This window comes from Collinsella vaginalis, from assembly GCF_900176655.1.
GTDB lineage: Bacteria > Actinomycetota > Coriobacteriia > Coriobacteriales > Coriobacteriaceae > Collinsella > Collinsella vaginalis.
This window is the reverse complement of record NZ_LT838842.1, coordinates 110,500-221,018: the sequence shown is the minus strand read 5'-3', so window position 1 is coordinate 221,018 and position 110,519 is coordinate 110,500. Positions and strand designations below refer to the sequence as shown.

Annotated in this window: 89 protein-coding genes, 2 tRNA genes, 2 pseudogenes and 1 riboswitch (1 of these 94 running past the window's edge); of the genes and pseudogenes, 66 read left to right on the top strand and 27 right to left on the bottom strand. The window is 64.5% G+C overall.

The genetic code is table 11. The features are described 5' to 3' along the window. Nucleotides 1-532 precede the first annotated feature (532 nt). Nucleotides 533-1,177, bottom strand: coding sequence for an energy-coupling factor ABC transporter ATP-binding protein (locus CAP13_RS00910; RefSeq protein ID WP_425429816.1), 645 nt, complete (start codon nucleotides 1,175-1,177; stop codon nucleotides 533-535). Next, the gene (locus CAP13_RS00905; protein ID WP_085829801.1) at nucleotides 1,177-1,710 is read right to left on the bottom strand and encodes an ECF transporter S component; all 534 of its coding nucleotides are present in this window, start codon (nucleotides 1,708-1,710) and stop codon (nucleotides 1,177-1,179) included. The genes CAP13_RS00910 and CAP13_RS00905 overlap by 1 nt, the downstream gene beginning before the upstream one ends. 4 nt (nucleotides 1,711-1,714) lie before the next feature. Further along, nucleotides 1,715-1,855, bottom strand: a riboswitch (FMN riboswitch). A 79-nt stretch (nucleotides 1,856-1,934) separates the two neighbouring features. On the opposite strand from CAP13_RS00905, the gene murB reads away from it, so the two are divergent. Next, a complete protein-coding gene (gene murB, locus CAP13_RS00900; protein WP_085829800.1) occupies nucleotides 1,935-2,879 on the top strand; it encodes a UDP-N-acetylmuramate dehydrogenase in 945 nt (314 codons plus the stop codon). A gap of 39 nt (nucleotides 2,880-2,918) precedes the next feature. Here murB and CAP13_RS00895 read toward each other — a convergent pair whose 3' ends face one another. After that, the gene (locus tag CAP13_RS00895) at nucleotides 2,919-3,923 is read right to left on the bottom strand and encodes a DMT family transporter (protein ID WP_245798848.1); all 1,005 of its coding nucleotides are present in this window, start codon (nucleotides 3,921-3,923) and stop codon (nucleotides 2,919-2,921) included. Nucleotides 3,924-4,099: 176 nt separating this feature from the next. On the opposite strand from CAP13_RS00895, the gene CAP13_RS00890 reads away from it, so the two are divergent. Then, on the top strand, nucleotides 4,100-6,745 hold the full coding sequence (locus CAP13_RS00890) for an insulinase family protein (RefSeq protein ID WP_085829798.1): 2,646 nt from the start codon (nucleotides 4,100-4,102) through the stop codon (nucleotides 6,743-6,745). Nucleotides 6,746-6,874: 129 nt separating this feature from the next. Here the strand turns inward: CAP13_RS00890 and CAP13_RS00885 are convergent, their stop codons facing one another. Next, complete coding sequence (locus CAP13_RS00885; RefSeq protein WP_085829797.1) at nucleotides 6,875-8,401, bottom strand: carboxypeptidase M32; 1,527 nt, start codon at nucleotides 8,399-8,401, stop codon at nucleotides 6,875-6,877. A gap of 754 nt (nucleotides 8,402-9,155) precedes the next feature. Here CAP13_RS00885 and pheS point away from each other — a divergent pair. The 3 genes from pheS to CAP13_RS00870 all read left to right on the top strand — a co-directional run bounded on the left by pheS (nucleotide 9,156) and on the right by CAP13_RS00870 (nucleotide 13,717). Continuing rightward, nucleotides 9,156-10,232: a phenylalanine--tRNA ligase subunit alpha gene (gene pheS / locus CAP13_RS00880; RefSeq protein WP_085829796.1), complete on the top strand. Its 1,077-nt coding sequence runs from the start codon at nucleotides 9,156-9,158 to the stop codon at nucleotides 10,230-10,232. 33 nt (nucleotides 10,233-10,265) lie between these two features. Beyond that, nucleotides 10,266-12,719: a phenylalanine--tRNA ligase subunit beta gene (gene pheT, locus CAP13_RS00875; protein WP_085829795.1), complete on the top strand. Its 2,454-nt coding sequence runs from the start codon at nucleotides 10,266-10,268 to the stop codon at nucleotides 12,717-12,719. Between the two features lie 170 nt (nucleotides 12,720-12,889). Beyond that, nucleotides 12,890-13,717: a hypothetical protein gene (locus tag CAP13_RS00870; protein WP_085829794.1), complete on the top strand. Its 828-nt coding sequence runs from the start codon at nucleotides 12,890-12,892 to the stop codon at nucleotides 13,715-13,717. 618 nt (nucleotides 13,718-14,335) lie between these two features. On the opposite strand, the gene CAP13_RS00865 is transcribed toward CAP13_RS00870, so the two are convergent. The 3 genes from CAP13_RS00865 to CAP13_RS00855 form a co-directional block, all read right to left on the bottom strand. Beyond that, entirely contained in the window at nucleotides 14,336-14,554 is a 219-nt protein-coding gene (locus CAP13_RS00865; protein ID WP_085829793.1) for a hypothetical protein, read from the bottom strand. 269 nt (nucleotides 14,555-14,823) lie between these two features. Beyond that, the gene (locus tag CAP13_RS00860; RefSeq protein ID WP_085829792.1) at nucleotides 14,824-15,276 is read right to left on the bottom strand and encodes a hypothetical protein; all 453 of its coding nucleotides are present in this window, start codon (nucleotides 15,274-15,276) and stop codon (nucleotides 14,824-14,826) included. Further along, nucleotides 15,277-15,525 carry a hypothetical protein gene (locus tag CAP13_RS00855; protein ID WP_085829946.1) on the bottom strand — a complete coding sequence of 83 codons (249 nt, stop codon included), beginning with the start codon at nucleotides 15,523-15,525 and terminating at the stop codon, nucleotides 15,277-15,279. It abuts the gene before it with no gap. Between the two features lie 291 nt (nucleotides 15,526-15,816). Here CAP13_RS00855 and CAP13_RS00850 point away from each other — a divergent pair, with 291 nt between their 5' ends. The 10 genes from CAP13_RS00850 to CAP13_RS00805 all read left to right on the top strand — a co-directional run bounded on the left by CAP13_RS00850 (nucleotide 15,817) and on the right by CAP13_RS00805 (nucleotide 25,058). Further along, nucleotides 15,817-17,121, top strand: coding sequence for an aspartate aminotransferase type Ic (locus CAP13_RS00850; RefSeq protein ID WP_085829791.1), 1,305 nt, complete (start codon nucleotides 15,817-15,819; stop codon nucleotides 17,119-17,121). Continuing rightward, a complete protein-coding gene (locus tag CAP13_RS00845; protein ID WP_085829790.1) occupies nucleotides 17,118-17,894 on the top strand; it encodes a ubiquinone/menaquinone biosynthesis methyltransferase in 777 nt (258 codons plus the stop codon). The genes CAP13_RS00850 and CAP13_RS00845 overlap by 4 nt, the downstream gene beginning before the upstream one ends. A 252-nt stretch (nucleotides 17,895-18,146) precedes the next feature. Continuing rightward, nucleotides 18,147-18,548: a hypothetical protein gene (locus tag CAP13_RS00840; RefSeq protein WP_085829789.1), complete on the top strand. Its 402-nt coding sequence runs from the start codon at nucleotides 18,147-18,149 to the stop codon at nucleotides 18,546-18,548. Between the two features lie 8 nt (nucleotides 18,549-18,556). Continuing rightward, nucleotides 18,557-19,246, top strand: a complete 690-nt coding sequence (locus CAP13_RS00835; RefSeq protein ID WP_085829788.1) for a tetratricopeptide repeat protein — start codon at nucleotides 18,557-18,559, stop codon at nucleotides 19,244-19,246. A gap of 29 nt (nucleotides 19,247-19,275) precedes the next feature. Then, a complete protein-coding gene (locus CAP13_RS00830; protein WP_085829787.1) occupies nucleotides 19,276-19,590 on the top strand; it encodes an STAS domain-containing protein in 315 nt (104 codons plus the stop codon). A 115-nt stretch (nucleotides 19,591-19,705) separates the two neighbouring features. Next, on the top strand, nucleotides 19,706-20,353 hold the full coding sequence (locus CAP13_RS00825; RefSeq protein WP_085829786.1) for a Sec-independent protein translocase subunit TatA/TatB: 648 nt from the start codon (nucleotides 19,706-19,708) through the stop codon (nucleotides 20,351-20,353). Beyond that, nucleotides 20,353-21,150 carry a twin-arginine translocase subunit TatC gene (gene tatC, locus CAP13_RS00820; RefSeq protein ID WP_179184866.1) on the top strand — a complete coding sequence of 266 codons (798 nt, stop codon included), beginning with the start codon at nucleotides 20,353-20,355 and terminating at the stop codon, nucleotides 21,148-21,150. The genes CAP13_RS00825 and tatC overlap by 1 nt, the downstream gene beginning before the upstream one ends. A 3-nt stretch (nucleotides 21,151-21,153) precedes the next feature. Beyond that, the gene (locus CAP13_RS00815) at nucleotides 21,154-21,504 is read left to right on the top strand and encodes a hydrogenase maturation nickel metallochaperone HypA/HybF (RefSeq protein WP_085829785.1); all 351 of its coding nucleotides are present in this window, start codon (nucleotides 21,154-21,156) and stop codon (nucleotides 21,502-21,504) included. Between the two features lie 48 nt (nucleotides 21,505-21,552). Beyond that, nucleotides 21,553-22,236: a hydrogenase nickel incorporation protein HypB gene (gene hypB / locus CAP13_RS00810; protein WP_085829784.1), complete on the top strand. Its 684-nt coding sequence runs from the start codon at nucleotides 21,553-21,555 to the stop codon at nucleotides 22,234-22,236. 269 nt (nucleotides 22,237-22,505) lie between these two features. Then, on the top strand, nucleotides 22,506-25,058 hold the full coding sequence (locus tag CAP13_RS00805) for a DNA topoisomerase I (protein WP_085829783.1): 2,553 nt from the start codon (nucleotides 22,506-22,508) through the stop codon (nucleotides 25,056-25,058). 200 nt (nucleotides 25,059-25,258) lie between these two features. Here CAP13_RS00805 and CAP13_RS00800 read toward each other — a convergent pair whose 3' ends face one another. Continuing rightward, the gene (locus tag CAP13_RS00800) at nucleotides 25,259-26,173 is read right to left on the bottom strand and encodes a LysR family transcriptional regulator (protein ID WP_143764857.1); all 915 of its coding nucleotides are present in this window, start codon (nucleotides 26,171-26,173) and stop codon (nucleotides 25,259-25,261) included. A gap of 226 nt (nucleotides 26,174-26,399) precedes the next feature. On the opposite strand from CAP13_RS00800, the gene CAP13_RS00795 reads away from it, so the two are divergent. From CAP13_RS00795 to CAP13_RS00740, 13 genes and pseudogenes are all read left to right on the top strand, one after another. After that, complete coding sequence (locus CAP13_RS00795) at nucleotides 26,400-27,833, top strand: non-oxidative hydroxyarylic acid decarboxylases subunit C (protein WP_085829781.1); 1,434 nt, start codon at nucleotides 26,400-26,402, stop codon at nucleotides 27,831-27,833. Between the two features lie 17 nt (nucleotides 27,834-27,850). Beyond that, nucleotides 27,851-28,057 carry a non-oxidative hydroxyarylic acid decarboxylases subunit D gene (locus CAP13_RS00790; RefSeq protein ID WP_085829780.1) on the top strand — a complete coding sequence of 69 codons (207 nt, stop codon included), beginning with the start codon at nucleotides 27,851-27,853 and terminating at the stop codon, nucleotides 28,055-28,057. 65 nt (nucleotides 28,058-28,122) lie between these two features. After that, a complete protein-coding gene (locus tag CAP13_RS00785) occupies nucleotides 28,123-29,520 on the top strand; it encodes an SLC13 family permease (protein ID WP_085829779.1) in 1,398 nt (465 codons plus the stop codon). Between the two features lie 140 nt (nucleotides 29,521-29,660). Continuing rightward, nucleotides 29,661-30,233 (top strand): UbiX family flavin prenyltransferase, encoded by a 573-nt coding sequence (locus CAP13_RS00780; RefSeq protein WP_085829778.1) that lies wholly within the window; start codon nucleotides 29,661-29,663, stop codon nucleotides 30,231-30,233. A gap of 54 nt (nucleotides 30,234-30,287) precedes the next feature. After that, nucleotides 30,288-31,247 (top strand): prenylated flavin chaperone LpdD, encoded by a 960-nt coding sequence (locus CAP13_RS00775; protein WP_085829777.1) that lies wholly within the window; start codon nucleotides 30,288-30,290, stop codon nucleotides 31,245-31,247. A 154-nt stretch (nucleotides 31,248-31,401) separates the two neighbouring features. Then, the gene (locus tag CAP13_RS00770) at nucleotides 31,402-32,883 is read left to right on the top strand and encodes a UbiD family decarboxylase (protein WP_085829776.1); all 1,482 of its coding nucleotides are present in this window, start codon (nucleotides 31,402-31,404) and stop codon (nucleotides 32,881-32,883) included. A gap of 30 nt (nucleotides 32,884-32,913) precedes the next feature. Continuing rightward, on the top strand, nucleotides 32,914-33,708 hold the full coding sequence (locus tag CAP13_RS00765) for a DUF554 domain-containing protein (protein WP_245798847.1): 795 nt from the start codon (nucleotides 32,914-32,916) through the stop codon (nucleotides 33,706-33,708). Nucleotides 33,709-33,792: 84 nt separating this feature from the next. Then, on the top strand, nucleotides 33,793-34,656 hold the full coding sequence (locus CAP13_RS00760; RefSeq protein ID WP_179184864.1) for a MerR family transcriptional regulator: 864 nt from the start codon (nucleotides 33,793-33,795) through the stop codon (nucleotides 34,654-34,656). A 200-nt stretch (nucleotides 34,657-34,856) separates the two neighbouring features. Continuing rightward, nucleotides 34,857-34,922 (top strand): annotated as a pseudogene (locus CAP13_RS10440) (zinc-ribbon domain-containing protein); the annotation flags it as partial. A 477-nt stretch (nucleotides 34,923-35,399) separates the two neighbouring features. Next, nucleotides 35,400-37,130 carry a hypothetical protein gene (locus tag CAP13_RS00755; protein WP_245798846.1) on the top strand — a complete coding sequence of 577 codons (1,731 nt, stop codon included), beginning with the start codon at nucleotides 35,400-35,402 and terminating at the stop codon, nucleotides 37,128-37,130. A 161-nt stretch (nucleotides 37,131-37,291) separates the two neighbouring features. After that, nucleotides 37,292-37,915: a dTMP kinase gene (gene tmk / locus CAP13_RS00750; protein WP_085829773.1), complete on the top strand. Its 624-nt coding sequence runs from the start codon at nucleotides 37,292-37,294 to the stop codon at nucleotides 37,913-37,915. After that, nucleotides 37,915-39,039, top strand: coding sequence for a DNA polymerase III subunit delta' (gene holB / locus CAP13_RS00745; protein ID WP_085829772.1), 1,125 nt, complete (start codon nucleotides 37,915-37,917; stop codon nucleotides 39,037-39,039). The genes tmk and holB overlap by 1 nt, the downstream gene beginning before the upstream one ends. After that, nucleotides 39,030-39,893, top strand: a pseudogene (locus tag CAP13_RS00740) (PSP1 domain-containing protein); the annotation flags it as partial. The gene holB and the pseudogene CAP13_RS00740, both read left to right, overlap by 10 nt. A 192-nt stretch (nucleotides 39,894-40,085) precedes the next feature. Here the strand turns inward: CAP13_RS00740 and CAP13_RS00735 are convergent. Together CAP13_RS00735 and CAP13_RS00730 are read right to left on the bottom strand one after the other, a co-directional pair. After that, the gene (locus tag CAP13_RS00735) at nucleotides 40,086-40,796 is read right to left on the bottom strand and encodes a ComF family protein (RefSeq protein ID WP_085829771.1); all 711 of its coding nucleotides are present in this window, start codon (nucleotides 40,794-40,796) and stop codon (nucleotides 40,086-40,088) included. A gap of 106 nt (nucleotides 40,797-40,902) precedes the next feature. After that, the gene (locus CAP13_RS00730; protein ID WP_085829770.1) at nucleotides 40,903-42,015 is read right to left on the bottom strand and encodes a LacI family DNA-binding transcriptional regulator; all 1,113 of its coding nucleotides are present in this window, start codon (nucleotides 42,013-42,015) and stop codon (nucleotides 40,903-40,905) included. A gap of 110 nt (nucleotides 42,016-42,125) precedes the next feature. Here CAP13_RS00730 and CAP13_RS00725 point away from each other — a divergent pair, with 110 nt between their 5' ends. The 21 genes from CAP13_RS00725 to CAP13_RS00625 all read left to right on the top strand — a co-directional run bounded on the left by CAP13_RS00725 (nucleotide 42,126) and on the right by CAP13_RS00625 (nucleotide 61,047). Then, entirely contained in the window at nucleotides 42,126-42,482 is a 357-nt protein-coding gene (locus tag CAP13_RS00725) for a maltose acetyltransferase domain-containing protein (RefSeq protein ID WP_143764855.1), read from the top strand. A gap of 80 nt (nucleotides 42,483-42,562) precedes the next feature. After that, complete coding sequence (locus CAP13_RS00720; protein ID WP_085829769.1) at nucleotides 42,563-43,522, top strand: DegV family protein; 960 nt, start codon at nucleotides 42,563-42,565, stop codon at nucleotides 43,520-43,522. A gap of 162 nt (nucleotides 43,523-43,684) precedes the next feature. Beyond that, on the top strand, nucleotides 43,685-44,902 hold the full coding sequence (locus CAP13_RS00715) for an NAD(P)-dependent oxidoreductase (protein ID WP_085829768.1): 1,218 nt from the start codon (nucleotides 43,685-43,687) through the stop codon (nucleotides 44,900-44,902). A 5-nt stretch (nucleotides 44,903-44,907) separates the two neighbouring features. Next, nucleotides 44,908-45,330, top strand: a complete 423-nt coding sequence (locus CAP13_RS00710; RefSeq protein ID WP_085829767.1) for a hypothetical protein — start codon at nucleotides 44,908-44,910, stop codon at nucleotides 45,328-45,330. A gap of 5 nt (nucleotides 45,331-45,335) precedes the next feature. Next, a complete protein-coding gene (locus tag CAP13_RS00705) occupies nucleotides 45,336-46,037 on the top strand; it encodes a hypothetical protein (protein WP_085829766.1) in 702 nt (233 codons plus the stop codon). Between the two features lie 8 nt (nucleotides 46,038-46,045). Continuing rightward, entirely contained in the window at nucleotides 46,046-47,146 is a 1,101-nt protein-coding gene (locus CAP13_RS00700) for an isocitrate/isopropylmalate family dehydrogenase (RefSeq protein ID WP_085829765.1), read from the top strand. A 346-nt stretch (nucleotides 47,147-47,492) separates the two neighbouring features. Beyond that, complete coding sequence (locus CAP13_RS00695) at nucleotides 47,493-48,401, top strand: substrate-binding periplasmic protein (protein WP_085829764.1); 909 nt, start codon at nucleotides 47,493-47,495, stop codon at nucleotides 48,399-48,401. A gap of 224 nt (nucleotides 48,402-48,625) precedes the next feature. Beyond that, the gene (gene hpf, locus CAP13_RS00690; RefSeq protein WP_085829763.1) at nucleotides 48,626-49,210 is read left to right on the top strand and encodes a ribosome hibernation-promoting factor, HPF/YfiA family; all 585 of its coding nucleotides are present in this window, start codon (nucleotides 48,626-48,628) and stop codon (nucleotides 49,208-49,210) included. 38 nt (nucleotides 49,211-49,248) lie between these two features. Next, nucleotides 49,249-50,175 carry a DegV family protein gene (locus tag CAP13_RS00685; RefSeq protein ID WP_425429815.1) on the top strand — a complete coding sequence of 309 codons (927 nt, stop codon included), beginning with the start codon at nucleotides 49,249-49,251 and terminating at the stop codon, nucleotides 50,173-50,175. Further along, nucleotides 50,061-50,675 (top strand): isocitrate/isopropylmalate family dehydrogenase, encoded by a 615-nt coding sequence (locus tag CAP13_RS00680; RefSeq protein ID WP_342743189.1) that lies wholly within the window; start codon nucleotides 50,061-50,063, stop codon nucleotides 50,673-50,675. The genes CAP13_RS00685 and CAP13_RS00680 overlap by 115 nt, the downstream gene beginning before the upstream one ends. A 198-nt stretch (nucleotides 50,676-50,873) precedes the next feature. Then, nucleotides 50,874-52,070, top strand: coding sequence for a hypothetical protein (locus tag CAP13_RS00675; RefSeq protein ID WP_085829761.1), 1,197 nt, complete (start codon nucleotides 50,874-50,876; stop codon nucleotides 52,068-52,070). 391 nt (nucleotides 52,071-52,461) lie between these two features. After that, a tRNA-Thr gene (locus tag CAP13_RS00670) sits at nucleotides 52,462-52,537 on the top strand. An 816-nt stretch (nucleotides 52,538-53,353) separates the two neighbouring features. Then, nucleotides 53,354-53,794, top strand: coding sequence for a PTS sugar transporter subunit IIA (locus tag CAP13_RS00665; RefSeq protein ID WP_085829760.1), 441 nt, complete (start codon nucleotides 53,354-53,356; stop codon nucleotides 53,792-53,794). After that, the gene (yajC, locus tag CAP13_RS00660; RefSeq protein ID WP_085829759.1) at nucleotides 53,794-54,078 is read left to right on the top strand and encodes a preprotein translocase subunit YajC; all 285 of its coding nucleotides are present in this window, start codon (nucleotides 53,794-53,796) and stop codon (nucleotides 54,076-54,078) included. Before CAP13_RS00665 ends, yajC begins: the two co-directional genes overlap by 1 nt. A gap of 66 nt (nucleotides 54,079-54,144) precedes the next feature. Next, a complete protein-coding gene (gene agaV, locus CAP13_RS00655; protein ID WP_085829758.1) occupies nucleotides 54,145-54,627 on the top strand; it encodes a PTS N-acetylgalactosamine transporter subunit IIB in 483 nt (160 codons plus the stop codon). A gap of 86 nt (nucleotides 54,628-54,713) precedes the next feature. Then, on the top strand, nucleotides 54,714-55,511 hold the full coding sequence (locus tag CAP13_RS00650; RefSeq protein ID WP_085829757.1) for a PTS mannose/fructose/sorbose/N-acetylgalactosamine transporter subunit IIC: 798 nt from the start codon (nucleotides 54,714-54,716) through the stop codon (nucleotides 55,509-55,511). Continuing rightward, complete coding sequence (locus CAP13_RS00645) at nucleotides 55,501-56,580, top strand: PTS system mannose/fructose/sorbose family transporter subunit IID (RefSeq protein ID WP_085829756.1); 1,080 nt, start codon at nucleotides 55,501-55,503, stop codon at nucleotides 56,578-56,580. The genes CAP13_RS00650 and CAP13_RS00645 overlap by 11 nt, the downstream gene beginning before the upstream one ends. Nucleotides 56,581-56,717: 137 nt before the next feature. After that, nucleotides 56,718-57,449 carry a GntR family transcriptional regulator gene (locus tag CAP13_RS00640; RefSeq protein ID WP_085829755.1) on the top strand — a complete coding sequence of 244 codons (732 nt, stop codon included), beginning with the start codon at nucleotides 56,718-56,720 and terminating at the stop codon, nucleotides 57,447-57,449. A gap of 189 nt (nucleotides 57,450-57,638) precedes the next feature. Then, nucleotides 57,639-58,805: an SIS domain-containing protein gene (locus tag CAP13_RS00635; RefSeq protein ID WP_085829754.1), complete on the top strand. Its 1,167-nt coding sequence runs from the start codon at nucleotides 57,639-57,641 to the stop codon at nucleotides 58,803-58,805. Nucleotides 58,806-58,920: 115 nt separating this feature from the next. Beyond that, a complete protein-coding gene (gene nagA, locus CAP13_RS00630) occupies nucleotides 58,921-60,075 on the top strand; it encodes an N-acetylglucosamine-6-phosphate deacetylase (RefSeq protein ID WP_085829753.1) in 1,155 nt (384 codons plus the stop codon). 30 nt (nucleotides 60,076-60,105) lie between these two features. Beyond that, nucleotides 60,106-61,047, top strand: coding sequence for a hexose kinase (locus CAP13_RS00625; RefSeq protein ID WP_085829752.1), 942 nt, complete (start codon nucleotides 60,106-60,108; stop codon nucleotides 61,045-61,047). 81 nt (nucleotides 61,048-61,128) lie between these two features. On the opposite strand, the gene CAP13_RS00620 is transcribed toward CAP13_RS00625, so the two are convergent. The 3 genes from CAP13_RS00620 to CAP13_RS00610 all read right to left on the bottom strand — a co-directional run bounded on the left by CAP13_RS00620 (nucleotide 61,129) and on the right by CAP13_RS00610 (nucleotide 65,087). Further along, nucleotides 61,129-62,745 carry a UDP-glucose--hexose-1-phosphate uridylyltransferase gene (locus CAP13_RS00620; protein WP_085829751.1) on the bottom strand — a complete coding sequence of 539 codons (1,617 nt, stop codon included), beginning with the start codon at nucleotides 62,743-62,745 and terminating at the stop codon, nucleotides 61,129-61,131. Beyond that, on the bottom strand, nucleotides 62,736-63,950 hold the full coding sequence (locus CAP13_RS00615) for a galactokinase (RefSeq protein WP_085829750.1): 1,215 nt from the start codon (nucleotides 63,948-63,950) through the stop codon (nucleotides 62,736-62,738). Before CAP13_RS00615 ends, CAP13_RS00620 begins: the two co-directional genes overlap by 10 nt. A 63-nt stretch (nucleotides 63,951-64,013) precedes the next feature. Next, nucleotides 64,014-65,087, bottom strand: a complete 1,074-nt coding sequence (locus CAP13_RS00610; RefSeq protein ID WP_085829749.1) for an aldose epimerase family protein — start codon at nucleotides 65,085-65,087, stop codon at nucleotides 64,014-64,016. Between the two features lie 181 nt (nucleotides 65,088-65,268). Between CAP13_RS00610 and CAP13_RS00605 the strand changes: the two genes are divergently transcribed. From CAP13_RS00605 to CAP13_RS09600, 6 genes are all read left to right on the top strand, one after another. Continuing rightward, nucleotides 65,269-66,306 (top strand): LacI family DNA-binding transcriptional regulator, encoded by a 1,038-nt coding sequence (locus CAP13_RS00605; RefSeq protein WP_245798845.1) that lies wholly within the window; start codon nucleotides 65,269-65,271, stop codon nucleotides 66,304-66,306. 378 nt (nucleotides 66,307-66,684) lie between these two features. After that, nucleotides 66,685-67,977: a substrate-binding domain-containing protein gene (locus CAP13_RS00600; RefSeq protein WP_085829748.1), complete on the top strand. Its 1,293-nt coding sequence runs from the start codon at nucleotides 66,685-66,687 to the stop codon at nucleotides 67,975-67,977. Between the two features lie 179 nt (nucleotides 67,978-68,156). Beyond that, complete coding sequence (locus CAP13_RS00595; RefSeq protein WP_085829747.1) at nucleotides 68,157-69,665, top strand: sugar ABC transporter ATP-binding protein; 1,509 nt, start codon at nucleotides 68,157-68,159, stop codon at nucleotides 69,663-69,665. Nucleotides 69,666-69,680: 15 nt separating this feature from the next. Continuing rightward, entirely contained in the window at nucleotides 69,681-71,330 is a 1,650-nt protein-coding gene (locus CAP13_RS00590; RefSeq protein ID WP_085829746.1) for an ABC transporter permease subunit, read from the top strand. A 102-nt stretch (nucleotides 71,331-71,432) separates the two neighbouring features. After that, complete coding sequence (locus CAP13_RS00585) at nucleotides 71,433-71,732, top strand: PTS sugar transporter subunit IIB (protein ID WP_085829745.1); 300 nt, start codon at nucleotides 71,433-71,435, stop codon at nucleotides 71,730-71,732. Nucleotides 71,733-72,518: 786 nt separating this feature from the next. Then, entirely contained in the window at nucleotides 72,519-73,199 is a 681-nt protein-coding gene (locus CAP13_RS09600) for a hypothetical protein (RefSeq protein ID WP_143764854.1), read from the top strand. 352 nt (nucleotides 73,200-73,551) lie between these two features. On the opposite strand, the gene CAP13_RS00580 is transcribed toward CAP13_RS09600, so the two are convergent. Then, complete coding sequence (locus CAP13_RS00580; RefSeq protein WP_085829744.1) at nucleotides 73,552-74,364, bottom strand: DeoR/GlpR family DNA-binding transcription regulator; 813 nt, start codon at nucleotides 74,362-74,364, stop codon at nucleotides 73,552-73,554. Between the two features lie 314 nt (nucleotides 74,365-74,678). On the opposite strand from CAP13_RS00580, the gene CAP13_RS00575 reads away from it, so the two are divergent. The 3 genes from CAP13_RS00575 (at nucleotide 74,679) to CAP13_RS00565 (ending at nucleotide 79,333) form a co-directional block, all read left to right on the top strand. Next, nucleotides 74,679-75,530 carry a class II fructose-bisphosphate aldolase gene (locus tag CAP13_RS00575; protein ID WP_085829743.1) on the top strand — a complete coding sequence of 284 codons (852 nt, stop codon included), beginning with the start codon at nucleotides 74,679-74,681 and terminating at the stop codon, nucleotides 75,528-75,530. A 781-nt stretch (nucleotides 75,531-76,311) separates the two neighbouring features. Continuing rightward, nucleotides 76,312-78,342: an SHIRT domain-containing protein gene (locus tag CAP13_RS00570; protein WP_085829742.1), complete on the top strand. Its 2,031-nt coding sequence runs from the start codon at nucleotides 76,312-76,314 to the stop codon at nucleotides 78,340-78,342. A 271-nt stretch (nucleotides 78,343-78,613) separates the two neighbouring features. Next, nucleotides 78,614-79,333, top strand: coding sequence for a GntR family transcriptional regulator (locus CAP13_RS00565; protein WP_085829741.1), 720 nt, complete (start codon nucleotides 78,614-78,616; stop codon nucleotides 79,331-79,333). 18 nt (nucleotides 79,334-79,351) lie between these two features. On the opposite strand, the gene CAP13_RS00560 is transcribed toward CAP13_RS00565, so the two are convergent. Beyond that, complete coding sequence (locus CAP13_RS00560; RefSeq protein ID WP_085829740.1) at nucleotides 79,352-80,551, bottom strand: enolase C-terminal domain-like protein; 1,200 nt, start codon at nucleotides 80,549-80,551, stop codon at nucleotides 79,352-79,354. 334 nt (nucleotides 80,552-80,885) lie between these two features. Between CAP13_RS00560 and CAP13_RS00555 the strand changes: the two genes are divergently transcribed. Both CAP13_RS00555 and CAP13_RS00545 read left to right on the top strand, forming a co-directional pair. Beyond that, nucleotides 80,886-82,250: a PTS transporter subunit EIIC gene (locus CAP13_RS00555; protein WP_085829739.1), complete on the top strand. Its 1,365-nt coding sequence runs from the start codon at nucleotides 80,886-80,888 to the stop codon at nucleotides 82,248-82,250. Between the two features lie 296 nt (nucleotides 82,251-82,546). Further along, nucleotides 82,547-83,605 (top strand): DMT family transporter, encoded by a 1,059-nt coding sequence (locus CAP13_RS00545; protein WP_085829737.1) that lies wholly within the window; start codon nucleotides 82,547-82,549, stop codon nucleotides 83,603-83,605. 197 nt (nucleotides 83,606-83,802) lie between these two features. On the opposite strand, the gene CAP13_RS00540 is transcribed toward CAP13_RS00545, so the two are convergent. Continuing rightward, the gene (locus CAP13_RS00540; RefSeq protein ID WP_085829736.1) at nucleotides 83,803-84,747 is read right to left on the bottom strand and encodes a 3-hydroxyacyl-CoA dehydrogenase; all 945 of its coding nucleotides are present in this window, start codon (nucleotides 84,745-84,747) and stop codon (nucleotides 83,803-83,805) included. Nucleotides 84,748-85,093: 346 nt separating this feature from the next. Here CAP13_RS00540 and hisS point away from each other — a divergent pair, with 346 nt between their 5' ends. Beyond that, the gene (gene hisS / locus CAP13_RS00530; protein ID WP_085829734.1) at nucleotides 85,094-86,410 is read left to right on the top strand and encodes a histidine--tRNA ligase; all 1,317 of its coding nucleotides are present in this window, start codon (nucleotides 85,094-85,096) and stop codon (nucleotides 86,408-86,410) included. 870 nt (nucleotides 86,411-87,280) lie between these two features. Then, nucleotides 87,281-90,058, top strand: a complete 2,778-nt coding sequence (locus CAP13_RS00525; protein ID WP_085829733.1) for a phosphoenolpyruvate carboxylase — start codon at nucleotides 87,281-87,283, stop codon at nucleotides 90,056-90,058. Nucleotides 90,059-90,755: 697 nt separating this feature from the next. Here the strand turns inward: CAP13_RS00525 and yhbY are convergent. Beyond that, nucleotides 90,756-91,055, bottom strand: a complete 300-nt coding sequence (gene yhbY, locus CAP13_RS00520; RefSeq protein ID WP_085829732.1) for a ribosome assembly RNA-binding protein YhbY — start codon at nucleotides 91,053-91,055, stop codon at nucleotides 90,756-90,758. A gap of 369 nt (nucleotides 91,056-91,424) precedes the next feature. Between yhbY and CAP13_RS00515 the strand changes: the two genes are divergently transcribed. Both CAP13_RS00515 and CAP13_RS00510 read left to right on the top strand, forming a co-directional pair. Beyond that, nucleotides 91,425-93,911 (top strand): metallophosphoesterase, encoded by a 2,487-nt coding sequence (locus CAP13_RS00515; RefSeq protein ID WP_179184863.1) that lies wholly within the window; start codon nucleotides 91,425-91,427, stop codon nucleotides 93,909-93,911. 99 nt (nucleotides 93,912-94,010) lie between these two features. Beyond that, nucleotides 94,011-95,195: a YibE/F family protein gene (locus CAP13_RS00510; RefSeq protein ID WP_085829730.1), complete on the top strand. Its 1,185-nt coding sequence runs from the start codon at nucleotides 94,011-94,013 to the stop codon at nucleotides 95,193-95,195. A 765-nt stretch (nucleotides 95,196-95,960) separates the two neighbouring features. On the opposite strand, the gene CAP13_RS00505 is transcribed toward CAP13_RS00510, so the two are convergent. Then, nucleotides 95,961-96,827 carry a class I SAM-dependent methyltransferase gene (locus CAP13_RS00505; RefSeq protein WP_085829729.1) on the bottom strand — a complete coding sequence of 289 codons (867 nt, stop codon included), beginning with the start codon at nucleotides 96,825-96,827 and terminating at the stop codon, nucleotides 95,961-95,963. Between the two features lie 95 nt (nucleotides 96,828-96,922). Beyond that, nucleotides 96,923-98,287, bottom strand: coding sequence for a PFL family protein (locus CAP13_RS00500; RefSeq protein WP_085829728.1), 1,365 nt, complete (start codon nucleotides 98,285-98,287; stop codon nucleotides 96,923-96,925). A gap of 384 nt (nucleotides 98,288-98,671) precedes the next feature. On the opposite strand from CAP13_RS00500, the gene CAP13_RS00495 reads away from it, so the two are divergent. Further along, nucleotides 98,672-101,218 (top strand): homocysteine S-methyltransferase family protein, encoded by a 2,547-nt coding sequence (locus CAP13_RS00495; RefSeq protein WP_085829727.1) that lies wholly within the window; start codon nucleotides 98,672-98,674, stop codon nucleotides 101,216-101,218. A gap of 719 nt (nucleotides 101,219-101,937) precedes the next feature. On the opposite strand, the gene CAP13_RS00490 is transcribed toward CAP13_RS00495, so the two are convergent. Together CAP13_RS00490 and CAP13_RS00485 are read right to left on the bottom strand one after the other, a co-directional pair. Further along, nucleotides 101,938-102,690, bottom strand: coding sequence for a hypothetical protein (locus CAP13_RS00490; RefSeq protein WP_245798842.1), 753 nt, complete (start codon nucleotides 102,688-102,690; stop codon nucleotides 101,938-101,940). 10 nt (nucleotides 102,691-102,700) lie between these two features. Next, entirely contained in the window at nucleotides 102,701-103,576 is an 876-nt protein-coding gene (locus CAP13_RS00485; RefSeq protein ID WP_085829725.1) for a methylenetetrahydrofolate reductase, read from the bottom strand. A gap of 393 nt (nucleotides 103,577-103,969) precedes the next feature. Between CAP13_RS00485 and CAP13_RS00480 the strand changes: the two genes are divergently transcribed. Then, nucleotides 103,970-106,060 (top strand): glutamine synthetase III family protein, encoded by a 2,091-nt coding sequence (locus CAP13_RS00480; RefSeq protein WP_085829724.1) that lies wholly within the window; start codon nucleotides 103,970-103,972, stop codon nucleotides 106,058-106,060. A 59-nt stretch (nucleotides 106,061-106,119) separates the two neighbouring features. Here CAP13_RS00480 and CAP13_RS00475 read toward each other — a convergent pair whose 3' ends face one another. The 6 genes from CAP13_RS00475 to CAP13_RS00450 form a co-directional block, all read right to left on the bottom strand. Beyond that, nucleotides 106,120-106,962, bottom strand: coding sequence for a copper homeostasis protein CutC (locus tag CAP13_RS00475; RefSeq protein ID WP_342743184.1), 843 nt, complete (start codon nucleotides 106,960-106,962; stop codon nucleotides 106,120-106,122). Between the two features lie 108 nt (nucleotides 106,963-107,070). After that, nucleotides 107,071-107,147: transfer RNA gene (locus CAP13_RS00470), tRNA-Glu, on the bottom strand. A 109-nt stretch (nucleotides 107,148-107,256) separates the two neighbouring features. Next, entirely contained in the window at nucleotides 107,257-108,048 is a 792-nt protein-coding gene (locus CAP13_RS00465; RefSeq protein WP_143764853.1) for an indolepyruvate ferredoxin oxidoreductase subunit alpha, read from the bottom strand. Nucleotides 108,049-108,176: 128 nt separating this feature from the next. Continuing rightward, a complete protein-coding gene (locus CAP13_RS00460; protein ID WP_245798841.1) occupies nucleotides 108,177-108,668 on the bottom strand; it encodes an FKBP-type peptidyl-prolyl cis-trans isomerase in 492 nt (163 codons plus the stop codon). Nucleotides 108,669-108,721: 53 nt separating this feature from the next. Next, complete coding sequence (locus tag CAP13_RS00455) at nucleotides 108,722-109,771, bottom strand: hypothetical protein (protein WP_085829721.1); 1,050 nt, start codon at nucleotides 109,769-109,771, stop codon at nucleotides 108,722-108,724. Continuing rightward, a protein-coding gene (locus CAP13_RS00450; RefSeq protein ID WP_085829720.1) for a hypothetical protein crosses the window boundary here: on the bottom strand, nucleotides 109,771-110,519 show its 3' portion. 331 nt of this gene lie beyond the right edge of the window; 749 of the gene's 1,080 nt are visible here — the last part of the coding sequence; its start codon lies beyond the right edge, outside the window; the stop codon is at nucleotides 109,771-109,773. Before CAP13_RS00450 ends, CAP13_RS00455 begins: the two co-directional genes overlap by 1 nt.

Here is a 110,519-nt window from a genome sequence, read left to right as displayed (position 1 = left end):
CACGCGTGACGCCGCCGCCCGCCGCGTCGCCGCGCCCGACGCCGCAGAGATCGATCGCGCTCTCGCCGAGGGCCCCAATCCGCTGCACCACCAGGAGCCGGTCGCCTGCGACTACGCGCGCCGGGAGATGGCGACCTCCCCGGAGAACGCCCTCGTCGGCATGGCGTACGCCCTCGGTGGCGACGCCCTCGACCGCAAGCGCGTGATCGGCGCCGACATCCTGTTCGAAGCCCTGCTCGGCTCCAACGAGGCGCCGATCAAGAAGGCCATCCTCGCGGCCGGTCTGGGCGGCAACGTCATCAGCTACACGCAGGCGGTTTTCCTGCAGCCCTATGAGCTCATCATCCTGCAGGGCGCGCGGGAGGGCGTGGCCCAGGAGCTTCGCCGCGTGATCGAGGAGGAGTGCCGGCGTCTGGTTCGGGAGGGCATCCCCCGCGCCCGCCTCGAGGCCGTGCTCTCCAGCAACGAATTCGATCTGCGCCAGCGCGACTTCGGCACGGCCGACGGCGTGGTCCTCGCCCTCGATGCCCTGTCAACCTGGCTGTACGACGACGATGCCGCGACGCTCGCACTCTCCTACGGCCCGGTCTACGCCGAGCTCCGCCGCGAGCTCGAGGGCAGTTTCTTCGAGGACCTGCTCCGGGAGATCGTGCTCGAGAGCGACCATCACGCCCTCGTGGATCTCGTACCGGTTGANGACCCGCGGCCCCATGGCGAGGGCGCCGGCGATGGCGACGCGCTGCTTCTGGCCGCCTGAGAGGTCGGCGGGATCGCGCCGCGCCTCATCCGACATGGAGACGGCCGCAAGGGCGGCCTCCACCCGCTGGGCGATTTCAGGGGAGGGCACGCCCAGGTTCTCGGGACCGAAGGCGACGTCATCGGCGACGACGCTCGTGACCATCTGGTCCTCGGGGTGCTGGAAGACCATGGCGACCTGGCGGCGCACCGCGAGTGCTCCGTCCGCTACCGCGGGGTCGATGCCCATGACGTGGACCGTTCCCGAGTTTGCGAGCACGAGGGCATTCATAAGCTGTAGAAGGGTTGACTTGCCGGATCCGTTGCTCCCGAGGATGCAGACGCGCTCGCCGGCGCGTATGCGCAGCGTAACGCCGGCGAGCGCGGCAGTCTCCCCGTAAGCGTACTGGGCGTTCTCTATGACGATCTGAGCTTCTTCCATCATTCCTGTGACGATGTGAGGACATTCATGGCCGGCGTGAGCAGGACCTGGCCCGCCACGACGTTGATGACCATCTTGATGAGGTTGAACGGCAGGAGGATGGGGAGGATCATCGCGGCGACATCGGCCATGGTGACGGCCGTGTAGAGCGGGGTGACGATGAGGTTCGCCGCGCATGAGAGCGCGACGGCGACGACCGCCCCCGCGATCATACCCGCGACCGAGGCCGCCCGGCCGCTCTTGCCGCGCTGGTAGATGATGGCGGCCAGGATGACGAACGCGCAGGTGTTCAGCGTGCCCATGATGGCGCCAAAGGGGTCGAGGAAGACGCGGGGGAGCCAGGAGATGATGGCGACCGCAGCGCCGAATTTCGGGCCGAAGGCGAGCGCTGCGATGAGGCAGATGATGCCCGAGGGATCGTAGGCCAGCCAAGGGGCTGCCGGCATGAGGGGGATCTGAATGAAGCTCGCAATCAGCGATGCAGCCGTGAGCAGGCCGGCGAGTGCGATTTTTCTGGTGTTGATGGTGCCCATGGGGCCTCCGTTTCTTCCGTCCGGACTGTAACCGTCGGCCCCGGAATCTCACCGGGTCAACCGCCGCAGCGGGTCGCGGGCTCCTGGATGGTATGAACAGCCAGTCACCGCCGGTGGGGAATCTCACCCCGCCCTGAAACTACGGCAACACTATACACGCTCTGCTGCATTGTTCAAGCGTGGGGTATAGTTTTCGGAGACGAGACGATGAGAGCGGGTGCCCCATGCATGCATACGACAGCTTCAACGAGGACCTCCTCGGCGCGCTTGCCGCCGTTGTGGGTGAGGACGACGTGCTCATGGTCGAGCCCATGCGGGCGCATACGACGTTCAAGATCGGCGGTCCCGCTGACGTGCTCGTGCGCCCGCACACCCCTGAAGAGGCCGTCCGCGTCCTCGATCTCCTCTCGATCGGCGGTGTGCCGGCGACGGTGGTGGGCAATGGGTCTGACCTGCTCGTCGGCGATCGCGGCATCCGCGGTGCCGTGGTGCTCTTCCGGGAGAACATGGCGGGCATCCAGGTGACAGGGGAGCGTGTGGTCGCCGAGGCGGGTGCCCCGCTGCGTGATGTGGCCCTCGCCGCCGCGGATGCGGGTCTTTCCGGCATGGAGCCCCTCTGGGGGATTCCCGCCACCGTGGGTGGGGCCTGTCATATGAACGCCGGCGCCTACGGCGGCCAGACCTCCGACGTGCTCGAATCGATCAGCGTGTACGCGCCCGGTGCACCGGGCGAGAAGGGTCGGGTCGTCGAGCTTCCCGCCGCCGAGCTCGCGATGGGGTATCGCAAGAGCCGGGTCCACGACGAGGGCCTCACGGTGCTCTCGGCGACCTTCCGCCTGGCCCCTGACAGCGCCGATGCGATCCGTGCGGCCATGGACGATTTCAGGCAGCGGCGCGAGGAGAAGCAGCCCCTCGAGATGCCGAGCGCCGGGTCGACCTTCAAGCGCCCCGAGGGCTATTTCGCGGGCAAGCTGATCATGGATGCGGGCCTTCGCGGCGCGCAGGTGGGCGCCGCGAAGGTTTCGGAGAAGCATTGCGGTTTTGTGGTGAACACCGGGAGCGCCACCGCGCGGGACGTGCGGGCTCTGATCGAGCATGTGCAGGACGAGGTCCGTCGCCAGTTCGGAGTGGAACTCGAGCCCGAGGTCAAGCAGATCGGGGAGTTCTAGCGACCGGATACGCAAGCGCTCGTTGACCTGGTCCTGTGGCTATACCGTTAGAAACACCATCGCGATGATCATGGCGAAGCCGGCGAGATCGGTGGGGGCGAAGACCGTTCCGATCATGACGGCGCTCGTGATCGTGGCCGAGACGGGCTCCACGGTACCGAGCAGGCTGGCCCGCATCGAGCCCACATCCTTCACGCCTTGCATGTAGAGCAGGTAAGCGAGCAGGGAGCCCACGAGGATGAGCACGGCGTACGCGGTCCATCCGCTGCCATCGAGGGCGGGGATCGCATCCCATGGGCGCGCGATGGCGCTGACCGCGACGCCCGAGGCGAACATCGCCGAGCCCGTGACGACGGTCGATCCGTATTCGGGCAGGATGCGCGCGGGCAGGATGGCCACGAGCGCCGCCGCCACGGCGGTGAGGCCGCCCATGGCGAGGCCCAACGGCGGGATGGCGAGGCGTGCGGGATCCCCGCCCGTCGCGATCAGGAAGGTACCACCGAGGGCTAGGGCCACGCCGATCAGCTCGCGGGTTCGCGGACGGCGCCGTGAGCGGAGGCAGGAGTAGGCCATGATAAGGACCAGCTGCAGGCACTGCAGGACGGTTGCCGTGCCGGGGTTGGTGATCTGCACGGTCACGAGGTAGGCGAACTGGTTGAACAGGAGGCCGAAGCCGGCGAAGATCAGAAGCTCGCGCCGATGGGCGGGCGTGGTCCACAGCCTGATCAGACGCTCCCGGTCGAAGATCAGCGCGATGGCGATGAACAGGATCCCGGCGAGCAGCTGCCGCGAGCTCATCAGCCAGATCACGTCAACGTGGTAGCGCTCGAAGAGGAAGCTCGCGGCCGTGCCGGAGAATCCCCAGAACGCGCCGCCGACAAGGGTGGCGGCAACGCCGCGGAGGAGCGTCCGGGACGCGTCGTCGTTCAGACGCTCACGCCAGACGCGGCGCTCAGCCCGCGCAGCCTCTCCGGTACCCGCCGTCGGTGCCGACCCGAGCTCGCCTGGGGTCGCGCCTACCCCCTGTGCCGGTTCTTGTTCCACGTGCCATCCCCTCTCTGTGCCCTGCCAACCATATCGCATATCTGAAGGCGGGGGCCGGAGGATGCGCTCCTCCTCCGACTTTCAGGTCACGGTCGTCCCGGGCCGCGCGCCTTCGGGCTTACGCAGGCCGGTGACGGGTAAGCTATGGCTCAGTACCCAACGCATAAGGAGTTCCTATGTCAGACACCGAGGCAACGATTCCCGTCCGCGAGCGTGCCGCGTCCCTGCTCGAGCCCATGCTCACTTCGGGCGCCCCCATATCCGGGTTCAACGTCGAGCGCGCTGAGGAGATTCCCGAGCTGGATGTCACCGCTTACGTGCTTCGCCACAGCGGCTCGGGCGCGCGCCTGCTCTACCTTGCGAGCGAGGACGAGAACAAGGCCTTCGCCATCGGCTTCAAGACCCCGCCCACCGACAGCACGGGAGTCTTCCACATCCTCGAGCACTCGGTTCTTTGCGGTTCGGCGAAGTTCCCGGTGAAGGAGCCGTTCACGGACCTCATCAAGAGCTCGATGCAGACCTTCCTGAACGCCATGACCTATCCGGATAAGACGGTCTACCCGGTGGCGAGCACGAATGAGCAAGACCTCCTGAACCTCATGGACGTGTACATGGACGCGGTGCTGAACCCGGCCATCTACACCAAGCCGAGCATCTTCGAGCAGGAGGGCTGGCATCTCGAGCTAGATGCTCCCGAGGGGGCCGCTGTCACGGACCCCGCGTCGCGCCTACGCTACAACGGCGTGGTCTACAACGAGATGAAGGGGGCGCTCTCCGATCCGATGAGCGTGCTCGATGACGCAGTGGCTGCGGAGCTCTTCCCCGACACGGCGTACGCGTGTGAGAGCGGCGGCGACCCGCGCCATATCCCGGACCTCACCTACCAGGCCTTCCTGGACACCCACGCTCGTCACTACAACCTCGCGAACAGCTACATCACGCTCTACGGCGATCTCGACATCGCCCGGGCCCTGGCGTTTCTCGACGACCGCTACCTCGGCGAGNGCGTGATCGAGGAGGAGTGCCGGCGTCTGGTTCGGGAGGGCATCCCCCGCGCCCGCCTCGAGGCCGTGCTCTCCAGCAACGAATTCGATCTGCGCCAGCGCGACTTCGGCACGGCCGACGGCGTGGTCCTCGCCCTCGATGCCCTGTCAACCTGGCTGTACGACGACGATGCCGCGACGCTCGCACTCTCCTACGGCCCGGTCTACGCCGAGCTCCGCCGCGAGCTCGAGGGCAGTTTCTTCGAGGACCTGCTCCGGGAGATCGTGCTCGAGAGCGACCATCACGCCCTCGTGGATCTCGTACCGGTTGAGGAGGACGTCGCCGGGGCTCCTGGTGCCGACCTGGTGGCGCGGCGCGCGTCCATGAGCGACGCCGAGCTCAAGCAGGTGGCGGAGAACGTCGCGGCTCTGCGCGCCGAGCAGGAGGCGGAGGACAGCCCCGAGGCCCGCGCCACGCTCCCGCGCCTTAGGGTGGCGGACATCGGGCCCGCCCGGCCCGAGCCGGCGCTCACCGTCGACACGACCACGCCGCTCACCTGTTTGAAGCACGACATACCCACGCACGGGATCGCATACATGACGGCGTATTTCGACCTCTCGCACGTGAGCTTCACCGAGCTTGCGTACGCGTCGGTGATGGCGCGCCTCATGCAGCAGCTCGCCACGAAGCGCCACAGCGCCGACGAGCTCGACAGCTACGTCACTTCGAATTTGGGCTTCCTGTCGTTCTCGACGTCCGTCTTCTCACAGCCCGACTGGCGCCTCGCCCGCCCGGTGCTCCAGGTGTCGGCGGCCTCCCTGTCGGAGAAGCTCGAGCATCTGGTCGAGATCCCGCGCGAGGTCTGGGCTGAGACCCTGTTTGAGGACACCGGTCGCATCCGCGACGTGCTCACGCAGCTGAAGATCGGCATGGAGCGGGGCTTTCTGAACGCTGGCCATCAGGCTGCGCTCGCCCGTGCGATGAGCTACGTCTCGCCCGCCGCCGTGGCGGAGCAGCAGATGCGCGGCGTCGATTTCTACCGCTTCATCTGCGATCTGCTCGAGCACTTCGACGAGCGTAAGGATGAGCTCGTCGACCGCCTGCGCGACCTGCAGGAACGCGTCTTCACCTCGACGGGCCTCGTGACGAGCTTCATCGGCTCGGATGAGGATTACGCCCGGTTCTGGGAGCTTGGCGGCACGCTCGGCCTCACCGAGCGCACCGCGCCGGAGCGTGAGCTCATGGTCAGGTGGCCCGAGCCGAAGGCCGAGGCCTTCGTGATCCCGAGCGACGTCTGCTTCGCCGCACGCGCTACAGATCCGCGCGTGCTCGGCCTCGAGACGAACGGCGTCTGGAGCGTGGCCTCGCAGGTGCTCTCCTACGACTACCTCTGGAATGAGATCCGCGTGAAAGGCGGCGCCTACGGCTGCGGATTCCGGACGCGGGCCGATCGGCAGCTGGCCTTCTACACCTACCGCGATCCGGCGATCGACGCCTCGCAGACCCGCGTCGAGGGTGCGGGCGCATGGCTCTCCTCCTTCGATCCGGACGAGGCCACCTTCGAGGGCTTCATCGTCAGCTGCGCGGCGGGCTTCGACGCGCCGCTCAAGCCCTTTGCGCTCTCGAGACGGCAGGATAGCGAGTTCTTCGGCCGTCGCCCTGCCGGCTGGCGCGCGTCCCTGCGCGAGGACGTGCTCAAGACCACCCCGGCGGATGTGCGGGCCCTCGGTCCTGCGGTGACGCGGGCGGCCGAGGAGGCACCGCTCTGCGTCTTCGGAGGTCGCGAGATCATCGAGGCGAGCGGTCTCGACCTCAACAAGGTCGAGCTCCTGGGGTAAGGGGCGCGGGCGCTGAGGCGCTCGGAGGTCGGGCCCGGTTGATGGATGTGTCGACCGGGCAGGTTCTCGTAAAAAAGATCCCGTTCGCGCCCAAGGGGTTGAACGGGAAGGATGTCGCGGGGTCGCGGACTACAAGCCGTAGAGATCGCTGAACTTGCGCTCGAGGTAGGCTGCGTAGAGACGTGCGTCGAGTGGGCCACCGCAGGCGTCCCGGATGAGCTCGGGGGCGTCCTTCGAGCGGCCCCACCGCCAGATCCGTTCGCGAAGCCATGAGCGGATGGGCGCGAGATCGCCTGCGGCTGCGGCCTCGTCAACGGCCACGCCGTCGCGCTCCATGGCGGGGAGGAACTGGGCGTCGTAGGCGCTCCCCAGGGCATAGGTGGGGAAATAGCCGAAGCTGCCCCCGCTCCAGTGCGTGTCCTGTAGGGCTCCTCGGGCGTGGTCGGGGATGTCGAGGCCGAGGTAGTGCTTGGTGCGTTCGGCCCAGAGGGCGGGGACGTCGCGGGCGGTCGCCGCGCCGGCGAAGAGCTCGCGCTCGATCTCGTAGCGGATCATGATGTGCAGAGGATAGGTGAGCTCGTCCGCCTCCGTGCGTATGAGTGACGGCTCGGCGATGTTCACCGCACGGTAGAGCTCGTCTTCCGAGACGCTGCCATAGACCTCGGGCACATGCTGGCGCAGGATCTTGAGGAGCGGTCCCATGAAGGCCCGCGATCGGCCGATCGTGTTCTCGAAGAGACGGCTCTGACTCTCGTGAATGCCGAGCGAGGTGCCGCCCTCAAGGCGCGTGTAGGCGTAGGCGGGGTCGACGTTCTGCTCGTAGATGGCATGACCGGCCTCATGGATGACGGAGTAGACGTTGGACATGAGGTTGTCCTCGTAGATATGCGTCGCCACGCGCGCGTCCCCTGTCGCGAAGCCCTCTGAGAAGGGGTGCTCGGTGAAGGCGAGGGTGGCCGCCGGCATATCGAGGCCGACCAGGCGCATGAGGTCGAATGACATCGCCCGCTGGACCTCTTCGGGAACATGCGCGGTGAGGAAGGCGGCCGCAGGACGGGGACGCTTTCCGATCTCGGCCACGAGCGGTACCACGGTGTCGCGGACCGTCTCGCAGAAGGCGTCGAACTGGGCCGCGGTGAGGCCGCGCTCGTATTGATCGAGCAGGACGTCATAGGGATCGCGGGCTGGGTCGAGGTAGGTGGCGCGGCGTTTCAGCATGTCGACAAGGCGGTCGACGTACGGCTCGAACGAGGCCCAGTCATTCGCGAGCTTTGCCCGGTGCCAGACGGCGTCGGCCTCGACGACCAGCTTGGTGAAGGCCACAGCCTCCTCCTCAGGGATGGCCGCGGCCTCCCGCTGGTCGCGCTCGAGGACCCGCGCCTCTGCGGCGACCTGGTCATCGGTGATGTCGCCGGCTGCCATGGCGTCCAGGACGGCACGTGTGATGGCACGGGATGCATCCGAGGTGAGCAGGGCGTGGTTTTTGGCCGCAAGGTACCCGAGCGCCTCGCCGCGCGCGGCCGCCCCCTTCTCAGGCGCCACGGTCGCCCCGTCGAACTCGGAGATCTTCATCAGGTACTCCTGGCACCAGAGCTCGCGCTCGAGTGCGCGCAGGTCGGTGACGAGGGAGGTTGCGGCGGGGTCTGCGTGCGGCATGGGTTCCTCCTTGCGGCGGGCCACCGTGGGGCGGCGTATGTGCTTTGACCCAGTGTAGCGCCTTGGTGCCGTCGGGTCGCCTGCTGGCTCCGGGGTCCTACGTTCCCGCACGGCGCATGGCAAACCTCGCCGCTTTGGTACGGGTTNGGGGAGCTCGGGCGCTACATAGGCTGGTACAACTCGGGCCGCCTCAAGGCGTTCCGGGGCGGGGGCCGGACCGTCTACGACACGATAGACGGCAGGAGGGCGCGGCCGGGCCTCGCGGCCTAGCCGTGTACGGAAAAACGTCCGCACCCCCAAACCTGTACCAAGGTGGGGAGGTTTGTCCGCCCCGCCTCCTCCGGCAGGACAGCCGTCGCAATCGCCCGCGTTCGGCCTCATGTTTCCCTGCTTTGCGGCAGGCCGCCGCTGTCAAGGCCCGCATCCTGCCCATCGCGCCTCCGCGACGATGTGCTATCCTTGCCCACAACGCGATGACGGAGAGGTCACCCCTCGCACGTCACGGCAGAGAGAAGCGGGGTCGCAGGCTGAAAGCCCCGTTCCGTGACGAGGGGTCGAGTTCACTCCCGAGCAGCAACCTGAACGGCGCCCGTGCGCTGAGTAGGGGAGCCGCCCGCCCGGGCGAGATCGGGTGAAAGCGGGCATGCCGGGAGGACATCCGGCAGCCAAGCGAGGTGGTACCGCGGACCTTTCCGCCCTTGCCTGCTCTCTTCATGGGGGCAGGCAAGGGCGGTTTTTCATGGGAAGGATACATATGAGTCTGATCGAGGATCTGGAGCAGCTCGAGGTGCGGGCGCGCGAGCGCATCGCCAGCGCTGCGACGCAGGACAAGCTCGAGGAGGCGCGCGTGGCCCTGCTGGGCCGCAAGGGCGAGCTCACGGGTCTCATGCGCATGATGGGCAAGATCGCACCTGAGGAGCGTCCTCAGGTGGGCCGTCGGGCCAACGAGGTCCGCGCCGCCGTGGAGAGTCTGCTCGGCGAGCGGATCGACGAGATGCGCCGCGAGGCCCAGAAGCACCGCCTCGCCGCCGAGGCCATCGACGTCACCCTGCCCGGCGTCCGTCCCCTGATCGGGCACCAGCACCTGATCAGCCAGATCATCGAGGAGATCGAGGACGTGTTCTGCGGCATCGGCTACACCGTGGAGTCGGGTCCCCAGGTGGAGACGAGCTACAACAACTTCACGGCCCTGAACGCGCCCATGGACCATCCGAGCCGCTCCGCGCGGGACACCTTCTACGTGGTGGACAACGCCCCCGGCACGGTCGACCATCCCGAGGCCCACGCCCACGGCGAGTCCGATTTGCTTCTGCGCACCCAGACCTCGGGTGTCCAGATCCGCACCATGCTCTCCCAGCGCCCGCCCATCTACATGGTCGCCCCCGGCCGCGTCTTCCGGCCCGACACGGCCGATGCGAGCCATCTGCCCCAGTTCAACCAGGTCGAGGGCCTGGTCGTTGACCACGGCATCACCTTCGGCGACCTCAAGGGGACCCTCGACCACTTCGTGCGCGCCATGTTCGGCGAGGACCGTCGCACGCGCTACCGCCCGCACTTCTTCCCGTTCACCGAGCCCTCCTGCGAGATCGACGTCTCCTGCGGGGTCTGCCACGGCGAGGGGTGCAGCTTCTGCAAGCACTCCGGATGGATCGAGATCCTGGGCGCCGGCATGGTCGACCCCAACGTGCTTGTGAACTGCGGGATCGATCCCGAGGAGTACTCCGGCTTCGCGTTTGGCGCCGGCGTCGAGCGCATCGCGGCGCTCCGTTACGACCTGCCCGATCTCCGTGCCCTCATGACGGGCGACATGCGCTTCCTCGCGCAGTTCTAATCGGGGACGAACACAACGGAAGGAGCGCTTTTCATGCGCGTTTCATATGATTGGCTGAAAACCATGGTCCAGGTGCCGGACGACCCCGCGGAGCTCGTCCGCGAGTTCGTGCGCACGGGCACCGAGGTCGAGGCCGTGGACACTGTCGGCGAGAGCTTCGACCGCGTGGTGACGGCGCAGGTCGTCACCAAGACGGCCCACCCTGATTCAGATCACCTCTGGGTCTGCCAGGTCGATGTGGGCCGGTTCAACCTCGGTGAGGACGGAGAGCCCGCGCCGCTGCAGATCGTCTGCGGGGCCCAGAACTTCGAGGCGGGCGACCACATCGTGACGGCGCTCGTCGGCGCGAAGCTCCCTGGCGGCGTCGAGATCAAGAAGGGCAAGCTTCGCGGCCAGGTGTCCGCGGGCATGAACTGCTCCGAGCGCGAGCTGGGGCTCTCCTCTGACCATGCCGGTATCTGGATCCTGCCCGAGGACGCGCCGGTGGGCGTGCCCCTGGCGGAGTACCTGGGGACCGCCGACACGGTGCTCGACTGCGAGATCACGCCGAACCGCCCGGACTGCCTCTCCATGATCGGCATCGCGCGTGAGGTCGGTGCCATCTACGACCGCGATATCACCGTCGATCTGCCCTCCATCAAAGCCGAGACGGGGACCCCTGCCCCTGAGGCGCTCTCGGTGCGCGTCGACGATCCTGAGCTCTGCAGCCGGTATGTGGCGCGCATCGTGCGCGGCGTGCAGGTCGGGCCCTCGCCCGATTGGCTCGTGCGGCGTCTCGCGGCCCTGAACATCCGGTCGCATAACAACATCGTGGACGTCACCAACTATGTGATGATGCTCACCGGTCAGCCCTTGCACGCCTTCGACCTCGCCACCTTCGCGGAGCGCGGGGGCCGTCGTTCCGTGGTGGTGCGGGCGGCTGTCGAGGGGGAGCGATTCACGACTCTGGACGGTGTCGAGCGCGAGCTCGCGGCCGGTATGGGCCTCATCACCGACGGCGAGCGCCCGGTGGCGCTCGCGGGCGTGATGGGCGGCATGGACTCGGAGATCGAGGATCACACGGTTGACGTTCTCGTCGAGAGCGCCTGCTTCAACGCGGGGCGCACGAGCCACACGAGCCGCGACCTCTCGTTGATCTCCGATGCGAGCATCCGTTTTGAGCGCCAGGTCGACGAGACGGGCTGCGCCGACGTGGCCGATCTGGCTTGCGCCCTCATCGAGGAGGTGGCTGCGGGCGCGGTGGCCCCGGATCGGGTCGACGTGTATCCGTCGCCGCGCGCGATCGAGCCCGTGTCGCTGCGCCTCGCCCGCGTGCACGCCCTCACCGGCGCCGATATCGAGCCCGCGTTCATCGAGCGCGCCCTCACGCGCCTCGGCTGCACGGTCGAAGTCGCAGACGAGGGCTTCCTCGTGACGCCGCCGAGCTTCCGCCCTGATCTGCCGCGCGAGATCGACCTCATCGAGGAGGTCCTGCGCCTCTGGGGCATGGACCGCGTTGAGGCGACGCTGCCGGCGGCGCGCAACCACATCGGTGGGCTCACGCGTGAGCAGCACCAGGTGCGCCGCATCGGCGGGATCCTGCGTGCCTGCGGCCTCAGCGAGGCGACGAGCTTCAGCTTCGCCGCTCCGGATGACCTCTCGCGCCTGCACATGGGTGATGAGGGCCTGGGGGCGCCCGTCGTCCTCATGAACCCGCTGGTGGCCGAGCAGACCGAGATGCGCCGCTCCCTGCTGCCGGGCCTGCTCAGGTCCGTGGCCTACAACGAGGCGCATGGCACGCCGAACATCCTGCTCTACGAGGTGGGGACGCTGTTCCATGGACGGGAGCACGCGAGCCTTCCGCGCGAGGTCCGGTCGGTGGCGGGCGTGCTCTCCGGCGTCGCAGCCGAGGACACGTGGAATCAGAAACACAAGCCTCTGCGGTTCTTCGATGCGAAGGGCGTGGTGGAAGAGCTCCTTTCCCAGCTTCGCGTCGAGAAGGTCCAGATGAGGCCCGCCGAGGGGGACGCCTACGCCTTCCTGCAGCCGGGTCGCGCCGCCGAGGTGCTCTCCGGCGGGTCGGTGCTCGGCTGGGTGGGTGAGGTGCATCCCGATGCGCTCGCGTCCCTCGACATCAGCCTGCCGGTGGCCGCCTTCGAGCTCAACCTCGAGCAGCTGCTGCGCGCGGCGCGCGGTCAGGAGCGCTACCAGGTGTTCTCAAGCTTCCCGAGCGTCGATGTCGACGTGGCGATCGTCGTGGGTGAAGAGGTGAGCTACCAGGACCTCGTGCGACGCATCGAGAGCGCGGGCGGCCGCCTGCTCGCCGGCGTGAGACTCTTCGATGTGTATCGTGATCCGGTGCGCGTGGGGCCGGGTAAGAAGTCGATGGCGTTCTCCCTCACCTACCAGGCGACAGATCACACGCTCACGGGTGAGGAGGTCGAGCGGGCACATGAGAAACTTGTGGCCAAGGTGCTCCGCGCGGTGAAGGGCGAGGTCCGGGCGTAGCGTTGCCGAGTACGCGGCTCCCGGTTTCACGGATCGGGAGCCGCCGGTCTTACGGGATCTGTGACCGGCGTCGCAGCGCTTGTCGGGTGGTTGTGATTTCCGGGATGCGCGCGGCCCTGCCGGTTCGCCTCCGTGTACGCTGCTCGCGGGGCGTCAGTTGAGAGGTCAGGATGCCAAGCTGGAATATCCATATCGCTCAGACGGAAGAGCTGCTCAGTCGCGGGGGAACCCTCGCCGCCACGGTGCGCGACCGCAACGCCTTCCTGTTCGGCAACATCGTTCCCGACATCATGGTGGGATACATGGTCCCTGGCGTCAGCGAGCCGATTCCGTACCGTATCACGCACTGTGCGGCGGAGGAGCCCATCCCGAAACCGCGTGAGTGGGAGTTCTGGGAAACCTATGTTGAGCCCTTGCTCGCTCGCCGTGTCGCCGACGGGCGTGATCTCGAAGTCCCCGTGTTCTCGCTGGGAGGGGAGCGGGCCGCGCTCGACCGCGTTCACTACGCCAAGCGTTTCGCGGCAGCGGGGACCCCTGTATCCGAAGAGCCGGTCGCGCTGCGCGACCTCCCGCCGACGCGAGAGCAGCTCGAGCAGTCCGTGCTCGATCTCGTGATCGGCGCCTGGGCCCACCTGCTCGCCGACAACCTGTGGAACACGCGCGTCAACGAGTACCTCGATGCGCACGGCGGGAAGCCGAGTGAGCAGTTTCGCATCAAAAAGCAGTCGGATTTCGATGTGTTCGGGCGTACACATCGCATAAGCTCGGTGCCCCATGCGACCGAGCGCTTGCTCGCCGCCGCCGAGGCGTTTCCCCAGTACTCGCTTGAGCGGCGCTTCACCTATGAGGCCGTGGGCGTGGCGCATGAGATCGTCCGCACCAATGGCGGCGAGGAGGGGCATGCGCCCTACCGGCTGCTCACCGACGAGTTCTTCGATACCACCTTCGCCGAGGCTGTGGAGGCCACTGAGACACGATTCGCCGCGCGCCTGCGGTGACGCCGGGTGTTGGGGCGTCGCGGGCGTGGGCATGCGCGGGAATGCGAGGTGGGCCTGCCGAGCGGGGTCCTCCTCAGCGGGTGCTCCCACACCGGAGTCTCTCGGAGGCGCACTTCGGGCCCCGCTCGTCCGGTGGAGAAAACCTCCCAGTGAAGAAGGTCCTCGAAAACGTACGTACGGTCCCCTGTGCCGAGCGCCGGGGTCTTCATGTGGGAAGGCCCTCGAAAACCTATATTGAACCCCATATTCAGGCAAAACGGCCTTTGAACGGCATCCAAAGTACGTTTTCTTGCTCAGTTCTCTCGCTCAGAGTTGCGTCGGGCATACCGCCCAGCGGGACATCGTTCTCCATGCCAATCGGCGTGGCCGTGTCCTGTGCGGAATCCGCCGGGGGTGTGCTCGCGCCCCCGTTCACCCGGTGCGGGAACCTCCGCGTGCATAGAAGTCCTCAAAAACGTACTTTGGACCGCTGATCCAGGCATAATTGCCTAAAAATGACGTCTAAAGTATGTTTTCCCGCTTAAATTAGCAGGTCACACCGTGAGATGCATCACGGTAGGTGGCTTCAATGTGCGCAGGGCCTACGGACACTGTGCCGGAAACCCGCAAACCTGCAGGTCAGTCCTTCTTCCGCAGACGCAGGACGATGGCGATGATGATCACGAGCACGGCGACGCCGATGAGCCCGATGACCAGCTCAGGCGAGAAGGTGTCGTAGGCGTTCGGCAAGACCCTCCCGAAGACGGCGGACATCGTCGACCCCATCGAGCGCATACCGCCTTCCCAAGCGCTGAGGCACGCGCCGACACCGAAATAGAGGCCAGGAAGATTGCACATGGACGCTCCCATCGCTCGGATTCTCAGATCAGCTGCAATATAGCACGTTCGCCTGCGAGGACGGAGGGCGTCAGCAGCGGACGGCCATCCTGCACGACGTTTCACACCCCGACGGCAGAACTGGCTCGCTGCGGCCATCATCGGCCTGTTTGCGCCGTCATGTCGACGCAGCCGGCACGTACCGCTTGCCATCTCTGTCACGGCGACACACCCGACAACGCATCCCGTCGAGACCGGCGGCTGACCTGGCAACGTCCTCCGATGCCCGCTTAGAACCGCATCAGCTGCGCGCGGATGGCCCCCACCTGCTCGATCGCCGCACGGACGCGGTCGCGGGCACGCTCGATCTTGTGCTGCACGTAGATGTCGGCGAACACGTTGTCGAAGAAGATATCCATGCCCGAGGCGAACCCGCCGATGTCGAAGCGCAGTAGCTCGGGATCGTTCACGTCGGAGAGCTCGCGGGCGAAGGCCCTCACTGCATCGCGGGCCGCGTTGAACTCGTCTTCGGCATCGTCGATGCGTCGATGCTTGATCATCGAGGTGATCATGCCTCCGGCGAACATATCGAACAGCCCCCAGTTGCTCGCCGAGTTGAGCTTCTCGAGCGCGCGTTCCATGTGCTCAATGGCGATGTCCGCCGCGTGGATGGCCTCGGCCCGCTCACGGATCTGGGAGCTTTCGGTATCGCCGGGCTCCTCCTGCCGTCGGTTCACCGCCATCTACTCCACCGTCCCATACAGCCCGCCCCAGCCGTGGGCTGCGAGCGCCGAGTTGATCTGATCGCACAGCCGCGGTCGGCTGTAGGCGCCGGGAGGCAGTAGGTTCACGATCTCCAGGAGGTCACTGGGGAAATCGAGGGTCTCCGCCTGCACGACCACATTTAGACGATCCACCGTCTTGCGTCCGATGAACAGGGAGTCAACCAGCTTCTGCAGCTCGCCGAAATCCTCCGATTGAAACGCCTCCATGCGCACGGCGTCCCCTTTCGTACGGTTTTCGCCCTAATCTACCATGACCGCCCGGGCGGCGTGTCAGGGCGTCTCGCCGGTTCCTGCGGCCCCTTGAAAAGCACAGGCCCCGTGTTTCTGAAGCGTTGGGCTGCGGCGCCTTTGTGTCGGCGAGATCGCGCGGCCCCTCCCGTGTGGTCGAGATCAAGACGCCGCGACCCTGGGTCCGTCCCGCTTCCCCGTCATGCGCGAGGGCTATACTCATCCAAGCATGCCCGTATGGGCACCGCCGTTGTGATCAGGAGGCCTGCCATGCCAACCGTATACCAGCAGATGAGCAGCGACGACCTCGCCGCCGCCCTGGCCGATCTCCGCGCCCAGGTGGACGCCGTCCGCGCGCGCGGGCTCAAGCTCGATATGGCGCGGGGCAAGCCATCCCCGGCTCAGGTGGATATCTCCCGACCGATGCTCAGCCTGGTGGATGCGGCATCCGATCTGCACGATGGGTCGGTCGATTGCGGCAACTACGGCTGCTTCGAGGGAATACCGAGTGCCCGGGCGCTCGCAGCTGGCTTCCTCGGCTGCCCGGCTGATCAGACCCTTGCCCTGGGCTCGTCATCCCTGCTCATAGAATACGAGGCGCTCAGCATCTTCTGGCGCGCGGGCACCTGCGGCAACGCGCCGTGGTCCGCGTACTCCACGGCCCATGAGGGCCGCCCGGTGAAGATCCTCTGCCCTGTCCCCGGGTACGATCGTCACTTCGGGATCTCAGACGATCTGGGCATCGAGAACGTCCCCGTGCCCATGACCGCCGAGGGCCCCGACATGGATGAGATCGAGCGCCTGGCAGCCTCCGACGACGCGATCAAGGGCATCTGGTGCGTGCCGAAGTACTCGAACCCCACGGGCGTCACCTACACCGAGGAGGTCGTGAGGAGGCTCGCCACGATGCCGACGGCCGCGGCGGACTTCCGTATCCTCTGGGACAACGCCTACTGCGTGCACGACCTCTATGACGAGGGCGACGAGCTCGCGAACATCTTCGAGATCGCTCGTGAGGCGGGGACCGAGGACCGCATGGTGGCCTTCGCATCCACTTCCAAGATCACCTTCCCGGGAGCGGGCATCGCCTTCCTGGGCGCCTCGCCCCGGGTCATCGCCGAACTCTCCGGTCATATGAAAGCGGGGCTCATCAGCGCCGATAAGATCAATCAGCTCCGTCACGCGCGCTTCCTGCCCGATATGGACGCCGTTCGGGCCCACATGCGGCGGCATGCAGCCCATCTCCGGCCCCGATTCGAGCTCGTGGAGCGCACGCTCAGCGCGGGGCTGTCCGGCACCGGTTGCGCAACCTGGTCGCATCCGCGAGGCGGCTACTTCGTGAGCTTCGATGGTCCCGCCGGCTCGGCAAAGCGCATCGGCGCCCTCTGTGCCGGGATGGGGGTCACCCTCACGCCGGCCGGTGCGACCTTCCCCGGTGGGCATGATCCCGCCGACACCAATATCCGCATCGCCCCGAGCTACCCGGATGAGGACGACCTTGCGGCTGCCCTGGAAGTGCTGGTGCTCGCGACGCGTCTCGCCGCGGCGGAGTTGGCGTGGCAGGAGCGCGCGTGAGCGAGTTCAAGGCTGAGCAGGGGGCGGATGAGCGCCCGCCGCTCTTCGCGGATCCTGGCGGCGGAGATGCTGCGGGGGCCCATGCGGCCCGGGTCAAGGGGATTTTCTCAGGGATCGCCCGCCGTTACACCTTGTTCAACGCCCTGTCGAGCTTCGGTATCTACCGCAGCTGGCTCACGCGTATGGCCCGTATCGCCGACGCCGGCCCTGCGGATGTGGTGCTCGACGTCGCGGGCGGCACCGGGGACGTGGCCTTCGAGCTCTGTGCTGCCTGCCCGCCGGCACGGATTGAGCTCACGGACTTCACACCCGCGATGCTCGAGGTGGCGCGAGCTCGCATCGAGGCGGGGGCGGCACGAGGCGTCCCCGTTGTCCTCCGGGAGGCCGATGCTCACAGCCTGCCGTTTAAGGACGGATCCTTCACGATGGTGACCTGCGCTTACGGCCTGCGCAACTTCAGCGACCGGCGTCGGGCCATGGCCGAGGCCGTCCGTGTGCTCGCACCCGGCGGACGGTACGTGGCGCTCGAGTTCGCCACGCCGCCGAACCGCCTCTGGCGCGCCTTGTACCGCTTCTATCTCACGCATATGATTCCGCTGATCGGAGGGCTCGTCACAGGGGACCGGGCGGGCTTCGTGTACCTGCGCGATTCGATCATCGGCTTCCCAGGGCAGGGCGAGATCGTACGCGAGCTCGAGGAGGCGGGGTTCTCCGAGGTGACCTACGAGCAGCGGACCGGCGGCATCGTGGCGATCTACCGGGCGGTGAAGTAAGTCCTCAGCAGGAGGAGAGGCTCCTGCCGCGCAGGTGACCGGGGCGCTGCGCTCGCGCTCGTAGCAGCGCGCCGCGATGCGGTGCAGACGATGCGGCCGCGCCGACAGTCCGGACACCCGCCCGCGGATTCACCCAGCGCCCGCGTCGCGCCGGCGTTGTCCCTTTCATGCAAACGAGGGCCTCGGGTGACGCGTGTCCGCATGGGACGTTACAATAGCGCGCATACACGAGATGATGATGGGAAGCTGGGCATGTCCGACGAGTTCTTCGATGACGAGCAGGAGCTGATGGAGGCCGCCGCCGGTCGGGAGGAGCCCCCCGCCGAGCAGGCTGCCGCCCGTGGCCGCCGTCGCGGCAAAGGTGAGGGGCCCTCGGCCGACGCACCCAAGGCCGCTCCGGAGCCCTCGGACCGCCCGGTCCGTCAGGCGCCGCCGTTCTGGATGGTTCTCGCCATCGCGGCCATCGCCCTCATCCTCGGCATCGTCATCGGCTACCTTCTAGGCACCTCGGCCACGCTCGCCGAGTTGAGCCAGGGCGCGCAGACCGCTACGAGCACCACGTCGTCAACCCAGCTTCCCGAGGGCCACCCCGAGCTGAACGTCAACGAGGACGGGACCGCCAGCGTGGCGGGCTCCGGCTCCTCCGCGCAGTAGGAGGGCAGATGGCGTTCAATCGCAATCAGACCAGGCGCATGCAGGTGGCGCTCGTCCTGGGCGTGCTCGCCGTCGCCGTGGTTCTCCTCATCGTCGTTCTCTCCGGGGCGCTCACGCCCCGCGCCGCAATGCCATCGGGCAGCTCATCTGCCGCCTCCGCCACCACGGCAGCCGGCGCCACCTCGGGAACGGCGAGCGGGAGCGAGTCCTCCACCGATGTGGACGCCTCCTTCTCCGTTACCGAGCAGCAGCTCAAGGCACAGTACGAGGCAGACCCGTCCAACCCCGCCGCCCTTCTGAACCTGGCGAACGGCTACTTCGACTGGGGGGCCGCCGCCATGGGCGCGGCAACCACCGATGAGCAGCGGGCACATGCGCGCGAGCTCTTCAGCAAGGCGATCGACTCGTATAATGAGTATCTCGACAAGAACCCCTCGTCCAAGTCGGTGATCGTCGACCGGGCGATCTCGATCTATTACACCGGGGACGTCACCCGCGCGATCCAGGAGCTCGAGACCTTCACCCAGGAGGATGGCTCCTTTGGCCCCGCGTGGGCCAATCTGGGCATGTTCTACGAGGGGGCGGGGCGCACCGATGACGCCCGGGCTGCCTACGAGCGCGCCATAGAGGCCGACCCTGACAACACCTACCAGGTCAAGACCTACGCACAGCAGCGTCTTGACGCATTGGGAAGCTAATAGAGGCACCGATTCTGAAGGAGCAGAGCATGGAGCTGAGCATCACCACGAACCCCTCTCCCGAGACCTATGTCATCGCGATCTCGGGGGAGATCGACATCTCCAACGCCGGAAAGGTCCGCGACGCCATTGACCTCGCCCTGGAGCAGCCGACCGACCGGGTCGAGTTCGACTTCTCCCAGGTGAGCTACATTGATTCCACTGGTATCGGCGTCCTGGTGGGAGCCGCCCACCACGCGGCCGACCACAAGAAGGCTTTCGGCGTGACGAACGCCCAGCCCAACGTCCTGCGTGTCGCGCAGCTGCTCGGTGTTGACCAGGAGATTGGCATCAGCGCCGCATAAGCTCTTCGTTCCGGAGTGCCGGGACGCGTCGCATCGGGGTTATACTCGATCGAATGCGTACACACTCCCGGGCTCGCTCGTGCGGGCCCGCATACAATGGCTCGTGGAGGTCCATGTGTTTGGTATAGGTTCCACGGAGCTGATGATCATCCTGGTCTTCGGCTTCCTCCTGTTTGGGCCCGATAAGCTGCCCCAGATGGGGCGCACTATCGGCCGGGCGCTCCGTCAGTTCAGGGAGACGCAGGAGCGGATGACCTCGATGGTCCAGTCGGAGGTCATAGACCCCATGGCCGCAGCGGTTGAGAATCCGTCGAAGCCCAAGAAGGCGGCCTCGAAGGAAACCGACGAGGATGCCGACGCCGAAGACACGCAAGGGCCGCAGCGCAAGGAGACCTTCGCCGAGCGCCGTGCGCGCCTGGCCGCTGAGAAGGCCGAGCGCGAGGCTGCCGCAGGGGAGGGCGCTGCAGCTGAGGGAACGCCGGCCCCTGAGGGCGCCGACACGCCCGAGCCCGCTGCCGAGCAGGTTGAACCCGAGCCTGAAACCGAGCCCGCGGTGCGCACGACCGCCGATCTCTATGCACGCCGTCCCCGCAAGCGCCCGGCGGCGTCCGGTTCTGAGACCCCCGTCTCGCCGACCGCGACCGATGCGTCAGCCGCCCCGTCGGGGGGCGCCAGCGAGGAGGACTCCGGCTCCGTTGAGCCTGTCGCGACTCCGGAGGCGCCTGCCTCGGAAGACGCTCCCGCGGAAGGGGGTGAGCGTTGATGCCCATCGGACCCGCGCGCATGCCGCTCTTCGACCATCTCGGAGAACTTCGCCGTCGCCTCACGATCGTCGTGGTGTCGGTGCTCGCCGCCACCATCGTCATGTACTTCGCCGCACCCACCATCGTGGATGTGCTCACCGATCCCATCGAGCCCTTCCTGAAGGGGCGCGACTTCGTGATCACGACCTCGCTCGGCGGCTTCGCCATCAAGTTCGGCATCGCGCTCAAGGTCGCGATCGTCATGAGCACGCCGATGATCATCTGGCAGATCCTCGCGTTCTTCCTGCCGGCTCTGAAGCCCAACGAGCGCAAATGGGTGGTTCCCACGGTGCTCGCCGCCACGGGCCTCTTCTTCCTCGGCATGGTCTTCTGCTACTTCATCATCGTGCCGGCCGGCTTCGAATGGCTCATCTCAGAGACGGAGAGCATCGCCGCGGCCCTGCCCGAGCTGCAGGATTACATCAACATTGAGATTCTGCTGATGATCGGCTTCGGCGTTGCCTTCGAGCTGCCACTGATCGTGTTCTACCTTGCGGTCTTCCATATCGTTCCGTATGCGAGCTTCCGCGCGGCATGGCGCTACATCTACGTGATCATGCTCGTGGTCTCGGCGTCCATCACCCCTGATGCGAGCCCGGTCACCTTGATCTTCATGTACGCGGCCATGCTCTCGCTTTACGAGATCTCGCTTGCGGTCACGCGCTTCGTGGTCGTCGCCCGCGAGGGAAAGGCCGGGCTCACCAAGAGCCGCCTCACCTTCCTCTCCGATGACGACGAAGACGAAGGGGATGCGTAAGGCGTGCACGAGGTAGGCATCGTGGACGGGGTGCTCCGCACCGCGAGTGAGACGGCGCGCGCCTCGGGCGCGACCAAGATCGTGTCTGTGACGCTGCGCATCGGAGACATGCGCGAGGTCGTGCGTGAATCGCTCGACTTCGCATGGGAGGCCCTGCGCGAGGATGATCCGCTCACCGCTGAGGCCGAGCTCATCGTCGAGGAGGTCCATCCGCGGAGCGCCTGTGTGAGCTGCGGGAATGAGTTCGATCACGACCGGTTTCACCTGCGCTGCCCCGTTTGCGGCAGCGGGCAGACGCTCACCCTCAGCGGTCGCGAGCTGGACATCGTCTCCATGGAGATCGAGACCCCCTAGACCGGGTCGTAGGCCCATCGGGTCGACGGGGGAGTGAGGAGTCACATCATGGCGGAGAAGAAGATCGATATCGCGAGTCCGATCCTCTCGCGCAACGAGCGCCTTGCACAGGAGCTGCGTGAGCGGTTCGCCAGCTCGGGCACGTTCGTCGTGAACGTGCTGTCGAGCCCGGGGTCAGGGAAGACCTCCACGATCCTCGCGATCAATGAACGCTTGCGGGACGTGCATGGCCTGTCGTGCGCTGTCATCGAGGGGGACATCGCGTCCGACGTCGATGCAATCACCATGAAGGAGGCCGGGATGCCGGCTATCCAGATCAACACCGGCGGCCTCTGCCATCTCGAGGGGAACATGATCCGCGAGGCCGTTGACGCGCTCGATGCGGGTGTGGGCCTCGACACCATCGACGTCATCTTCATTGAGAACGTGGGCAACCTTGTCTGCCCGGTCGACTTCGACCTGGGCGAGGACCTGTCCGTGATGATCCTGTCCGTGCCCGAGGGGGACGATAAGCCTCTCAAATACCCGGGGATCTTCCAGCATGCGGGTGCCATCCTGCTCAACAAGATCGACGTGGCCCCCGCCTTCGATTTCGATCTCGAGGGCTTCTCGGCCACGCTTGATGACCTGAACCCCGAGGCCCCGCGTTTTCAGGTGAGCGCCACGCGCGGGACTGGCATGGACGACTGGGTGGCTTGGCTTGCGGCGCGTATCGCTGAGCGTCGCGCGTGAGGCATGTAGCAACGAGTCACCTCCCCAGCGCTGAGTTCGTAGGTCGAGCGGAGCGTCGGGTTTTGTGGCCCTGAGGCCTCAGAATCGCCACATCGGTAAAACTCGGGTGCGCGGCGGTCGGAAATCGGGGCATATACGGGGCATACAATTTCGGGGCTTGACGCGCCGTGTATACTTGGTGTTTCAGTGACGCTTTCTTGCCGGCGGCTCCACTGTTGCCCCGGTGCCAGAGCGTCGCCCCTCCGTACACGCAGGTAAGGAGCCTCCCTTTGAAGCTCGTCGTCGCAGAGAAGAACATAGCGGCCCAGAAGATCGCGCAGCTGCTCGCCGAGGCGGGTGCGCCCAAGACCGATAAGGTTTACAACACGCAGGTCTACCGGTTCAAGGTGGCAGGAGAGGAGTGGGTCTCGATGGGGCTCGCCGGTCACATCCTGGCCCCCGATTTCCCTGATGAGATCCATTTCGACAAGAAGAACGGCTGGTACGGCGTCACCGAGGACGGCGAGATCCTCCCGGCCGATGTGCCTGACGGCCTCGCCCGCCCGCCATACGACACCAAGCGCCGCCCCTTCCTCGCGGACGGCATCAACATCAAGGGGTGGAAGGTCGAGAGCCTTCCATACCTCACCTGGGCGCCGATTGTGAAGAACCCGGCGGAGAAGGAGATCATCCGCGTCCTCAAGAACCTGGCGAAGAAGGCCGATTCGGTCATCATCGCCACGGACTTCGACCGTGAAGGCGAGCTCATCGGCTCCGATGCGCTCTCCCAGATCCGCGAGGTGGCGCCGAGTGTGCCGGTCTCGCGCGCCCGGTACTCCGCACTCATCAAGGGCGAGGTCACGGAGGCCTTCGCGAACCTTGTCGAACTCGACCAAGACCTCGCCGATGCCGGTGAGAGCCGCCAGTACATTGACCTCATCTGGGGTGCAGTGCTCACACGCTACCTCACGCTCGCCAAATTCGGCGGCTTCGGCAACGTGCGTTCCGCCGGGCGCGTGCAGACGCCTACACTCGCCCTGGTGGTGGAGCGCGAGCGCGAGCGTATGGCCTTCGTCCCCGAGGACTATTGGCAGATCCGCGGCATGGCCGAGCACAGTGGTCAGGAGTTCAAGATCGCGCACGCCACGGCCCGGTTCACGGACAAGACGGCAGCCGAGACCGCTTTCTCCCACGTTGACGGCGCCACGAGCGCGACGGTGACGACAGTTGCCAAGCGTTCGCGCAAACAGGCGCCGCCGACGCCGTTCAACACGACCTCGCTGCAGGCGGCCGCCGCGGCCGAGGGCATCAGCCCGGCGCGCACGATGCGCATCGCTGAGAGCCTCTACATGAGCGGCCTCATCTCATATCCGCGCGTCGACAACACCGTCTATCCGCGCTCCCTCGACATCGCCGGTATCGTGAGCGGCCTCGCCGCAGCGAATCCCGCGCTCGCTCCCGTCTGCAAGAAGGTGCTCGCCGGGCCGCTCAAGCCCACGCGCGGCAAGACCGAGACCACCGACCACCCGCCGATCCACCCTACGGGCCAGGGCAACCCCGAGAGCCTCGACGGCGGGCAGCGGAAGCTCTACAACCTCATCGCGCGCCGCTTCCTCGCCACCCTCATGGGGCCTGCGACCATCGAGAACACCAAGGTGACGCTCGACGTTGCGGGTGAGCCCTTCGCCGCTTCAGGAGACGTGCTCAAAGAGGCCGGCTTCCGCGAGGCCTACCCGTACGGGCTCAAGCGCGACGAGCAGCTGCCGGCGCTCTCTGAGGGCGATGCCGTCTCCGTGCGCGATATCGCGCTCGAAGCGAAGCAGACCGAACCGCCGGCGCGCTACTCCCAGGGCCGCCTTGTGCAGGAGATGGAGAAGCGCGGCCTCGGCACGAAGTCGACGCGTGCGAGCATCATTGAGCGGCTCTACCAAGTGCGCTACCTGAAGAACGACCCCATTGAGCCGAGTCAGCTCGGCATGGCGATCGTGGACGCCCTCTCCGAGTACGCACCGCGCGTGACCACGCCCGAGATGACCGCCGAGCTCGATCGCGACATGACGTCGGTGGCCGAGGGCCACGACACCCAAACCCATGTGGTGGACCACTCCCGGGCCCTGCTCGCCGGGATGCTCGACGAGCTCATCGAGCATAAGGACGATCTCGGCGAGGCCATCTCCGATGCGGTGACGGCCGATGCCAAGGTGGGCACCTGCCCCAAGTGCGGCCGGGACCTGGTCATGAAGACGAGCGCGAAGACGCGCGGGAGCTTCATCGGCTGCATGGGCTGGCCGGACTGCGACGTGACCTATCCGGTGCCGTCGGGTGTGAAGGTGAGCCCGCTTGAGGGCGAGGCTGGCGTGTGCCCGGAGTGCGGCGCGCCCCGTATCAAGTGCCAGCCGTTCCGCCAGAAGGCCTACGAGCAGTGCGTGAACCCGAAGTGCCCCACCAACTACGAGCCCGATCTCAAGGTGGGGGAGTGCCGTGTCTGCGCCGAGGCCGGCCGCCATGGCGATCTGATCGCGCACAAGTCCGAGCGCTCGGGCAAGCGGTTCATCCGCTGCACGAACTATGACGAGTGCGGCGTGAGCTATCCGCTGCCGGCGCGCGGGAAGCTCTCCGCAACCGGGGAGGTCTGCGAGCACTGCGGCTCGCCCGAGGTGATCGTCGAGACCGCGCGCGGTCCCTGGCGGATCTGCGTGAATATGGACTGCCCGGGCAAGGAGAAGAAGCCGGCCCGCGGTCGAGGCGCGGCTCGGAAGCCGGGTGCCCGCAAGACGGCGGCGAAGAAAGGCGCGACGAAGAAGACGACGGCGAAGAAGTCTGGGCGCGGCACAGCGAAATAACAAGGGGATTTACATGCAGATTTGGTGGGCTGGTGCCCTGTGATGCCGGCCCATCGTTGTAAAGAAGGACGCTTCTCTCACGGTCTAACCGAGCCGCTTCCTGCTTCATCCTTATCCATCGCAGCAAGATCGCAGCTGGGCGAGCGGGGACACCCAAGCGTGACGCCCAACGGGCTCCAGTGAGCGTTTGATCGTATCAATTATGACGACGGGGGCCCATCGGCTCTCAGTCCGTGGGCGCGAGAGTCCTCTATAACGAAATCAATGAATGTGCGCTCAACTGCGGTTATTGGTTTTTCCGCAAGCCAGGCAAGGCCTAAGGTAGAGCGCAAAGGATGCTTAAAGGGGATTCCGATGAGATCGCCGGTAGGTGCGGACGCCAGGAGGCGCCGAGGCAAAACAGTCACTCCCATATTGTTTCGCACCGCTTTGAGGAGCATTCGATGACGGGAGTGGTGTAGGGGGGTGTTCGGGAAAAACCCTTCCGCCTCGCAGGCACGCCGAAAAATCTGCGTTACATCTGATTTTTCCTCAAGCATGATGAACTGTTCATTTCGCAAAGACTTTAGATCAATCGTACGCTCGATGCTCAGCGGGTTGCGTCCGGAACAGATTACGATTAATTCATCGGTCACGATCGGAGCGGTGAGGAACTCACTCCCTATCAGATCAAGGCGCAAGAGAGCGAGATCGATCCGGTGGCGTCTGAGCTTATCCTCGAGGTTTTCCTGACTCCGCTCGATGTACTCGATTTGCACAGATGGATTGCGCGCCCAAAACGAGCTGAAGGAATCAGAGAGCCCGTATTCATCGGTAAGCGGCAATGACCCCACAATAAGAGGGTACTTATCCTCCTCCCGATACATCTGAAGTCGGGCGGTGGCGGTGCGGTAGTCAGAGACTGCGCGGCTGGCATACGTGTAGAAGTCAAAACCCGCCTGGGTGAGTTCGACGCCGTTGCGCGTCTTCTTGAACAGTTTCGTGTCGAGCTCACGCTCAAGTTGAGACATCTGCTTTGATAGTGATGACTGGGAGATGAAGAGCTTCTCCGCTGCATCGATGATCTTTCCCGTTGCAACGACGGTGAGGAAGGCCTCGAGCTTTCTAATATCCAATGCGCACCTCCTGCCTTGGCATGATGCCAATATAAGACGCTACCAGTAAGATCTGGTATCGCATATCAATTTGAGAGCCGTATCTTTCCATTTTGGAATAATCATCATCTAAGCCATGTGCTTATTCCAATTCGGCAAAACGTTGTTCCAAGAACGCGTTTCATCATTGTGTTTTTACCTAGATATTTGAATAGCCAATAGGGCAGTCCTGGGGAAAGGAGCTTTCATGACCAGGGTCTATCAAGATCTCCGAACATTTCTCGAGGTGCTAGAGGAGGAGGGGCAGCTGGTTCATATTACCGACGAGGTGATGCCTGAGCCTGATATCGGCTCCGCAGGTCGCGCAGCGAGCCGCATGCCAAATGGGCCCGCAGTTATGTTCGATCACATTTTGGGATATCCCGCGGGTCAGAGAGTTGTGACGAACGTTCACGGTTCCTGGGCAAACCATGCGCTTATGATGGGAATGCCAAAGACTGCAAGCACGAAAGAGCAGTTTTTTGAATTGAACCGACGTTGGGACAAGTTCCCCGTAAAACCGCGTGTGCTCGATCGCACTGAGGCGCCATGCAAGGAGAACGTGATCGATGGAGATGTGAACCTTTTTGATCTCCTGCCTCTTTATCGTATCAACGACCAAGACGGCGGCATGTTCCTTTCGAAGGCCTCTATCATCACCGGGGATCCGTCCGATCCAGGGAACTTTGACAAACTGAATGTCGGCACCTACCGCATCCAAGTTAAGGGTCGCGATCGTATTGGGATGCAGTGCTTGGCTATGCACGACATCGCCAAGCAGCTTGCAGAGGCGGAGAAGCATAACGAGCCGTTCCCCATCTGCGTCACGCTTGGAAATGCTCCGTTGGTAACCTTCATGGCCTCGACTCCCATTGGGTACGCGCAGAACGAGTACGAATTCGTAGGCGCCCTTAACGATGGGGTGCCCACCGAGATCGTCAAGTCCGACCTCTATGACCATCTTTATGTCCCTGCAGGTGCCGAGGTTGTGCTTGAGGGCTATATCATGCCGCGCGTTCGCACCTGCGAAGGTCCCTTTGGGGAATTCCCCGGCTCATATTCCGGCGCCCGATCGCAGTGCGAGGCCAAGATCACACATGTCACCTACCGCACGAACCCGATCTTTGAAAACCTTTATCTCGGTATGCCTTGGTCGGAGATCGACTACCTTATGGCCTTGAACACCTCGGTGCCGATCTTCAAGCAGCTCCAGCCCGATTTTCCTGAGATAGTCGCCGTGAATGCGATGTATACGCATGGCTTCACTGAGATCATTTCAATTAAGCCGCGCTACGGCGGCCAGGCAACAGGCGCAGCGTTCCGCTTGCTCTCGACCCCGCATGGCATGCCCTATTGCCACAATGTGATTCTCGTTGATGACGTGGTCGACCCCTTTGACCTCAACCAAGTTATGTGGGCGCTTTCTACACGGGTTCGGCCCGATAAAGACGTCAAGGTGGTTCCTAACTGTGCTGGCATGCCGCTCAATCCTTCTGAAGAGGTGCCCGGCATGACCGCGAAGCTCATCATCGACGCCACCACCCCAGTTGATCCAGAGCCGAATACACGTTCCGTTGAGCTGCTGCGAGACCCAGTGAAGACTGAGGAATACACAAAGATCATCGCAGGTCTGATGGCCTGAACCCGAGGGGAGTACATATGAAATGCCCGCGTTGTGATCACGATCAGATAGAAACCATCGCCACCTCGCCGATCGAGGGCGCTTGGGAGGTTTATCAATGCGATCGCTGCTTCTATTCCTGGCGTTCGACCGAGCAGCCTCATATTGACGAGGTCTTTAAGCTCACAGCCGAAAATATCGAGCGGCTGCAGGTCATTCCACCTGTACCACCGCTTGAGTCCTAGCTGACGGTAGGCGGGCCTCTGCGCTTTGCGGCAGCGGGCCCGCCATCTTTTTGGGAAGGAGAACCATGGAGAATGCGAAAGCTCTTCTTAACAAACGCGTTGTCGGTCTTGTGGTGGGAATCGCTGCGGCTGCTCTAATCTGGTTTTTACCCCTAGATGGCCTGAGCATCGAGGGTAGGAAGTGCCTGGCATTGACGGTTATGACGGTCATCTTCTGGGCCTGCCAGGTTGCACAGGCCGGTTTTATCTCAGGGGTGATGCTCGCCCTGATGGTGATTTGGAATGTCGCCGAGCCCGCAGTGGTTTTCAAGTCTTGGACTGGATCGACCATGTGGCTCGTGGTGGGAGCATATCTGATAGCAAACGCAGTGAAGACCTCGGGCTTGGGCGAACGAATTGCCTATACCTATATGCTCAGATTTGTACGTGATTATCGAAGCGTTGTCGTTGGCATCTTCGTCCTGACGCTCATCATGTCGCTCTTGATTCCTCATCCGTGGCCTCGGGCGTTTTTGATCATGTCAATCATGTCGATCATCATAAAAAGTTCAGGTGTGGAGACTTCCGACGCGGTCAAAATTGGCTTCGCGGTGTTTGCTGCCTCTGTGCCTCTTTCGCTCGTCTTCCTGACCGGCGACTCTGTGATCAACCCTCTTGCTGTGGCCAACTCTGGGGCCGAGGTCTCTTTCCTTGACTGGTTCGTGTACATGGGCCCACCTGCGCTTATATCGGGCATTTTAACCTGCGGGCTATTCTTGGTCCTTTTCCGCCCGCAGCAAGAGATATCGATTAACAAGGACGAGATCAGTTCAAAACTCGAGGGGCTCGGGCGCATGAGCGGTGTAGAACGTCGAACAGTGTTTTGGATCGCTCTCGCTATCGTGCTGTGGCTTACTGACTCTATTCATGGGATCGATATAGGTTGGATCACATTGATCATCGGTATGCTCATGGCCATGCCCCTCATCGGGGAGGTCGTGCGTGCCCCCGATTGGTCTGCAGTGCCCATGCAGGTGCTGATCTTCCTGACCGCTGCCATTGCAATCGGTGTTGTTGGGGGAGCGACGGGTATGAATGCTTGGATCTCGGAAACGCTGTTTCCTCCCGTGGCCCCGGATAACATCTTTGTGCTCGCAGCGTTCATCACGGTGATCTCGATTGTGCTTCATATGGTGCTCGGAAGCGTAATCGCGGTCATGGGTGTTGCCGTGCCGGCGATTCTGGCCTTCACAGCTCCGATGGGACTGCCGCCCATCGTGCCGACATTTATCTGCTACATGGCGATCGCCGTGCACTACCTGTTCCCCTTCCAGCATCTGAACATCCTCGTTGGCGCCAGTGAAGACACAGGGGGTTACACGCAAAAGGAGACCGTGCGCTTCGGAATACCATTGACGCTGATCGTATTCGTGATCACAGTTGGCGTTATGGTCCCCTATTGGATGCTCATCGGTTTGCTATAGATACGATGCAGGTAGGTTGACGCCGGCAGTTTGCCTCTTGGCCGGACGGCGGGTTTTCAGGACTTGCTCGTACAGCGACTATACGCTTCACACTTACGTGAAAGGTTACGTGTAGTACCACCTTTCAAAGGAGGACGGATATGGATACGCGTCGCATCATCGTCGGGGTGACCGGGGCGACGGGCGTGCAGATGGCGCTGTACCTCTTGCGGGCCCTCGCCGAGTACGATGACGTTGAGACCCATCTAATTGTGAGCGATGGGGCGCGGCGCACATGGGAGCTTGAGTGCGATATTCCATTCCAAGAGCTCCTCGACTGCGCGGACGTGGTGTACGATTCCCACAACCTTGCGGCGGATGTCTCGAGCGGTTCATACCAGACAGACGGCATGATCGTTTTCCCATGCTCGATGAAGACCCTCTCTGCGATCGCCACTGGGTACACGGACAACCTTATCGCCCGCGCTGCCGACGTCTGCCTCAAGGAAGGTCGTCGCGTGGTACTCTCCCCACGTGAGATGCCGCTCGGCCGCGTGCACCTGCGAAATCTGAACAGTGCTGCTGAATATGGTTGCATCATAATGCCGCCGATGCTGACGTTTTATAACGGCCCCGTTACCATCGAGGACCAGATCTGGCATGTGGTCGGCAAGATCCTCCGCCAGTTTGGCCTCGAGCCCCGGCATTTTAGAGCCTGGGAGGGCGCGGAATAGGGCGCGCGGTCTCCCGGGCTACGCAGTGTGGTCTGAGTGGAAGGGCGGTAGGGCATGTCGAAGATGCATACAGCGACGGTGACGGCGGGATCAGGCCGTTTCAGGCTCGAGGCGGTGCTCACCGTGACTCCGCGCGGTATTACGGTGACAGCGTGCTCCCCTGATCACGCGCACTTAGGGGCTACGGCGCAGGCCATCCCACGGCCCGAGCCAGGGCGCACGGCGACCGTGAGCATCCTCGCGGTCCCGTGCCATCGCGACGAGATCCCGGCGCACGACATCGCCGCCGCCCTGGCCACCCGGTTTAAGATGCCAGCCGCCGTGAGTACGGGGTTTCATGTGGATTCGGCCACGGATGCCGATATACAGACATTCATGGAGACGACAAACGAGCTCATCGATGCCCTTATCGCGCACGTGGAGCAGATACGGCGCGCGACTTGGGAGGATGACGAGGAGGTCGTCGCGGTCACAAAGGATGGAGTGGAGACAGGCACTCTCTCCCGTGATAGTGCGCACACGGGTCTTGGCATACTGCATCAGGCATTTATGGTTTTCCTTGTAGAGGGCGCTGGTGAGGATGCGCACCTGCTTCTTTGCAGGCGCAGCACGGCTAAGCGCCTGTGGGGAGGGGTTCTTGCCGACTCATGTTCCGGGCATCCCCGCCCGGGGGAGGGTATCGAGACGACAGCCGTGCGTCGGCTTACCGAGGAGACCGGGCTTGCGGCTGCCGACGTTTCTCTCAAGGCAGCCGGGCATATCGTGTACCGCGAGGACCATGGGGACGGCCATGCTGAGCACGAGTGGTGCGCGGCCCTTGTGGGTCGCATTCGCAGTGGGGCGTCGCTCGACGTGAATTCTGAAGAGGTGTCGGAGCTGCGCCGCATTCGCCTGACGGAGGTTGACGCTTACCTGCAGGGTGTGCCTGAACCCCTGGCTCCTTGGACGGCGGCCGCACTGCGAGATCCTGGGATCCGCGCCGCAATCGAGTCGGTTGCGTGCGAGGCGGTGTAGCGTGCGCCCACCATCTTTCGAGCGGCGCTGCAACCGCTCGCCGTCGGCGAACGGTTCTCCGCAAGCTTCCTCTTGAACGTGCAGCGACTTCACGTCTCACACTCAAATGCAAGGTTCGGCTCATCCAGAACCGGCCAGTGCGATTGGAGGAACCATGCCAAACAGCGTGCGCGATCTTCGGAGCGCCATCGAGCTTCTGAAGACCCTGCCGGGTCAGCTCATCGAGACGGATGTTGAGGTGAATCCCCACGCGGAGCTCTCCGGCGTCTATCGGCATATCGGCGCCGGTGGAACCGTTGCCCGTCCCACCAAAGAGGGGCCGGCGATGATCTTCAACAACGTTGCCGGCCACGAGGACGCTCGCGTCATCATTGGGCTCCTCGCGAGTCGTGAGCGCGTGGGCCATCTGCTCGGCTGCAGCCCCCGTCGCCTTGGTTTCCTGCTGAATGAGGCGGTGGAGCACCCGCTTCCCGCTGAGCTCGTTGCCGAAGGCGAGCAGGTTCCCTGCCAGGAGGTTGTGCACCGCTCCGACGAGCCGGGCTTCGATATCCGTAAACTCGTTCCCGCTCCGACGAACACGGAGGAGGATGCCGGCCCCTACATCACCATGGGCATGTGCTATGCGCACGACCCTGAGACCGGCGAGCACGATGTGACGATCCATCGTCTCTGCCTGCAGAGCGCCGACGAGATCTCGATGTATTTCGTTCCTGGCGCGCGTCACCTCAACGTGTTCCGCGAGAAGGCGGAGAAGGCCGGCAAGCCCCTTCCCATCTCGATTTCCATCGGTGTCGATCCGGCCATCGAGATCGGCGCTTGCTTCGAGCCGCCCACCACGCCGCTGGGCTACGATGAGCTGCAGGTCGCTGGCGCTATTCGCGGAGAGGCGGTCAAGCTTGCTCCATGCCTCACCATCGATGAGCATTGCATTGCAAACGCCGAGTACGTGATTGAGGGCGAGCTGCTGCCCGGTAAGCGTATCCGTGAGGATATCAACACGAATACGGGCAAGGCCATGCCCGAGTTCCCCGGTTACACTGGCGCCGCCAAGCCTGAGGTCCCCATCATCAAGGTCAAGGCTGTCACTACGCGCAAGAATCCGATCATGCAGACCGTGATCGGCCCCTCCGAGGAGCATGTCTCCATGGCGGGCATCCCCACCGAGGCTTCCATCATCTCCATGGTCGAGCGCGCGATGCCCGGTCGACTGCTCAATGTCTACGCCGCGACGCCCGGTGGCGGAAAGTACATGGCCGTGCTCCAGTTTAAGAAGAGCATCCCCTCCGATGAAGGCCGCCAGCGCCAGGCCGCGCTCCTTGCATTCTCGGCGTTTCCCGAGCTCAAGCACGTATTCCTCGTTGATGAGGATGTTGACCCGTTCGATCTCAACGATGTGATCTGGGCCATGAACACCCGTTTCCAGGGTGATGCGGACGTCATCACGATTCCTGGGGTGCGCTGCCACCCTCTCGATCCGTCGAACGACCCCACCTGTGATCCGTCCATCCGGGACCACGGCATCGCGTGCAAGACCATCTTTGACTGCACCGTGCCCTTTGATCAGAAAGATCGCTTCCAGCGCTGCAAGTTCATGGATGTTGATGCTGCGCGCTGGGTCCCTGGGTTCACGGACTAGATCCTGCTTCAGGCCGTGTCCGCGTAGGGCGTGCGGGCACGGCCTATATTGAACGAATCATTGAATGAGAGGGCGAACCATCTATGGCCTTTCTCCTTCTGGTGTGATCATCAACGTCTCAGCCGTCGTACTCGGTGGTATTTCGGCGGCCTTCTCGGACCGAAGCTTCCGCGTGATCTGCGTGCCACGCTCAACCTCATTTTCGGAGCCTGCTCCATGACGATGGGCATCTCCTACATCGTCAAGCTCCAGACCCTCCCTGCGCTCATGCTTGCGGCGATCGTTGGAACGGCCGTCGGCCATCTCGTGCATCTTGAGTCTGGCATCTCAGGGGTGGCGCGCAAACTGCAGGGGCCTGTCGCCGCGCTTGTGAAGTCCGATCCTTCGGGTGACCTTTCCGAGGATGAATGGATGGATCGCTATATCGCAGCAGTGGTGCTGTTCTGCGCATTTGGTACGGGCATCTTCGGTGCCCTGCAATCCGGTCTTACGGGAGACCAGTCAATTCTGGTCTCCAAGGCGATCCTGGACTTCTTCACGGCGGCTATATTCGCCGCAGACCTTGGATTCATGACGCCGCTTATTGGCGTGCCGCAGCTTGTGGTCTTGATGGCGCTTTTCCTGCTCGCGGGCTATATCCTGCCGCTCACGAATGAGACCATGATGGGGGATCTCCGTGCCTGCGGTGGCATTCTCATGCTGTGCACGGACTTGCGCATCTGTGGGATCAAGAGCTTCCCTATCGCAAACATGTTGCCCGCGATGGTCATCATCATGCCGTTGAGCTGGCTGTTCACCTCCTTTATCCTGCCGCTGCTCGGCTAGCGCTACACTTACACCTGGGTCCGCTGCATGTTTCAACGGGCCCAGGTAGCCGCATGGGCATGCGTTCACAGGGGAGGTTCGCACATGGAGGACGCACCTGAGGGGGACGCGATGTCTGCGTACTATTCTGTCGGTAAGATGGCGAGCCTCTTTGGCCTTTCCCGCCCAACGCTTATCTATTACGACAACATGGGGCTCTTTCGTCCAGCCCGCGTGAGCGAGTCGGGAGCCCGTCTATATCTCCCTACGCAGATTCCAACGCTCCGCTTGATCTGCCTGCTCAAAGACTTGGGAATCGAGCTGAAGAGGATCGCGGAGATCATCGACCTCAAGCGGACCGACCAGCTAGTTTATTACCTCAGCGAGCAGCGTCAGCAGGTGGATATACAGATCGAGGAGCTCACAAAGCGACGCGCCCTCATTGACCAGCGAATTTCGTTTCAGCAAAAAATTGATGACTGGCTGGCAAGCGAGGGGAGGCCGACGCTTCGAACGTATGAGCGGAGGCGCGTGGTGACCGAGCCGTTTGGGGAGCGCGAGGTGGTCGATCGCTCCGTATTGCATCCAACCCTTGTGAGAAGTATGAGAAAACTGCGGGGAGGAGAGCGAATCGCCCCTGTCTCAGGGTTCGGCACGATGCTCACGTTGGAGGGAGTGCGTTCGGGCAAGCCTCTCAGCGGGGGCCGGACCTTTGTGGTGGTGCCTGACGAGGTGAACGAAGAAGAGCTCGATGATGTCGTGGAGTTGCCGGCTGGTATCTACGTATGTCTGAGCTATCGCGGGATGCCCTATGATGGTATGGGGAGCCAAAAGTTGATGTCGTGGCTCTCAGAGCATCGGTTCGAACCCGAAGGCGATCTCTTTGACTTCTGCTTGCTCGACACCTGCTCGTATGACGAAGAGCATCAAGAAGACTTTTGCTGCATTCAGGTGCGCATCAAGGAGTGAGATGTAGCTCAGTGCGCTGGCAGTGCGGGGCGAATGTCCCGCCGAATGCATCGGCCGGCCATCGTCCATCAGATCCCTGACAATTGATCAACCCTCCTGTTGCAGCAGTATGCGAAACTCTACATGTTGTTTCAATTTGTTGGAGGAGAGCGGCCTCAAGGGGGGCATATGTCCCGTCTTGAGGCAGGTGGGGGGCTGTGATGTATTGCACGACGTGTGGCAGCAAGCTGCCTGAAGATGCAAAATTCTGCGTCACGTGCGGCGCGCCGGTGGACGGCCCTGCTGCGGGGGCCCAAACGGGAGCCGAATCGTCAGGCGGGTCAAGTAAGACCGATGACGCACCGTCGACGCTCCCCGTGGAGGGGACCGTGGCAAAAGGTTGGGCGGCCGCTCCATCAGGCACGTCGTCCTGGCCAGCGCCTCCCGCCACGTCGGCCCCGTCTCCGTCGGCGGGTGGTTCGAAGCTCAAAAAGAAGCACGTTCTCATTGCGGCAGGCGCCCTGGCGGCTGTCGCCGTCGTCACGGCGGCCATCGTCGGCGTTATTTGGTTCACTGGCATGCGGAATGTGACCGCTGCGTTCGGTCAGGAAGCAGACGTGCCTCTATCCAAAGCCACGCGCATCATTCCCAGGAATAAACAGAACGAGCCCCTCAGCTCATACACCGTCATAGTGGTGCGCGTGGGCGAGCCGTCTGCCGGTGATGATACGCGGGCTTACGCGGTGGATACCACGCCGTACCACATGCCTGTCTCCACAACCGAGGGCTTCTCGTTCGAGCAGATCAACGCGGCTATTCCCAACGGGCGCCATATCTGCTACATCGCGGACACCTCCGCAGGGGCGCAGGAAGATGCCACCGAAGACGAGGGCACCATTCAGGTGGGCGAGGGCGACAGCGTCGTCACGCTGACCAAGGACACGCCCTCGTTTGCCGTGGACTACGGTGAAGACAACCGGGAGGCCCCGGAGAGCGTCACGATGAATGAGCCTGAGAGCGGCCAGGTGAGCGTGGCCGCTCCGGTGAAGACCGCTGATCCCAGACAGGAGGCATACAAACTCTACCTCGATAAAGTAAATGAGTATATTGCGCGGTACGGTGAGCCGGGCTTCGGGCAGGGCAATACCCAAGATGAGCAGATCGGAACCGGACTCATCTTCGCGTACCTGAGGGATTTCGACGGAGACGGTCTTGAAGAGCTGATCCTCGGCTACCGCACAGATGGCAAGGTCCTGCCGCTCGACGTCAACTCGTACGCGTTTGAGGTCTGGGCTGTTCAAGATGATGAGCTCAAGTTGGTCTACAACGAAGATCAGTCGTTCTACCACGGTCAGGATATCTTGACGGGGTTCGAGGTGGTCTCCCTGGATGACCAGCCCGTCATGATGACGACGGTATACGGGGGAGGCGAGGAGGCCGGTGATGAGGTGAGCTGGAACACCTGCTACCGCTATAAAGACGGCGCCTTCGCCCCCATCTGGTCGATCGAGAGCAGGAACAACATGATCAAGGGGACGTCGAGCCAGACCGTGAACGGCGCGGAGGCAACGTCCGAGGAGTACATGCGGGCGCTCGACGAGCCGCAGGTGTCGGCGTTCTACTCGATTGCCGGCCCGAAGGATATGGGGCGTTGGTACGAGTCCATCGCCAACACCGCCGATGGTCGGGACTACTCGGTTGAGGAGACCGTGGCCATGACCCAGGAGACGATCGCCACGATCAAAGAGCGGGCTCAAGGAGGTTCGGATCAAACCTCGGCGGCCGCCTATCAGGCTGCAGACGTGGTCGAGCGCCATGCCGTCACGGTATATGGCAACGGTGGCCCAAATGATACGGCCCAGTTCGAGACAGACTGGGCGTATCCGCAGTTCGAGGTTGTAGGCGGCTCGACATCTCCGGAACTTGAGAGCTTGAATGCCCAGATCAAGAGCGACTATGAGCAGGCTCTCGAGTGCCAGGAGGGCATGACCTACGACACGGCCCACCCAAGTGACGGCTCGATCGAGCAGACGGTGCACCGTTTCGACAGGACCGTTTCCATCTCAGGGGATGTTGCCTACGTCCGCATCGAGCATCGCAGCAGCTACGGTGGCAGCACGGCCCCCACCTATGTTTACGGCCGCTACTACAACCTGAGGACCGGCAAGGAGATCCCCGCGACAGACGCCCTGGGGCTGAGCAGGGAGGAACTCATTCAACTCACCGTTGACGGGGCGGTCGCCTGGGCGAGGAAAGCGGGCAGGGAGCTGAGGGATTGGGACGCGAAGAGCGCCGAATGGCACCTGTTTGCCACCGATGCGACGTTTGTCTACCGCACTGACGATGCGGTGGTGGCGAGTTTCCGGGAGGATCCCTTCCAGCCGGGGGCCGAGTTCGTCATCAAGGCGCTGACGGACAGCGTCCAGGTTGGCGACCAGCTGATCCGCTCCGATGCGCTTGGCGCAGACGGCAGCGTCGTCTTCGAGAGGCAATGAGACGTTGGCACGCGCCGACAGCGGAGAGGGCAGACATCTGGGTGATGTAGCCGTCTCCACCGCAAGGGGCCTGTGTCCGGGTATCGCGTTATGATGGGGCGAAGCAAACCGGGCGGGCGTGCCCTCATGTCGGCGCCGCCCCCGCATTCGCAAGGAGCTCCATGTCCCCGGCATTCATCACCCTCGAAGGCATCGACGGTAGCGGCAAGTCGACCCAGGCCGCCCTGCTCGCCGCCGCGCTCGAACACGCGGGTGCGAGCGTCTGCCATCTGCGCGAGCCCGGCGGCACGACCATTTCAGAGAACATCCGCGCCCTGCTGCTCGATCCCGACAACACGAAGATGGGCACCACCTGTGAGCTTCTGCTGTATGAGGCCGCTCGCGCCCAACTCGTGCACGAGGTGATCGCGCCCGCGCTCGCAGCCGGCAAGACGGTCATCTGCGATCGCTTCTACGATTCCACCACCGCGTACCAGGCTTTCGCCGGCGGACTTGATCGCGACCGCGTGCGCCTGGCCAACGAGCTCGCCGTCGACGGCGTCCACCCGACGCTCACCCTCGTCTTCGATCTCCCCGTGGAGGCTGCCGCTCATCGCGCCGCTGGACGTGGCGCCGCCGACCGCATGGAGGCCAAGGGTATCGCGTACCAGCGGCGGGTGGCCGAGGGCTTTCACGCCCTTGCGGCTGAGGAGCCCGCGCGGGTCCGCCTCGTCGACGCCTCCGGCACGCCCTCCGAGGTCCACGCGCGCGCCCTCGCTATCGTGCGCGAGGCGGTGAGCCTCTGATGCCCGGCCTCCTCTCCCAGCTCGACACCCAGCCGCGCGTCCGCGACTTCCTCGCCCGCGCCGCTGAGGCGGGGCGCACGAGCCACGCCTACCTTTTCCTCGGCGCTCCTGGTTCCGGCAAGCTCGATGCCGCTTGGGCCCTGGCCCAGGCCCTGCTCTGCGAGCGGGAGGGGGAGCGCGGCTGCGGGGCCTGCGACGCCTGCGTCCGCGTGGCCCGGCGGACGCACCCGGATGTCCATCTGTACCAGCCGGAGAGCGCCACCGGCTACGTGATCGCCCAGACCCGTGCGCTGCTCGAGGAGGTGGCGCTCGCGCCCATCCGCGGCACCGCCAAGGTCTACATCATCGACCGCGCCGAGCAACTTCGCGCCAACACGGCCAACGCACTGCTCAAGACCTTGGAGGAGCCGCCCGCGGGTGTCACCTTCATCCTGCTTGGCACCTCAGCCGAGGCCATCCTCTCCACGATCGTCTCGCGCTGCCAATGCGTTCCCTTCCGCATGGTCGCCCCTGAGCGCGCGGCCGCGGCCGTGGAGCGTGCGACGGGGGTCGCGCGTGAGCGCTGCCGTATGGCCCTCGCTGCCGCCGGGAGCCCTGCGCGCGCCATCGAGTTCCTGAAGTCGGCCGACCGCCAAGCGGCACGGCGCACCGTCCTTCGAGCGGTCGACGCCCTGCTCCATGCCGATGAGGCCGATATCCTGTCCTCGGCCAAGGAGGTCATCCTGGCGGCCGACGCGCCGCTCGCCGAGGTTGAATCGACGCAGAAGGCGATCCTCGAGCAGAATGCCGACTACCTCTCCCGCGGCGCCTTGAAGCAGCTCGAGGAGCGCAACAAGCGCGAGCTCACCGCACGCAGGCGTTCAGGTATCATGGAGGTGCTGGCCAGCGTCCGCTCGCTTCTGCGCGACGTGCTCACGCGCCTTGAAGGGGTGCCCGGTGAGATCGTCAACGCGGACGTCGCCGACATCGTCGATCGCCTCGCCGCGCGCGCACACGTCACCGGCGTGCTCGCCGCCCTCGACGCCGTCTCCCTGGCCGAGTCGCGCATCGCGCGCAATGTAACCCCCCAGCTGGCCGTCGAGGTCATGCTCTTCGATATCAGGAAGGGGCTCACATGCCCGTAGTCGTTCCCGTTAAGTTTCCCTTCGCCTCGCGCGACCTGTGGTTCGATCCCGAGGGCCTCGATATCGTCCAGGCGGATTACGCCGTCTGCGACACCGAGCGCGGCACCGAGATCGGCCTTGTCACGGCGGATCCGTTCGAGGTTCCCGCCTCTGAGCTGGCAGCCCCTTTGAAGTCCGTGATTCGCATCGCCGACGACATCGATCTCGACCGTGCAGACGAGCTGGGCGAGCGCGGGGATGCGGCCATGGCCGACTTCCGCGAGCTCGTGACCAAGAACAAGCTGGACATGAAGCCCGTGGGCGTGGAGTTCCTCTTCGGTGGAGAGGCGGCCGTGTTCTACTTCTCGGCTGAGGAACGGGTCGATTTCCGCCAGCTCGTGCGCGACCTTTCGCAGCGTTTTCGCATCCGGGTTGACATGCGCCAGATCGGCGTCCGCGACGAGACCCGCCTTGCCGGCGGCTATGCCACCTGCGGTCAGGAGCTCTGCTGCGCGCGGTTTGGCGGTCAGTTCGAGCCCGTCTCCATCCGGATGGCTAAGGAGCAGGACCTGCCCCTCAACTCCTCGAAGATCTCCGGTATGTGCGGCCGCCTCATGTGCTGCCTGCGCTATGAGTTCGAGGCGTACAAGGATTTCAAGAGCCGGGCTCCCAAGAAGAAGACGCTGATCGAGACCCCGCTGGGGAAGGCGCGCATCCAGGAGTACAACACCCCGCGCGAGCAGTTGGTGCTGCGCCTTGAAGGGGGTCGCGTGTTCCGGGTTGACCTCGCTGACATGAGCTGCTCGGACGGATGCAAGAAACGGGCTGAGTCCCAGGGCTGCTCCTCATGCCGGCCCGANGCTGCCGCCGAGGACGAGAGGCGCGGCACGCGTCAGGAGGGGGAGCAGACCCAGACCCTGCGCCCGCGCCGTCGCCGCCCGCGCAAGCCCCGTCGCGAGGGTGGGGAGCAGGCAGGAGAGTAGGCCTGCGGCAGTCTGGTCGGCACCCCGTTCAACTGCACCGCTGCGCCCGGGAGTCAGTGGCTCCCGGGCGCAGCGGGCGCGCGCTCACCACACGCGTGAGATGGCGAGCCCGTCCACGGATGCCGCCCCTGATCGCCTGAGGGTGTCGGCAGCGCTGTTCAGGGTCGCACCGGTGGTGATGACGTCATCGATCAGCAGGATTCTCAGTTCGGAGACATCGGCCACCACCTCGTACTGGCCGCAGGCGGCCTCAAGGCGGTCGGCGCGTCCCAGCTCTCGCTGGTCTGCATAGCCATGCTTCACGAGGGCATCGAGGAGCGGAATTCCGGTTATCGATGCCATCTCCCGGGCGATGGCCTCCATATGGTCGAAGCCGCGCCGCCGAAAAGCCGTGGCCGTCGCAGGAACAAAGGTGAGGGCGTCGGCGCGGCGGAGTATCCCGCCATATCGCGCATCGGCCGTCGCCTCGGCGTGCTCAGCGGTATCAACCAGGATGTCCGCGAGCGCTGCCGCCAGCCGTCGCTCCCCCGCATCCTTGTAGGCGCGGATGATGCGCGGCGCCGGTCCTTCGAACACGGTGCCCGCCAGCACACGGTCGCAGCTGCCCGCCTCGCCGCGGCACTCGGTGCAGAGCATCGCCCCAAATGGCGCCCCGCATACCGTGCACGCTTGCGCAGGATCAATCACGACAAGCTCCTCCAGGCATCGATCGCAGATGAGCTCGCCCACGCGCTCACATCCGGCGCACCGTGTGGGGGAGAGCGTCTCAAGTGCCTGGTGGTGCGCCCACGCCATCGCCCGGGCAAGCGCCTGGCCAGCGGTGTTGTGAGACGGCAGTCCAGCATTGCCGCCAACGAGATCTCGCGGCCACGGCCCGCCTGCATGCGGGGGTCGCTCACCGTCAATCAGCGGACCCACCTCCCGCCGATGAGATCTCCATCGCCGGGGTCCCGTTCCTCGTCCGACTGCCCGCCTGCTTTGCCAGGCACCGCACGCTGTCGCGCTCGATGAGCTCGGAGGAGACGAAGGTCGTCGTGGCGCTCTGTCGCTCTGGGTGGGCGAGCAGGTCGGCAAGGCGCTGCACGGCCAGCCGCCCGGAGTCGTACAGGTTGATCCGCGTGGTGGTGAGCTGCGGGCGGCAGACCTTCGCGGCGACCGTGTCCCCGTAGCCGATCATCGAGACATCCTCGGGGATGCGGACCCCCGCTTCGGCGAGCGCTCGCATCGCGCCGACAGCGATGTTGTCGAGGTCGGCGATGAAGCAGGTGGGCATCGTGAAACCGCGAGGTGGGCGAGCGAGGTACGCGGCCATGGCCCGATACGCGGCATCGATCTGGCAGGGGAGCTCGATAACGGGATGGGCGGCCCGCTTGTCGCCAAACTCGGCGATCCCCTTGCGGAAGCCATCGAGGTGATGGATGAAGTTGTTGATGCGAGGGGTTCCGGCGAGGAAGCCGATGGCCCGGTGGCCGCAGTCAGCCGCGTAAGCGAACGCGCGGAGCATGGACGTCTGGTCATCCAGGGTGACCGCGCTCACCGGGACGAGGTCGAAGTACCCGTCGAGCAGGACGGTCGGCAGATCCAGTTCGAGGTAGCGCCGCAGGTGGGGCTCATCGAGCTCGGTGGCCTCGAGCACCATGCCGTTTGCGTCGAGGCCCGCGAGGTACTCCAGGTGCTCCTCGAAGTCCTGGCCCGGAAGGTGGTGCGCGATGGTGATGGGGTATCCGAGGCGGTAGGCCTCCGCCTGCACGGTTTCGATGAGGGCGGAGAAGAAGGGCAGATTGTTGATGACCTCGCCGGTGGTCTTGTGGATCACGAGCAACAGGCTCCCGTTCGCGCGCGTGCTCGCCAGGGCCTCGCCGAGGGACTGCCGATTCCTCTCGTTCACCAGCTCCAAGACGCGGCGGCGGGTCTCGTTTGACACGCCGGGCCGCCCGTTTACAGCGAGCGACACCGCCGTCGCCGAGATGCCGAGGATCCGGGCGATATCCTTGTTCTTCAGGTGAGTCCCCATCCGTCCCCCGTGCTTAAAGAAAATAAAGCGATAAGACTATAAGAATAAAGGTACCATAGCGGGAGAGAAGACGGCCCCACGGGCCAGGCGGACACAGCTGGGAGGCACATATGGATTCCACTGAGATGACGGAGATGGAGAAGCTCGAGGCGGGGCTCGCGTACCGCTACGACGACCCCGAGCTCGCGCGGATGAAGGATACGGCCAGCCAGCGCTGCGCTGCCCTCAGCGCGGTCGATCCGCTCGATTCCGCTGCCCGTGAGGCAGCCGCCCGAGCGCTGCTCGGGAGCGCCGGCGAGGGGCTCGATATCCAGCCCGGGTTCCATTGCGACAACGGTCAGAACATCCACGTAGGAAAGAGCTTCACCGCGAATTACAACGTTACGGTGCTCGACGGCGCACCGGTCACCATNAAGAATGGTGGATACGGCATCATCAAGCCCAAGATCGAGACGCTTGACGAGTAACATGAACCCATAGGCATGAATCGGGTGGCGGCCATCCCATGCGGGGTGGCCGCCGCCATCCTTCATATCGAGAGGCGGGCATGAGTACAGCAACCCCCAGCACCGGGCACCACGATCGGTGCCGCATCGTGGTCGACACCTGCGCGGACCTGACACCTGAGATCGCCGCCACCCTGGATGTCGACATACTCGGCTTCCCATACATCGTGGATGGCGTCGAGCACACCGACGACATCTGGACCTCCATCACGCCCAAGGCCTTCTACGATCAGCTGCGCGCCGGTTCCCGGGCGTCCACCTCGGCCGTCTCCCTCGGTCGCTACCTCGAGTTCTTCACGCAGTGCGCCGAGGAGGGGACGCCCACCATCTACCTCTGCTTCACGAGCGCCCTGTCGTCGAGCTATGACTCGGCGTGCCAGGCCGCGGCAGAGGTCCGTCGCACGCATCCCGATTTCGAGATCTACGTGGTCGACAACGCGCTGCCCTGCGCCTGCGGCATGCTGCTTGCGATCGAGGCCGTGCGCCAGCGGGCGGCGGGCCTCACCGCGCGCCAGCTCGCGGCTTGGGCCGATGAGGCGAAGACCTACATCCACGGCTACTTCACCCTGGACAGCCTCGACGCCCTCGCCGCCGGCGGCCGCATCCCCCCCGCGGCGGCCCAGCTTTCAAGCAAGCTCGATATCAAGCCTGCCCTCTCCTTCGACCTCTCGGGCTCCCTGACCCTGACGGGAGTCTGCCGCGGAAGGAAGAAAGCACTGAAGGGCCTCGTCAAATCCTTCAAGGACAACTACGTCATCGACCCGAGCATGCCCATCGGCGTCTTCTCCGCCGACGCCGAGAAGGATGCCGACTGGCTCGAGGCTGCCATTCGTCGCGAGGAGGGCTGTGCCGAGGCCACCATCCTGCGCGGTTCGGTGGGGCCGACCATCGGTGCCCATGTGGGTCCGGGTATGGTCGCCGTCATGTTCTGGGGGAAGGACCGCGCTGAGAAGATATCGCTCTCAGACCGCATCGCGAAGCGCGTGCGGGGAGTTCGCTGAGGGGCTCGCCGGGCAGCGGAGCGTCATAGGACGGCGCGGACGCTCCCATGGAGCCGCCCTCTTGACCCTATCTGTCGGCATCCCACGGTGCGATCCGTTTTGGGTATGAATAACACCAGTCGATCCGTGCCCGCACCGACGGGCGCGTGCAAAGGAGAACGCATGGCCAAGACCAAACCGTCCGTCGCCTTCATCGGAACCGGCATCATGGGCGCACCCATCGCCGGGCACATCCTGGACGCCGGCTACCCGCTCACCGTCTACAACCGCACGCGCGCTAAGGCCGAGGGCCTGATCGAGCGCGGCGCCGCCTGGGCAGACACCCCTGCGGCCGCTGTCGCCGATGCCGACATCGTCTTCACGATGCTCGGGTTCCCCACCGATGTCGAGGAGGTCTACCTCGCCGGCGACGGCATCCTCGCCTCGGCGAAGCAGGGGGCGACCCTCATCGACCTCACCACGAGCTCCCCCGATCTCGCCCGTGATATCGCCGAGGCCGCGGAGGTCTCGGGGTTGCACGCCTTCGACTGTCCGGTCACCGGGGGCGAGCAGGGTGCCGTGGCCGGCACGCTGACCCTCATCGCCGGTGCCACAGAGCGCGATCTCGAGTCGGTCCGTCCCGTGCTCGAGACCTTCGGCGGCACGATCTTCTGTTTCGGCGGCGCCGGAGCCGGCCAGACCGCCAAGCTCGCCAACCAAGTAGCGCTCTCCGCGGCCATGGTGGGCATGGCGGACGCCCTCTCTCTCGCGCAGCAGAGCGGGCTCGATCTTGAGCAGACCCGTGAGCTGATCAACGCCGGCACCGGCCGCTCGGGCGCGATGGACTCCCTCGCGCCGGCCGCCCTCGCCGGAGACTACAAGCCGGGTTTCAAGGTCAAGCACTTCTTGAAGGACCTCGGCCTCGCCCTCACCGTCGCCGAGGAGAAGGAAATCGCCCTGCCTGCGGCCGACACCGCTTTCACCCTGTTCGACATGCTCGAGGCGATCGGGGGCGGTGAGCTCGGCACCCAGGCCATCACCCTGCTGTACCAGGAGGAGGCCGATGCCACGGCCGCCGGGCTGGACTGGTCGCTCTACCGTGCAGAGGATGCTGATGAGGAGGGCTGCGCCTGCGGCCACGAGCATGAGGGCCACGAGCATGGCGAATCATGCTCCTGCGAGCACGGCCACCACCACGATCATGAGGGCCACGCCTGCGTCTGCGACCATGACCACGATCACGAGGGGCATGATCACGCGCACCACCACCATGGGCATGAGCACCACCACGATGGCCATTCCTGCTCTTGTGAGCATGGCCACGAGGGCCATGGGCACCGGCATCACCATGAGTGCGAGCACCACCACCATCACCACCACGATCACGGTCACAAGGAGTAGCGCCCGTGCAGATACCCTTCATCGTCCTGTCCGTCCTGCTCTTCGTCTTCAGCGTGTACGTCGGCTTCCTCATCGCCTCGTCGGTGGGCAAGCACGCGGTGACGACGGCCGATTACTGGAAGATGAACGCCGCGGCGATCGTGGCCGCTGTGGTCGCCGCGGCGATCGTGGCATCGCTCCCGCTGCTATACTCGGTTGTTATCGGCCTGCTCGCGGGGTTCATCGTCGGCCTCAAGATGACCTTCGGCGAATCCTCGGGCCCTTGGAAGGTGCACGACCGCGCCTTCAACGTGAACCGATCTCACCGCGAGACCGCCGAGCGGGGCGGAGGGGACGAGCGCCGTGCCCGCCGACTCACAGGCGATGCGGCCCCCGATGTGATCTCAGTCACGGAGAAGAAGTGTGATGCGAATGGAAACGCGAGGTAGAACATATGGCAGACCGTATAGAACATGATCTCACTGCCGAGGAGGTCGAGCAGCTGAAGCGCATCGAGGACAACAAAGACGCGCTCACAGCCCTGATCGAGGACCTCTCCGGTGCTAGTCGCCGCAAGCGTCAGCTTGCGGCCCACGTCGTCGCCCTCCTCGCCGAGCGCGAGCCCGATCTGCTCGCGCCGCATATGACGCAGCTGATCGACGCCCTCGAGCGTCCCGAGGCCCAGACGCGCTGGGAGATCCTCGACGCCTGCACCCTGCTCGTGGGTGAGCACGCCAAGGAGATCGGCGCTGCATTCCCCGCCGCCGAGGAGGCCCTGTTCGACGAGGATTCTGCGACGCTCAGGCTCGCGGCCTTCCGCATGCTCTCGGCCTGGGGCGCCACCGAGCGCCGCCGCTCCGAGAAGGTCTGGCCCATCCTCGACGAGGCCATCCAGTGCTACCACGGCGACCTCGAGTACCGCGACATGCTCGCATCGCTTTACGATTTCGCCACCGGCAAGATCGACGGCCATGTGGCCGGCGAGCTCGCAGGCCGCCTGCACTTCGACGCAGAGCACGGAAAGGGCGCCTATCTGCGCACCCGTTCCTCCGAGATCTACGAGCTGCTCGTCAAGCGCTTCAAGCTCGACAACCCCCAGAAGCGGGCCAGCACGGTGCAGAAGAGCGACGACGACATCGAGGATGACGAGGAGTAGGAGGGGCCATGTCCCATCAGGTTGTGCTCATTCCGGGTGACGGTATCGGCCCGGAGATCACGGAGGCCATGCGGCGCGTCGTGGAGGCCACCGGCGTCGACATCGCATGGGACGTCCAGCAGGCTGGATCCTGCGTGATGGACGAGTTCGGCACGCCCCTGCCCGAGCACGTGCTCGACGCCGTCGAGCGCACCGGCATCGCCATCAAGGGCCCCATCACAACGCCGGTGGGGACAGGTTTCCGCAGCGTGAACGTCGCCTTGCGCCGTCACTTCGACCTCTACGCCTGCGTGCGCCCCTGCCTCTCGCAACCGGGCGACGGCTCGCGCTATCGTGACATCGACCTCGTCATCGTGCGGGAGAACACCGAGGACCTCTATGCGGGCATCGAGTTCGCCCCGGGCGCTCCCGAGGTGGCAGAGCTTGCATCCCTGGTGGAGCGCTCAGGCCAGGCTCCGTTCCGCGAAGGCTCGGCCATCAGCATCAAGCCCATCTCAGAGGAGGGCTCCCGCCGTATCGTCGAGTACGCCTTCGATTACGCCCGTCGCTGCGGGCGCCGCAAGGTCACCGCGGTCCATAAGGCGAATATCATGAAGGAGACGGACGGCCTCTTCCTGCGGGTCGCCCGCGAGGTGGCCGCGAGCCATCCCGACATCGCCTTCGACGACAAGATCGTCGACGCCGCCTGCATGGGTCTCGTGCAGGACCCGCATCAATTCGACGTGCTGGTGCTGCCGAACCTCTACGGCGACATCGTCTCCGACCTGGGGGCGGGCCTGGTGGGCGGCCTCGGCATGGCGCCGGGTGCGAACATCGGCCGGCACGCCGCGATCTTCGAGGCAACGCACGNCATGATCGGGCCGGGAACCATCATCGCCACGACGGGGCATCCGCTTGACGGCCGCGACCGCCGGCAGCGCCTGGCGATCTCGAAGCCCATCACCATCGGCGACGACGTATGGATCGGCGGGAACTGCGTGGTTACCGGCGGTGTCACGATCGGATCGAACGTGGTGGTGGGCGCTGGGGCCGTGGTGACCCGCGACGTCCCCAACAACTGTGTGGTCGCCGGCGTGCCCGCCCGGGTGATAAAGCGCCTTGAGGCCTGATGCTGGGGTATTCGCGCCCTGCCGGCGCGTTCTGGCTGCTATACTGATCCCCGTTCCTTCCAGGCTGTGGTTGCGGACGGGTCCGCCCGTCCTAGTCCAAGGCAGACGCGGTCAAAAGGATCCACGTAAGCTGCCGCGTGCGCGCGGCGGCGATCATGGCGCGTCCTAGAGGTAAGTCGCACCGTCCGTTCTACACAGGGGCAATCCATGCCCCGCGGGCGAGCGGGCTAGTCGTGATGCCGGCTGCGGTTGGCAGAGCAAACGCCCCCGTGTGCAGGTGTGGGGTCAAAAACCAGGTCAGCTGGGGAACGCATAGGGGCACGCACGGGTGAGGCGAAGGATAGTCATGGCACGGTCGCACGGACGCAGTATCGGTCGCATCGCGGTGGCGGTGCTCGCCCTCGCATCCATCTTCACCCTGGGTGGCTGCTCGTTGATCACCCCGACGCTCGCCGAGGTCACCCCGACGACCGCGCGCCCGAAGGTTTCCGCGCCCGCCGTCTCATCCGACGGCGAGCTGCTCATCGGCATCGCCTCATCGGACGCCCCTCAGATCATCACCGATGATACGGGCACCCTCACCGGCTACACCGTGGACGTGGGCCGTGCCCTCGCGCAGAAGCTCGGTCTCACACCGGTGTTTCTGACCGGTGCCGATCCCTCGAAAATTGGAACGGCAGGCGCTCCCGATATCTACCTGGGGGCTGAGAAGCGCGGCCTTTCGAGCGGGCTCAGCCTCAAAGGAGTGTTCCTTGAGGATGCGCCGGCCCTGTTCGCGCAGGACCGCACGAGCACCGAGGTGCCCTCCCTGCAGGATCTCTCGGCGGCGACCATCGCAGTTCAGGTTGGCTCCACCGCCCAGGACGTCTTGGCGAAGGCCGGCATAGAGGCCACGCAGAAGACCTATGCCAACGTGAACGAGTCGCTCGCCGCCGTCGCGCGGGGCGAGGCCGACTTCGCTGCCTGCGACGCCACCTCCGGCGGCTACCTCTCCCGAGCCTATCCGGGTATGTCGTTCGTGTGCACGCTCGACGAGGCCGCATCGTACGGCGTCGCGGTGAAAACGAGCAACGACACGCTCGCCCGTGAGGTTGAGAGCGCGCTCTCCGCCCTTGAGGGCGACGGCAGCCTTGAAGCCATTCATCGGGCCTGGTACGGCGGACTTCCGGTCTCGCTCAGCGGGTCGCTCCTCACGGGCGCCACGACCTCGTCCGAGCGCGCCGCCGCCCGGACCTCTGCATCGTCGGCTCAGTAGCAGGCCTGTTTGCAACCTGCGCAGCCCTGTGAACGCGTGCTGTTCGCGACACCCATGAACCCACCTCATGCGTTCGGCTCCTGTCAACACCCCATCGGCATCCGGTTCGTTCCGTGGTGTGGGCGGACCTGGGCCCGATCGATGGCCGGTTAGGGTACAACAAACGTACCGGTCACCGTTTGCGCTGGTGTCCGTCTCTGTACCCGGATAGATTGGAGTCGGTCATGGATATCAAGGTTTCGGGTCGCAAGACCACCGTCACTGATGCGCTGCGCGTTCACGTCGAGGATAAGATCGGCGAGGCCTGCAAGGTATTCGACATCGAACCTATGACCGTCGACGTGGTGCTCCGCTATGAGAAGAACCCCTCGAATCCCGAGCCGGCTATCGTTGAGGCGACCGTGCGCGCCCGCGGTTCGGTGATTCGCGTCGCAGAGCACGGCTCTGATATGTATGCCGCCATCGACGCGGCCGCTGAGAAGGTCACGAGACAGCTGCGCAAGTTCAAGACCAAGGTCGTCGATAACCGTCAGGGCGGGGCGTCTGCGGCTGAGGTGGCACCCGTGCCCCGCGTCGAAGACCTCGCAGATCTGCTGATCCCCGAGGAGGAGGACGATCAGCTCGTTCGCGAGAAGGTCATCGACATCACGCCGATGACCGAGGAACAGGCCCTTGTCCAAACCGATCTGCTCGGCCACGACTTCTACGTCTTCGAGAACGCCACCACCGGGTTGATCAATGTGGTCTATCACCGTAAGAATGGTGGATACGGCATCATCAAGCCCAAGATCGAGACGCTTGACGAGTAACATGAACCCATAGGCATGAATCGGGTGGCGGCCATCCCATGCGGGGTGGCCGCCGCCATCCTTCATATCGAGAGGCGGGCATGAGTACAGCAACCCCCAGCACCGGGCACCACGATCGGTGCCGCATCGTGGTCGACACCTGCGCGGACCTGACACCTGAGATCGCCGCCACCCTGGATGTCGACATACTCGGCTTCCCATACATCGTGGATGGCGTCGAGCACACCGACGACATCTGGACCTCCATCACGCCCAAGGCCTTCTACGATCAGCTGCGCGCCGGTTCCCGGGCGTCCACCTCGGCCGTCTCCCTCGGTCGCTACCTCGAGTTCTTCACGCAGTGCGCCGAGGAGGGGACGCCCACCATCTACCTCTGCTTCACGAGCGCCCTGTCGTCGAGCTATGACTCGGCGTGCCAGGCCGCGGCAGAGGTCCGTCGCACGCATCCCGATTTCGAGATCTACGTGGTCGACAACGCGCTGCCCTGCGCCTGCGGCATGCTGCTTGCGATCGAGGCCGTGCGCCAGCGGGCGGCGGGCCTCACCGCGCGCCAGCTCGCGGCTTGGGCCGATGAGGCGAAGACCTACATCCACGGCTACTTCACCCTGGACAGCCTCGACGCCCTCGCCGCCGGCGGCCGCATCCCCCCCGCGGCGGCCCAGCTTTCAAGCAAGCTCGATATCAAGCCTGCCCTCTCCTTCGACCTCTCGGGCTCCCTGACCCTGACGGGAGTCTGCCGCGGAAGGAAGAAAGCACTGAAGGGCCTCGTCAAATCCTTCAAGGACAACTACGTCATCGACCCGAGCATGCCCATCGGCGTCTTCTCCGCCGACGCCGAGAAGGATGCCGACTGGCTCGAGGCTGCCATTCGTCGCGANCCCGCCGTATCGTCGAGTACGCCTTCGATTACGCCCGTCGCTGCGGGCGCCGCAAGGTCACCGCGGTCCATAAGGCGAATATCATGAAGGAGACGGACGGCCTCTTCCTGCGGGTCGCCCGCGAGGTGGCCGCGAGCCATCCCGACATCGCCTTCGACGACAAGATCGTCGACGCCGCCTGCATGGGTCTCGTGCAGGACCCGCATCAATTCGACGTGCTGGTGCTGCCGAACCTCTACGGCGACATCGTCTCCGACCTGGGGGCGGGCCTGGTGGGCGGCCTCGGCATGGCGCCGGGTGCGAACATCGGCCGGCACGCCGCGATCTTCGAGGCAACGCACGGATCGGCCCCGGATATCGCCGGCCGCGATATCGCGAACCCCACGGCCGAGATCCTCTCGGCGGCCATGATGCTCGACCACCTGGGGGAGACCAGCGCCGCGGACCGCATGCGCGCTGCGGTGCGCAGCGTCCTCGCCGCGGGCGAGCAGGTGACCGGCGATGTGCGCCGCGCCCTCACGGGCTCCACCGAGGGGGCTGTCGGCACGCAGGCGTTCGCAGACGCGGTGATCAGCCACCTGGCCTAACAAACGCTTGAGATCGCATTGAGGATGCGCCGCTCGCGCCGACCCATTCGGGTGCCGCCGCGTGCGGTGCATCTGCTTGCGCGTCCCTCCCTGCTCCATGACGGGTTTCTTGAGAATAAGAAAGACCTAATGGGATGCATACCATCGAACGTCGTATGCTAGATGCGCTTATTCGCCATGAATCAAGGAGCTACGAGCATGGGTTTCATTCAAAAGAAGGATGAGGAGAAAGACGTCATAGAGGGCGTCGAGATCATCGGACGCGGCGAGGGCCCCAACGGTGTCGACGAGAACCCGGTCGTCATCGTTCCCGGTGAGTCTGCGGAGGACATCGCGGCCGGTACCACCGCCGAGGCCGCCGCCGCGGACGCTGAGGCCCAGGCGCTCGAGGACGCCGCCGACGCCTCTCTGATGGAGGGGATTCAGTCGGCCGACGCGGACGACGATGATGAGGACGAAGACGACGAGGATGACCCTGTCGCAGATGATCCGACGACCCCCGGAGGCCCCATCGACGTCGAGCCCCCGCATGGCGGAGCCAACTTCGATGCCCTGCAGCCTGGGCGCAACCGTCGTCTGCTCTTTGGCGCCCTTGCCGCTGCCGTCATCATCATCGTGGCACTCTGCGGCTACTTCATCGGCCGCGGGGGCTTCGGGGTCCAGGGCGCGAGTGGCGCCACCGTCTCCGAGGACCAGCTTGACACGGTGATCGCCAGCTGGTCGTACAACGGCCAGGACCACAAGCTCACCGTCCGCGATGCCATCGAAGACCAGTCCTCGCTCGACAGCGCCAAAGACAGCGACGGAAACTACCGGGTCCCCTCTGCAGAGACCGTCCTCGCGTACGCCCGCAACCGGATCCTGGTGTCCGAGGCGGAGGCCCGCAACCTCACCGTTTCCGATGACGAGGCCACGCAGTACGCCGAGGACCACATCGGCACCTCCGACTACTCAACGCTCGCCACGCAGTACTGTATCACCGAGGACCAGGCGAAGCGCATCGTGAAGGAGAATGCGCTCATCTCCAAGCTCTATGCCGAGGTCGTGCCCGATAGCTCTACGAGCACCACGGCGCCTACGGCCCCGGCCGAGCCCGAGAACGGGGACACCTCGACCGCTTCCAAGGATTACGCCGACTACATCATCAAGCTCGCCGGCGATGAGTGGGATTCTTCCAAGGGCACTTGGGCGCGTGAAGACGGCCCGTATTACAGCGCCCTGAAGGATGAGCAGTTCACGGCCGATTCCGCTACGTACGCCCAGGCGCAGGCTGCATACTACGTGGCCTATCAGCAGTACTCTCAGCAGGTGCAGAGCGGCCAGAGCACCTGGCGCACGTTCGTGAACGGTCTCTATGCGAAGGCTTCCGTGGATCTCTACGGACTGTACATGTGAGTTTGAGTTCTGCGGCGCGCGGACCGAGGTCTTGCGCGCCGCATGCTTGATGCGCGCGGGCGCTCGTGGGGCGCCCGATGTTGCCCGTGAGGTGCACCTGCCTGCGTACCCATGCGCAGGCAAGCAGCTTGAGGAGGTGCCCGCGCGCGCTGGTGGAGAAGCCATTGCAGCGCCTGTGCGTTTCACGGCTTTGAGGAGGTGCCCTGCGCATGTCGGCGAAACCCGTCCTGCGCGCGGCCATATGAAAAGCGCTCGTGTGCCCGCGATGTGCTAGAGGGGGCGCCTGTCGAGTCAGAGCGGCGCCGGTGCGGCGAATTGCGCGAAAGACATCTTGCGTCGGTGGCGGTTTCCACGTACTATTAACAGCCGCCGGTGTTCGCACCGGAGATGCGCCAGCATAGCTCAGTTGGTAGAGCACCGCTCTCGTAAAGCGGGGGTCATCGGTTCGAGTCCGATTGCTGGCTCCATAAGATCGCAGGTCAGGGGGCTTCCGCCCCCTGATTCTTTTCATATCCAATCTCTCAAGAATGAGCAGGGCAGCGGATCCGCGTTAGGACGCTCTCCATAGGGTATCCCGTCTTCCCTGCAGGCTTACGGCGTCAGCGAAGTCGGAGGTCCTTCGACCGCTCGAATTGCATTATTGCGAGCTATGAATAGACTGCTGGCGGCACGCAGAGTAGGAATGCAAAAACGCCTGTTCAATCATGGTGCATTTTTGCGAGATATGCACAACGGGGTTCATATCTCGACCTTTTTCTGGTGAAATCTATGCATAGCTCAACAAAATGCAAAAACGAGCGCCACTGTATGGGGGTGCAGGGCTGCACCCGGTATCGGGGCGCGCGGGTAGGCCACATGCTCTGGGCGGTTGCCTGCCACTTGGGCAGGGGGGTCCTGACGCGGGACCCGGGTCTGCGGACCACGGCTTGTCTCCCACACGGACAAGGAGTTGCGCATTGAGCAGACCACCGAGGATGCATATAGACCACTTCACAGAGTTCAAACGAAAGATCTGACTGAAAACTGACAGCAGCCCTTTGTCGATCATCGAAATATTGAGGCGCAATAATCAAGTTGTGCGCGTCTGAATATCACGAAATAACAGGTACATGCTATAGTGCTGTCGTGAACGGTCGGATTTCCCCGATAAATGGTAACGCAAACATCTCTTGGTATCTGTGAATTGACCCAAGGGGCGCTTCTGCTACCATCTGATAAAACTGATCACGTGGTTACTACCAGTTGCGGGAAAAACCGCAGCGCCAAAGGAAGGGGTGACGGGAATGATCGGATTCATCCTCACCGGTCACGGCCAGTTTGCAAACGGTCTGAAAAGCGCCATCGATATGGTTGCGGGCGATCAGCCTGCGTTCGAGATCGTTCCCTTCGAGGGGTCGGCGGCGGCCAGCTACGGCGACGACCTCCGCGCGGCCATCACCGCCATGCGCGCCGAGTGCGAGGGCGTCATCGTCTTCGTCGACCTCCTGGGCGGAACGCCGTTCAACCAGTCCATGATGATCGCCGGCGATATCGACAACGTCGAGATCGTCACGGGAACCAACCTCCCCATGCTCATCGAGCTCCTGCTCACGCGCTCCGGTGCCTCGGGTCTCGCCGACCTCGCCGAACAGGCTGTCGGCGTCGGCCAGGCGGGGGTCACGCACAAGAGCCTCGCCTCGCTCGCAGACGACGCCGAGGATGACTTCGACGAGGACGGCATCTAATGGCCGAGCTCGGTCCCAACATCCTCGCCTCCTCCATCGTCCTGCTCGCCCTGCTCGTCTTGTTGGGCGTTGCCTACACCATCTGGTCGCAGATCACGATGCGCAAGAAGCGCACCTACTTCAAGGAGCTGCACACCAAGCTCGCCCCCGGCCAGGAGGTCATGTTCGGCGGCGGCATCTACGGCACGGTGAAGACGGTCCTCGAAGACCGGGTCATCGTCGCAGTCCGCTCCGGCGCCGAGATCGAGGTATCGCGGTACGCCATCCAGCAGATCGACCGATAGCTTCACATTCCCCAACGTTTATCAGCCAGTTTTACGGTGTCCACAAACAAGAAAGGACGTATCGAAATGGCAGAGCCCAACATCCTCCTCACCCGCATCGACAACCGCCTGATCCATGGCCAGGTCGCAACCCAGTGGAACTCCACCATCGGGGCGAACCTCATCCTCGTCGCCAACGACGAGGTCTCTGAGAACACCATGCGTCAGAACCTCATGAAGATGGCCGCGCCCGCCGGCGTCGCCACCCGCTTCTTCTCGCTTCAGAAGACCATCGACATCATCGGTAAGGCCTCCCCGAAGCAGAAGATCTTCATCGTGGCCGAAACCCCCCAGGACGTGCTCACGCTCGTCAAGGGCGGCGTGCCTATAAAAAAGGTGAACATCGGCAACATGCACATGTCAGATGGTAAGCGGCAGGTCGCCACCACCGTGGCGGTCGACGACGCCGATGTCGCCGCTTTCCGCGAGCTGCAGGAAATGGGGGTGGAGCTGGAGATCAGGCGTGTTCCGAGCACGCCGGTGGAGGATACGGACAAGCTCTTCGCGTGAGGCACAGTGTTCTCGCGGTTCGGCGAACGCCGGCCGCACAGTAGATCCGTTTCGTTTCAAGGAAACACATTGAAAGGAGGAGCAAGATGGAAGCCTCGATTCTCCAGATCGCACTGATCTTCATCGTCACGTTCATCGCGGCCATCGATCAGTTCGACTTCCTCGAGTCGCTGTACCAGCCCATCGTTACCGGTGCTGTGATCGGCATGATCCTGGGCGATCTCCAGACCGGCCTCGTTGTCGGCGGCACCTATCAGCTCATGACGATCGGTAACATGCCGATTGGCGGTGCCCAGCCCCCCAACGCGGTCATCGGTGGCATCATGGCGGCGATCTTCGCCTGCTCGCTCAACATGGAGCCCAACGTTGCCGTGGCCGCTGCCATCCCGTTTGCTCTGCTCGGCCAGTACGGCGTGACCCTGTTCTTCACCCTGCGCGCCCCGCTCCTCGAGCAGTTCCGCTCCGCGGCGGTGAGCGCCGATCCCAAGCAGGTCACCCTGTGGACGGTCATCTCCGAGATCGTTCTCGGCCTGATCTTCGCCGTCATCGTGACCCTCTTCTTCATCGGCGGCCAGGCCTTCGGCCAGCAGATCGTCGACGCGATCCCCGAGTGGCTGAACATCGGCCTCTCCGCGTCCGGTGGCATGATGCGCTTCGTCGGCTTCGCCATCCTGCTGAAGATCATGATGAACCGCGATATGTGGGCCTTCTTCTTCATGGGCTTCGGCCTCGCCTGCATCATCTCGGCCATTCCGGCGCTCGCAACGCCTGCCCTGCTCATCCTTGCCTTCATCGGCTTCGGTATCGCCTTCTGGGATTTCCAGCAGCAGACCGAGCTGAAGGGCGCTCTTGCTGACGGAGGTGACATGGAAGATGGCATCTAATGAATTCGTCGTACCCGAGCGTTACGAGGATCTGACCCCTGCCCCGCAGGTTGATCAGGCCACGCTCAACCGCATGGCGCTCCGCTCCTGCTTCCTGCAGTCCTCGTTCAACTACGAGACCATGCAGTCCGGCGGCTGGCTCTTCGCCATGCTTCCCGGCCTTGAGAAGGTCCACACGAACAAGCGGGACCTCGCGGCGTCGATGTACCACAACCTGGACTTCATCAACACGCACCCGTTCCTCGTGACCTTCGTCATGGGCATCGTGCTCTCCCTTGAGCAGAACAAGGTCGACACCCAGACCATCCGCGCCGTCCGCATCTCCGCGGCCTCGCCGCTCGGCGGTATCGGCGACGCCCTGTTCTGGCTGACGCTCGTGCCCATCACGGCCGGCATCACCTCGAACATGGCGATCCAGTGCAACGCGGCTGCGCCGATCATCTTCCTGGTGGTCTTCAACATCGCTCAGTTCGCGCTGCGCTTCGGCCTCATGAACTGGGCCTACAAGCTCGGCACCACGGCTATCGACTCGCTCACGGCCAACATGCAGTCCTTCACCCGCGCCGCCTCCATCATGGGCGTCTTCATCGTGGGCTGCCTGACCGTCACCATGGGCGGCACACAGATCAACCTCACGATCCCGAACGGCACCACCCGCAGCCTCGCTGCGCACACGGTCGTCGTCTCCAACGCGGATGCCAAGAACTTCACCGACCTCGAGGGCATCGACACCGAGTCCGCTGAGGCCGGCGCCATCGCCATGACCGACACCAGCGACAAGGCCCTCACAGCCGCTGACGCCGAGGGCAACCCGGTCGAGACCGGCGTGGTAGACCTGGGCAACGGCATGAGCTCCGTCACCTACGCTGAGGTCACCGAGAGCCCGGTCGAGTTCTCCGTGGCGGACACCCTGGACACGGTGCTGCCCAAGCTCGTCCCGCTGTGCCTCGTGCTGCTGCTGTACTTCCTGTTCGCGAAGCACAACTTCACGCCCATCATGGGCATCGGCCTGATGCTCGCCATCGGCATCCTCGGCTCCGGCCTGGGGATCTGGCCCAGCATCTGGTAAGTTAGACTCGCATCCGGGTGCGCGCCCCGCGCGGTCGCGCGCATCCGGGTCACTGCTTGCATACGCGGCCGCGTGCCCGGTTGACCGGGTGCGTGGCCGCTTTTATCCAACGACGAGGTACACGGAGGAGAATGGTCATGGCGATGGGTGCACGGCGTCAGCCGCTTTACGACCAGCTGGTCGACATCCTCACCGAGAAGATCGAGCACGAGTTCCAGGCAGGTGACCTCCTGCCCTCCGAGCGCGAGCTCTCAGACCGCTACGGCCTCTCCCGCACCACGGTGCGCCTCGCCCTGCAGGAGCTCGAGCGTTTGGGCCTCGTGGTCCGCCAGCACGGCCGCGGCACCTTCGTCGCCGACCGTTCGGCTCAGACCAACCTCACGCAGGCGTACAGCTTCAGCGAGCAGATGCGGAGCCTCGGACGTGTTCCTGAGACCACGATCCTCGAGTTCTCAGAGATCGAAGCCGACAAGAACCAGGCTGAGCGCATGGGTCTGCGCATCGGGGATCGCATCTTCAAGCTCAAGCGCCTTCGCTCTGCCGACGGCATGCCGATGATGGTGGAACGCACCTATCTGCCGGTGCGGAAGTTCCTGACGCTCAAACGGCCCATGATCGAGCAGAAATCCCTCTACGACATCATCGAGCACGATTTCCGCGAGGAGATTCGCGTGGCGGAGGAGGAGTTCTTCGCGAGCATCGCCCGACCTGCCGATGCCCATCTGCTCGGTATCGCCGAGGGGGCTCCGGTGCTCGACCTCGTCCGCGTCACCTACACCATGAGCAACGAGGTCGTGGAGTACACGCTCTCAGTCGCACGTGCGGATAAGTTCAAGTACAAGGTCCTCCACCAACGGAACGCGTCGTAACCCGTCGATCCTCGGCCCGCGATGGGGTGCGTCCCGGTGGGCCGGTCCCACGGTCTGTCGTCTGACCGCTCAGTGGTCGTGACATGCCGTTCACTGATTTGTATGGCCGTTTCAAACTGGTTACTACCAGATTACCAATTTTCTCCTATACTACGAGGTGGACGAAGTTTCTCGAGAGAAAGGTATGAGATGTTTGAGAAGTCGATCGAAGAGCTGAAGAGCTGGGGAGCCGACATCACCACGGGGGAGATCAAACAGCAGCCAGAGCTGTGGCGTGACTGCGTCAACATCTACCGTGAGAACAAGGACGCCATCGAGGCCTTCCTCGCCGAGGCCCGCGCCATGGGCGACGGCCGCCTCACCGTCGTCTTCGCAGGTGCCGGCACCTCCGATTACGTGGGCGACACCGCGGCTCCCTATCTCCGTCACGCCGGAGACCGCTCGCTCTACGAGTTCAAGGCCATCGCCACCACGGATATCGTCTCCGCCCCCCGCGACTTCCTGAACCCCGACGACCCCACGCTGCTCGTATCTTTCGCGCGCTCCGGCAACAGCCCCGAGAGCCTGGCTGCCGTCGAGGTCGCCCGCACCTACATCAAGAACGTCAAGTTCCTGAACATCACCTGCGCGCCCGAGGGCAAGCTCGCCCAGGAGAGCAAGGGCGATCCGGACGCCCTGACCCTGCTCATCCCCCGCGCCAACGACCGCGGCTTCGCCATGACCGGCAGCTACACCTGCATGACCCTGCTCACGACCCTCATCTTCGACACTGCCTCAGACGAGCAGAAAGACGCTTGGGTCGAGACGGCGGCCGCCATGGGCGAGCAGGTCGTCGCCCGCGAGGCCGAGGCCATGCAGTTCCTGCTCACCGATTACGATCGCGTGACCTACCTCGGCTCGGGCTCCTTCGGCGGCCTCGCGCAGGAGGCCCAGCTCAAGATCCTCGAGCTCGCGCACGGCCTCATCGCCACCTCCTATGACACCACGATGAGCTACCGCCACGGGCCCAAGTCCTTCGTGGACGACTGCACCCTCGTCTTCGTCTTCGTGAGCAACGACCCCTACACCCGCCAGTACGATCTCGACCTGCTGAACGAGGTCAAGGCCGACGGCATCTGCAGCAAGGTCGTGGCAATCCAGCAGGACGCCGGCGAGCTCTTCGACGGCGAGTCCTTCACCTTCGCGGGTTTCGACACCCTGCCCGAGGCCTACCTCGCCCTGCCGTTTATCATGGTGGGCCAGTCAATCTCCCTGCTCAACTCCGTGCGCGTCGGCAACACGCCCGACACGCCGAGCCCGACCGGTCAGGTCAACCGCGTCGTCCGCGGTGTGACGATTCACCCGTTCACCGCGTAGGCTGCGGGGTAAGCTAACGTCACGGGCCCGCCCTCTGTCTCCGGACGGGGTGGGCCCGTATTTCGTGAGGCAATGGGGCGGAGTATGTCCCATCAGACGCAAGGAGGATGTTCCCATGAGCACCTATGCGATAAAAGCCGATATCTTCTACCTGCCCACCGGAGCCGTGCGTGGTGGGTACCTCATGGTCGAGGACGGCGTCTTCGGCGAGCACCTGGGCCCGGACGCGGTCGTGGAGTGCGAGGTCCTCGACTACACCGGCTACCGCATCGCCCCGGGCTATGTCGACACGCATATCCACGGATTCGACGACCACGACGTCATGGACTGCACCTGGGAGAGCGTTGACGCCATCTCCCGCGGCATCCTGCGCAACGGCGTGACGTCCTGGCTGGCAACCACGCTCACCGCCACGACCGAGCAGCTTGAGGAGGCCTGTCGCGTGGTGGGGGAGCACGCCGGTTCCGAGGAGGGCGCCCGCATTCAGGGCATCTTCCTCGAGGGGCCGTTCTTCACCGAGAAGCACAAGGGCGCCCAGAACCCCGACTACCTCTGCCCGCCCTCGATCGAGAAGCTCGAGCGCTGGCAGAAGGCCGCGCGCGGCATGGTGAAGAAGATCGCCATCGCCCCGGAGTATGAGGAGAGCCCTGCGTTCACCGCCGCGGCCACGGCCTCGGGCGTCGTCGTGGCGCTCGGCCACTCCGATGCGACCGTGATCGATGCTTTCCGATGCCTCGCGGCTGGGGCCTCCGTCTTCGTCCACACCTACAACGGCATGAGCCCGCTGCACCACCGCGAGCCGGGCATGGTGGGCGCGGCCCTCGTGAGCCGCGACGCTTACTCCGAGCTGATCTGCGACGGCCACCACGTGAACCCCATCGCAGCCAAGCTCGTCGTGGACGCCAAGGGATACGACCACGTCGCGCTCATCACCGATTGCATGCGCGCCGGCGGCATGCCCGATGGCGACTACAAGCTCGGCGAGCTTCCGGTGATCGTCGAGGGCGGCACCGCGCGCCTGAAGGACGGCGGCTCGCTCGCCGGCTCGATCCTGCGCATGAAGGACGCTGTCAAGAACGTCGTCGACTGGGGCATTGTGAGCGCGTCCGAGGCCGTGTACATGGCGACGCAGGCCGCCGCCGAGAGCGCGGGCATCGCCGACACCTGCGGCTCGATCCGCCGGGGTCGCGCCGCCGATTTCGTCGTCCTCGCGCCTGATATGGAGCTCAAAGAGACCTATCTCGGCGGCCAGAGCTTCTATCAGGCGTGACAGCGTCCGATCCTATGTGAAAGGAACCCCATGATCCTCACGGTGACCTTGAACCCCTCGATCGACACGTCGTACCAGATCGATCACCTGCATATCGATGACGTGAACCGCGTCATGCCGCATCGGACCGCCGGGGGAAAGGGGCTGAATGTCAGCCGCGTCCTCACCCAGCTGGATGACGAGGTGCTCGCCACCGGTTTCATTGGCGGGCATCTGGGTGAGGCGCTCGCGGACCTCATGGATGCCGACGGCATCCCGCACAGCTTCACGCCGATCGCAGGCGAGACCCGTATCTGCATCGCCGTGCTGCATGAGGGGAACCAGACCGAGTTCCTCGAGCACGGCCCGGAGATCAGCGCTAACGAGTTGGAGTCCTTCCTCAACCACTTCGCTGATCTCGCCGCCACCGAGGACTGCGGTGCGGTGACGCTCTCGGGGTCCCTCCCGGCAGGCGTGCCCGCCGACGTCTACGCGGGTATGGTGGCCCGGGCGGCCGAGGTCGGCAGGCCCGCCCTGCTCGACACCTCGGGAGCCGCCCTTGAGGCCGCTCTCGTCGCGCCGGCGAAGCCAACGCTCATCAAGCCGAACCTCTCGGAAGTGAACGGCTTGTTGGAAACCTCCTTCACCCCCGATGACCTCGATCAGCTGCTCACCGCCCTCGAGGACGACGAGCGCTTCGACGGGATACCGTGGGTCGTCATCACGATGGGCGGGGCCGGTGCCGTGGCGCGGCACGGGGAGCACGCGTATCGTGTGGTGATGCCGAGCATCCCGGCCGTGAACGCGACCGGCTCGGGTGACTCCACGATCGCGGGCTTCGCCCATGCGATCGCCCGTGGTGCCGAGGACGAGGAGGTTCTGCGCATGGGGAGCACCTGCGGCAAGCTGAACGCGATGGACCCCCAGACCGGCCATCTGGTGATGGAGCGCTGGGACGAGGTGTACAGCGCTGTGGAGGTCAAACCTCTGTAGACGGTGCAGAACAGTTAGTGGAAAAGAAGACGGGGCCCGCGAGGGCCCCGCCGTGCTTTGGAGGAGGTTGCAGGTCGCCCGTTACAGAGCTGCGAGGAGCCGATGCAGCGCGGCTCGTCCTCCCTCATCCCACTTGAAGACGCCGGCGTCCTCAAGCACCTGGGAGAACACGAGCCCAACCTCATCCTTGATGACGGCGTCGGCGTCCTCGGAGGCGAGCTGCGGATGACGGCGGGCCACCTCGAGCGCCCAGGCCGCGTGCGGCGCGGTCAGCGGGTCGTCCTCAAGCGCCTGAGCGAGGTCCTCGCTCGAGCTGCCACCCGCCTGCGCGGCGAGCAGCCGCTTGCGCACGGCGTCGAGCTCGTCCACCAGTCGCGGCGGCAGGATGGCGAGGCCCATGACCTCGATGAGGCCGATGTTCTCCTTCTTGATGTGATGCAGGCCCGCATGCGGGTGGAAGACCCCGAGCGGGTGCTCAGGGCTCGTGATGTTGCAGCGGAGCGCCAAGTAGGCGGTGTAGAGGCCGTGCTCCATCCTGACAACCGGCGTGATCGTGTTGTGCGGTGTCCCGTCCGCGCCGTGCGCGATGACCCCTGCGCCCTCGTCGGTCCAGTCGCGCCAGACGGCGAGCACGCGATCGCTCGCGTCGAGCAGGGCGCTGCGGTCCCGCGAGCGCAGCCTGAGCACGCTCAAGGGCCATGTGAGCACCTCGCCGGTTACATTCGCATGACCCGGCAGCTCGAATGTCTCGGCCGCTTTGGCGCGCATCATCGGGAAGGTGTGCAGCCCGCCCTGGAAGTGGTCGTGCGAGAGGATCGATCCGCCCACGATCGGCAGGTCGGCGTTCGAGCCCACAAAGTAGTGGGGGAGGTAGTCGACGAAATCGAGCAGGCGGGCGATGTTCTCGCGGTCCACATGCATGGGCCGATGCGCGGGGCTCATGGCGATGCAGTGCTCATCGAAGTAGGCGTAAGGGCTGTATTGGAGACCCCACACCTCGCCTCCTAGGTCGATGGGTACGATCCGCAGGTTCTGACGGGCCGGATGCGCTCCGCCCGCGTCGGCGGCGGCGCGTCCCGGGTAGCCCTCGTTCGTCATGCAGAGCTGGCAGGCCGGATAGGCCGCCCCCTGCGCGGGCGTTGCCCCGGCGGCGGCGATATCGCGCGGGTCCTTCTCGGGTTTGGAGAGGTTGATGGTGATCTCGAGCTCGCCCCACCGCGTGGCCACAGCCCAGGCCACATTCCGTGCGATGGCGGCGCGGCGCACGTAGCCGGCATCGCAGCAGAGCTGGTAGAACCAGTCCGTGGCGGCTTGGGGCCCCTCGGCACCGTGGCGGTAGACGAAGCCGTCGGCAACCACGGACGGGCGGGGCATGAGGGCGCCCATGGCGGCCATCGACGCGCGGTCACGCCCGCCGGCGGTATCCTCCACGCTGCCGGAGCCGACTGCGACCTCAGCGAGGACCGCGAGGGCCTCCTCTAGGTCAAAGGAGGCGGTGGAGCCGGCATGAGCCTCCCAGCTTTCATGTGGCCCGGGACCTGCGGCGCCCACCGCGGAGAGCACGGCGTTGTAGGCCCAGCGCCTATCGGCGGTCTCGACCATGCCGACGCGCACCGCATAGTCCACGAGCCCTTCGATGACCTCGCGGCCCTGCGTTGTCTCCTCAGCGGTGCCCTGCTGACCATCGGTTACAGCCATGCGGCATACGCCCCCTTTTCGGTGATGGCATAGCGACGGCAGGAGCCCGCTCCGAGCCAGCCGTCCATGCGCGCGATGAACTCATCAACCAGATCGGTCGGGACGAAGCACTGGATGGAGCCTCCGAAGCCGCCGCCATGGATGCGCGCGGCACCGCGACCGGCGAGCATGTGCTCGGCGAGGCCGAGGGCCACCATGGCGTGCTGCTCGCGCACGTCGTGCCCGGGGACCGAGACGTTCTGCAGGAACATTGCGGAGCTTGCGCCCGAGGCGCGTGTGAGCGCGAGGAAGCGCTCGATGTCGCCGGCGTTGAGCGCCTCCCAGCGCTGGTCGACGAGGCCGTTCTCATACCAGTAGTGGATCGCGCGCAGCACGGCGCGGTCACCGAGTTTCTCGCGGAGCTCGTCCACGCGGTCGTCAAACGCCGCAGGGTCGACCTCGCTGAGGCGGGACTTGCCGAACGCGGCTGCTACTGCCTGCATCTCCTGGGGGATCGCGGCGTACTCGTCGGTGAGGTCGGCGTGGTCGCTGCCCACCTTCACGAGGCAGAGCGCGTAGCCGGCGGTCTCGAAATCGAGGTCGAGCTTGGCGGTCTTGGGCTCGGCCGCATCGGCGAAATCCATGTAGGCGAGGCCGCCCAGGCAGACGGCGGCCTGGTCCATGAGGCCGCAGGGCTTGCCGAAGAAGCAGTTCTCAGCGAACTGGCTCATCTTGGCGAGTTCGATGGGGGCGATCTCCGGGCCCTCCCAGAGCGCCTCCATCGCGCGGCCGTAGGCGGCCTCGACTGCAGCTGAGCTGGACAGACCGCCACCTGCGGGAACGGTGCAGATGAAGGCAAAATCGAAGCCGGTGGGCGTGCGCCCGGTCGCGGCGAGCTGGTTCGCCATGCCACGCAGCAGGGCCGCAGAGGTCTCGCGCTCGTCATCGCGGGCCTCCAGGCTGTCGAGGGTGATCTCGAAGGTGGGGAAGCCCTCGTCGGCCACGCGGATCGTGTCAGTGCCGTTCGCCACCGCGATGCCCTCGACTGCGACGTCGAGCGAGCCGGCGATGACATGCCCGCCCTCGTGGTCGGTGTGGTTGCCGGAGATCTCGGAGCGGCCCGGCGCATGCACGTAGAGCGGGCGCGCCCCGGGGGCGGGCTCGCCGAATTCCTGCGTGAAGAAGGCGAGGGCGCGCTCGGCGGCTGCTGGGATGGTGTCGGTCATGGGGATCCTTTCTCGTTGCCCCGAGGACGGGGCGCAATGAAACCGGGTGGAGACTTCCCGCCGCTAGGGGCACGTGGTGAAGCGGTAGATGATGCGTTGGAGATAGGGAGCATTCGGGGTGCAGACCGGGTGGGCCCAATCCGCGTGGTGCACGTTGTCGGGGTAGAACTCGGGCTCGAAGGCGAAGCCGTCACGCGGTCCGAAGCTGATGCCGTCCTTGGCGTTCCGATCGTCGAGCCAGTTGCCCGTGTAGAGGTGGGCGCCGGGGGCGGTGATGTCGATTTCGAGCGTGCGGCCGGAACGGTCATCGTGCGCGGTCAGCGCCGGACGCGGTGCTGATCCCAGCGCGTAGCCGTCAACGCACAGACAGTGGTCGTAGCCTCGCCCCCGGCGAAGCTGCTCATCGGCCGTCTCGATATCGGCACCGAGACGCTTGGGAGCGCGGAAGTCGAAGGGTGTACCCGCGACGGGCTGCACCTCGCGGGGGGAGACGCTGTCCTCGCGCACGGGAAGGTAGCTTGCGGCGGGGATGGTGACGGCCGCGTTGAGCGCCGAGCCCGAGCCGATGCCGCCGAGGTTGAAGTAGCTGTGGTTCGTCATGTTCACATAGGTGGGCGCATCGGTCTCGCAGCCGTGCGTGAGGGTGAGCGCCGCGCCGCCTGCGATCTCGCTGAGCGTGTAGGTCGCCGTGAAGGTGCGGTTTCCGGGGAGCCCCAGCTCGCCGTCGGTGAGGCGGCAGGTGAAGCGCACCGTGTTGGCCGCCTCGTCAACGTCAGCGTTCCAGATGCGCTTGTGCAGGCCGCACTCAAGGTCGGTGTGGAGGTTGTTAGCGACGTCCGGCCCGTCGTTTTTCGGGAGGTGAAAGATGCGGTCTCCCATGGGCACCTCGGCTCGGTCGATGCGGTTTGCGGACGGGCCGATGGTCCCGCCGTAACAGGCCGGGTTATCGAGGTAGCCCTCGAGCCGATCGAAGCCGAGCGCGATGTCGGCCACGGTTCCTGCCGCGTCAGGGGAGAGGACGCGCACGAGGGTGGCGCCGAAGTCCATCACCTGGATGCGCACGGACCCCGCGGAAAGCGTGAAGAGCGTGACGGTGCGGCCGTCTGAGGTGCATCCGAACAGTGCCTGATCGATCATACCCGTTCCTCCCATGGGTTTTACCGGCTGGGGAATGCGGTCCTTGCGAACCCACCCTTGGAATGTTAACGTACTCAAAAGAAGCTGTCATGGGCTTTCCCACTTTCTTGCGACTGGTCGAAATCAGGCGGCAGACGGTCGATCGGCACAGGGCGTGGTAACGCCGGCGGGAGGAGGAGCAATGGATCGGACGGATCAGGGGCACACCCCCGGGCACGGTCCGCGGGGCAGCGGCGCCGTCTCCATGTCCGATGTCGCGGCGGCGGCGGGCGTCTCCCAGCAGACGGTCTCCCGAGTCGCCAACGGCATGCCCAATGTGAGCGAGAAGACCCGCGAGCGGGTGCTCGCTGCCATGCAGGAGCTGGGGTTCCGCCCCAACTACGCGGGCCGATCCCTACGTGGGGGCCGGTACCGCGCCATCGGGCTCTGCGTGTACGACATCACGAAGATCGGCAACCTCACCATGCTCGACGGCATCCTCGCCGCCGCCCGCAAGCGGGGCCGCGCCATCACGATGATCGAGATGCGCGAGGACGAGGCCTTCTCGCTCGCTGAGGCGTCCCACCGCATGGCGGCCCTGCCCGTGGACGGCATGATCATCGGCATGAGCCGCATGGCCCCTGATTTCGAGACGTTCATGCCCCAGCCGGGCATGAGCACGGTCATCGTCACCATGTACGCCCATCCGCGTTGCACCACGGTGGACTCCGACCATTACGGCTGCTCGCACTTGGTCATGGAGCACCTCTTCGAGCACGGCCATGAGCAGATTCGGTTCGTGGGTGGACCTGATTTCTCCATCGACTCGCAGTTCCGCGAGGCGGGGTGGCGCGACGCCCTCGCCAGCCGAGGGATTGAGCCCGTGGAGCCCCTGCGCGGGGACTGGACGGCGAACAGCGGCTACGAGGCCGGGGTGAAACTCGCCCGTGATCGCGCGGCGACGGCGATCTACGTCGCGAACGATCAGATGGCCCTGGGCGTCATCGCGGCCCTGCGTGAGGCGGGCCGACGCGTCCCCGAGGACGTGAGCGTCGTCGGGATCGATGACTCGCTGGTGGACACGATCCCCAACGTGGAGCTCACCACAGTCAGGTTCGACCTGCGCGAACGGGGGCAGGCCGTCTTCGAGCACGCTATGCACGAGCCGGAGCGTCAGCCCTATACGGTGCGCATCCCGGGCACCCTCATCAGGCGCCGGACGGTGGCCGACCGCGCTTGATCGGCGCGCGCAGATCGCAGCATCTTGCGCGAGGTTCGATCAGGGACTGAGGGCCTCTGAGACACGAGATCCCTATGTGTTTGTTTTCGCGGACCTATGGGATTGTTGCCGTGCGCCCATTCTCTGAGTTAGCACCATCTACTAGCTGGGGTGATGACCGCCCGCGTCAAAAACCTGACCGTTTGGCGATGGCGGGGCGGCCGTCAGGCACGCATCCCTTCGTTGGGTGTTAACGTTACCATCATCAGGTCGGCGACGGGGTCGCAAGGCGTGTGGGAGCGTTCTTTGGACCCCCGGTCCGAGCGGATATGGCGGTGCGCAAGCGCCGTCTCTATCAGCAGAGGTGCACGCGGTGCACCACAGAAAGGGGCAGTTCTCATGGGAATGTCACGTCGTCAATTTCTGCAGGTCTGCGGTCTGGGCGCCGCGGGCGTCATCGGTGCCGGCGCCCTCGTGGGCTGCGGCGGCTCCGGTAGCTCCACCGAGGCCGGCAGCAGCTCTGCCGCATCGAGCACCGCGAACGCTGATAAGCCGGTTGTCTTCTACAACCGCCAGCCGTCCAACAGCTCCACGGGCGAGCTCGATATGACGACCCTGAAGTTCAACGACAAGACCTACTACGTCGGCTTCGACGCCAACCAGGGCGGCGAGCTGCAGGGCCAGATGATCGTCGACTACATCAAGGCAAACATCGACACCATCGACCGCAACGGTGACGGCGTCATCGGCTACGTCCTCGCCATCGGTGACGTGGGACACAACGACTCCATCGCCCGCACCCGCGGCTGCCGCAAGGCCCTCGGCACGGCTATCGAGAAGGACGGCAACGTCGTCTCCGAGGCCGCCGGCACCAACACTGACGGTTCCGCCACGGTCGTCCAGGACGGCGAGATCGAGGTCAACGGCAAGAAGTACACCGTTCGCGAGCTCGCCTCGCAGGAGATGAAGACCACCGCCGGCTCCACCTGGGACGCGCCCACGGCCGGCAACGCCATCGGCACCTGGTCCGCCTCCTTCGGCGAGCAGATCGACATCGTCGTCTCCAACAACGACGGCATGGGCATGGCCATGTTCAACGCCTGGTCCAAGGAGAACAAGGTCCCGACCTTCGGCTACGACGCTAACTCCGACGCCGTCGCCGCCATCGCCGACGGCTACGCGGGCACCATCTCCCAGAACCCCGCCGTCCAGGCCTACCTCACCCTGCGCCTGCTCCGCAACTCCCTTGACGGCGTCGACATCGAGACCGGTATCGGCACCAAGGACGACGCGGGCAACGTCATCTCCGAGGACGACTTCAAGTACAGCGAGGAGGATCGCTCCTTCTACGCGATGAACCTGACGGTGACCTCCGACAACGCCGACAAGTTCGCCGACGCCACGGCCCTCTACGACACGGCCAAATCGCAGCTCGACGAGTCCAAGAGCCCCAAGAAGAAGGTCTGGCTCTCCATCTACAACTCCGCGGACAACTTCCTGTCCTCGACCTATCAGCCGCTGCTCCAGGAGTACGACGACCTGCTCAACCTCGAGGTCGAGTACATCGGCGGCGACGGCCAGAGCGAGTCCAGCATCACCAACCGCCTCGCCAACCCGGGCGAGTTCGACGCCTTCGCCATCAATATGGTGAAGACCGACAACGGCGCCTCCTACACCTCCCTGCTTAAGTAGGGACGTGTGCGCGGCCTGATGCGGGCAAGCTAATGTGACGGTCCAAGGGGGAGAAGGGTCTTTCTCCCCCTTGGTTTTGGATATGCAGTGTCGGACAGTTTTCTGTGCCGAAGCCGACCGCGGGCGCGACCCCGGTTGCAGCCAAGGCGGGAACTTCGGAGAAAACTAGGGGTGAGAACATGACAGATTCGACATCGGACATCGTCCTGTCCATCAAGGGGATGAGCAAGACCTTCGGACGCAACCGCGTGCTGGACCACATCAGCCTCGACGTGCGCCGCGGCAGCGTGATGGGCCTCATGGGTGAGAACGGAGCCGGCAAGTCCACGATGATGAAGTGCCTCTTCGGCACCTATCAGAAGGACGAGGGCTCCATCATGCTCGACGGCAAGGAGATCAGCTTCTCCGGCCCGAAGGACGCCCTCGAGAACGGCATCGCCATGGTGCACCAGGAGCTGAACCAGTGCCTGGAGCGCAACGTGGTGGACAACCTCTTCCTCGGCCGCTATCCGGTGAACGCGATGGGCATCGTGGACGAGGGCCGCATGCGCAAGGAGGCCAACGAGCTCTTCCGTCGTCTCGGCATGACGGTGAATCTCTCGCAGCCAATGCGCACCATGTCGGTCTCGCAGCGTCAGATGTGCGAGATCGCCAAGGCCATCTCCTACAACGCCAAGGTCATCGTTCTCGACGAGCCCACCTCCTCGCTCATGGCGCAGGAGGTCGACAAGCTCTTCCAGATGATGCGCATGCTGCGCGAGCAGGGGATCGCCCTGATCTACATCTCGCACAAGATGGATGAGATCTTCGAGATCTGCGACGAGGTCTCGGTGCTGCGCGATGGCAACCTGGTCATGACCAAGCGCACCGATGAGACGAATATGAACGAGCTCATCTCCGCCATGGTGGGCCGCTCGCTCGCCCAGCGCTTCCCGCCGGTTGACAACGAGCCCGGCGAGCCGATCCTCAAGATCCAGCACCTCTCCACCAAGTTCGAGCCGCATCTGCAGGACATCTCCTTCGATGTCCGCCGGGGCGAGATCTTCGGCCTCTACGGGCTCGTGGGCGCCGGTCGCACCGAGCTGCTCGAGACGATCTTCGGCATCCGCACCCGTGCGGCGGGTCGCGTGTACTTCCGCGACCGCCTGATGAACTTCAGCTCAGCTCGCGACGCCATGGACCACGGCTTCGCCCTCATCACAGAAGAGCGCAAGGCCAACGGACTGTTCCTGAAGGGCGATCTGACCTTCAACACGACGATCGCCAACCTCGATCAGTACAAGAGCGGCGTCGCGCTCTCGCAGGACAAGATGGTGCGCGCCACGAACCGCGAGATCAAGCGCATGAGGACGAAGGCCATGGGCCCCGACGACCTGATCTCGAGCCTGTCGGGCGGCAACCAGCAGAAGGTCATCTTCGGCAAGTGGCTCGAGCGCTTCCCGCAGGTCTTCCTCATGGACGAGCCCACCCGCGGTATCGACGTGGGCGCGAAGTACGAGATCTACGAGCTCATCATCGATATGGCCAAGCAGGGCACGACGATCATCGTCGTCTCCTCGGAGATGCCTGAGATCCTGGGCATCACGAACCGGATCGGCGTCATGTCGAACGGGCATCTGTCGGGCATTGTCGAGACCAAGGCGACCAACCAGGAAGAGCTCCTGCGCCTGAGCGCCATGCACCTGTAAGCGAGGAGAGGAACTATGGCTTCAACGAAAATTCTCACCGTCGAGGAGGAGACAGCCCTCCTCCAGCCGATTGACGCCTACGTCAGCGGCATCCAGCAGAAGATCGACGCCCTGCGCGCCGAGGGCACGACCAAGATCGTCTCCCTGCAGTCGAGCATCGACGCCGCCAAGGGCGATCGCGTGCTCACCCGCGAGGAGCGCGATCAGCAGGTGGCGGGCTACCAGGCTGAGATGGCCGTGGCCAAGAAGGTGGAGGCCGCCAACAAGGACGAGATCGCCAAGCTGATCGCCGATGCCGAGGGGTACCTCAAGCAGCACTTCGACGCCGAGTACCTGAACCCGGTGAAGGCGAGCTGCGCGGCTGAGCGCGAGCAGGCCAAGGTCGACTACCAGAAGCGCCTCGCCGAGGTTGAAAGCGAGCACAAGAAGCTCGTCAGCGGTCTCACCGATCAGCAGGAGATCAAAGAGGAGAAGTACGTCCACAAGAACAAGCAGTTCGATGCGAAGGTCTCCTACCAGCAGGAGCTCCAGCGCATCAAGGATCGCGAGCACGAGGCGTTCACCTACCGCTACCACCTCATCGACCTGCTCCGCATGTCGCGCTTCACCTTCGCCGAGAAGATGGCCCAGCGCTGGGAGAGCTACCGCTACACCTTCAACCTGCGTGACTTCCTGCTGAACAACGGCCTCTACATCGCGATCCTGCTCGTGTTCGCGATGCTCTGCGCCGTCACCCCGGCCGTGAAGGGCACGCAGCTCCTCACGATGCAGAACATCCTGAACATCCTGCAGCAGGCCTCGCCGCGCATGTTCCTGGCGCTCGGTGTCGCCGGCCTGATCCTGCAGACGGGTACCGACCTGTCCATCGGCCGCATGGTCGGTATGAGCATGGTCGCCTCAACGATCATCATGCACCAGGGGCCCAACACCGGCACCTTCTTCGGTATCGCGTTCGACTTCTCGGGTGTGCCCGTCGTCGGCCGCATCGTGCTCGCCCTTGTTGTCTGCGTCTTCCTCTGCACGGCGTTCTCCGCGATCGCGGGGTTCTTCACCGCGCGGTTCAAGATGCACTGGTTCGTGTCCACGATGGCCAACATGCTTATCATCTTCGGTATCGTGACCTACGCGACCAAGGGTGTGTCCTTCGGCGCCATCGAGTCCACCATTCCCGACCTCGTCACCCCGCGCGTGAACGGGTTCCCGACGATCATCCTTTGGGCTATCGCGGCTATCGCCATTGTCTGGTTCATCTGGAACAAGACCACCTTCGGTAAGAACATGTATGCGGTGGGCGGTAACCCCGAGGCCGCGTCGGTGTCCGGCATCAATGTCTTCGCGGTTTCCGTCGGTGCCTTCCTGCTCGCTGGCATCCTGTACGGGTTCGGCTCCTGGCTCGAGTGCATCCGCATGGTGGGCTCCGGTTCTGCGGCCTACGGCCAGGGCTGGGAGATGGATGCCATCGCGGCATGCGTGGTTGGCGGCATCTCGTTCACCGGCGGTATCGGTAAGATCTCCGGTGTCACGGTCGGTGTGCTGATCTTCACCGCGCTTACGTACTCGCTGACGATCCTTGGTATCGACACCAACCTGCAGTTCGTGTTCTCCGGCGTCATCATCCTCATCGCCGTCACGCTCGACTGCCTGAAGTACGTCCGCAAGAAGTAGCGCTGCCCCCGGGAGGCCGGTCGGCGGGTGTGGGGGAGGCCCTATGTCCGGTGACCGGTCTTCCGCTTGTTCAGAGTTGGGATCCTGCGAGGAGGAATTGCCGTGAAGAAGATTCTCGTCTGCTGCAACTCCGGCGTCTCGACGAGCCTCTTGGTTGCGAAGATGAAGCAGGAGGCGGAGGACCGCGGTCTTGATGTCGACATCGAGGCCAAGCCGCTTGCCGATGCCGTGGGGCTTCTCGCCGGGGCGGATGCTGTCCTGTTGAGCCCGCAGATCGGGTTCGCCCAGGGGAGCATCCAGGAGGTCTCGGATGTGCCGTTGGCGGTCATCGAGCCCGATGTGTACGCGCGCGCCGACGTCGGTGCCATTCTCGACAGCGCCGAGGCCCTGCTGAACGCGTAGGCGCTTTGCATTGATGGCGGCTGCCAGAGCCACATGAAACATAGAATTCAATCCGCCCGGCCCATGCGGTTCCCGCATGGGCCGGGCGTCCGTTTCTCGGATATCAAGAGGCTGCCATCATTGAGTGCGGTTGGTTCGAAAAGCGATGGGCACATTCGCAGACGTCGTTGAGCCCCGCAGACGCAGAAAACTCTTGCGGTGGCCAAAAAGTGCATCGAGGATGTAATTCTGCCTCCTTTCAAAAACGGTTCGCCGGTAGAAACTGTCCTCAAGCGCTTTTGAGAGTTGGGGTGCAGCTTAATTTAGATACGAATAGATGAAATCGTACATTTTCATTTCAAGCAACGCTGAGTATCTGAGATCCGGATACAGCCTCAAAGTGATTTTTGGCCACACGGGCGAAATCTCATGTATTCGAGCGCTTCTCCGCCGAGGGAGTAATTTGGGACCACAGGGCGAAAAGCCGCGCCCGTATTCCTCCCGAAACGATATCGTTGGCCCACTATGTATTGTATTTGCGGCAACACGGCACTTGAGGTGTATCGGAAGATGGGCCAGCGTCTTCCGGACCTCCTCACTCTCCCGCGCACGGCTAAGCTCGCGGGGTGCTCGATGCCGTCGCGGGCGCACCTTGCGGACGATATGGCTCGGCTCGGGCTTGAAGCAGGCCCTTTCCATCTGCTACTCCCAAGCCGATCCGAATGCCATATCCGTGGGGATGTCCGTTGCCATCGACATCGGGAGGATCTCCTACAATCGCGTTCGTTGATTAGGCTTTCAAAGTCAATGCTGATCGTCTCACCCGAGTTGCTCTTTTTAGAATTAGCCGCCACGGGGGAATACGATGAGATCGATCTTGCCCTCATAGGATTTGAACTTTGCGGCACGTATGTTCTCGATGAATCATGGGACGGGTTTACCAATACATCGCGACCTGTGGCTACGCGGCATCGGCTGATGAGCATGATTAACCGGTCAGCCCACCACCGAGGTGTGAAGCTCGCCGCCCGCGCCGCACGCCTCGTCATTGATAACTCGCACTCACCCATGGAGACCGTTATGGCCATGTTGTTTTGCCTGCCACATCGATATGGCGGGATGGGATTCAAAGGTGCCGTTCTGAACTATAAGGTTGAGACGGCTGAGGGATCTCGTTGGGTGGATGCGGCATTTCCCACCAATGGCTTTGGCCTTGAATACCAGGGGCGACGCTATCATTCTCAAGAGCGGGTTGGGCGGGATGCTCGGCGACAAGCTCGGCTGATCGGTGCAGGGCTAACGACCGTCAATGTTTGGTATGAGGACCTGGCCGATCTCCATCTCTTTGAGCAACTTGCCCGCGATGTGGCCTGTGCCCTTGGTGTTCGCTTGCGTCCTGAAAGAACGAAGAACTTTTCTCAAAAGAGGACACTGTTACGCTCGAGGATTCTGCCGTCTCTATCCTTGAGTAGTCTTGATGACATGTGAGAATTCGTGCGCTTGGCCAAAAAGTGCATCGAGGATGTATTTTTGGAATCAGCCCGCGTATCAGTCTGCTAAATATCATTTACATTTATAGATATATGTATTTTATTTCTATAATCTGAGGACGTGCTGCCGGAGATCTGGGCTTCCAAAGTTCAAACGCCATCTCATAAATACAGCCTCAACCATGTTTTTGGCCAGGCGAGCAGAATCGTGCAGCATGAAGCACTGCGCGGATGGCTTCGGGGCTAAAAAGATGAGGCGGGGCTCCTGAGTGACGCGCGCCTTCCGCCGTGGCTATGAAGTTCTCGCTGTGCCAATGTTGCGGAGACGATCCGTAAGAGGTGATGTGCGTCTATCTCGCCGCGAGATGGAGCCAGGGACGGCGGTCTTCGGGCAACTCAGCGATGGTAGCGGCGATGATACCGGCGGGGTCGCGGTCCATCACGATGTCGTCGAGGTCGTCTATATCCGCGAAACGCAGCATGCTGCGAGCTGATATCTTGCTTGCATCCATCAAGGCGACACGGCGTGCAGCGGCGTCCAACATTCCCTTCTTCACCTCGGCCATCTGCGGGAAGTCGGTCATGAAACCGCGCGAGGTGACGAAACCGCCAGGGCAGATGACTGCGAGATCGGCATGGAGCTCTGCGAGCGCCGCCTGGGTGAGGGGTCCGTATAGGTAGCGATGCCCCTTTCTCAGCGAGCCACCGAGGACGACGGCGCTGATGGAGGGCAGGCTCTCATCTATGTAGTCCGCAATGGTCATGTCGGCGGTGATCACGGTGATGCCCGATCTGACGTCAAGGGCGCGCACGAACTCGAGGGCTGTGGTGCCGGAATCCACGATCAGGGTGTCGCCGTCGTGCACCAACTCGAGCGCTACGGCGGCGATGGCACGTTTGGCATCGGCGTTCACATTCACGCGACGGTCCTGCACCGACACCGTGAGAGTTCGCTGCAGGGAGATCGCACCGCCATGGGTGCGTCGCAGTTTGCCGGCGGAGGCGAGCGCGTCGAGGTCGGCGCGCGCGGTGACGGAGGACACGCCGAAGATCCGGGCTAGATCGGCGACCTGCACGGTCGTCTCATGCTCGAGCATATCGAGGATGGCTGTCTGTCGCTCTTCAGCGAACGTGCGGGTTGTGCGTTTCGGTCGGCGTGCCATGGCAGCCCCTTATCGTCGGTCTCGGGTTATTTTCTCAACTTTCTTTTAAAGAAGAAAAAAGAAAATCAGTTCCCCATCTTTTACACGATACGATGGAAATGAGGAAACAAAATGGACGATATAACAGGCTTTAAGAGAAATGGGAGCACACTTTCCTTTCCTTCGTTTGCGTGTGATCGGATTTTTAGCCACTGACACCCCGAAAGACGGCGCAGGCGAGGGCGGCACATCTCGTATAGTGGAGGCATCGGCGTCGGCCAGAGGGGCGCGGCGGATGATCGCCCGGCAGCGGACGGGCAGAAGGGAGCTCGAACATGCTGGTCACCACCATGGAGATGCTCAAGGAAGCGCGCAAGAACCACTACGGTGTCGGCGCCTTCAACGTGGAGAACCTCGAGTTTGTCATGGCGATTCTTGCGGCTGCCGAGGAGACGAAGTCCCCGGTGATCATGCAGACCACCCCGGGCACCATCAAGTCGGCGGGTCTCGATTATTTCTATGGTATCGTCTCCGCCGCCGCGGCTCGCGCTTCGGTTCCGGTGGCCCTCCACCTCGATCACGGCGACGGTTTCGACCGCTGCATGCAGGCCATGAAGACGGGCTACACCTCCGTGATGATCGACGGCAGCCACGTGCCGTTTGAGGAGAACATCGCCGTCACCGCCCCGGTCGCCCGCGTGGGCCGCGCCCTGGGGATTCCGGTCGAGGCCGAGCTTGGCAAGGTCGGCGGCAAAGAGGACGACGGTCCGCTGGTTGAGGGGGAGAACCCTTACACCGATCCCGATGAGGCGCTTGAGTTCGTGGAGCGCACGGGCTGCACGAGTCTCGCGATCGGTGTGGGTACCGCTCACGGAATCTATCACGGCACCCCGCACGTGCAGCAGGACGTCGTGCGCGCCATCGCGGCCAAGATCGACATCCCGCTCGTGCTGCACGGCACCTCGGGCGTGCCTGACGAGCAGGTCGCCGAGGCTATCAAGAACGGCATCTCCAAGGTGAATTACGCGACCGAGCTGCGCCAGGCATACACCAAGGGATTCATGGCCTACATGGCCGAGAACCCGGACAACTTTGATCCGAAGAAGCCTGCCAAGCAGGGCATGGCGGAGATCACGAAGATCGTGAAGACCCGCATGGAGAACCTGGGCTCCGTCGGTCGGGCGTAAAGGCGCGATACGATCTTGGCATGCTCATGACTGCCTGATAGCCCCGTCGGAATAGTGCTTGTAGCATTGGCTCATTATCCAAATGTGCCGAAATTCTAGCGCTCAAGCATGTGACCCCGAGCTCGTTTTGATCATGGACATATCCATTGGTCGAAACGGGCTTGGGGTCTTTTATATGGCATTGAAATGGATAATACATTATTAATATTGCATATAATGTCTTTGTAAATATATATTATAAATGTCATATATTAGAAAATGATAATAAAAAAGGGTTTAAAAAACCTCTTGAACAATATGAAGCAATCAAATTACCTGGTGTTTTGTATTGTTTATGGTGAACTGTTAGATTATCCATATAGTGTACACATTTCTATAGTATTCGATACTATCACGTTGGTTGCGCAACTGCAGAAGACACCCCCGCCAAGCCCATCAGCGCAGTTGCAACAGACGGGCTCGAACCAGGAGGCACCATGAGAAAGCAGACCATTCCGAAGATCGCGCTCGTTGGCGGAGGAGTCCCTGCCACGAACGCATACGCTGAGACCGTCTCCGAAACCGGGGCACCTGCTGTCGTCAATACAGAGCAGAGGTCTGCTGACGAGGCTGCAGCTGGGAGCGACGCCACCTCGCAAGAGAGCGCGTCCGGTTCCGAGGAGACCCCTCCACCTCATCATCGCCCGTCGACGACGTTACCCCCACGGCGCAGGAGTCCACCCCCGTCGGAGAGGCGCTGCGTGCTGCGGCACCGGAAGCCCAGGGCACGTACGCCGGCTCCGTGAGCCTCGTGGGCCAGTGGACGAACGAGTCCCGCACCAAGCAGGACACCGTGCGCGATTTCACCCAGCCGACTGACAAGATCGGCGCGCCGATCGTGAACCAGGGTTCCCTGCGCGGCCTGGGCAAGGTCTTCCTCGGATGGTCAGATCAACCGCCGGTGAACGGGAAGGTCGCCCCGGGCGCCCGCTTCTTCTCCTCGGAGGACCTCATCTCAACGGCTTTCCCCAACGGCATCCCTGCAGATGCCCGTCTGTACGGCATCTACTTCAGCCTTACCGAGCCCGACTCACCACTGCCCGACAGCAACTTCGGCCTGTTCCAGGCGCTGACCGGCGGTCTCAGGCGATTTGCGCCCGGTTCCGTCTCGATCCGGGTGAACGGGAACACCCCCGCCGAGGACTTCCTCCCCAACAGCCCGCTGCACAGCACCACCCGGGACGATGCGACCGGCGACGTCACCGTCGTTGACACCTATGTCAAGAAAGACGACCGCACGTCCGTGAACGAGGTCGTCCTAGGCTCCGAGTTCTCCATGGACAACTCTACCGCGATGGTCGTCTACAAGAACCCCGCTGCCTCGAACCAGTGGCTTCCGGTGCTGAGCCGCAACTACAGTGAGCTGCTCTCCGGCAACAACGAGTTGCCGACTGCGGCGAACGACAGGTCCTATACGTATGTCGACCTCAATATCGAGCTCGGCGAGGGCATCTCCGTTCCGGAGACCCTGTCCCTTGAGTTCGAGAGCTACTCATGGCGTCCCCTGTACGTGCTGAACGCCGCCCGCGAGCGTCTCAACATCGTCGATCCCAACACGGGCGCAGATCTCGGGAACACCAAGGCGAGCTTCTCCTCGCTTGTGAGCAACGCCAGCCCCAAGACGCGCTTCGATGTGAAGACCGGAGGCAGCCACACACTCACCATCCGCACGATCCTGCGCCACGGCGACGCCGAGAAGATCCGCGAGGCCAACGTGGTGGCTGCGCCGGGGAAGAGCAAGGGCGAGACCATCGTCTCGAACATGAAGCTCCGTGCAGTGCCCCTGGCCGAGCACGCTGCCGCGGGTTCCCCGGATCCCGCCTCGCGGACGCTGACGATCTCCGATGAGAAAGCCGCCGAGCTCGCCGAGACCCAGGGGATGCAGCTCATTAACGTCCAAGGCACCGTCACCGGCAATGTGGTGCCCCACGCCGGGTTCTTGAACCTTCCGATCCTCGGGCAGACGGCCCTCTCGACCTCGATCTCGATGGGGACGAGCCGGTCAAACACCGTCTCTCTGGGCTATTGGCGGCCGGCCATGCACAACGTGACGTACTCCTATGAGTCCGTCTCCGAGGGACGAGCCCTGCCCGACGGCATCGTGGCGCCTCCGGCGGGCATGGCGCGCGCAGGCGAAGAGCTCACCCTGCCCGCGCCTGGCTCCGTGCCGGTGGAAGGTGGCAGCTGGGAGTTCAAAGGCTGGTACAAGGGTGCCATCGCCGAGGGCAATGAGGTTTCGGGCGCTTCGATCACCATGGGCGATGAGGATCTGGCGCTCGTGGGTGCCTGGGAGTTCCGCCCCGCCGTGCACCGGGTCACGTTCTCCTATGTTTCCGGCACTCCGGGTAAAGATCTGCCGGGGAACCTCACTGCCCCTGCGGAGGTCGAGGCCGAGCACGGAACCCCAGCGACCGTGCCCACGCCGTCCGACCATAAGGTTGATGGCGGCACCTGGGTGTTCAAGGGTTGGTATCGGGACAGCGTCGCTCCGGGCAACGAGTTCACCGAAAGCTCCATCGCGCTGACCGAGGACATCTCCCTCGTGGGCCTCTGGGAGTTCGTCGCCGATCCGGTGAAGCCCGGCCCGGCGGATCCCGGCACCGACACGGGCAAGAAGCCGGGGAAGAAGACGCCCGCGGTGAAGAAGTCCTCAGCCAAGCTCCCTGCCACAGGGGACGCGATGATCGTCGCCGCTGCCGCTGCGGCAACCGGCGCGGCAGCGGGTCTCGGCAGCCTGGCGCTGCGCCGTCGCGCGCGCAACGAGAAGCGATAACAGGGCACGGCGCCACCCGCGCGATCCGGCGCACATGAAGGGGCTTGCTTCCGGGCGGGCCCCTTTTCCCGTACCGGCAGGTCCGGTGCGTGGCGCCTGCCTAGGTCAGGGTGGGCGGCGCACGGGCTTCCAGGTGTTGCGCGTCTGCATCCATGCAGCGCAGACAAGGCGGAAGTCTGGGATACACGCGGGCCGAGATCCCTTGCGCGCTGCCGGGCCGACATGACACCATGGCGTTGGCAACATGCATCGAACGGGGCGGGAGCGCACCATGAAGAAATCGGAGTTCATCGTCCAGGATCTGCTGAGCAAGATCTACCAGCGCCAGTACCCCGGCGGGAAGCTCCCCACGCAACGCGAGCTCGCCCAGGCGTACGGGGTCTCGCGGTACACCGTCCAGGCGGCGGTCCGCAACCTCGCGGACATTGGGGTCGTGGAGCTCGTCCAGGGGTCGGGGATCTACGTGCGCGACCAGTTCCGCATCAATCCACTCGTCTTCAACTCCCTGACCCGGGCGCCGTATGCGAAGATCGTCTCGAAGTGCCTGGAGTTCGGCAGGGGGCCGGCGACAGCTGAGGAGATGCAGATCTTTCAGGTTCCCGAGACGGAGCTCGTGTGGCGCTTCCTCAGGCTCCGTATCGTGAACGGGGTCATCGAGCAGATCGAGACCTCGAGTCTGCCGGCATCGCTCTTCCCCGACCTCACGCCTGCCGTAGTGGAGAGCTCGATCCAAGCGTATGTCGAGGCGAAGGGATACCGTATCTCGCACTATATGAGCACCTATGCGCCGAAGAACCTCACGCGGGGCGAGGCTCAGCTCCTCGGGTGCAGAAAGAGCGAGCCCGCGATGCACATCCAGAACCGCGCGGTGCTCTCAACGGGTCGGGTCTTCGAGATCAGCGAGGTCACGGCCATCGAATACGCGGTGTCCTACATCCGCCCCTTCGATCGGGAGATCCATCGCGCGCGGCTCGTCTCGGTGGATGCGTAGCCGTGTGTCGAGGGCCCGTTACGGGGCTACGACCGTGCCGTCGATGACGCGGCTCTGCGTCCAAGGGTGCTCCTTGAACTGCCCGGGGAACCGCAGCGCCGCAGCAGGATCGAAGGATACGCCGATACCGTCCTCCTCAGGCGCGTAGATGAACCCGCCGCGCACCTCAGGCGCGCCCTCAAAGACCTCGCGCGTGTTCTGCGGCACCTCGATGTGCTCCTGGATGGCGGCGTTGCGCAGGTGGACGTTCAGGTGCGCGTTCACCGCAAGACCGATGGGGGAGATGTCCGAGGGGGTGTGCCAGGCGATGCGCACGCCCATGGCCTCGGCGACGTGGGCGATCTTGAGCGCGGGGGTGATGCCGCCCACCTGGGACACGTGGATCCTCAGGAAGTCGATATCGCGGTTGCGGAGCAGGTCGATCCACTCCCGTGGGTTGTTGAACAGCTCTCCGGTGGCGATCGGTGTGGCCGTCTGCGCCCGTATCCTGCCCAGCCACTCGTTCTGTTCAAGGGGCACGGGGTCCTCGAGGAAGAAGAGGTTGTACGGCTCGGCTCCTTTGGCGAGGCGCAGCGCCTGGCTGGGCGTCAGGCGCTCGTGCACGTCGTGCAGCATCTGGAAGCGATCGCCGTACCGCCCGTACACATCGCGGAAGAGCGCGAGATGAGCGGAGAGGTAGCGCTCGGGGTCGAAGTACGAGCCCTCGAGCGGCTGGTCGGGCAGGGGCAGGTCAGCCGCCGTACCGCCGTAGAATCCCAGTTGGACCCTGATGAAACGGTAGCCTTCGACGAGGTAGCCGTTGATCTGGTCGCACAGGTCGGCGAAGGTGTCGGCGACCGCGTGCGTGTAGGCGGGGATGGCCGTGCGCGACCTGCCTCCCCATAGCTGGTAGAGGGGCATGTGCGCGAGTTTTCCCTTGATATCCCACAGGGCCATGTCCACGCCGGAGATGGCGTTGTTGAGCACCGGCCCGTTGCGCCAATACGAGTTGTAGAACATGGCGCTCCACAGGTCCTCGATCTGGTTGGCGTCCTTGCCCAGGAGGAACGGCCTCAGGTACTCGTCGACGGCAGCCTGCACGGCAGTGGGGCGGAACTGGAAGGTTGCGCAACCAACGCCGACCACTCCCGCGTCGGTCTCGACGCGTACCACGATGAGGTTGTGCTTATCGGGTTTCAAGACGTAGCTTTTGACGTCGGTGATGACGGTGGGCGACATGCGGTCCTCGTTCCCTGTCTCGCGTGCTTATCCTGTCGGCATTGAACCAAAGTGGGGAAAGCGCGGTCAACGTGGATTGGGAAACAGGTTAAATCGGGCAATATTCCAGTCCAATTTCTCTTGGAAGGGATCCGAATTGAAGCATTCAACTGCCTATATATGAATTTGACCGAATGTGACCCCCATATCGAACAGAAGATTGGATTGGTAGTATTCGGTGCATCGGCCGCGTGGGAACGGAGCGGGTGCCTGTCCACCAGGAAGATCCGAGCCACGCGGACCAATGGAGTCCGGTGCCGACACGGCGTCGGCACGCTACTACAAGGAGGAACACATGACGCACTCTGATGCGGCGGCGCAGATCATCGAGGCGGTGGGCGGCAAGCAGAACGTGTCGAACGCCTGGCACTGCATGACGCGGCTGCGGTTCGCGCTGAAGGACGAGGCGGCGGTCGATCTCGAGACGCTCAACGCCATCGACCCGGTAGTCGGCGCGCAGTTCAACAGCGGGCAGCTGCAGATCGTCATCGGCACCGACGTCGAGGACTACTACAAGCCGCTGATGGATCAGCTCGGCATGGCGCAGCAGGACGCGATCGACGAGAACCTCGATGCGGACGGCTCCGACAAGAAGAACCTCCTGATCCGCTTCATGGACGTCGTGTCCGGCACCTTCGGGCCCATCGTGCCCGCCATCGCCGGCGCCGGCATGATCAAGGGCCTCCTGGCGGGCCTGGCGGCCATCGGGGTCATCTCCAACCAGACCGACACCTACATCGTGCTCGACATGCTGGCGAGCGGCGTCTTCACCTTCCTGCCGTTCTTCGTCGCCGCGAGCGCCGCGAAGATCTTCAAGACGAACCAGTACGTTGCCGTCGCCATCGCGGCCGCTATGCAGTACCCGGCCATGACCGCCGCGGTGGCTGCGGGTGAGATCGAGCGGTTCATGCTCTTCGGTGTGCTGCCGGTTCCCGTGTTCAGCTATGCGGGCACGGTCATCCCCATCATCTTCGCGACACTGGCCCTGAGCTATGTGTGGCGCTTCGTGGACAGCCACCTGCCCAAGATCATGCGCACGGTCTTCACGCCGCTGATCTCCTTGTTCGTCACCGGTATCGTGGCCTTCACGGTCATCGGCCCCATCGGCATCTACTTCGGTGACGCCCTTGCCGCTGGCGTGAGCGCCCTGTTCACCTTCTCGCCGGTGCTGGCCGGGTTCATCATGGGCGTGACCCGTCCCATTCTGGTCTTCCTGGGCCTGCACCACGCCATGACCCCGGTTGCGCTCCAGAACTTCGCCAACCAGGGTTGGGACATGCTCATGCCCACCATGTTCATGGCGAACCTCGCCATGGCGGGTGCGACTGCGGCCATGTACCTCAAGACGGATGACGAGCGTGAGAAGGGCGTCATCGCGGGTGCCGTGGTCTCCGCGTTCCTCGGGATCACCGAGCCGGCGCTGTTCGGTGTGCTCTCGAAGTATCGCAAGGCGTTCGCCGCCGCCTGCCTGGGTGCCGGCATCGCCAGCGCGGTGATCTGCGCCTTCGGCGTCCGCATCTACGGGTACATCCTGTCAAGCATCTTCAGCCTGGTTGCCTACATCGGACCGTACTTCCCCTTTGCCCTGCTCGGCATCGTGATCGCCGTGGCGTCGTCGTTCGCCATCGCGATGGTCCTCACGTCCCGTTCCTCCAATTAACGTTTGAGGGGGCGGCGCCTAGGACGATGGGGGATGCGGTGCGCGGCCTCTAGCTGCGCGCTGTGTCCGTGCCCATTCCGCCCGCTTTATCTCGATGGATTGAGAACGCCCTGATCAGCGTGGTACATTGCAGGGGCGCACCGGGGGTCCGGTGCGCCCCTGCCATCATCTGAGGCGGCGACCGGCGCTGCGCCGGCGCGGACACCACGCCTTCCCATGCGAGAAGCGGATGCCCGACCATGACCGTCCATCCTTCATCTAAAACTCGATCCCGCCGCGGCTCCTGCCGTGCCGGCATGCGCGATGAGCGCGCCGGGGCCGCCGTCCAGCAGCTCTTCTCCCAGCTTCGCGAGAAGCGCGCGGCCGTCCGTGCCGACGCCGCCTCTCAGAGCGATACCCCTGTCGCACCCGAGGACCGTGTGCCCGGCGAGCTTCGCGGTGCCGGTGCCCGCTCGCCGCTCTTCTGGAAGCTCCTGCTCCTCGGCATGGCCTTGATCTGGGGCTTTTCGTTCTTCGTCATGAAGGACGCCCTGAACGTCATCCCCACCTACCAGCTGCTCGTCGTGCGCTTCCTGGTCTCGGCCATCATCATGCTCATCCTGTTCCGCCGTCGCATCCAGGCGCACCTGAACCGGCGCAACCTCGTCGTCGGCATCGGCGTCGGCCTCGTCACCTGGGTTGCGTACACATTCCAGACCACGGGGCTCGGCTTGACAACCGCCGGCAAGAACGCCTTCCTCACAGGCACCTACTGCGTGCTCGTCCCCTTCATCAGCTATCTCATCAGCCGTGAGAAGCTCACGCGCTACAACGTGGGCGCTGCCGTGCTTTGCCTGGCTGGCATCGGTCTCGTCGCCCTCGACAGCCTATCGGCTGGCGCAGGGGACGTTCTCTCACTTATCGGCGCCGTCTTCTTTGCCGTGCAGATCGCGTCCGTGGCCAAGTTCGGTCGGGACCTCGACGTCAACGTCATCACGTTCTGGATGTTCCTGACCGTCGGCGTCATGAGCCTGCCGCCCGCGATCATCCTGGAGCCTCCGCTGCCGCTCGCCGCGGTGACCCCTGAGTTCATTGGCGTCCTCGCCTTCCTGTCGGTGATCGGGACCTGCGTGGGCCTCCTCATCCAGAACCTCGCCCTCGCGCACGTTCCCGCCTCAACGGGGTCGCTCCTGCTCTCCCTCGAGTCTCCCTCAGGCGTCCTGTTCTCGGTGCTGATGACCGGGGAGGTCGTCACCGCGCGCCTCCTGTTCGGCTTCGCGCTGATCTTCTCATCCATTGTGTTGTCGGAGACGCAGCTCTCGTTTCTGAAGGTCCCCCGGCGTCGGTCTGCAGCAGCCTCCAGCTCAAAGGCGTGATGTTGGGCGGGTGGGGTACGCGCCTCTGGCGGCTCGCGTGTGTGGTGCCAGCGCCGCGCGACCGAGCCTATGCGTGGCTTTGGCGGCACCGCCCCGGCGCCCCGCGCGCCGATCGCGACGGATATTGAAAAAACGCGGCGACGGGAGCACGTCCCATCGCCGCGTTTCGCGCTGCGGAGCCTATGTGGCCATGCGCCTTACTTGGTGTACTTGTAGAAGCCCTCACCCGCGTTGACGCCGGTCTTGCCCGCGTCGATCTTCTCCTTCAGGAGCGCGGCGATCTTGCCCTGGATCGTCTCGGGGTCCTTGGCCTGCGGATCGAGCATGACCACGTTGTAGGCCGTGGTGAGGCCGATGACGTCGAGGATGCGGAAGGGGCCGGCCGGAGCACCGGTGCCGAGCTGCCAGGTCTTGTCGATCGTCTCGGGGTCGGCCACGCCCTTGGCGTACAGGACCTCGGCGGCATTCAGGAACGGCACGAGCATGGTGTTCAGGATGTAGCCGGGCTGCTCCTTGTGCAGCAGCAGCGGGACCATGTGGATGTCGGCCGCGAACTGGGCCACGGCGTCGTAGGCCTCCTTCGAGGTGCCGTCGTGTCCCATGACCTCGGCGGTGTTGTTGCGCCAGATCTCATTGGCGAAGTGGAGCGCGAGGTACTTCTCGGGACGGCCGGTGTGCTCGGCGAAGGTGCTGGGGAGCATGGTGGAGGAGTTGGTTGCGATGATCGTTTTCTCGGGGAGGTGCTTGGCGAGCTCGGTGTAGAAGGCGATCTTCTGCTCGGGGTCCTCGGCGATGGCCTCGATCACGAGGTCGGCGTCGCGGGCGGCCTCCTCGTAGCTGTCCGTGAGCACGATGCTGTCGTGCGCGGCTTGGGCGCGGGCCTTGAGCTCGTCGATCTCGGCGGCGGAGAGGTCCTTGGAGTCGGCGAAGCCGCGGGCGTAGGCGGCGGGGTTGGTCTTCCACGCCTCGAGGGTCTTGAGGTAGATGTCGAGCAGACGGTCGATCTTGGGGCGCGCACGCTCAATGGAGGCGGCGCTGCGCAACCAGATCTTGACGTTGAAGCCGCTGTAGGCCGCCTGGAAGGCGATTTGGCTTCCGAGGACGCCGCCGCCTGCGATCGTTACGTTCTTGATGGTGGACATGGGTGCTCCTTTCGGGTGTCAAAAGGCACCGGTTGAAATGGGGATGCAATGACCTATGACCTATCTTTCCCCGATGGCCCTGTTTCAGACGTTCGGATGTCGTATCGGATCGCACGGCCGCGGCCGCCACCCTATCTTCATGGCGCCGCGTCGCCTTATCCCTCCTCCGCGCGCCATCGGGGCAGACACGAAGTCGCTGATCATCGATGCTGCCCGCGCCCTCCTGCGCGCACACCCGGGGTAGCCCCTTTCGATCCTCCCTATGCTCCGTCATTCTGCCCTCCTCCGCGCGCGCTTGGGAGCCACGTATAATGGGGCACGGAAAACGGCTGTGGAGAGGAACGACATGCAGGCACAGAAGGCAGAGGGAACCAAGGACCTCATGGGGCGCGAGATGCGCGCGTGGCAGCGGATGCAGGAGATCGCCGCCGAGACGTTCGGCCCATACGGCTTCTCGCCCGTTGAGACGCCGGCTATCGAGCAGCTCGATGTCTTCGTGCACGGCATCGGCCAGTCCACGGACGTGGTGCGCAAGGAGATGTTCCGCGTGTTCTCGGGCGCCAACTTCGCGCGCGTGCTCGAGGAGGGGAGCGACGCGGCCCTGAAGCCCAAGCAGCGCCTGGCGCTCCGCCCCGAGGGCACGGCGGGCGTGGTGCGCGCTGTGGTCGAGAACAACCTGGTGCCGCAGGGCGCCGCCCCGTTCAAGGGCTACTACGCCGAGGCGATGTTCCGCGGTGAGCGCCCACAGAAGGGCCGTCTGCGCCAGTTCCACCAGGTGGGGATCGAGTGGCTCGGGGCTCCCGACCCGGCAGCCGACGCCGAGTGCATCATCATGCTCATGGACTTCTACCGGCGCCTGGGCTTCGACGTCTCAAAGCTCCGGCTGCTCATCAACTCCATGGGCGACCCCACGTGCCGTCCGGCATACCGCGATCTCGTCCGCGATTTCATCCTCGCTCACGCAGACGAGATGTGCGATGAATGCCTCGAGCGCGCTGAGATCAACCCGCTGCGCGCCTTCGACTGCAAGAACGAGTCGTGCCGTGCGGTCATGGCGAGCGCCCCGCTCGCCCCCGACCACCTCTGCGATGAGTGCGCGACTCACTATGACCAGGTCAAGCGCTATCTCGACGAGGCGGGCGTGGCCTACGTGGAGGACCCGACCCTCGTCCGCGGCCTCGATTACTACACGCGCACGGTGTTCGAGGTCGAGGCGCCCGGTGCGGGCGTGGGCTCCATCGGCGGCGGAGGGCGCTACGACGGTCTCGTGGAGCTCGAGGGCGGCAAGCCCACGGCGGGCGTCGGGTTCGCCGTGGGTTTCGAGCGCGCCCTGCTCGCGCTCGAGGCCTTCGGCGGCGATCTGGGAAGCGATGAGGAGCCCAGCGTGTACGTGGCGAATGCCGGGGCGGAGCTCCGCGGTGAGGCGTTCGCCGTCTGCCGCGCCCTGCGGGGTGCGGGCGTTCGCACCGAGGCCGATTACCAGGGCCGATCGCTCAAGAGCCAGTTCAAGCAGGCCGACAAGCTCGGGTCTCGCCTGATTGTCATCATAGGGGAGGACGAGCTCGCCGCCGGCGCTGTCAAGGTGCGCGACCTGGGCACGCACGAGGAGGAGCTCGTGCCGCGTGCCGAGGTGGCGGCGTGGGTGTCGACGCACCTGGGGTGAGGGCAAGTGGCCGGGTCCCTGGGGCTTGCCGCGTGTGCGGCCACCGCGTGAGGCTGCTTCAGCGTGGAGTGCGCGCCGCGGGCTGCTGGAGCTTGCGGTGCGTAGGAGGCGGATCGACACGCTTAAAGTGGAAAACGTCATCTCGAGCCCGTCTCCAGGCAGAATGCCTAAGAGATGGGTCTGAAAGTATGCTTTAGTCCCTCTGCATGACGGGTGGTGGGGATAGGGCCCAGAAGAGGGTTTTCTGAACCGGCTAGTTGCTGTCGATTCTGCCCGGGAAAACGTCATCTCGATGTCGTTTTCTCGGCGATTTGCCTGGGAACAGCTTCGAGATGACGTTTTGCTCGTGAGCCCGGATCCGTGGCGGGGCGCGTTACCCGGATGCGGCTTGAAAGCACGTTTACGAGCAGAAGTGGGTTCGCCGCAGCGGTGTTGGGTTGCGTGTCGAACGTTGGCGTCGTGTCTCTGAGCCGCCGGGCTGCCGATCTCATCCCGAAAACGTCTTTTCGAGGCGCCCTGCCAAGCAATTTGCCTGGAGGCGGTCAGGAAAGTACGTTTTACAAGCGAATTGGGACGCACCGAGCGATGCCTGCTCGGAGACGACCGGGAAAGTACGTTTTGCGCGCATGACGGGCAGCCACACCAGGTTTTCGGGTCGAGACCGATCCTAGTTCTCTTTGGGACCGCCGTCACCTGGGTCGCCCGCGCTTTGCGCGCCATCATGCCCGTGCAGCCGCTTGCGAGCGTGCGCACGCCACCCCAACTCACCCACCCGTCCGCAACCCTCGCCGCTGCTGTTCACAGTCTTGAAACCCCCGTTCGCCGATTTTATGGAAACGCATGATTTACTTTTGCGTAATAAAGCGCTAAATGCGTTCGTCCTATAATGGGCAGGCACTGGCCAAAAACGGAGGGGGACGCGTTTTGTCCGAGATCACCGAGATCGATATCCCTGAGAGCCTACGCGACCATCTGGCGCTGTTCCTGCGCCTGGAGCGCAAGGTCCTCGACGAGTACGACCCACAGGTGCGGAGCCTTTTCGACGAGCTCCTGGCCTGCGTGGTCACGGCCAACGAGGGCAACCCCGGCACCGACGCCGTGAGCGAGGCCATCGACGCCGAGGGCATCCCGTCCGAGAGCGGAGCGGGCGCCGCCGCCTTCCGCGATGCCGTGGCCCTCATCGACCGCCTCGATATCGACCACGCGCAGGTCCTGGTTCGCGCCTTCACCTCCTTCTTCCACCTGGCGAACCTCTCTGAGGAGAACTACCGCGTCCAATCGCTCCGCGAGCGCGAGGGCGGCGTCGTGCTCGACGCTGTTGCGGGCACGCCGGCCGATCCGGCAAACGAGCTCACGGTTGCCTTCCACCAGCTGGTGGACGAGGTGGGCCGCGAGCATGCCGTCGAGCTGCTGAACCGCCTCGAGTTCCACCCGGTCTTCACCGCGCACCCCACCGAGGCGCGCCGCAAGGCCGTTGAGGGCAAGATCCGCCGCATCGCCCGCCTTCTGGAGGAGCGGCCCCTTCTCGGCGGCACCGACCTCATGGAGAACGAGCGCCACATGCTCCAGGAGATCGACGCCCTCGTGCGCACCTCGCCCGTGGCGCTCAAGAAGCCTACGCCCGTCGAGGAAGCCGACACGATCATCGATATCTTCGACAACACGCTTTTCGACACCATTCCCGAGGTCTACCGCCGTTTCGACGACTGGATGCTCGGCGAGCGCGCGGGCACCGTGCCTCCGCTCTGCCCGGCGTTCTTCCATCCCGGCAGCTGGATCGGCACGGACCGCGACGGCAACCCCAACGTGACGGCCAAGGTCAGCCGCGAGGTGGCCCACAAGTACGCGACGCACATGATCGGCAAGCTCGAGGACAAGTGCCGCCGCGTGGGCCGCAACCTCACGCTCGAGGCCCGCTACACGCCGCCTTCAGAGGAGCTCATCAACCTGTGGAACCATCAGGTCGAGCTCAGCGAGATCCTGACCGAGCGCGCCATGGGGATCTCCGCCTCCGAGATGCACCGCGCCGTCATGATCGTCATGGCCGAGCGTCTGAATGCGACGGTCCGCCGCGTGGCCGACACCATGTACCGCAATGCCGATGAGTTCCTCGAAGATCTGCGCGTCGTGCAGCGGTCACTCGCCGAGGCGGGTGCCGTCCGCGCCGCCTACGGCCCGGTTCAGACGATCATCTGGCAGGTGGAGACCTTCGGCTTCCATATGGTCGAGACCGAGTTCCGTCAGCACTCCGTCGTGCACAGCCGCGCGCTGGCCGATATCCGCGAGCATGGCCGCCAGGGCAAGCTTGACCCGATGACCCGCGAGGTGCTCGACACCTTCCGCGCCCTCGGCATGATCCAGCGCCGGTTTGGTTTGAAGGCGGCCCGCCGCTACATCATCTCCTTCACCAAGAGCGCCCAGAATGTGGCGGACGTCTACGAGCTCGCGAACCTCGCCTTCGCGCACGTTGAGGACGTGCCGGTGATCGATGTGGTCCCGCTGTTCGAGCAGCTTGAGGATCTGGAGAACTGCGTCGACGTCCTCGATGGGATGCTCGAGGTGCCCGGCGTGCAGAAGCGCCTCGCCGAGACCGGCCGCAAGCTCGAGATCATGCTCGGGTACTCGGATTCCTCGAAGGACGCCGGCCCCACCACGGCCACGCTCGCCCTGCACGCCGCCGAGGAGCGGATCGTGGCCTGGGCCGAGCGCAACGACATCGACCTCACGCTCATGCACGGCCGCGGCGGGGCCGTGGGCCGTGGCGGCGGCCCGGCCAACCGCGCGGTGCTCGCCCAACCCCGTGGGTCGGTGAACAGCTGCTTCAAGCTCACCGAGCAGGGTGAGGTCATCTTCGCGCGCTACGGCAACCAGGCTCTCGCCGAACGTCATGTGGAGAGCGTTGCTGCGGCCACGCTGCTCACGAGCGCCCCGTCGGTGGAGCGCACGAACACTGAGATGACGGAGAAGTACGCCGCGATGGCGTCGACGCTCTCGCGCGCCTCGCACGACGCCTTCCTCGATCTGCTGCACACCGACGATTTCACGCCGTGGTTCAGCACGGTGACGCCGCTCACCGAGATCGGTCTCTTGCCCATCGGCAGCCGTCCGGCCAAGCGCGGTCTCGGCGCCAAGTCCCTCGACGACCTGCGAACCATCCCCTGGGTGTTCAGCTGGAGCCAGGCGCGCATCAACCTTGCTGCCTGGTACGGCCTCGGTTCCGCCTGCGAGAAGCTCGGCGACCTCGACCTCCTGCGCCGCGCGTACAAGGAGTGGCCGCTCTTCACCACCTTCATCGACAACATCGAGATGTCGATCGCCAAGACCGACCTGCGCATCGCCAAGCTCTATCTGGCCTTGGGAGATCGACCTGATCTCTCCGAGAAGGTCTATCGCGAGATGCTCCTCACGCGCCGCTGGACCCTCGCCATCGTGGGCGATGACTGGCCGCTGCAGCATCGCCGGGTCCTCGGCCGCGCGGTCCGCGTGCGCAACCCCTATGTGGATGCACTGTCCATCGCCCAGGTTCGCGCCCTGCGCACCGTCCGCATGCAGCAGGATGAGCTTTCCGAAGAGGCGAAGGCCGAGTATCTGAGCTTGATCCTGGCAACCGTCACCGGTGTCTCGGCGGGTCTCCAGAACACAGGGTAGGGTAGCACGGCCCCACGCCGTTCGCACAGGCCAGCTCTACGCATCATCTCGCTCGTCGAAAACCCGGTGCCCCATGGGGTGCCGGGTTTTCCGTGTGTCGAAGCATGTTATCGGCGTGATGAAGCTCAAGCGGGTCAGTGGAGGTTGGTGGCGGTAGCTTCATCACGCATGTTCGTGCGGCGCCTCAGCGGGCGGCTGGCCAAAAAGGGCGTTGAGGCTGTATTTCGCGACTCCTATCTCAGGTGTTCAGGTGGCTGCTTTTGCCTTGGAATACAGGTTTGAACATATATGGCTATGCGTTTAAACCTAACCGGCGTCTTTTAGGTACGCCGTGCATCTCGGAAACTACATCCTCGACGCCTTTTTTGGCCAGGAGGCCGCTCGACAACAGCCCGAGGGCCGAGGATCCACCTGTGCACCGATCAAACTCCTGAGACATTGATCGTGCGATGAGATGCGGTTATACGGGCCCGAAACCTACGTTCGACCGCGCTTTCAGGCAGATTGCCTGCGTGACCGCTTTGAGATGACGTTCTGCTCCCATCTTGTGCATCCGGTCGTGCCTCGGCTCACGACGCGCACCGCAGCCTGGGTGCCGTGATCGGGCCGAAGCGAGCTGCGGCCCGGCACCGCCATTCATGCGGACGCAAATAGGTCATGTACGTCTGAGAAGTTTCAGCTTGGGGGCTTCAGCTCGTTACGGCAGCTGGATGTGCTCGATGCCCTTTTTATCGCTCAGACGATAGAGGGAGAAGCGGTGTCCGATCACCTGGACCACGTCGGACCCGGTGCGCTCCGCGAGCTCCGCGGCCGCTTCCTGAGCAGAGAGGTCGCTGCCGTCTTGCACGCCGCACTTGATGAGCTCATGCGCCTCGAGGGCCTGGTTTGCCTGGTCCACGAGGGCGTCGGTGATATCGGCCTTGCCGACGAAGACGACCGGGTTCAGGTGATGGGCGAGGCTGCGAAGATGACGGATCTGCTTTCCGTTGAGTGCCATGGGGACCTTCTTTCCACTGGTTTTTCGCAGGCTATTGTAGCAGGTGACTCGAAGGGTATGGAGATGTCCGCGGACGCTGGGAAGCCCCGCGGGGGAGGATGCACCAACAAGAGGTCCGTCCGTGCCCACATGGGTTGTTCCTCCAGTCGGTATGCGAGGACGGTAAGTACCAGGGTCCGTCCGTGTCCCTTTGGGTTATCCAGCCGCTTACGCTGCGGGCTTACTGAGAGCAGACATGAGTTGCGCAACAACCTAGTACGCAACTTATTTTGACCTGATACCCCTTTCATATCATCAGACGGGCATGTCCGCTTGCCTTGGGGGGCGGTCTCGCGAATACGACGGCTTATGCGATGGAGGAGAGAAGAGATGAAACAGGTTTTTGAGCGGTTCGCCGCGACACGAAAGGCCGGATGGCGCGCCTGCCTTGCGGTATTCGCGGTTGTGGCGCTGGTTGTCGCCGGTTTCGCCTGGAGTGCGGCCACGCCTGTGAAGGCCACTGCCGCCGGCACGTCCACGGACATCGTGGTCTCAGGCAAAACCGTGTGGGATTACAGGGATGACAACCAGAAGCCCGCAGGCGGTTGGAAGACCTCGGCTGCTGTCGTCGGTTGGAAACTCGGTTCCGGCAGCTTTGGGGCCAAAAGAGGTGCCATCGCAGGCTTGGGTGGCGGATATACACCCGCGGTCCTGCTCAATCAGTATATTGCGGGTACCAAGGACGATATCCCCGTGTACTACTTCCACTATGCGTTCGACGTGGACGACCCCGCTGCGGTCACCGGGATCGAAGGCAGCTTTGTCTATGATGATGCGGCGACGATCTATGTGAACGGCGTCCGCATCGCCGGCGGTCATGATGAGAGCTTCGATGCGCAGGGCTATGGCGGGTCAAACGCCGGTGACCCGATCGTGGCCACTATTGCATTCAAAGACATCAAGTCGCTGAATCTCAAGTCGACCGGTAACGTGGTCGCGGTCGAGCTGCACAACGGCCGCGCCTCGAGTTCGGACATCTACTTCGACCTCCAGAAGCTCACGCTCACCACCGGTTCCGCGGAGGAGGAGCCTGCTGCAGAGGCGGATATCAAGAACGTCGAGTTCGCGGTCGGCGCCACGGAGAGCCAGCGCAACTTCAACTGGATCGGCACCACGGCGGCGGACGCCTACGTCGAGCTCGCCGTCAAACCGGCCGGCTACCAGACGGGCGACGCCTTCCCCGAGGCCTCCGCGACCAAGGTGACCGCCACGGCGGCCGCGGCGCAGCGGGCGGGCTACCGTTCCTTCAAGGTGACCGTTGACGGCATCGCCGCAAACACCACCTATCTTTACCGTGTGGGCAACGACGAGAAGTGGGCCGATCCCGTTGAGTTCACCACCGAGGCCCAGGGCGTGAACCAGTCCTTCAACTTCCTGTTCGCCGGCGACCCCCAGATCGGGGCGAGTGGCAACGCGGCGAATGACGAGCAGGGTTGGACGGGGACCCTCAACCTTGCCAGCACGCTCAACGCCGATTTCCTCGTCTCCGCAGGCGACCAGGTGAACAACTACTCGGGTAGGGATAGCGAGTACGACTCCTATCTCGCACCCATGCTTTTGAAGTCCACGCCGCAGGCCGTGACCGTGGGCAACCACGATAACAGCTCCCGTTACACCGACTATAACAACATGCCGAACGTCGGCGCCCTCGGTGCAACCGGGGCGGGTGCCCAGTCCGGCGACTACTGGTTCACCTACAACGGCGTCCTCTTCATGGACCTGAACTCGAACAGTACGGAAACGGCCAAGCACAAGCAGTTTATGGAGCAGGCAATCGCGGCGAACCCGGAAGCCACCTGGAAGTTCGTGACCTTCCACCACTCCATATACTCGCTTGCCGACCATGCTGTAGAACCCAAGATCAACCAGCGCCGCGCCGAGCTCTCCCCGATCTTCTCCGAGCTCGGGATCGATGTCGTGCTCATGGGACACGACCACTACTTCACGCGCACCTACATGATGGAGGGCGCGAACCCGGTTGTGCCTGCGGGGCATGATGTGAGCAAAAAGGAGCCCGCGCCCACCGAGGTTGTGAACCCGGCGGCGAACCAGGTGCTCTATCTGACGGCCAACTCCGCCTCCGGCTCCAAGTACTACGCCCTGAACAGCGAGTTCGCCACGGGGCTTCCCAGCTACTCCGCCGCCCAGGATCAGAGCCGCCGGCGCACCATCACGAACGTCTCCGTGTCCGCCGACGCCGTGACGCTCGACACCTACTATTCCGAAGGCTCGGAGCTGAAGCGTCTCGACACCTTCACGATCAAACGCGTCGCCGCGCCGACGATCACCCTGCCGGGGACCGATGGTGCCGCGACCGTCGAGACGGGTGCCGCCTTCGACCCGCTTGCCGGCGTCAGTGCTGTCGACGCCCTGGGCAATGATCTGACCAGCGCACTGACCTATACGGTTCGCGATGCCAGCGGATCCACGGTCGAGGCGGTGAACACGGCTGCGGCCGGCACCTTCACGATCGAGTACGCGGTCGCCGACGCCTACGGCTCCACGGCATCCGCCACGCTCACGGTGAACGTGGTCGAGCCTGAGACCCCGGTTGAGCCTGAGACTCCGACGACGCCGGAAACTCCGACCACGCCTTCGACCCCGGAGACGCCGACCACCCCGGGCACGCCGTCTACCGAGACGCCGTCTGACTCCGCCACGCCCGATGTATCTAAGAAGCCCGCGGTGAAGAAGGGCGGTAAGAAGACCCTGCCGAAGACCGGCGACGTCATCCTGCCCGCGGTCCTCATCGGGACCGCTGCCCTGGCTGCCTCTCTGGTTGCTGTGGGCGTCATGCGCATGCGCAAGCAGGGTTAAGCAGCGCGCTACAACACGCCCTCGTTCGCTTGACGTGAGGCCGCCGACCGCTAGCATGGGTCGGCGGCCTACGCCGTACATAAATCCGAAAGGAATCCCGTGATCAAACGCCTCTCCATCGACCGTCTCCGTGATCTCGCAACGGTTGCCGCCATGCTCGCCGTGGTTGTCGCCGTGTTCTTCTTCGCTCAGAGCCGCGACACCTCGTTTCAACTGCTCACGGCCAACGGCGTGAGCTACCCTTCGGCCACGGTGACGCGGGTGGTCTCTGAGGACCTGACCCCGGAGGAGGGGACGGGGCGCTATCTCGGATACCAGACACTTGAGGTACGGATCGAGAGCGGGGAGTTCGCCGGCGAGACGGTCGAGGCCGCGAACAGCATCTCAGCTGATCATAACGTCCTCGGTCGCGTGGGCGAGCGCGTGATCATCAAGGCGGAGCGGCAGGAGGGCGTCACCCCGTACTACTCGGTCTTCAACTACGATCGCATCCTGCCGAGCGCGGGCATCCTCATCGCCTTCGCCGTCTGCATGGTCGTCGTGGGCGGCTTGAAGGGCGCACGCAGCATGATCGGGCTCGCCTTCGCCCTCTACATGGTGGTCTGCTTCCTCTTGCCCGCCATCTTCAGCGGCCTGCCGGCCATCCCGATGGGGCTCATCACGATGGTGGTCATCACGGTGTTCTCCATGCTGCTGCTGAACGGTTGGAGTGAGAAGACCTATGCGGCTATCGCCTCGACGGTGCTGGGGCTTCTTGCCGCTATGGCGGTCTACCTCGCGTTCTCCGCGCTGCTGCGCGTGAGCGGCTTCAATCAGGGGAGCGCGGAGGAGCTGATCATCATCTCCCGGGTCACAGGCCTCGACGTGCAGCAGACCCTCTTCGTGGGCGTGCTCGTGGCCTCGCTCGGCGCCGTCATGGACATGTGCATGTCCATTGCCGCGTCCCTCTTCGAGCTGCGCGAGCAGGATCCGGGGATCTCGCGCCGGCAGATCATGGTATCGGCCTTCAACGTGGGCCGCGACATGATCGGCACGATGAGCCAGACGCTGATCCTCGCCTTCACGGGCTCGAGTCTGACCTCGCTGCTCGTGCTCGTGGCCTATGGTGTGGAGTTCACGCAGCTTATCTCCTCCGATTACATGGCGATCGAGCTCCTGCACAGTTTCGTGGGCGGGATCGCCGTGGTGCTTTGCGTGCCGATCGTGGCCGTCATCTGCGCGCTAGTCGCCGTCCCTCAAGAGAGCGCGAAACCGGACGGCGACGGCCGTGCCAGCGCGGCATAGGTGATGGCAATGCGCAAGGCGGTCTGAACGGGTCGCATGGCGCTTGAGACGGCGGCCGTTCTTGCCACTGCACTCGACCACGAGGCTGGAGTGGACCGCGTGTGGTGGAACGGCGGACTGAACGGGCCGCGTGCGTTGAGGCGACCTGGGCTGCGCTGTGCATGGTGGGATGGCGGTCTCGGCAGTGGCCACCGCGATATGGAGGCGTCGCCGCCGCGATCCCGTGTTCGGTCTTCCGATGGAGACTCTCTCGGCCCGCGGCCTTTCGAAGTAGGCTTTTGGTTTCGCCTCCGTCCATCAGTTGCAAATCTATTCGCGCAGGATTTGCAATATTTTGATCTATGCATAGGCGGATGAGGGCAGTTCAACTAGTGAAATGAAAACCCCAGTTCAGAGATGGTACAAAACGCGAACTTTGCATAGGTCGGTTCATAGCTCGCCTCTTGTTAGCGTAAACCTATATGCATAACGTCCAAAAATGCAACAGGAGCATACTATCCGTCGCATCCACAGGTGCCGATCTATGCACAGCGCCTAAAAACGCAGTAGGGAAACGAGCTCTGCCACGCTCATCGCCGATAACCTGCATGCAGCGGCCAAAAATGCAACAGGAGAGCACCCCTCGTTGTATCCGCAGGTTCCGATCTATGCACAACGCCCAAAATTGCATTTGAGATACCTGGCACAGCCCTTTCGTCGGCCGGCAAGCTGTGCATTGCCCTCAAAAACACAACGCGGGTATGCGCATTGGGCAAGAAGATGGCGTCAGCCCAGATTCCGCGGCTGCCACGAGAGGAAGGCCCAGCGGACGATGCGCTCGTGATCGAGCATGTAGCGACCCTGTGGGACCCCTTTGGACCCGGGCTCACCGGCATGGGGGTTCTCAACCATGTGCGCTGCGAGGTAGCTGCGGAGCTCGTCCAGCCTCCCCTCGTTGCCGCCTTCGAGCATGCGACTGAAATCCTCCACTCCGGCCTCGAGGGAATCGAAAGTGTCGCGCCTGGGTGAGTCGATGTAGCGCACCTCAGGTGCGGCACCGAGGCCGACGAGGATGTTGAAGGCGTACACGTAATCGCAGCCGTTCGTGTACACGGCCCCGATCGCGTCCATCACCGCCGTATCGATGCGCGGGCTCGCGCCGGTCACCAGCGTGATGCAGCAGCGTCGGCGTGCCGTGTGGTCGAGCTTCAGGAGGGCGTCGGCCAGGTTCTCGGTGGCGATCGACCGGCTCGCGATGGCGGCGTCCACGGATTTTGGCATCACGCCGGCGGCCTCCCAGTCATCCGCCCAAGCAAGCTCACGTGCCTGCAGCAGCCCCTGGAGGCCGTAATGAGCGATTCCCTCGCGCACCGCGTTCAGCATGGCGGGGGAGAAGTCGGCCGCGATGACGGGATGGCCGGCGCGGGCGAGCGGGATGGCGAGGGACCCGCCGCCGCACCCCATATCGAGGACGGATGCGCCGGGCTCGAGCTCCATGAGGCGGATGAACTCCCGGGCGTAGGGCGCGGTCTCACGGGGGCGAAAGTGCTTCGCGCGCTCGTCCCACCAGGAGGGCAGGTCAGCCCGGCGACGTGATCGCTGCAGGCGCATCCACTCGTCGTTCCAGTCGGTCTCGAGAAGCACCGATTCCATCGCACATCTCCTATCGGCCGTTTGTCGCGCGCGTACATCCAGCTTGAAACCCTCAACCCGGTCTTCGCCGGCTCCACTGCGCGCCGCTCTGTCGCTTAGTTCTTGAGCGAGTTCAGCGGCGCCGGGAAGCGGCCGCCCCGGTGCGCGAAGACGGTGCCCGCGTAGCTGTTCACGGGCATGACCGGTGCCTTCCCGAAGAGGCCGCCGTACTCAACGGCGTCGCCCACGCCCTTGCCGATCGCGGGGATGATGCGCACGGCCGTGGTCTTGTTGTTGATGACGCCGATGGCCATCTCGTCGGCGATGATACCAGCGATGGTCTCCACGTTCGTGTCGCCGGGGATGGCGATCATATCGAGGCCCACCGAGCAGACGCAGGTCATGGCTTCGAGCTTCTCGAGGCTCAGGGCGCCCGCCTTGGCGGCCGCGATCATGCCGGCATCCTCCGACACGGGGATGAAGGCGCCCGAGAGCCCGCCCACGCTCGAGCTCGCCATGACGCCGCCCTTCTTCACGCAGTCGTTGAGGAGGGCCAGGGCCGCGGTGGTGCCGGGGCCGCCGCACTGGCCGACGCCGATGATCTCGAGGATCCGGGCCACGGAGTCGCCTACGGCGGGCGTGGGCGCGAGGGAGAGGTCCACGATGCCCTTCTCGACGCCGAGGCGGCGCGCGGCCTCGCGGCTCATGAGCTCGCCGGCGCGGGTGATCTTGAAGGCCGTCTGCTTGATGCGCTCGGCGACGTCCATCATGTCGGCGGTCTCGGGCAGCTGCTCGAGCGCCGCGGCCATCACGCCGGGGCCGGAGACGCCCACGTTGATGACGGCATCCGCCTCGCCTGAGCCGTGGACCGCGCCGGCCATGAAGGGCGAATCCTCGACCATGTTGGCGAAGACGACGAATTTGGACGCGCCGACGCTCTCCTGACCGGCGGTGAGCTCGGCGGCGCGGCGGATTGTCTCGGCGGCGAGGAGGACGGCGTCCATGTTGATGCCCGCGCGCAGGCTCGCGACGTTCAGGCTCGAGCAGACACGGCTCGTGGCCGCCAGCGCCTCGGGGATGCAGGCGATGAGGCGGCGGTCGGCGTCTCCCGTGCCCTTGTGCACGAGGGCGGAGTAGCCGCCGAGGTAGTCGATGCCGAGGGTCTCGGCCGCGCGGTCGAGCGCATGGGCGAGGGGCACGAGGTCGGCGTCGGGGCAGGCGGCGGCGATCTGCGCCACCGGGGTGACGGAGACGCGCTTGTTGACGATGGGGATCCCGTACTCGCGCTCGAGGCTCTCCGCTGTCTCGACCAGGTGCTCCGCGGTGCGCGTGACGTAGTCGTACACCTTCGTGCACATGCGCGGGAGGCTCTCGTCGGCGCAGCCCATGAGCGAGATGCCCATGGTGATGGTGCGGATGTCCAGGTGCTGTTCGGAGACCATGCCTCGGGTCTCGGCGATTTCCTGCGGCGTGATCGACATGCGTGCCCTCTCGTGTCGGGTTCTGGTACGTCGATTCTACCGCGCCTGTGCAGGGGCGGGGAGGGTACGGCGCCGGGGCGGCGAGGTCGTAACATGGCGGGCTGATCTGCTGGTGCGCGTTGCCTGCCGATCGCGGAGCTCACATGGATGCACCCGCCCCGCCGGTTCAGTGAGGGGCCCTTCGGGACCGCCTGGATCCAGAGGGCATCGTCCCGAGCCCGAGCGTGCGCTTCCATCGCCGCTGGATTTCGCACAGGTCGCGCGCTGCCCCGCGTACGCCGTATCCCTCTTTTCGCCTGTATTACGCCCCGCCCCGATTACCCCTGTGAAGTTTTCCGCATCTATACTGGAGGTTCATCGCTACCGCCACCGTGAGGAGCACCGATGCCGCAGATCGAGCCCGACTACATCGCCCGCGTGACCGAGGGCGGGGCCGCCGCGTCCGCGTACGCCCCGCGCAGCCTCGACGCTCTGCGCATCGTCGACGATGACCTCCGTGCGGTTCTCGAGGGTCGCCGGCACCTGCTCTTCGACGGCGCCATGGGGACGATGCTCCAGGCCGCGGGCCTCGAGGCCGGGGCCTTGCCTGAGCTGCTCTGCCTCACGGACCCCGCAGCGGTCACGGCCGTTCACCGCGCGTATGTGGAGGCGGGGTCCGAGGTCGTCACCACCAACACCTTCGGAGCCAACCGGCTTAAGCTCGCGACCGAAGGGGCGGGCGAGCGCTTGGACGAGGTTTTCCGTGCGGCCGTGGCTTGCGCTCGTGCGGCCGGGGCACGGTATGTGGCGGCCGACATCGGCCCGCTTGGCTCTCTGCTCCGCCCGCTCGGCACGATGTCCTTCGATGAGGCATATAGCCTTTTCGCGGAGGAGGTTCGCGCTGCGGCGGCGGCCGGGGCCGACCTGTTCGTGATCGAGACCATGACCGATCTGCTCGAGGCCAAGGCGGCGGTTCTCGCGGCCAAGGAGAACAGCGATCTGCCGATCTTCGCCACGATGACCTTCGAGGCCGATGGCCGCACCTTCCTCGGCACGAGTCCCGAGATCGCAGCGGTCACCTTGAGCGCCCTCGGCGCGGACGTCGTCGGCATCAACTGCTCGCTCGGCCCTGCGGAGCTCGCCTCGCTGGCGAAGAGGATGCTCGCCGTCACCGAGCGGCCCATCATGGTGCAGGCGAACGCGGGCCTGCCGCATGTGGAGTGCGGCCATACGGTCTACGACATCCACGCGCCTGAGTACGCGGAGGCGGTCACGGCCATGATCGAGGCGGGCGTCTCGGTGATCGGGGGGTGCTGTGGCACCGATCCCGAGTATATTCGCCTGCTCAAGGGCCTCATTGACGACCGGACGCCGTCGGTGCGCGCCATCGCCCCTGCACTCACGGTCACCTCGGCCCAGGCCATCGTGAGCCTACCCGCAGATCGCCACAAGATCGCCGTCATCGGGGAGCGCATCAACCCCACGGGAAAACGGCTCCTCAAGGAGTCGCTGCGCCAGGGAAACCTCGACTATCTGGTGAGCCAGGGCATCAGCCAGCAGGAGCAGGGCGCGGACATCCTCGACGTGAACGTGGGCCTACCTGAGCTCGATGAGGCGGCTGTGCTCCCGCAGGCCGTCGAGCGGCTCACCGCCGCGACCACCCTGCCTCTGCAGATCGATTCAACGGACGCACGCGCCGTTGAGGCGGCCGTGCGACGCTGCCCCGGTGTGCCGATCATCAACTCGGTGAGCGGCAAGCGCCATGTCATGGACGAGATCTTTCCCATCGCGGCCCACTACGGCGCGAACCTCATCGCCCTCGCCCTGGACGATGACGGGATCCCCGAGACGGCGGAGGGCCGCTTCGCCGTGGCCGAGCGGATCGTCTCCGAGGCCGAGCGGTGGGGGATAGACCGTTCACGCATCCTCGTGGATTGCCTGGTCATGACGGCCTCCACCAACCAGGAGCAGGCCGAGGAGATCCTCCGCGCCGTGACGATGTGCAAGGGGCGCCTGGGTGTGAAGTGCGCACTCGGCGTCTCGAACGTGAGTTTCGGCCTGCCGGCGCGCGAGCTCATGAACGCCACCTTCCTCTCGGCCGCCCTGGGCGCGGGGCTCGACGCGCCGATCATGAACCCCGGGAGCGCTCGCTACATGGACACCGTCCGCGCCTATCGGGTGATCTGCGGTGAGGACGCGGGGTCGGAGGCTTATATCGAGCGATTTGGGTCGTGGGATGATCCGTATAAGGTGCCGGTGGCGACGGGCGCCCCGTCGACGGGCGTCTCGTCCGCGGCAGATCCCGGCGCGCCGGGCAACGCATCGGATGACGAGGGGGATCCCATGCGCTGGCTGATCATCTCCGGCCGCAAGGGCGAGGTGGCGGCGCTCACCGAGGAGCTGCTGCAATCCTGCGATCCCATGGATCTCATCAACGAGCGCCTCATCCCCGCCTTAGATGAGGTGGGCCGCCGATTCGACAGCGGGGCGTTCTTCCTCCCGCAGCTCATGGCCTCCGCCGAGGCGGCGCGCGCGGGGTTCGATGCGATCAAACGTCTGATGCCGGCAGGAGATCTGACGGATAAGGGCACGATCGCGCTTGCCACGGTGAAAGGCGACATCCACGATATTGGCAAGAACATCGTGAAGATGCTGCTCGAGAACTATGGCTATACGGTCATCGACCTGGGGCGTGATGTCGATCCGCAGACGGTGCTCGATGTGGTTCGCGACCGCGATGTCAGGCTCGTGGGGCTCTCGGCGCTCATGACCACGACGGTGGCAAGCATGGAGGAGACGATTCAGCTGCTTCATGCGGAGGCGCCGGGTGTGCAGGTTATCGTTGGCGGGGCTGTGCTCACACCCGAGTACGCCCGGGCTATCGGAGCGGATTTCTACGCCAAGGACGCGGCGGAGAGTGCGCGCATCGCCGAGGAGGTCTTTGGCGGGTGAACCCGGCGGGCGGATCGCGTTGTGGGCCTGGGCGCAGCGCTCTCCAGGCTGCGCATAGAGATCGCGCGCCGAGCTTTTGTGCCGGCGCCCACGCCCTCGCGCTTGGTGCTCCGTGTCGTTCGCACCAATAGGCCCAAAAACCTCCTTTCGACTGCACCTTCATGCAGATCGCCCGTGGGAGTGCCCCGAGATGACGTTCTCCTGTCCTTCCGTGCATACAGTCTGGCGCTGGCGGCGGCGTCAGGTGCGGGGAGCGATCAGAGGGCTGTAACCGTGCTGACGAGGCTCAGGCTCTTGATCACCGATGCGGTTTCGGGCGCGGTTTGGGCGCCGCATCCGGGCCAACGGTGGTATGACCCGACGCCAACGTCCAGCACGTATCACTTATCGCCGAGAATATAAATAAATCGATATAAATATCTAAATATATGTTTCTTCTGACGAGCAGATTTTAATAACACTCCATTTTGCCAGAGGATGCTAGTAGAAAATGTCAGATCTGCGTCGCCCCGACCGCCGAGGGAACCTCAGAAGGGTGCCAAAGATGTCGAAACGCCCTGGGCCACATGGATGTTCCCATAAATTGCACATGGGAATATGTTCAAAACCCGAGATGCAGGATCGCGTGTCTGGCAAAATGACGCAGATCTGACATTTTCTACTAGGCCCGGTCGGGCAGGGGGCTGGGTTCGCGCTTTCATGCGGTGATGGCCTCCGTCTCAGCCCCCGTAGCAGGTGGTCCCCCGTGCACGGAAGGAGCAGCCCTCGCGCAGCCTGCAGATGCCGCAAGTGGGCCGCGTGTTCGCGTCGTGCACCGGGCCATCGAACAGCCCGATCATTGCCGTCACGCTCTTGCTCGGCAGCAGCAGATTGGTTGGTGTGACGGTGAGCCCGATCAACCTCCCCGCATTTAAAGCGCTCACAATCCGAGGCTGAGCCGTAAGCGGGCAGTCCCCGTATCCACAGGAGAAGCGCCAGTTCGCGGAGAGCCCGAGGGTTGCCGCGTCGGCCCTGGCCTCTTGGTCCATCGCCTCCACAGCCGCCTCGATATAGGCCGAGCAGGCTGCGTCGAGCACTGTCGTCTCAACCGACGAGGCCGTGCCCGCCCGCAGGCGCCGCTCGCTCTCCATCCCGAGCGTGCAAGCCATAAGCACGCAGAGCCGGGCGTCCTTCAAATGGCGGTAGATGTCAAGGCCCTGGAGCACCACGGAGGTGCCGACGAGCTTGATGGCGGGTGCGCCCTCATCATCGACCCCTATCGCGTCGACGGCGAAGACCCTGCGCACGCCCGCTGGCGTGAAGTTCCGTTCAACGTCATCGGCCACGGCGTCAATGCGCCGTTTGAGCTCGGACTCCATCTCCTGGCCGGAGAACCCGAGATAGCGGAGCATCTCAGCCCGATCGAGCCGGGGCAGCTCACCGCCATGTGGCCGGTAGAGTACCGGCGCGGCAAGTCCCTCGGGGACGATCATCGCCATGGTGCTACACCCGCACGGCGCTCATGCAGGCGCTCGCCACATCCGCGCGGTTCATGGTGTAGACATGCAGGCCGTCCACCCCGTGCTCCGCAAGGTCCTCAAGCTGGCGACAGGCGTAGTCGATGCCCGCCTGTCGCAGGGCCACTGGGTCGTCCTCAAAGCGCGCGAGAAGCTTGATCACCGGAGAGGGGAGCGAGGCGCCGCACATGAAGACCATGCGGCTGATCTGCTGCTTGCTCATGAACGGCATGACCCCGGCGCTGATCGGCACGGTGATGCCCGCGCGATCGGCTCGTTCCCGGAAGCGATAGAAGTACTCGTTGTCAAAGAAGAGCTGGGTCACGAGGAAACTCGCGCCCGCATCCTGCTTCTCGCGCAGGTGGCGCACGGAGCGGTCGAGGTCGTCGCAGTCAATATGGCCCTCGGGGTAGGCGGCCGCTCCCACGCAGAATCCGGCATCCACGAGCAGGGGGATCAGATCCTTCGCGTACCGGAAGTCGGCGGGATGGGGATTCGACCGGTCGTCGTCGGCTGGGATGTCGCCGCGCAGGGCGAGCACGTTCTCGATTCCATGTGCGCGCAGCTTCTCGATCTTGCGTGCGGCCTCATCGCGGAAGAGCGAGATGCAGGTGAGGTGCGCGACGGTGGGGATGCCGCTTTCTGCGGTGATGGCCTCGGCGATCTTGGTCGTGGCGCCCTTGTTGCCGCTGCCGCCCGCTGAGTAGGTGACGCTGATGAACGAGGGGTCGAAGGCCGCAAGCTCAGAGCCGACCTCGCGCCCCCGCTCGAGGGTGAGCTCGCCCTTGGGCGGGAAGATCTCGAATGAGACGGGGAGCTTCCGCGCTGCCCCAGCTCGCTCAAACACCTCGTCGATGCGCATGGCTCCTCCTTGCCCGGGGTCGACCCTCGGCGTTTCGGCGTGCTCCCCACCTCGTGGCATTGCCCCTCCTTGTCCGGGGGCCGTTCGCCTCTGCGCGCCGCGCCACCCTCCGTCGTGTGCGCCCGATTATATGGCAGCAGGGTGAGTTTCCAAGATCTATTGGGAGCAGCGGAAACATGCGCGCAATATCGGCGGCGAGTGATTTTATGCAGGGGATATGCGCGCTCAGCGCCCAAGCGTCAGCTGGGGTACTCTCTGTGAGGTGTTTTGCGCCCAGCCGCTTTGGTAACGGTCGGGAAACACAGGGCCCGTAACCTACCCTCATCCACAGGGATGAGGACACCCCTGCGGACACCGCCATCTGCGGTGGCATGCGGAGAAAGGGAGCTGTCGATGGCCGATCTGACCGATCGCTATGGAACCGAGGTCTTCTCGGACGCCGTGATGAGGAAATGGCTGCCGAAAGACGTGTACAAGAAGCTCGCCGCCACCATCGAGGAGGGCCAGCCCCTCGATCTCGATGTCGCCAACGCGGTCGCGTACGCCATGAAGGAGTGGGCGATCCAGCGCGGCGCCACGCACTACGCCCATTGGTTCCAACCGCTGTCGGGTATCACCTCCGAGAAGCACGACAGCTTCCTCGACCCGGTTGGGGACGGCACGGCCATCACTAAGTTCTCCGGCAAGGCCCTGGTCAAGGGCGAGCCGGATGCCTCGAGCTTCCCCAACGGCGGGCTCCGCGCAACCTTCGAGGCCCGTGGTTACACCATCTGGGATCCCACGAGCCCGGCTTTCGTGAAGGACGAGGTGCTCTGCATCCCCACGGCCTTCTGCAGCTACAACGGCGAGGCCCTCGACAAGAAGACCCCGCTGCTGCGCTCGATGACCACGCTCGATGTCCAAGCCAAGCGCATCCTCGCGCTCTTCGGCAAGAAGCCCAAGCGCGTGGTCCCCTCCGTCGGCGATGAGCAGGAGTACTTCCTGATCCGCAAGGACGCCTACCGCCGCCGCCGCGACCTCGTGATCTGCGGCCGCACCCTCTTCGGCGCGACCCCCTGCAAGGGGCAGGAGCTCGAGGAGCACTACTTCGGCGCCATCCGGCCCACGGTGTCCGCCTATATGAAGGACCTCGACAACGAGCTCTGGGCCCTCGGCATCCCCTCGAAGACGAAGCACAACGAGGTCGCGCCTTGCCAGCACGAGCTCGCGCCCGTATACAGCGAGGTTAACGAGGCGGTCGACAACAACCTGCTCATCATGGAGAAGATGAAGCTCATCGCCTCCCGGCACGACCTCGTCTGCCTGCTGCACGAGAAGCCCTTCGACGGGGTCAACGGCTCCGGCAAGCACAACAACTGGTCGCTCGGCACCGAGGATGAGAACCTGCTCGATCCCGGTGAGACCCCGCTTGAGAACCTGCAGTTCGTGGTCTTCCTGACCGCCGTCATCGAGGCGGTCGACAACTACCAGGATCTGCTGCGCATGTCGGCCGCGAGCTGCGGCAACGATCACCGCCTCGGTGCGAACGAGGCGCCGCCGGCTATCATCTCCATCTTTCTCGGCGACCAGCTCACCGAGGTCGTCCAGACGATCATGGACGGCAAGGCCTCGGTCCATGCCATACACGGCGTGCTCGACCTCGGCGCCGACACCCTACCCAAGCTCGAGCGCGACAACACCGATCGCAACCGCACGAGCCCCTTCGCCTTCACGGGCAACAAGTTCGAGTTCCGCGCCGTGGGCTCCGAGGCAAATGTCTCCGATGCCAACATGGTCCTCGACACCGCGGTGGCCAAGTCGCTGAAGTCCATGGCAGACGCGCTCGAGCAGGTGCCCGCTGAGTCCTTCCAGGAGGCGGCGCTCGAGTACTGCAAGCAGTCGCTCATCGCGCACCGGCGCGTGCTCTTCTCCGGCGACGGATACTCCGACAACTGGTACGAGGAGGCTGAGCGCCGCGGTCTCGTGAACAACCGCACGACGGCCGACGCCCTGCCCTGCCTGGTCGCGGAGAAGAACATCGAGCTCTTCGAGGAGATGGGCGTCCTCACGCGCTCCGAGGTGATCTGCCGCTACGACAGCAAACTTGACAAGTACAACAAGCTCATGAACATCGAGGCCACGACAATGGTGCGCGAGGCGCGCCGCACGTACCGCCCGGTGATCACGGCGTACGCCACGAAGGTGGCGAAGGGCTTGGAGACGATCCGCGCGGCGGGGGCCGAGGAGGCCATGCAGTGGGAGCAGAACACGCTCAACCAGCTCTGCCGCGGCATCACGGACATCAACGAGGCCATCGAGGCCCTGGACGAGGTGCACCAGAAGGCGGAGGCCACGGTGGACAACCAGGAGCAGGCGAACTGCTACGCCCATGAGGTGGCCCCTGCCATGGCGACCCTGCGGGCGACCGTGGACGCCATGGAGGAGATCGTGGCGGCCGACTACTGGCCGGTGCCCACTTACGACGACATCCTCTTCTACGTGTAACACACGTCGCGATGGGCTTGTGCGGGGCGGGTGCCGGTGGGCGCTCGCCCCGCTGCGTTTTACGCGGTCGCCCCCACGAGCACAGCGTCATCTGCGACGGGCTCAGGGGTCTGGTTTAACACCTGAGAAGACTCCTCGGGGCGCATCATCCCATCGCTCGAGGCCAGGACGACCTTGGTGCCGTGGACTTCGTCGACGCCGAGGGCGCGGGCGATCACGGGGGCGCTCAGGCAGGTGATCCCCCCGCCGGGCAGGATCCGGATGCGCCCGTCGGCGTATGCGATCAATTCCCGCAGATGGCCGAGATGGTCCTCGATAGGGGAGGCTAGGGGCCCGCCGTGCGTGAGGACGCGCTCGACGCCCAGGTCGGCGAGGATGTCGATCGCCTCCCGCTGGCGACCCTCGTCCAAGGCATCGAAGGCCATGTGGAAGGTGATGCGCGCATCCGCGAGCGCATGGCCCTGCTCGTCGAAGACCGGTTCACGGGCGATGCCGACAAGCTGCTCAGTCAGGCTCCGGTCGAGGATGGGGTTCCCATCGGGAGTGGTGGTGAGGCAGCCGAACACGACCCCATGGACGCCGAGGCGGCGCGCCATCAGGAGGTCGTCGCACATGATCTGGCCCTCGGCGGGCGTGTAGAGGAAATCCCCACCGCGCGGTCGGATCATGGCCATGATGGGAACGCTGCAGGTGCGTCCGAGGGCGACGGCGGCACGGATGACTCCGAAGCTTGGCGTCGTCCCGCCAACCGCGAGGTTGTCGCAGAGTTCGATGCGCCCGGCGCCGGTGGAGATCGCGGCGGGCAGGTGCTCCATGTTCTCAGCGCAGAACTCCCGTAACAGATGCATATGGCCCGCCTCCATCTCGATGGGCCCCGCGGTCTCCGCAGTATTTGAACCCATGATACTCGCGTTGGGGCAGGTCGGAGTTGTGCCACGGCGCACGAGGTGAGGTGGATCGAGAGGCATGAAAAAGCGCGAACCAGCCAAGGTCCGCGCTCGCGATATCGATGGTGCCCCCAACGGGATTCGAACCCGTGATCTTCGCCTTGAAAGGGCGACGTCCTAGGCCGCTAGACGATGGGGACAGCGTGCAGCAGTATAGCAGATGGGATGGGTGTCACCGCGAAAAGGTAGCCGGTGCGGGGAGGTCGGATGCTCCGGGCGGATCCACCGCGCGGATGTAACAAGATCCACTTACTCGACGATCCCCGCAGCCTCGAAGCGTCTCCGCTGACGGGCGGCCGGGGATTCACCGGTGCGAGGTGAGAAGATCACGCGCGTGCGGCAGTAATCGGCGCAGAGGTCGCAACCGGTGCAGGACACAGGGTCGATCTGGGCTGACGGTGGGGCGAAGCTGAGGGCTGGGCAGCCGGTGATCTGCACGCAGCGTTGGCAGCCCACGCATGAGAGACGGTCCACCTCGGCAGGCCCACCGAGCCCCGGCCTGCGGCGCAGGAGCTGCGCGCAGGGGGATGAGAAGGTCACGGCATGCGCCCCACCCGTATCGATCAGGGCGGCGATCGCCTCTCCCGAGGCGCTTGTGTCGAAGGGGTCGAGGACCGACGTCCGCTCGTACCCGAGGGATTCGAGCTCGTGCGCGAGCCCAGTGACTCCCGGCTCCGTCAGGAACCGCGCATCGGAGGCCATGACGCAGAGCAGGGCGCTTGAGCCCTCCATGGCGAGCTGCCCGGCCGAGGGCGCGCCGCCGTCCGTGCCGACAGCGGTTGCGTTGACGAAATGGGCGCAGCGCAGCGCTCCCGGCTCCTCCGCAAAGCCTGTGGGGATCGGCTGGTTGTACCGGGGGAGCAGGACATCCTGCCCGCCCGCACAGGCGCTCGCCGCAGGGTGGACGGCGCCGACAGCCGAGCAGCCGGCGTCTCCGCAGGTCACGCGCCCCCGGCCGCGCCCCACGGCGTCCTTCACCACCACGTAGGCGGCTCGATGCGGACAACCGGGGCAGATCACACCCCGCTGTGGCCGTCTCATATCCAAAGCTACGCCCCTTTCCCTAGGTCTCTCGCCGCCGATGGACGCAGGGCATCACAGCGCGGTGTGCGGCGCGGTGATGCCCGCGCCAAGCCACCGCGTCAAAGCCCGTCACGTCACGCCGTGCCTCAGGCCCCGGTGCCCGTCCCGTACTCACGGCTCACAAGCTCGAGATCGAAGGTCAAGGTGCATCCGGCCATGGGGTGGTTGAAATCGAAATATGTCTCACCGTCGTCCTCGACACGCAGCACGCGCGCGAGCTGCTGATACCCCTCGTGGTTCATGAGGTAGATCATCTGGCCGACCACGAGGTCGTCGTAGTTGGGGATCTCGATCGTCGGCATGTGGTAGACGAGTTCGGGGCGATGGGGGCCGTAGGCCTCCTCGGGCGCGAGCTGCACGTGGCGCCGCTCCCCGGGTTCCATGCCCCGTACGGCGGCCTCGAAGCCAGGGACCACCTCGTGGGCGTCCTCCCTGTAGGTGAGCGGTTTGCGCCCCTCCGTGGTGTCGAAGATCGACCCGTCGTCGAAGCGACCGGTGTAGTGGACCGCGACGATGGAATTCAAGGGAAACTGCGACATGGCGACCTCTCGATAGGGCTGGCCGATCAACTGTAGCACGCGCCGCCCGCGCCTGCCGCGCCGCGTTTCGGCGCCTTCGCCCCGGTCTGCGGTTAGAACCCGTTCTTGCGAGCGAACGACTCGGATATCTCCCCGATGCCGGGGACATCGGCCGCCCAGGTGCCGAAGTCGGGGCAGTCGGCGATGATGCCGTCCGCCTCCCAGACGGCTTGGTGCGACTGCTCCCAGGCGTGCTCCGTGGGCGGGCGCACGGGGAGGTACGGGGTCAGGTAGACGGGATTCAGCAGGAAGAAGGCACCGCCGTCGCACCGCTGCGCGAACTCCTTGAGGGCGCGGCGGGCGGCGCGCTCGCGACCCGTCTTGTACAGGAGGATCACACGGCTCAGCAGGTACCAGGGGGAGCCTGCAATGGGCCCCCAGCCATGCTCGTCCTCCTCCCCCTCTGATTCGACGAGGGCGAAGAATTCGTCTTCGAGCTCCAAACGGGCAAGGGCTAGGAGCAACGTCCCGCGGGCGTTGTTGGGGTACCCGCGCGCTTGCATGACGCGGCGCGCGTACTGCGCCGCCGCACGGTACCGCGCGCTTGCGAGGCAGAGCTCGGCGATCGCCTCAAGGGTGTGCAGCCAGCCGATGACCTCGGGTTCCGACGATGTGCGCTCGGCCGCGTCGACCCCGTCGTCTTGCAGGGCGGTCTCGTCCCAGAAATGCGGCGCGTCGGCCGAGAAGCCCAGGACCCCGCCGGTCAGGTACTCGGCCACACTGCGCTCAAGCGACAGCAGGTCGTTGATCAGGGCGTCGAGGGGGACATCGGCGAGCATGATGTCGGTCAGGCGGGCGTCCACGCAGAGGCGATCAGCCTCGCCGATGCCGCGGAGCTCGGCGCGGGCGCTATCGAACAAGGCGTTTCTGCGTTGCTCGAACTCTTCATCGGGGAGGTTGTCCATGCGGGCGAGCTCCCGAAGGAGTCGGTTGTGGACGCGGGCGTAGGCGACCAGCGAGCGGGCGTGCTCGCCGGTGGCGAAGCGCTCCGGATGCGCGGTGATCTCCTCGCGCACCAAGCGCTGAGCTGCCGGCGTGAGATCAGGATGGGTGCGGAGGTACTCGCACTCGAGGTAGCGCGGGATATAGGAGGCTGGCTCCATCAGTTGCCCCCTTCGCGCCCGCGGGTGCCCAGGCGCTCGAGGGCGCGGCCGCCAGATGAATCAAGGCCGCGCTGCACCAGCTCGTTCTCGGCCACCCACGTGGAGAACGAGGCTCCCTCGGGGGCACCCAGTCCCTCCTGGAGCAGCGGGGTGGCCTCGGAGAGCGCGAGGATCAGCTCATCCTCGCTGCCGGGTTCGACGCTCACGCGGGAGAATATGCCCTCGGGAAACTCCGCCTGGTGGTAGAGGGCCTCGGCCGCATGGCTCCCGCGTTTGAGCAGGGTGGCGAGGGCGCGGTTGGCGGTGTCGAGGTCGAAGGACCGCCAACCGGTGCTCATCTGAGCGATGAGGGACCAAGGATCGAGGTCGCGCTCCGCCAGGTGATGGCGGCGGCGCGGCCGCTCGACGCGGTAGGCGAGGGCATGGCGCCGACGGAACCGCTTGAGCTCCTCCGCGCTGCTCTCGAGTTTCGCCAAGGTGAGCATGGCGGTGTGGCGCACGCCGGCGGGATCGTCAGGTGCGACGGTGAGACTCTCCTCGGCTATGCGCAGCGCCTGGCGATACCTGCCAGCGATGAGCGAGCGAGAGGCCGTTGTCGCGAGCCAGCGCAGGTGGGGTCGATGTGCGAGATCGCGGACGAACTCGCGATCATAGGGGTTGTCCGCCCCCTCGATGCGTGTCTTGAGGTCCCGTTCGACCTCGGGGCGGTGCTCGATGAGGAAGGCGAGGAAGTCGTCGTTCGACTCTG

Coding starts and splice junctions, on each gene's coding strand:
- CAP13_RS00785 (WP_085829779.1), top strand. CDS start 28,123: ATGGAGAATGCGAAAGCTCTTCTTAACAAACGCGTTGTCGGTCTTGTG.
- hpf (WP_085829763.1), top strand. CDS start 48,626: ATGGATATCAAGGTTTCGGGTCGCAAGACCACCGTCACTGATGCGCTG.
- yhbY (WP_085829732.1), bottom strand. CDS start 91,055: ATGGCACTCAACGGAAAGCAGATCCGTCATCTTCGCAGCCTCGCCCAT.
- pheT (WP_085829795.1), top strand. CDS start 10,266: ATGCGCGTTTCATATGATTGGCTGAAAACCATGGTCCAGGTGCCGGAC.
- CAP13_RS00865 (WP_085829793.1), bottom strand. CDS start 14,554: ATGTGCAATCTTCCTGGCCTCTATTTCGGTGTCGGCGCGTGCCTCAGC.
- CAP13_RS00580 (WP_085829744.1), bottom strand. CDS start 74,364: ATGGCACGCCGACCGAAACGCACAACCCGCACGTTCGCTGAAGAGCGA.
- yajC (WP_085829759.1), top strand. CDS start 53,794: ATGGCCGAGCTCGGTCCCAACATCCTCGCCTCCTCCATCGTCCTGCTC.
- CAP13_RS00545 (WP_085829737.1), top strand. CDS start 82,547: ATGCGCGATGAGCGCGCCGGGGCCGCCGTCCAGCAGCTCTTCTCCCAG.
- CAP13_RS00885 (WP_085829797.1), bottom strand. CDS start 8,401: ATGCCGCACGCAGACCCCGCCGCAACCTCCCTCGTCACCGACCTGCGC.
- CAP13_RS00770 (WP_085829776.1), top strand. CDS start 31,402: ATGCCAAACAGCGTGCGCGATCTTCGGAGCGCCATCGAGCTTCTGAAG.
- CAP13_RS00755 (WP_245798846.1), top strand. CDS start 35,400: ATGCCTGTCTCCACAACCGAGGGCTTCTCGTTCGAGCAGATCAACGCG.
- CAP13_RS00705 (WP_085829766.1), top strand. CDS start 45,336: ATGGCAGACCGTATAGAACATGATCTCACTGCCGAGGAGGTCGAGCAG.
- CAP13_RS00635 (WP_085829754.1), top strand. CDS start 57,639: ATGTTTGAGAAGTCGATCGAAGAGCTGAAGAGCTGGGGAGCCGACATC.
- CAP13_RS00615 (WP_085829750.1), bottom strand. CDS start 63,950: ATGACCGACACCATCCCAGCAGCCGCCGAGCGCGCCCTCGCCTTCTTC.
- CAP13_RS00855 (WP_085829946.1), bottom strand. CDS start 15,525: ATGGAGGCGTTTCAATCGGAGGATTTCGGCGAGCTGCAGAAGCTGGTT.
- CAP13_RS00795 (WP_085829781.1), top strand. CDS start 26,400: ATGACCAGGGTCTATCAAGATCTCCGAACATTTCTCGAGGTGCTAGAG.
- CAP13_RS00835 (WP_085829788.1), top strand. CDS start 18,557: ATGGCGTTCAATCGCAATCAGACCAGGCGCATGCAGGTGGCGCTCGTC.
- CAP13_RS00490 (WP_245798842.1), bottom strand. CDS start 102,690: ATGATCGTCCCCGAGGGACTTGCCGCGCCGGTACTCTACCGGCCACAT.
- CAP13_RS00695 (WP_085829764.1), top strand. CDS start 47,493: ATGGCACGGTCGCACGGACGCAGTATCGGTCGCATCGCGGTGGCGGTG.
- CAP13_RS00465 (WP_143764853.1), bottom strand. CDS start 108,048: ATGAGACGGCCACAGCGGGGTGTGATCTGCCCCGGTTGTCCGCATCGA.
- CAP13_RS00565 (WP_085829741.1), top strand. CDS start 78,614: ATGAAGAAATCGGAGTTCATCGTCCAGGATCTGCTGAGCAAGATCTAC.
- CAP13_RS00610 (WP_085829749.1), bottom strand. CDS start 65,087: ATGATCGATCAGGCACTGTTCGGATGCACCTCAGACGGCCGCACCGTC.
- CAP13_RS00675 (WP_085829761.1), top strand. CDS start 50,874: ATGGGTTTCATTCAAAAGAAGGATGAGGAGAAAGACGTCATAGAGGGC.
- CAP13_RS00905 (WP_085829801.1), bottom strand. CDS start 1,710: ATGGGCACCATCAACACCAGAAAAATCGCACTCGCCGGCCTGCTCACG.
- CAP13_RS00625 (WP_085829752.1), top strand. CDS start 60,106: ATGATCCTCACGGTGACCTTGAACCCCTCGATCGACACGTCGTACCAG.
- CAP13_RS00780 (WP_085829778.1), top strand. CDS start 29,661: ATGGATACGCGTCGCATCATCGTCGGGGTGACCGGGGCGACGGGCGTG.
- CAP13_RS00575 (WP_085829743.1), top strand. CDS start 74,679: ATGCTGGTCACCACCATGGAGATGCTCAAGGAAGCGCGCAAGAACCAC.
- CAP13_RS00605 (WP_245798845.1), top strand. CDS start 65,269: ATGGATCGGACGGATCAGGGGCACACCCCCGGGCACGGTCCGCGGGGC.
- CAP13_RS00525 (WP_085829733.1), top strand. CDS start 87,281: ATGCGTTCGTCCTATAATGGGCAGGCACTGGCCAAAAACGGAGGGGGA.
- CAP13_RS00860 (WP_085829792.1), bottom strand. CDS start 15,276: ATGGCGGTGAACCGACGGCAGGAGGAGCCCGGCGATACCGAAAGCTCC.
- CAP13_RS00730 (WP_085829770.1), bottom strand. CDS start 42,015: ATGGGGACTCACCTGAAGAACAAGGATATCGCCCGGATCCTCGGCATC.
- CAP13_RS00640 (WP_085829755.1), top strand. CDS start 56,718: ATGGCGATGGGTGCACGGCGTCAGCCGCTTTACGACCAGCTGGTCGAC.
- tatC (WP_179184866.1), top strand. CDS start 20,353: ATGCCCATCGGACCCGCGCGCATGCCGCTCTTCGACCATCTCGGAGAA.
- CAP13_RS00665 (WP_085829760.1), top strand. CDS start 53,354: ATGATCGGATTCATCCTCACCGGTCACGGCCAGTTTGCAAACGGTCTG.
- CAP13_RS00760 (WP_179184864.1), top strand. CDS start 33,793: ATGGAGGACGCACCTGAGGGGGACGCGATGTCTGCGTACTATTCTGTC.
- CAP13_RS00475 (WP_342743184.1), bottom strand. CDS start 106,962: ATGGGTTCAAATACTGCGGAGACCGCGGGGCCCATCGAGATGGAGGCG.
- CAP13_RS00870 (WP_085829794.1), top strand. CDS start 12,890: ATGCCAAGCTGGAATATCCATATCGCTCAGACGGAAGAGCTGCTCAGT.
- CAP13_RS00840 (WP_085829789.1), top strand. CDS start 18,147: ATGTCCGACGAGTTCTTCGATGACGAGCAGGAGCTGATGGAGGCCGCC.
- CAP13_RS00480 (WP_085829724.1), top strand. CDS start 103,970: ATGGCCGATCTGACCGATCGCTATGGAACCGAGGTCTTCTCGGACGCC.
- nagA (WP_085829753.1), top strand. CDS start 58,921: ATGAGCACCTATGCGATAAAAGCCGATATCTTCTACCTGCCCACCGGA.
- CAP13_RS00790 (WP_085829780.1), top strand. CDS start 27,851: ATGAAATGCCCGCGTTGTGATCACGATCAGATAGAAACCATCGCCACC.
- CAP13_RS00850 (WP_085829791.1), top strand. CDS start 15,817: ATGCCAACCGTATACCAGCAGATGAGCAGCGACGACCTCGCCGCCGCC.
- CAP13_RS00645 (WP_085829756.1), top strand. CDS start 55,501: ATGGCATCTAATGAATTCGTCGTACCCGAGCGTTACGAGGATCTGACC.
- hisS (WP_085829734.1), top strand. CDS start 85,094: ATGCAGGCACAGAAGGCAGAGGGAACCAAGGACCTCATGGGGCGCGAG.
- CAP13_RS00500 (WP_085829728.1), bottom strand. CDS start 98,287: ATGTCGATCACGCCGCAGGAAATCGCCGAGACCCGAGGCATGGTCTCC.
- holB (WP_085829772.1), top strand. CDS start 37,915: ATGCCCGGCCTCCTCTCCCAGCTCGACACCCAGCCGCGCGTCCGCGAC.
- CAP13_RS00830 (WP_085829787.1), top strand. CDS start 19,276: ATGGAGCTGAGCATCACCACGAACCCCTCTCCCGAGACCTATGTCATC.
- CAP13_RS00595 (WP_085829747.1), top strand. CDS start 68,157: ATGACAGATTCGACATCGGACATCGTCCTGTCCATCAAGGGGATGAGC.
- hypB (WP_085829784.1), top strand. CDS start 21,553: ATGGCGGAGAAGAAGATCGATATCGCGAGTCCGATCCTCTCGCGCAAC.
- CAP13_RS00715 (WP_085829768.1), top strand. CDS start 43,685: ATGGCCAAGACCAAACCGTCCGTCGCCTTCATCGGAACCGGCATCATG.
- CAP13_RS00720 (WP_085829769.1), top strand. CDS start 42,563: ATGAGTACAGCAACCCCCAGCACCGGGCACCACGATCGGTGCCGCATC.
- CAP13_RS09600 (WP_143764854.1), top strand. CDS start 72,519: ATGCTGATCGTCTCACCCGAGTTGCTCTTTTTAGAATTAGCCGCCACG.
- murB (WP_085829800.1), top strand. CDS start 1,935: ATGCATGCATACGACAGCTTCAACGAGGACCTCCTCGGCGCGCTTGCC.
- CAP13_RS00735 (WP_085829771.1), bottom strand. CDS start 40,796: ATGGCGTGGGCGCACCACCAGGCACTTGAGACGCTCTCCCCCACACGG.
- agaV (WP_085829758.1), top strand. CDS start 54,145: ATGGCAGAGCCCAACATCCTCCTCACCCGCATCGACAACCGCCTGATC.
- CAP13_RS00590 (WP_085829746.1), top strand. CDS start 69,681: ATGGCTTCAACGAAAATTCTCACCGTCGAGGAGGAGACAGCCCTCCTC.
- CAP13_RS00620 (WP_085829751.1), bottom strand. CDS start 62,745: ATGGCTGTAACCGATGGTCAGCAGGGCACCGCTGAGGAGACAACGCAG.
- CAP13_RS00485 (WP_085829725.1), bottom strand. CDS start 103,576: ATGCGCATCGACGAGGTGTTTGAGCGAGCTGGGGCAGCGCGGAAGCTC.
- CAP13_RS00600 (WP_085829748.1), top strand. CDS start 66,685: ATGGGAATGTCACGTCGTCAATTTCTGCAGGTCTGCGGTCTGGGCGCC.
- CAP13_RS00495 (WP_085829727.1), top strand. CDS start 98,672: ATGCCGCAGATCGAGCCCGACTACATCGCCCGCGTGACCGAGGGCGGG.
- CAP13_RS00540 (WP_085829736.1), bottom strand. CDS start 84,747: ATGTCCACCATCAAGAACGTAACGATCGCAGGCGGCGGCGTCCTCGGA.
- CAP13_RS00555 (WP_085829739.1), top strand. CDS start 80,886: ATGACGCACTCTGATGCGGCGGCGCAGATCATCGAGGCGGTGGGCGGC.
- CAP13_RS00650 (WP_085829757.1), top strand. CDS start 54,714: ATGGAAGCCTCGATTCTCCAGATCGCACTGATCTTCATCGTCACGTTC.
- CAP13_RS00455 (WP_085829721.1), bottom strand. CDS start 109,771: ATGGAGCCAGCCTCCTATATCCCGCGCTACCTCGAGTGCGAGTACCTC.
- CAP13_RS00560 (WP_085829740.1), bottom strand. CDS start 80,551: ATGTCGCCCACCGTCATCACCGACGTCAAAAGCTACGTCTTGAAACCC.
- CAP13_RS00515 (WP_179184863.1), top strand. CDS start 91,425: ATGAAACAGGTTTTTGAGCGGTTCGCCGCGACACGAAAGGCCGGATGG.
- pheS (WP_085829796.1), top strand. CDS start 9,156: ATGAGTCTGATCGAGGATCTGGAGCAGCTCGAGGTGCGGGCGCGCGAG.
- tmk (WP_085829773.1), top strand. CDS start 37,292: ATGTCCCCGGCATTCATCACCCTCGAAGGCATCGACGGTAGCGGCAAG.
- CAP13_RS00775 (WP_085829777.1), top strand. CDS start 30,288: ATGTCGAAGATGCATACAGCGACGGTGACGGCGGGATCAGGCCGTTTC.
- CAP13_RS00505 (WP_085829729.1), bottom strand. CDS start 96,827: ATGGAATCGGTGCTTCTCGAGACCGACTGGAACGACGAGTGGATGCGC.